This is a genomic window from Deferribacter desulfuricans SSM1 (genome assembly GCF_000010985.1).
Taxonomy (GTDB): domain Bacteria; phylum Chrysiogenota; class Deferribacteres; order Deferribacterales; family Deferribacteraceae; genus Deferribacter; species Deferribacter desulfuricans.
The window spans coordinates 1-115,343 of the sequence record NC_013939.1 but is presented as its reverse complement, the minus strand read 5'-3'; the positions used below and the strand labels follow the sequence as shown (position 1 = coordinate 115,343).

104 protein-coding genes and 2 tRNA genes (1 of these 106 running past the window's edge) are annotated in these 115,343 nt (G+C 31.3%); 53 read left to right on the top strand and 53 right to left on the bottom strand.

Features of this window, described 5'->3' with window-relative positions; all coding sequences use genetic code 11:
* The 16 genes from bamA to ndk form a co-directional block, all read right to left on the bottom strand.
* A protein-coding gene (gene bamA, locus DEFDS_RS00530; protein ID WP_013006864.1) for an outer membrane protein assembly factor BamA crosses the window boundary here: on the bottom strand, nucleotides 1–505 show its beginning. Its footprint begins 1,736 nt before the window's first position; only the first 505 of its 2,241 coding nucleotides appear in the window; the start codon lies at nucleotides 503–505; its stop codon lies beyond the left edge, outside the window.
* Nucleotides 498–1,124, bottom strand: a complete 627-nt coding sequence (hisG, locus tag DEFDS_RS00525) for an ATP phosphoribosyltransferase (RefSeq protein ID WP_013006863.1) — start codon at nucleotides 1,122–1,124, stop codon at nucleotides 498–500. The genes bamA and hisG overlap by 8 nt, the downstream gene beginning before the upstream one ends.
* The gene (murA, locus tag DEFDS_RS00520; protein ID WP_013006862.1) at nucleotides 1,114–2,376 is read right to left on the bottom strand and encodes a UDP-N-acetylglucosamine 1-carboxyvinyltransferase; all 1,263 of its coding nucleotides are present in this window, start codon (nucleotides 2,374–2,376) and stop codon (nucleotides 1,114–1,116) included. The genes hisG and murA overlap by 11 nt, the downstream gene beginning before the upstream one ends.
* Complete coding sequence (prmC, locus tag DEFDS_RS00515) at nucleotides 2,361–3,197, bottom strand: peptide chain release factor N(5)-glutamine methyltransferase (RefSeq protein WP_013006861.1); 837 nt, start codon at nucleotides 3,195–3,197, stop codon at nucleotides 2,361–2,363. Before prmC ends, murA begins: the two co-directional genes overlap by 16 nt.
* Before the next feature lie 4 nt (nucleotides 3,198–3,201).
* Entirely contained in the window at nucleotides 3,202–4,269 is a 1,068-nt protein-coding gene (gene prfA / locus DEFDS_RS00510) for a peptide chain release factor 1 (protein ID WP_013006860.1), read from the bottom strand.
* Entirely contained in the window at nucleotides 4,259–5,167 is a 909-nt protein-coding gene (locus DEFDS_RS00505) for a DUF1385 domain-containing protein (protein ID WP_013006859.1), read from the bottom strand. Before DEFDS_RS00505 ends, prfA begins: the two co-directional genes overlap by 11 nt.
* Before the next feature lie 46 nt (nucleotides 5,168–5,213).
* On the bottom strand, nucleotides 5,214–5,945 hold the full coding sequence (gene thyX, locus DEFDS_RS00500) for an FAD-dependent thymidylate synthase (RefSeq protein ID WP_013006858.1): 732 nt from the start codon (nucleotides 5,943–5,945) through the stop codon (nucleotides 5,214–5,216).
* A 7-nt stretch (nucleotides 5,946–5,952) separates the two neighbouring features.
* The gene (gene rpmE / locus DEFDS_RS00495) at nucleotides 5,953–6,171 is read right to left on the bottom strand and encodes a 50S ribosomal protein L31 (RefSeq protein ID WP_013006857.1); all 219 of its coding nucleotides are present in this window, start codon (nucleotides 6,169–6,171) and stop codon (nucleotides 5,953–5,955) included.
* Between the two features lie 69 nt (nucleotides 6,172–6,240).
* Nucleotides 6,241–7,482 carry a transcription termination factor Rho gene (rho, locus tag DEFDS_RS00490; protein WP_013006856.1) on the bottom strand — a complete coding sequence of 414 codons (1,242 nt, stop codon included), beginning with the start codon at nucleotides 7,480–7,482 and terminating at the stop codon, nucleotides 6,241–6,243.
* 281 nt (nucleotides 7,483–7,763) lie between these two features.
* A complete protein-coding gene (gene secF / locus DEFDS_RS00485) occupies nucleotides 7,764–8,663 on the bottom strand; it encodes a protein translocase subunit SecF (protein WP_013006855.1) in 900 nt (299 codons plus the stop codon).
* Nucleotides 8,664–8,673: 10 nt separating this feature from the next.
* Nucleotides 8,674–10,218 carry a protein translocase subunit SecD gene (gene secD, locus DEFDS_RS00480; protein WP_013006854.1) on the bottom strand — a complete coding sequence of 515 codons (1,545 nt, stop codon included), beginning with the start codon at nucleotides 10,216–10,218 and terminating at the stop codon, nucleotides 8,674–8,676.
* 19 nt (nucleotides 10,219–10,237) lie between these two features.
* On the bottom strand, nucleotides 10,238–10,561 hold the full coding sequence (gene yajC, locus DEFDS_RS00475) for a preprotein translocase subunit YajC (protein ID WP_013006853.1): 324 nt from the start codon (nucleotides 10,559–10,561) through the stop codon (nucleotides 10,238–10,240).
* Nucleotides 10,554–11,681 (bottom strand): tRNA guanosine(34) transglycosylase Tgt, encoded by a 1,128-nt coding sequence (gene tgt, locus DEFDS_RS00470; RefSeq protein WP_013006852.1) that lies wholly within the window; start codon nucleotides 11,679–11,681, stop codon nucleotides 10,554–10,556. Before tgt ends, yajC begins: the two co-directional genes overlap by 8 nt.
* Before the next feature lie 4 nt (nucleotides 11,682–11,685).
* Nucleotides 11,686–12,711 carry a tRNA preQ1(34) S-adenosylmethionine ribosyltransferase-isomerase QueA gene (gene queA, locus DEFDS_RS00465; RefSeq protein ID WP_013006851.1) on the bottom strand — a complete coding sequence of 342 codons (1,026 nt, stop codon included), beginning with the start codon at nucleotides 12,709–12,711 and terminating at the stop codon, nucleotides 11,686–11,688.
* Nucleotides 12,704–14,098 (bottom strand): threonine synthase, encoded by a 1,395-nt coding sequence (gene thrC / locus DEFDS_RS00460; protein WP_013006850.1) that lies wholly within the window; start codon nucleotides 14,096–14,098, stop codon nucleotides 12,704–12,706. The genes queA and thrC overlap by 8 nt, the downstream gene beginning before the upstream one ends.
* Before the next feature lie 45 nt (nucleotides 14,099–14,143).
* Entirely contained in the window at nucleotides 14,144–14,563 is a 420-nt protein-coding gene (gene ndk, locus DEFDS_RS00455) for a nucleoside-diphosphate kinase (RefSeq protein ID WP_013006849.1), read from the bottom strand.
* Between the two features lie 115 nt (nucleotides 14,564–14,678).
* Between ndk and rdgC the strand changes: the two genes are divergently transcribed.
* From rdgC to DEFDS_RS00425, 6 genes are all read left to right on the top strand, one after another.
* On the top strand, nucleotides 14,679–15,281 hold the full coding sequence (rdgC, locus tag DEFDS_RS00450; protein ID WP_013006848.1) for a recombination-associated protein RdgC: 603 nt from the start codon (nucleotides 14,679–14,681) through the stop codon (nucleotides 15,279–15,281).
* Nucleotides 15,282–15,296: 15 nt separating this feature from the next.
* On the top strand, nucleotides 15,297–15,800 hold the full coding sequence (locus tag DEFDS_RS00445; RefSeq protein WP_013006847.1) for a hypothetical protein: 504 nt from the start codon (nucleotides 15,297–15,299) through the stop codon (nucleotides 15,798–15,800).
* A gap of 41 nt (nucleotides 15,801–15,841) precedes the next feature.
* Nucleotides 15,842–17,263 carry a sensor histidine kinase gene (locus DEFDS_RS00440; RefSeq protein WP_013006846.1) on the top strand — a complete coding sequence of 474 codons (1,422 nt, stop codon included), beginning with the start codon at nucleotides 15,842–15,844 and terminating at the stop codon, nucleotides 17,261–17,263.
* A complete protein-coding gene (locus DEFDS_RS00435) occupies nucleotides 17,260–17,613 on the top strand; it encodes a response regulator (protein WP_013006845.1) in 354 nt (117 codons plus the stop codon). The genes DEFDS_RS00440 and DEFDS_RS00435 overlap by 4 nt, the downstream gene beginning before the upstream one ends.
* Before the next feature lie 382 nt (nucleotides 17,614–17,995).
* The gene (locus tag DEFDS_RS00430; RefSeq protein WP_013006844.1) at nucleotides 17,996–21,256 is read left to right on the top strand and encodes a hypothetical protein; all 3,261 of its coding nucleotides are present in this window, start codon (nucleotides 17,996–17,998) and stop codon (nucleotides 21,254–21,256) included.
* Nucleotides 21,257–21,348: 92 nt separating this feature from the next.
* A complete protein-coding gene (locus tag DEFDS_RS00425) occupies nucleotides 21,349–21,789 on the top strand; it encodes a hypothetical protein (RefSeq protein WP_013006843.1) in 441 nt (146 codons plus the stop codon).
* 26 nt (nucleotides 21,790–21,815) lie between these two features.
* On the opposite strand, the gene DEFDS_RS00420 is transcribed toward DEFDS_RS00425, so the two are convergent.
* Complete coding sequence (locus DEFDS_RS00420; protein ID WP_041223516.1) at nucleotides 21,816–23,102, bottom strand: ammonium transporter; 1,287 nt, start codon at nucleotides 23,100–23,102, stop codon at nucleotides 21,816–21,818.
* A 203-nt stretch (nucleotides 23,103–23,305) separates the two neighbouring features.
* Here DEFDS_RS00420 and DEFDS_RS00415 point away from each other — a divergent pair.
* The 10 genes from DEFDS_RS00415 to DEFDS_RS00370 all read left to right on the top strand — a co-directional run bounded on the left by DEFDS_RS00415 (nucleotide 23,306) and on the right by DEFDS_RS00370 (nucleotide 33,048).
* A tRNA-Met gene (locus DEFDS_RS00415) sits at nucleotides 23,306–23,382 on the top strand.
* Nucleotides 23,383–23,418: 36 nt separating this feature from the next.
* A tRNA-Met gene (locus tag DEFDS_RS00410) sits at nucleotides 23,419–23,492 on the top strand.
* A 250-nt stretch (nucleotides 23,493–23,742) separates the two neighbouring features.
* On the top strand, nucleotides 23,743–25,389 hold the full coding sequence (locus DEFDS_RS00405) for a Na/Pi cotransporter family protein (RefSeq protein ID WP_013006841.1): 1,647 nt from the start codon (nucleotides 23,743–23,745) through the stop codon (nucleotides 25,387–25,389).
* Between the two features lie 9 nt (nucleotides 25,390–25,398).
* The gene (locus DEFDS_RS00400) at nucleotides 25,399–26,613 is read left to right on the top strand and encodes a DUF438 domain-containing protein (protein WP_013006840.1); all 1,215 of its coding nucleotides are present in this window, start codon (nucleotides 25,399–25,401) and stop codon (nucleotides 26,611–26,613) included.
* Nucleotides 26,614–26,682: 69 nt separating this feature from the next.
* Entirely contained in the window at nucleotides 26,683–27,033 is a 351-nt protein-coding gene (locus tag DEFDS_RS00395; protein ID WP_013006839.1) for an STAS domain-containing protein, read from the top strand.
* Nucleotides 27,026–28,867 carry an alpha-amylase family glycosyl hydrolase gene (locus DEFDS_RS00390; RefSeq protein WP_013006838.1) on the top strand — a complete coding sequence of 614 codons (1,842 nt, stop codon included), beginning with the start codon at nucleotides 27,026–27,028 and terminating at the stop codon, nucleotides 28,865–28,867. Before DEFDS_RS00395 ends, DEFDS_RS00390 begins: the two co-directional genes overlap by 8 nt.
* A gap of 135 nt (nucleotides 28,868–29,002) precedes the next feature.
* Nucleotides 29,003–30,094 (top strand): hydrogenase small subunit, encoded by a 1,092-nt coding sequence (locus DEFDS_RS00385; RefSeq protein WP_013006837.1) that lies wholly within the window; start codon nucleotides 29,003–29,005, stop codon nucleotides 30,092–30,094.
* Nucleotides 30,095–30,114: 20 nt separating this feature from the next.
* Entirely contained in the window at nucleotides 30,115–31,827 is a 1,713-nt protein-coding gene (locus DEFDS_RS00380) for a nickel-dependent hydrogenase large subunit (RefSeq protein ID WP_013006836.1), read from the top strand.
* Between the two features lie 9 nt (nucleotides 31,828–31,836).
* Nucleotides 31,837–32,523: a Ni/Fe-hydrogenase, b-type cytochrome subunit gene (gene cybH / locus DEFDS_RS00375; protein WP_013006835.1), complete on the top strand. Its 687-nt coding sequence runs from the start codon at nucleotides 31,837–31,839 to the stop codon at nucleotides 32,521–32,523.
* 39 nt (nucleotides 32,524–32,562) lie between these two features.
* The gene (locus DEFDS_RS00370) at nucleotides 32,563–33,048 is read left to right on the top strand and encodes a HyaD/HybD family hydrogenase maturation endopeptidase (protein ID WP_013006834.1); all 486 of its coding nucleotides are present in this window, start codon (nucleotides 32,563–32,565) and stop codon (nucleotides 33,046–33,048) included.
* A 34-nt stretch (nucleotides 33,049–33,082) separates the two neighbouring features.
* On the opposite strand, the gene DEFDS_RS00365 is transcribed toward DEFDS_RS00370, so the two are convergent.
* On the bottom strand, nucleotides 33,083–34,981 hold the full coding sequence (locus tag DEFDS_RS00365; RefSeq protein ID WP_013006833.1) for a transketolase: 1,899 nt from the start codon (nucleotides 34,979–34,981) through the stop codon (nucleotides 33,083–33,085).
* 293 nt (nucleotides 34,982–35,274) lie between these two features.
* On the opposite strand from DEFDS_RS00365, the gene DEFDS_RS00360 reads away from it, so the two are divergent.
* The 10 genes from DEFDS_RS00360 to DEFDS_RS00315 all read left to right on the top strand — a co-directional run bounded on the left by DEFDS_RS00360 (nucleotide 35,275) and on the right by DEFDS_RS00315 (nucleotide 43,486).
* The gene (locus tag DEFDS_RS00360; protein WP_041223515.1) at nucleotides 35,275–35,934 is read left to right on the top strand and encodes a hypothetical protein; all 660 of its coding nucleotides are present in this window, start codon (nucleotides 35,275–35,277) and stop codon (nucleotides 35,932–35,934) included.
* A gap of 16 nt (nucleotides 35,935–35,950) precedes the next feature.
* Nucleotides 35,951–36,859 carry an AEC family transporter gene (locus tag DEFDS_RS00355; protein ID WP_013006831.1) on the top strand — a complete coding sequence of 303 codons (909 nt, stop codon included), beginning with the start codon at nucleotides 35,951–35,953 and terminating at the stop codon, nucleotides 36,857–36,859.
* A 45-nt stretch (nucleotides 36,860–36,904) separates the two neighbouring features.
* Nucleotides 36,905–37,834: an MOSC domain-containing protein gene (locus DEFDS_RS00350; RefSeq protein WP_013006830.1), complete on the top strand. Its 930-nt coding sequence runs from the start codon at nucleotides 36,905–36,907 to the stop codon at nucleotides 37,832–37,834.
* On the top strand, nucleotides 37,821–38,468 hold the full coding sequence (gene tmk / locus DEFDS_RS00345; RefSeq protein WP_013006829.1) for a dTMP kinase: 648 nt from the start codon (nucleotides 37,821–37,823) through the stop codon (nucleotides 38,466–38,468). The genes DEFDS_RS00350 and tmk overlap by 14 nt, the downstream gene beginning before the upstream one ends.
* On the top strand, nucleotides 38,459–39,247 hold the full coding sequence (locus tag DEFDS_RS12485; RefSeq protein ID WP_013006828.1) for an ATP-binding protein: 789 nt from the start codon (nucleotides 38,459–38,461) through the stop codon (nucleotides 39,245–39,247). Before tmk ends, DEFDS_RS12485 begins: the two co-directional genes overlap by 10 nt.
* On the top strand, nucleotides 39,240–39,947 hold the full coding sequence (locus tag DEFDS_RS00335; RefSeq protein ID WP_013006827.1) for a PSP1 domain-containing protein: 708 nt from the start codon (nucleotides 39,240–39,242) through the stop codon (nucleotides 39,945–39,947). The genes DEFDS_RS12485 and DEFDS_RS00335 overlap by 8 nt, the downstream gene beginning before the upstream one ends.
* Entirely contained in the window at nucleotides 39,944–41,866 is a 1,923-nt protein-coding gene (metG, locus tag DEFDS_RS00330) for a methionine--tRNA ligase (protein ID WP_013006826.1), read from the top strand. Before DEFDS_RS00335 ends, metG begins: the two co-directional genes overlap by 4 nt.
* A complete protein-coding gene (locus DEFDS_RS00325) occupies nucleotides 41,863–42,690 on the top strand; it encodes a TatD family hydrolase (protein ID WP_013006825.1) in 828 nt (275 codons plus the stop codon). The genes metG and DEFDS_RS00325 overlap by 4 nt, the downstream gene beginning before the upstream one ends.
* The gene (locus DEFDS_RS00320) at nucleotides 42,680–43,054 is read left to right on the top strand and encodes a response regulator transcription factor (protein WP_013006824.1); all 375 of its coding nucleotides are present in this window, start codon (nucleotides 42,680–42,682) and stop codon (nucleotides 43,052–43,054) included. Before DEFDS_RS00325 ends, DEFDS_RS00320 begins: the two co-directional genes overlap by 11 nt.
* An 84-nt stretch (nucleotides 43,055–43,138) precedes the next feature.
* Nucleotides 43,139–43,486, top strand: coding sequence for a hypothetical protein (locus DEFDS_RS00315; protein WP_013006823.1), 348 nt, complete (start codon nucleotides 43,139–43,141; stop codon nucleotides 43,484–43,486).
* Between the two features lie 25 nt (nucleotides 43,487–43,511).
* Here the strand turns inward: DEFDS_RS00315 and DEFDS_RS00310 are convergent, their stop codons facing one another.
* The 5 genes from DEFDS_RS00310 to DEFDS_RS00290 are packed head-to-tail and all read right to left on the bottom strand — an operon-like array spanning nucleotide 43,512 to nucleotide 47,866.
* A complete protein-coding gene (locus DEFDS_RS00310) occupies nucleotides 43,512–44,486 on the bottom strand; it encodes a class II fructose-bisphosphate aldolase (RefSeq protein WP_013006822.1) in 975 nt (324 codons plus the stop codon).
* Nucleotides 44,487–44,496: 10 nt separating this feature from the next.
* Complete coding sequence (gene mtnA, locus DEFDS_RS00305) at nucleotides 44,497–45,486, bottom strand: S-methyl-5-thioribose-1-phosphate isomerase (protein WP_013006821.1); 990 nt, start codon at nucleotides 45,484–45,486, stop codon at nucleotides 44,497–44,499.
* An 8-nt stretch (nucleotides 45,487–45,494) separates the two neighbouring features.
* Nucleotides 45,495–46,031, bottom strand: coding sequence for a flavodoxin family protein (locus tag DEFDS_RS00300; RefSeq protein ID WP_013006820.1), 537 nt, complete (start codon nucleotides 46,029–46,031; stop codon nucleotides 45,495–45,497).
* Nucleotides 46,028–47,377 carry an NAD(P)/FAD-dependent oxidoreductase gene (locus DEFDS_RS00295; RefSeq protein ID WP_013006819.1) on the bottom strand — a complete coding sequence of 450 codons (1,350 nt, stop codon included), beginning with the start codon at nucleotides 47,375–47,377 and terminating at the stop codon, nucleotides 46,028–46,030. Before DEFDS_RS00295 ends, DEFDS_RS00300 begins: the two co-directional genes overlap by 4 nt.
* Nucleotides 47,378–47,383: 6 nt before the next feature.
* Nucleotides 47,384–47,866, bottom strand: coding sequence for a metallophosphoesterase family protein (locus DEFDS_RS00290; RefSeq protein WP_013006818.1), 483 nt, complete (start codon nucleotides 47,864–47,866; stop codon nucleotides 47,384–47,386).
* Between the two features lie 103 nt (nucleotides 47,867–47,969).
* Between DEFDS_RS00290 and DEFDS_RS00285 the strand changes: the two genes are divergently transcribed.
* Nucleotides 47,970–49,274: an HD domain-containing protein gene (locus DEFDS_RS00285; RefSeq protein ID WP_013006817.1), complete on the top strand. Its 1,305-nt coding sequence runs from the start codon at nucleotides 47,970–47,972 to the stop codon at nucleotides 49,272–49,274.
* A gap of 31 nt (nucleotides 49,275–49,305) precedes the next feature.
* On the opposite strand, the gene DEFDS_RS00280 is transcribed toward DEFDS_RS00285, so the two are convergent.
* Genes DEFDS_RS00280 through DEFDS_RS00260 form a run of 5 tightly spaced genes read right to left on the bottom strand, consistent with a single transcriptional unit; the run spans nucleotide 49,306 to nucleotide 55,563 of the window.
* Nucleotides 49,306–49,497 carry a YgaP family membrane protein gene (locus DEFDS_RS00280; protein ID WP_013006816.1) on the bottom strand — a complete coding sequence of 64 codons (192 nt, stop codon included), beginning with the start codon at nucleotides 49,495–49,497 and terminating at the stop codon, nucleotides 49,306–49,308.
* A gap of 3 nt (nucleotides 49,498–49,500) precedes the next feature.
* Nucleotides 49,501–52,782: an efflux RND transporter permease subunit gene (locus DEFDS_RS00275; RefSeq protein WP_013006815.1), complete on the bottom strand. Its 3,282-nt coding sequence runs from the start codon at nucleotides 52,780–52,782 to the stop codon at nucleotides 49,501–49,503.
* Complete coding sequence (locus DEFDS_RS00270; protein WP_013006814.1) at nucleotides 52,783–53,964, bottom strand: efflux RND transporter periplasmic adaptor subunit; 1,182 nt, start codon at nucleotides 53,962–53,964, stop codon at nucleotides 52,783–52,785.
* Between the two features lie 19 nt (nucleotides 53,965–53,983).
* Nucleotides 53,984–55,294, bottom strand: a complete 1,311-nt coding sequence (locus DEFDS_RS00265) for a TolC family protein (RefSeq protein WP_013006813.1) — start codon at nucleotides 55,292–55,294, stop codon at nucleotides 53,984–53,986.
* Nucleotides 55,295–55,296: 2 nt separating this feature from the next.
* Nucleotides 55,297–55,563, bottom strand: a complete 267-nt coding sequence (locus tag DEFDS_RS00260) for an ArsR/SmtB family transcription factor (protein ID WP_013006812.1) — start codon at nucleotides 55,561–55,563, stop codon at nucleotides 55,297–55,299.
* A 208-nt stretch (nucleotides 55,564–55,771) separates the two neighbouring features.
* Between DEFDS_RS00260 and rpsB the strand changes: the two genes are divergently transcribed.
* Nucleotides 55,772–56,581, top strand: coding sequence for a 30S ribosomal protein S2 (gene rpsB / locus DEFDS_RS00255; RefSeq protein ID WP_013006811.1), 810 nt, complete (start codon nucleotides 55,772–55,774; stop codon nucleotides 56,579–56,581).
* Nucleotides 56,582–56,583: 2 nt separating this feature from the next.
* Nucleotides 56,584–57,240: a translation elongation factor Ts gene (gene tsf, locus DEFDS_RS00250; RefSeq protein WP_013006810.1), complete on the top strand. Its 657-nt coding sequence runs from the start codon at nucleotides 56,584–56,586 to the stop codon at nucleotides 57,238–57,240.
* A gap of 75 nt (nucleotides 57,241–57,315) precedes the next feature.
* Here tsf and DEFDS_RS00245 read toward each other — a convergent pair whose 3' ends face one another.
* The 5 genes from DEFDS_RS00245 to DEFDS_RS00225 form a co-directional block, all read right to left on the bottom strand.
* Nucleotides 57,316–58,029 (bottom strand): YdcF family protein, encoded by a 714-nt coding sequence (locus tag DEFDS_RS00245; RefSeq protein ID WP_013006809.1) that lies wholly within the window; start codon nucleotides 58,027–58,029, stop codon nucleotides 57,316–57,318.
* A gap of 1 nt (nucleotide 58,030) precedes the next feature.
* Nucleotides 58,031–60,163, bottom strand: a complete 2,133-nt coding sequence (locus tag DEFDS_RS00240) for a RelA/SpoT family protein (protein WP_013006808.1) — start codon at nucleotides 60,161–60,163, stop codon at nucleotides 58,031–58,033.
* 1 nt (nucleotide 60,164) lies between these two features.
* Nucleotides 60,165–61,913, bottom strand: a complete 1,749-nt coding sequence (gene recJ / locus DEFDS_RS00235) for a single-stranded-DNA-specific exonuclease RecJ (RefSeq protein ID WP_013006807.1) — start codon at nucleotides 61,911–61,913, stop codon at nucleotides 60,165–60,167.
* Nucleotides 61,914–62,203: 290 nt separating this feature from the next.
* Nucleotides 62,204–64,780, bottom strand: a complete 2,577-nt coding sequence (secA, locus tag DEFDS_RS00230) for a preprotein translocase subunit SecA (protein WP_013006806.1) — start codon at nucleotides 64,778–64,780, stop codon at nucleotides 62,204–62,206.
* Nucleotides 64,777–65,688, bottom strand: coding sequence for a phosphate-starvation-inducible PsiE family protein (locus DEFDS_RS00225; protein WP_013006805.1), 912 nt, complete (start codon nucleotides 65,686–65,688; stop codon nucleotides 64,777–64,779). The genes secA and DEFDS_RS00225 overlap by 4 nt, the downstream gene beginning before the upstream one ends.
* Nucleotides 65,689–65,787: 99 nt before the next feature.
* On the opposite strand from DEFDS_RS00225, the gene hisB reads away from it, so the two are divergent.
* The 17 genes from hisB to DEFDS_RS00140 all read left to right on the top strand — a co-directional run bounded on the left by hisB (nucleotide 65,788) and on the right by DEFDS_RS00140 (nucleotide 78,787).
* A complete protein-coding gene (gene hisB, locus DEFDS_RS00220) occupies nucleotides 65,788–66,369 on the top strand; it encodes an imidazoleglycerol-phosphate dehydratase HisB (protein WP_013006804.1) in 582 nt (193 codons plus the stop codon).
* A complete protein-coding gene (gene hisH, locus DEFDS_RS00215; protein WP_013006803.1) occupies nucleotides 66,370–66,984 on the top strand; it encodes an imidazole glycerol phosphate synthase subunit HisH in 615 nt (204 codons plus the stop codon).
* Nucleotides 66,978–67,694, top strand: a complete 717-nt coding sequence (gene hisA / locus DEFDS_RS00210; RefSeq protein ID WP_013006802.1) for a 1-(5-phosphoribosyl)-5-[(5-phosphoribosylamino)methylideneamino]imidazole-4-carboxamide isomerase — start codon at nucleotides 66,978–66,980, stop codon at nucleotides 67,692–67,694. The genes hisH and hisA overlap by 7 nt, the downstream gene beginning before the upstream one ends.
* A 9-nt stretch (nucleotides 67,695–67,703) precedes the next feature.
* Entirely contained in the window at nucleotides 67,704–68,153 is a 450-nt protein-coding gene (locus tag DEFDS_RS00205) for a phosphatidylglycerophosphatase A family protein (RefSeq protein WP_013006801.1), read from the top strand.
* Complete coding sequence (locus DEFDS_RS00200) at nucleotides 68,150–69,364, top strand: competence/damage-inducible protein A (protein WP_013006800.1); 1,215 nt, start codon at nucleotides 68,150–68,152, stop codon at nucleotides 69,362–69,364. The genes DEFDS_RS00205 and DEFDS_RS00200 overlap by 4 nt, the downstream gene beginning before the upstream one ends.
* A complete protein-coding gene (thpR, locus tag DEFDS_RS00195; protein WP_013006799.1) occupies nucleotides 69,357–69,932 on the top strand; it encodes an RNA 2',3'-cyclic phosphodiesterase in 576 nt (191 codons plus the stop codon). Before DEFDS_RS00200 ends, thpR begins: the two co-directional genes overlap by 8 nt.
* Nucleotides 69,925–70,941 (top strand): recombinase RecA, encoded by a 1,017-nt coding sequence (gene recA / locus DEFDS_RS00190; RefSeq protein ID WP_013006798.1) that lies wholly within the window; start codon nucleotides 69,925–69,927, stop codon nucleotides 70,939–70,941. Before thpR ends, recA begins: the two co-directional genes overlap by 8 nt.
* Nucleotides 70,938–72,056 (top strand): type IV pilus twitching motility protein PilT, encoded by a 1,119-nt coding sequence (locus DEFDS_RS00185; RefSeq protein ID WP_013006797.1) that lies wholly within the window; start codon nucleotides 70,938–70,940, stop codon nucleotides 72,054–72,056. The genes recA and DEFDS_RS00185 overlap by 4 nt, the downstream gene beginning before the upstream one ends.
* A complete protein-coding gene (locus tag DEFDS_RS00180; RefSeq protein WP_013006796.1) occupies nucleotides 72,040–72,438 on the top strand; it encodes a regulatory protein RecX in 399 nt (132 codons plus the stop codon). The genes DEFDS_RS00185 and DEFDS_RS00180 overlap by 17 nt, the downstream gene beginning before the upstream one ends.
* 62 nt (nucleotides 72,439–72,500) lie before the next feature.
* On the top strand, nucleotides 72,501–72,947 hold the full coding sequence (gene rplI / locus DEFDS_RS00175; protein WP_013006795.1) for a 50S ribosomal protein L9: 447 nt from the start codon (nucleotides 72,501–72,503) through the stop codon (nucleotides 72,945–72,947).
* Complete coding sequence (dnaB, locus tag DEFDS_RS00170) at nucleotides 72,934–74,265, top strand: replicative DNA helicase (protein WP_013006794.1); 1,332 nt, start codon at nucleotides 72,934–72,936, stop codon at nucleotides 74,263–74,265. The genes rplI and dnaB overlap by 14 nt, the downstream gene beginning before the upstream one ends.
* Before the next feature lie 176 nt (nucleotides 74,266–74,441).
* Nucleotides 74,442–75,350: a UDP-3-O-acyl-N-acetylglucosamine deacetylase gene (gene lpxC / locus DEFDS_RS00165; RefSeq protein WP_013006793.1), complete on the top strand. Its 909-nt coding sequence runs from the start codon at nucleotides 74,442–74,444 to the stop codon at nucleotides 75,348–75,350.
* A 303-nt stretch (nucleotides 75,351–75,653) separates the two neighbouring features.
* A complete protein-coding gene (locus tag DEFDS_RS00160; RefSeq protein WP_013006792.1) occupies nucleotides 75,654–76,409 on the top strand; it encodes a DUF4198 domain-containing protein in 756 nt (251 codons plus the stop codon).
* Nucleotides 76,410–76,415: 6 nt separating this feature from the next.
* Nucleotides 76,416–76,976 carry a cobalt transporter CbiM gene (gene cbiM / locus DEFDS_RS00155; RefSeq protein WP_013006791.1) on the top strand — a complete coding sequence of 187 codons (561 nt, stop codon included), beginning with the start codon at nucleotides 76,416–76,418 and terminating at the stop codon, nucleotides 76,974–76,976.
* A gap of 1 nt (nucleotide 76,977) precedes the next feature.
* Complete coding sequence (locus DEFDS_RS00150; protein WP_013006790.1) at nucleotides 76,978–77,478, top strand: hypothetical protein; 501 nt, start codon at nucleotides 76,978–76,980, stop codon at nucleotides 77,476–77,478.
* Nucleotides 77,475–78,128, top strand: coding sequence for a cobalt ABC transporter permease (locus DEFDS_RS00145; RefSeq protein WP_013006789.1), 654 nt, complete (start codon nucleotides 77,475–77,477; stop codon nucleotides 78,126–78,128). The genes DEFDS_RS00150 and DEFDS_RS00145 overlap by 4 nt, the downstream gene beginning before the upstream one ends.
* Entirely contained in the window at nucleotides 78,125–78,787 is a 663-nt protein-coding gene (locus tag DEFDS_RS00140; RefSeq protein ID WP_013006788.1) for an energy-coupling factor ABC transporter ATP-binding protein, read from the top strand. The genes DEFDS_RS00145 and DEFDS_RS00140 overlap by 4 nt, the downstream gene beginning before the upstream one ends.
* Before the next feature lie 365 nt (nucleotides 78,788–79,152).
* Here DEFDS_RS00140 and DEFDS_RS00135 read toward each other — a convergent pair whose 3' ends face one another.
* Entirely contained in the window at nucleotides 79,153–81,087 is a 1,935-nt protein-coding gene (locus tag DEFDS_RS00135) for a hypothetical protein (RefSeq protein WP_013006787.1), read from the bottom strand.
* An 11-nt stretch (nucleotides 81,088–81,098) separates the two neighbouring features.
* Complete coding sequence (locus tag DEFDS_RS00130) at nucleotides 81,099–81,803, bottom strand: acyl-[acyl-carrier-protein] thioesterase (protein WP_013006786.1); 705 nt, start codon at nucleotides 81,801–81,803, stop codon at nucleotides 81,099–81,101.
* A gap of 50 nt (nucleotides 81,804–81,853) precedes the next feature.
* Here DEFDS_RS00130 and DEFDS_RS00125 point away from each other — a divergent pair, with 50 nt between their 5' ends.
* Genes DEFDS_RS00125 through DEFDS_RS00095 form a run of 7 tightly spaced genes read left to right on the top strand, consistent with a single transcriptional unit; the run spans nucleotide 81,854 to nucleotide 86,607 of the window.
* On the top strand, nucleotides 81,854–82,342 hold the full coding sequence (locus DEFDS_RS00125; protein WP_013006785.1) for a roadblock/LC7 domain-containing protein: 489 nt from the start codon (nucleotides 81,854–81,856) through the stop codon (nucleotides 82,340–82,342).
* The gene (locus tag DEFDS_RS00120) at nucleotides 82,342–82,923 is read left to right on the top strand and encodes a GTP-binding protein (RefSeq protein WP_013006784.1); all 582 of its coding nucleotides are present in this window, start codon (nucleotides 82,342–82,344) and stop codon (nucleotides 82,921–82,923) included. Before DEFDS_RS00125 ends, DEFDS_RS00120 begins: the two co-directional genes overlap by 1 nt.
* Nucleotides 82,924–82,945: 22 nt before the next feature.
* Nucleotides 82,946–84,469, top strand: coding sequence for an Rne/Rng family ribonuclease (locus tag DEFDS_RS00115; RefSeq protein ID WP_013006783.1), 1,524 nt, complete (start codon nucleotides 82,946–82,948; stop codon nucleotides 84,467–84,469).
* 7 nt (nucleotides 84,470–84,476) lie between these two features.
* Nucleotides 84,477–85,064 (top strand): RlmE family RNA methyltransferase, encoded by a 588-nt coding sequence (locus tag DEFDS_RS00110; protein ID WP_013006782.1) that lies wholly within the window; start codon nucleotides 84,477–84,479, stop codon nucleotides 85,062–85,064.
* Complete coding sequence (larB, locus tag DEFDS_RS00105; protein ID WP_013006781.1) at nucleotides 85,061–85,819, top strand: nickel pincer cofactor biosynthesis protein LarB; 759 nt, start codon at nucleotides 85,061–85,063, stop codon at nucleotides 85,817–85,819. Before DEFDS_RS00110 ends, larB begins: the two co-directional genes overlap by 4 nt.
* The gene (locus DEFDS_RS00100) at nucleotides 85,812–86,066 is read left to right on the top strand and encodes a hypothetical protein (RefSeq protein WP_013006780.1); all 255 of its coding nucleotides are present in this window, start codon (nucleotides 85,812–85,814) and stop codon (nucleotides 86,064–86,066) included. The genes larB and DEFDS_RS00100 overlap by 8 nt, the downstream gene beginning before the upstream one ends.
* Before the next feature lie 43 nt (nucleotides 86,067–86,109).
* Nucleotides 86,110–86,607 carry a rubrerythrin family protein gene (locus DEFDS_RS00095; RefSeq protein ID WP_013006779.1) on the top strand — a complete coding sequence of 166 codons (498 nt, stop codon included), beginning with the start codon at nucleotides 86,110–86,112 and terminating at the stop codon, nucleotides 86,605–86,607.
* 149 nt (nucleotides 86,608–86,756) lie between these two features.
* Here DEFDS_RS00095 and DEFDS_RS00090 read toward each other — a convergent pair whose 3' ends face one another.
* From DEFDS_RS00090 to dnaN, 18 genes are all read right to left on the bottom strand, one after another.
* Complete coding sequence (locus DEFDS_RS00090; protein WP_013006778.1) at nucleotides 86,757–87,350, bottom strand: peroxiredoxin; 594 nt, start codon at nucleotides 87,348–87,350, stop codon at nucleotides 86,757–86,759.
* Nucleotides 87,351–87,447: 97 nt separating this feature from the next.
* Nucleotides 87,448–89,928: an outer membrane protein assembly factor gene (locus DEFDS_RS00085; RefSeq protein WP_013006777.1), complete on the bottom strand. Its 2,481-nt coding sequence runs from the start codon at nucleotides 89,926–89,928 to the stop codon at nucleotides 87,448–87,450.
* Nucleotides 89,897–93,289, bottom strand: coding sequence for a translocation/assembly module TamB domain-containing protein (locus tag DEFDS_RS00080; protein WP_013006776.1), 3,393 nt, complete (start codon nucleotides 93,287–93,289; stop codon nucleotides 89,897–89,899). The genes DEFDS_RS00085 and DEFDS_RS00080 overlap by 32 nt, the downstream gene beginning before the upstream one ends.
* The gene (locus tag DEFDS_RS00075; protein ID WP_013006775.1) at nucleotides 93,290–94,927 is read right to left on the bottom strand and encodes an N-acetylmuramoyl-L-alanine amidase; all 1,638 of its coding nucleotides are present in this window, start codon (nucleotides 94,925–94,927) and stop codon (nucleotides 93,290–93,292) included.
* On the bottom strand, nucleotides 94,914–97,727 hold the full coding sequence (gene uvrA, locus DEFDS_RS00070; RefSeq protein WP_041223760.1) for an excinuclease ABC subunit UvrA: 2,814 nt from the start codon (nucleotides 97,725–97,727) through the stop codon (nucleotides 94,914–94,916). The genes DEFDS_RS00075 and uvrA overlap by 14 nt, the downstream gene beginning before the upstream one ends.
* Entirely contained in the window at nucleotides 97,720–99,252 is a 1,533-nt protein-coding gene (locus DEFDS_RS00065) for a DUF342 domain-containing protein (protein WP_013006773.1), read from the bottom strand. The genes uvrA and DEFDS_RS00065 overlap by 8 nt, the downstream gene beginning before the upstream one ends.
* Nucleotides 99,249–100,397, bottom strand: a complete 1,149-nt coding sequence (locus DEFDS_RS00060; protein WP_041223511.1) for a GAF domain-containing sensor histidine kinase — start codon at nucleotides 100,395–100,397, stop codon at nucleotides 99,249–99,251. The genes DEFDS_RS00065 and DEFDS_RS00060 overlap by 4 nt, the downstream gene beginning before the upstream one ends.
* The gene (gene mqnC / locus DEFDS_RS00055) at nucleotides 100,387–101,436 is read right to left on the bottom strand and encodes a cyclic dehypoxanthinyl futalosine synthase (protein WP_013006771.1); all 1,050 of its coding nucleotides are present in this window, start codon (nucleotides 101,434–101,436) and stop codon (nucleotides 100,387–100,389) included. Before mqnC ends, DEFDS_RS00060 begins: the two co-directional genes overlap by 11 nt.
* Nucleotides 101,426–102,112 carry a metal-dependent hydrolase gene (locus DEFDS_RS00050; RefSeq protein WP_013006770.1) on the bottom strand — a complete coding sequence of 229 codons (687 nt, stop codon included), beginning with the start codon at nucleotides 102,110–102,112 and terminating at the stop codon, nucleotides 101,426–101,428. The genes mqnC and DEFDS_RS00050 overlap by 11 nt, the downstream gene beginning before the upstream one ends.
* Before the next feature lie 127 nt (nucleotides 102,113–102,239).
* On the bottom strand, nucleotides 102,240–103,697 hold the full coding sequence (locus DEFDS_RS00045; RefSeq protein ID WP_013006769.1) for a tetratricopeptide repeat protein: 1,458 nt from the start codon (nucleotides 103,695–103,697) through the stop codon (nucleotides 102,240–102,242).
* Nucleotides 103,636–104,250 carry a 16S rRNA (guanine(527)-N(7))-methyltransferase RsmG gene (gene rsmG, locus DEFDS_RS00040; protein WP_013006768.1) on the bottom strand — a complete coding sequence of 205 codons (615 nt, stop codon included), beginning with the start codon at nucleotides 104,248–104,250 and terminating at the stop codon, nucleotides 103,636–103,638. The genes DEFDS_RS00045 and rsmG overlap by 62 nt, the downstream gene beginning before the upstream one ends.
* Nucleotides 104,225–106,096 carry a tRNA uridine-5-carboxymethylaminomethyl(34) synthesis enzyme MnmG gene (gene mnmG, locus DEFDS_RS00035; protein WP_013006767.1) on the bottom strand — a complete coding sequence of 624 codons (1,872 nt, stop codon included), beginning with the start codon at nucleotides 106,094–106,096 and terminating at the stop codon, nucleotides 104,225–104,227. Before mnmG ends, rsmG begins: the two co-directional genes overlap by 26 nt.
* Nucleotides 106,097–106,123: 27 nt before the next feature.
* Complete coding sequence (mnmE, locus tag DEFDS_RS00030) at nucleotides 106,124–107,452, bottom strand: tRNA uridine-5-carboxymethylaminomethyl(34) synthesis GTPase MnmE (protein WP_013006766.1); 1,329 nt, start codon at nucleotides 107,450–107,452, stop codon at nucleotides 106,124–106,126.
* A gap of 6 nt (nucleotides 107,453–107,458) precedes the next feature.
* Entirely contained in the window at nucleotides 107,459–108,313 is an 855-nt protein-coding gene (folD, locus tag DEFDS_RS00025; protein WP_013006765.1) for a bifunctional methylenetetrahydrofolate dehydrogenase/methenyltetrahydrofolate cyclohydrolase FolD, read from the bottom strand.
* A 1-nt stretch (nucleotide 108,314) separates the two neighbouring features.
* Nucleotides 108,315–110,723, bottom strand: coding sequence for a DNA gyrase subunit A (gene gyrA / locus DEFDS_RS00020; RefSeq protein WP_013006764.1), 2,409 nt, complete (start codon nucleotides 110,721–110,723; stop codon nucleotides 108,315–108,317).
* Between the two features lie 9 nt (nucleotides 110,724–110,732).
* Nucleotides 110,733–113,120, bottom strand: a complete 2,388-nt coding sequence (gene gyrB, locus DEFDS_RS00015) for a DNA topoisomerase (ATP-hydrolyzing) subunit B (protein WP_231841019.1) — start codon at nucleotides 113,118–113,120, stop codon at nucleotides 110,733–110,735.
* Nucleotides 113,099–114,100 (bottom strand): AAA family ATPase, encoded by a 1,002-nt coding sequence (locus tag DEFDS_RS00010; RefSeq protein WP_013006762.1) that lies wholly within the window; start codon nucleotides 114,098–114,100, stop codon nucleotides 113,099–113,101. The genes gyrB and DEFDS_RS00010 overlap by 22 nt, the downstream gene beginning before the upstream one ends.
* Nucleotides 114,100–115,209, bottom strand: a complete 1,110-nt coding sequence (dnaN, locus tag DEFDS_RS00005) for a DNA polymerase III subunit beta (protein WP_013006761.1) — start codon at nucleotides 115,207–115,209, stop codon at nucleotides 114,100–114,102. Before dnaN ends, DEFDS_RS00010 begins: the two co-directional genes overlap by 1 nt.
* Nucleotides 115,210–115,343 lie beyond the last annotated feature (134 nt).

The window sequence follows — 115,343 nt, the reverse complement described above, 5'->3', positions numbered from 1 at the left end:
CATCGATGGTAAAAATTAAATCAACACTGTTATCTTTTCTCTCCTCAATGTCATAAGTAATTTTTGCATTGTAAAAGTTTTCATCTTCATATTTTTTTCTTATCTCCGCTATACTCTGCTCTATTTTGGCTTTATCAAAAGGGTCCCCTTCATGAATCAACAAAACCTCTTTTAATGTATCCTCTTTTATTTCATCGTTCCCTTCGATATAAATTTTATTAATAAAAGGTTTCTCTTTCACAATATATGTCAGCACAACCTTTTCATCTTCAATTGATAAATCCACTTTTACATCTAGAAAAAGACCTGTCTTATAAAGCTTTTTAACACTTTCATCTATCTTTTTCAGATCAAAAGGTTCACCACTCTTTACTGCATAATTAAAAATGGTTTCAACAGGTATTCTATGATTCCCTTTAACTTTTACTTCATCTATTTTCACCGTAGCAAACGTTGAAATTGCAAAAATAAAAAACAGAAAAATAAAAAATATTCTTTTAACCATTTATAGCCTCTATAAGTTTTTTTATCCTAAATGATTCAATTTTTGTTAAATTCTTATTTGCAATAAGCCTTGCAGTAGATTCCATAACTGTGACAACTTCTTTTAAACCATTCTTCCTTAGTGTTTCACCAGTTGAAACTAAATCTACAATTAAATCAGAAAGCCCGACCACTGGAGCCAACTCTATTGAGCCATAAAGTTTTATAATTTCTACAAAAAAACCTTTTTCAAAAAAATACTTTTTAGTAATATTGGGATACTTTGTAGCTATTTTCAAGTTGTGAGAAAATTCACCATCCCAACTATTCAATGCTGCAACACAAAGCCTACAGTACCCAATATTTAAATCTAAAAATTCATATACATCGGAATTTAACTCTTCTATAATATCCTTCCCCACAACACCTAAATGACAAGCCCCTTTTTCCACATAAGTTGGAACATCCATATTTCTTACAATCATAAATCTAATTTTGTTTATATTATCTTCAAAAATCAGCTTCCTTGAATCAAAATCTATACAGTTTGTTGCAACACCTTTATTTACCAATAACTCAACTGTATCGTTAGCCATACGCCCCTTTGGCAAAGCGATGTTAATATAATCTTCAGTCACCATTTTCAACTCTCTTTATTTTTGCACCCAATTTATTCAATTTTTCATCAAACTTTTCATAACCCCTATCGAGATGATATATTCTGTGAATATGTGTTTCCCCTTCTGCAATCAGACCAGCCAATACCAAAGATGCACTTGCTCTTAAATCCGATGCCATAACATGAGCACCACTCAATTTTTCAACACCTGTAACGATAGCAGAGCGGTCTTTTAGCCTGATATTTGCTCCCATTCTTTTTAACTCGGCAACATGCATAAACCTATTTTCAAAAATATTTTCTGTAACAACAGAAACCCCTTCTGCCACCGTCATCAAAGCCATAAACTGTGCTTGCAAATCTGTAGGGAATCCTGGATAAACCTGAGTAGTAATATCTGCTGCTTTTAATTTCTTTTTGCTTAAAATCCTAACAGTTTCATTATCTATATCTTCGATTTCAACACCTATTTCCAAAAACTTTTCAATAACAGTTGTAAGACAATTTTTTGGAACTCCCAATATCTTAACATCACCCCCAGTAATAGCAGCTGCACATATCAATGTCGCTGCTTCTATCCTATCGTTCATTACTCTATAATTAGTTGGAGATAAAGTCTCTTTCCCATAAATTTTAACTGTTTTAGTACCTAACCCCTCAATCTTTACACCCATTTTTCTTAAAAAGTTGCCTAAATCAACTACTTCAGGCTCAATTGCAGCATTATAAATAGTTGTTTCACCCTCAGCACATGCTGCAGCCATCATAATATTTTCAGTACCTGTTACCGTAACTAAATCAAAATAGATATCAGTACCTTTTAGCCTTTCACACTCTGCGATTATATAACCATGCTCAATCTCAATTTTTGCACCCATAGCTTTTAACGCCTTTATATGTTGATCAACAGGCCTCTCTCCGATAGCACATCCACCAGGAAGAGAAACTTTAGCTTTCCCCCTTCTACCCAAAAGAGGACCTAAAACCAAAATACTCGCCCTCATTGTTTTTACAAGCTCATAAGGAGCTTCAAAACTATTACCACCATTATTTTTTATCTTAAGACTATTTTGCTTTTGTTCTGTCTCAATGTTTAAAAGATTGAGCAACTTTGATAAAGTTCTAACATCTCTCAAATTAGGCACATTATCGATAAAATAATCACCTTCAGCTAAAATAGTTGCAGCCATTATAGGTAAAGATGCATTCTTTGATCCACTAACCTCTACTTCGCCACTTAACCTATATCCACCTTCTATTACAAGTTTTTCCAAATCAATACCCTCTCTTTTCCTGATAAATCCTTAACAAGCTCTATATCTTTTCCATAAAATATATTTTTTATCATATCTAATTTATCGCATGGTATCTCAAAAATGATAAATCCATTTTTTTTACATAATTTAGGCAGTTTATACAATAACTTTTTATAAAATTTTAGTCCATTATCATCAGCAAAAAGCGCTTCACTTGGTTCATACATAATCGAATCTTCATACTCACCATTTATATCAACATAAGGAGGGTTGCATGTAATCAGATCAAATTCAATTTTATCTTTAAAAATTTTATCTATTTCTAGTACATCAAAACATACAAACTTTAGCTTTTTATCACTTAAAAGTCTCTTTTTATTTGCTTTAGCTACCTTTAGTGCATTAAAAGAGATATCAACCCCTATCCCAAAATCAATTCCACTATTTTTCATAACAGAAATAGGGATACAACCTGATCCCGTACACAAATCAAGTATAACACCTTTTTTTACTCTTTTAATTGCTTCTTCTACCAAAACTTCCGTTTCATATCTTGGGATAAGCACATCCTCATTTATATAAAAATCCAGCCCATAAAAATTTCTATTTTGTGTAATGTAATTTACCGGATATTTTCTTTTTACCTTTAAAAAAACCTCTTTTACTTTATCATCTATGAGAAAAATATCATCCATATGTAAAAATAGATCGCTATAATTTAAACCAAATAAATAAGATAGTAATTCTTTTATTTGAGATGATGACAAATGGTCAAAACTACTAGATAAATAGTTATAAATATCTCTTAAACTGTAATAATCCCCTTTTAGAAGGGACATTTACCTACAATCCAATCTCTTTTAACTTTTCTGCCTGATCATATGCTATCAAAGCATCTATAATTTCGTCAAGTTCCCCTTCCATAACCTGATCAAGGTTGTAAAGAGTTAAATTTATCCTATGATCCGTGACTCTATTTTGAGGAAAATTATAAGTTCTTATTCTTTCACTTCTATCTCCAGAGCCAACCTGTAATTTTCGATTTGATGCAATCGCTTCCTGCTGTTTCCTTATTTCCATCTCAAGGATCTTTGCTTTAAGCAATTTCATAGCTTTTTCTTTGTTTTTAATTTGACTTCTTTCATCCTGACATGAAACAACTATCCCTGTTGGGATATGTGTTATTCTAACAGCAGAATCTGTAGTATTTACATGCTGACCACCAGCACCACTGGCTCTAAAAACATCAATTCTAAGATCGGATGGATCTATTTCTACTTCCACATCATCTGCTTCTGGCAAAACAGCGACAGTACAAGCAGATGTATGTATTCTACCACCAGATTCAGTTACGGGGATTCTTTGAACTCTGTGCCCACCACCTTCAAATTTCAACCTGCTATAGGCACCTTTACCTTTTATCAGCAAAACAACCTCTTTGTATCCACCAACACCTGTATCGTTATAATCCACTATCTCAGTTTTCCATCTGTGCTTTTCTGCATATCTCATATACATCCTCAAAAGGTCCGCTGCAAAAAGTGTAGCTTCATCCCCACCAGTCCCTGCTCTTATCTCTAAATATATATTTTTCTCATCATATGGATCTTTAGGCACAAGCAATAATTTCAATTCATTTTCTATTTTTTCTAATTTCTCTTTCCCCTCTTCAAGCTCCATCTCAGCCAACTCTTTTAATTCTTTATCCCCAGACTCCAATATCTGTTTAGCCTCTTCTATATCCTCGTTTATCTTTTTATACTCTTGGTATTTTTCAACAATTGGTTTCAACTCAGCATGCTCTTTTGCTATCTGTTGATACGTTTTATTATCACTCATTATATTAGGATCTGAAAGTTTTTCTGTTAGAATATTATATTTTTCAAGAACCTCTTCTAACTTATGAAACATAAATCAACCCCTCATTATCCATATCTTTATCAAGAGCAAGCTTCAATGAAACAAGTGCAACTTCAAGTTGGCTTTCATCAGGCTCTTTTGTTGTCAACTTTTGAAGCCATAAACCAGGTTTAATAAGTATTTGAACTAAACTACTATGATTATACTTATCACTCAACTTGAGTATTTCATAGGATAAACCAGCTATCAAAGGTATAAAAACAATTCTGGAAAGAAGTTTTATTACAAAATGAGCATCTTTAGGAATTAAAGAAAATATTAAAATACTCACAATCATTACAATTAAGAGGAAACTCGTTCCACATCTTGGATGAAACCTACTCATGTTTTTCGCATTCTCTACCGTAAGATCTTTACCACTTTCATAAGTATAAATAGCTTTATGCTCAGCACCGTGATACTCAAAAACTCTTCTCACATCTTTGAAAAAAGAGATAATATAAATATATAATATAAAGAATATAACTCTAATAATCCCATCCACAGCATTGTAAGCAAGAAACGATTGTTTTAAAACTGATAAGATATGTTTCATCAAATCAGTTAATAATAGCGGTAAAAAAATAAATAAACCGATGCCAAAGCCTAATCCTAACACCAGACTTAACAACATCTCTTTTTTACTAACTTTTTCGCTCCCTTCCCCAAATGCATGATAAGCTGAAAAATTCAGGGCACTTACCCCTAAAATAAGAGCATTGTATAATGCTATTAATCCACGAAAAATAGGCTTTTTAAACAAAGGTTTATTATCTATTTGAATCTCTTTTTTCTTTACAACAATATTACCGTCTTCTCTTCTAACAGCAATAACAAACTTCCCTGGGGCTCTCATCATAACCCCTTCAATAACGGCCTGACCACCTACATCTAAACTTTTTTTATTCACAATATTTCCTCTAATCGGTCTAAGATGAAAAATTCAAGAGAAACGATTAATTTAATCTATCGTATTTTCTTAATAACTCTTCGTATCTTTTCTTTACTTCTGATGCTTTCCCACAACTAAATTCGCCTTCTTTACATTTATCTACAACACAATTTGGCCCAGCGTATTTAAAAATTGATGGAGCTACCTTCAAACATTCATCCAGCATTTTTTCAGCTAATACTCTAATCTCCCACTGAGCTCTATTACAACACCTTACATTAAAAAAATGTATTAACTCTCTCGCATTCATCGTAACAATAATCTTAGTTTCACAAGCATTAGGCAAAACATACCTTGCATCTTCAGCAGGAATTCCAAGCTCAACCATTTTGTCGTAAACTTTAGAAATATTTTCCATCAATTCCACAAAATCTTTTTTAGCTTCAGAATTTGATTCAATAGAACCAGGTAATACATATTCAAAACCAGATTTATGTTTTACATATCTCTGAGAACGCTGAGAATAACTTGCTATCCTATGTCTAACCAACTGGTGTGTTAACGCTCTTGATACACCTTCAATACCAAAAGTAAATGAAACATGCTCCAACACAGAATGATGTCCAATACGAACAATTTTTTCTATAAAGCTTATCTGCTCTGTTTTTTCAATTTTTTTTAACAAATCATCAATTGTAGCATCAGAAGCATAGCATAACTTTGCAGCCAAAGCAGCAGTAAGCTCTGGGTCTGCTGTGTATTTTAGCAGTTTTACATTAAGCTTAGCCTTTTTCATAAGAAAACTACTTCTTCAAATTCTCCTGATAGTTCCCATATTTCTTCATAAATTTTTCAACTCTACCAGCGGTATCTACAAACTTCTGCTTCCCTGTAAAAAATGGGTGACATGCAGAACAAATTGCGATACCTGTTTTCTTAGCTGTGGATAATGCTCTAATCTCATTACCACATGCGCATTTAAAAACAACTTCTTTAACCTCAGGATGAATACCTTTTTTCATTTATATCCTCCGTTTTTTATTTTCGAAACAGTTTTAATAGCATAAATTATTTTCTTTTGTAAAGTAAAATTATTTACTCATCGACTCTAAAAATTCTTTATTTGTTTTTGTCCCTTTAATTTTATCCAGCAAAAATTCCATCGCATCAACCGAATTCATATTACTCAAAAACCTTCTTAAAATCCAAACTTTATTAAGCTCCTCTTTTGTTAGAAGCAACTCTTCTCTTCTGGTACCAGATTTATTAATATCTATCGCTGGGAATATCCTTCTTTCTGCAAGTTTTCTATCAAGGTGAAGCTCCATATTACCAGTACCTTTAAATTCTTCATAAATAACTTCATCCATCCTTGAACCTGTATCAATCAATGCAGTGGCTATAATTGTAAGCGAACCACCCTCTTCAATGTTCCTTGCTGCACCAAAAAACCTTTTTGGTTTATGAAGTGCATTAGCATCAACACCACCGCTTAATACTTTACCACTTGGTGGTTCTATAGAGTTGTAAGCTCTGGCAAGCCTTGTAATACTATCTAATAAAATACAAACATCGTTACCATGTTCAACCAATCTTTTAGCTTTATTTAAAACCATTTCGGCAACATGAACATGTCTATAAGCAGGTTCATCAAATGTAGAACTTACAACCTCTGCCTGAACTGATCTCTGCATATCAGTAACTTCTTCAGGTCGTTCATCAATTAATAAAATTATCAGATAAACCTCTGGGTGATTTTTTGTAATACTGTTTGCAATAGACTTTAACAGCATAGTCTTACCAGCCTTTGGAGGAGCAACTATCAACCCCCTTTGCCCTTTACCAACTGGAGCTAAAAGATTCATTATTCTTGTATCATAAGCAGTTGGAAACGCTTCTAAATTCAACCTTTCATCTGGGAAAAGCGGGGTTAAGTTTTCGAATAAATTTCTCTGTCTCCTTGGTTCTTCCCAGTTTACCTTTTCTACTTTCAACAACGCAAAATACTTCTCATTGTCTTTAGGAGGTCTTATTTCACCTTGAATTGTATCACCACTTCTAAGTCCTAAGCGTTTTATCTGAGCAGGTGAAACATATATATCATCGGGTCCGGGTAAATAGTTAGCATCAGGTGATCTAAGAAAACCAAACCCATCAGGTAATACTTCTAAAACACCTTCACCATATATTTGACCATTTTTTTCACTTGCAGCCTTTAATATCTCAAAGATGAGTTCTTGTTTTAACAAATTGTCAGCATGCTCAATATCAAACTCATTCGCAATTGTTACCAATTCCTCAATTGGCTTCTTTTTTAATTCTGATAAATTCACAGTTCACCCCTTTTATTTTCTTGATAAGAAATTTTAGATAAAATTAATTATTCTTTTTAGAATTCATATATTTGAAAATTCCTATTAATGTCTCTGTATACCGTGGAAGTTAATCACAATAACTTATAATGTCAAGCTTTTTTTAACTACCAGTTTTTTAATTTTTTATATGGCAGAAATTCAAATTTACATGCAATTCAATATATTTATTTTAAATTTTATTCATAGTTGATAAAATGATATTTAAGAAAGAATGGAGAGAGGAAAAATCCTTTCTCCATTTATGCTTTTTTGATATTTTTTATACTATACACAAGTGCACTTGCTATTCCAATTGAGGAGTAAGTCCCCACAATTATACCAACCAATAGAGCAAATGAAAAGTTTTTAATAACTTCACTACCAAATAGATAAAGTGCTAAAACTGCAAGAAAAGTTGTAAATGATGTCAGTAATGTTCTACTCAATGTTTCATTAATACTTTGGTTAATCAAATCAATCAAATTTATCTTTGCTGTACTATTTCTCATTCTTTCTCTAATTCTATCATATACCACAATTGTATCATTTAATGAATAACCTACAATAGTTAAAACTGCAGCTACAATTGGTAGATTAATCTCTTTAGAAGCAAGAGAGAATGCGCCAAGCGTAATAATGACATCATGAAAAAGTGCTAATACAGCTCCTAAAGAAAATATAAATTCAAATCTTACCGTTACATATATCAATATCCCTATCAAAGCATATATAACGGCCATTGTAGCTTTTTTCTGCAGCTCACTACCTACTTGAGGACCTACCTGCTCAACCCTCTCAACAATAAACTTATTCCCTTTAAAACTTCCACTCAAAGCTTTTTTAATATCATTTGCAACAGCATTCAAATCTTGATTTGTTTTTTCTACCCTTATAAGTACTTCTCTTTCATCACCAAAATTTTGAATGACCACATCACCTAAATTTAATTTTTTTATATTTTCCCGAAGCAAATCTAATTTAGGGGGTGAATCAAATCTAACTTGAATAACTGTACCACCTGCAAAATCTATACCTAAATTAAACCCTTTTGTAAAAATAATAACAATACTCAACAACACTAGCAAACCGGAAATAATAAAAAACAGCTTAGATTTACCCATAAAATCAATTTTTGTACCAGGTTTTATAATCTCAAACATCTCTAACCCCTTAGATACTTAACTTTCTACTTTTTTTAGTTTCATACAGCTGTAAGAATATCGTTCTACTTACAAAAATTGCAGTAAACATTGAAGCAAGAATCCCTATAGACAATGTTACAGCAAAACCTTTAACTGGCCCTGTACCAAACTGGAACAATACAACAGCCGCAATTAATGTTGTTATATTTGCATCTAAAATTGTGGACATAGCCTTTTCAAAACCTGCCTCAATTGCACTTAACGCCGTCCTACCAAGCCTTACCTCTTCTCTAATTCTCTCAAAAATAAGTACGTTTGCATCCACAGACATCCCTATTGTCAAAATCAAACCTGCAATACCTGGTAATGTTAACGTTGCTTTAAACATCCCCATAACGCCTAAGATAATAACCAAATTTAACAACAAAGCTATATCAGCTATAATACCTGAAAATTTATAGTATACCGCCATAAAACCTATTACTAAGATTAACCCAATTAAAGAAGCTTTAATACCTTTTTGTATTGAATCCTTACCCAAAGATGGACCAACCGTCCTATTTTCAAGCACTTTTACTGGAGCAGGTAAACTACCTGCACGTAAAACAATAGCTAAGTCCTTAGCTTCTTCCATTGTAAAATTACCAGTAATCTGGGCTTCACCACCCATAATTGCTTCTCTTATAACAGGAGCAGAATAAACGTTATTATCAAGAACAATTGCTAACCTTTTCCCCACATTATTCTTTGTAATTTCACCAAATAACTTGGCACCTGCACTATCAAACTTTATCAATACGTATGGCTCATTGAACTGGCTTGAAATTCTAACTTCTGCATCAACAAGATAATCCCCAGTCAATACAGCGTCTCTCTTTAGAGCAAAAGGTGTATTCTCAATCACTTTTCCTGTTCTTTTATCTATAACTTTTTTATAAAGAATAATATCATCAAAGGGAATATTACCTGAAGCTATATCTGAAGAAGTAACAGTATCATCAACAAGATAAAACTTTAACTGCGCTGTTTTCCCTATGAGTTTTAAGGCTCTATCAGGATCCGTAATCCCCGGCAACTGAACTAAAATATTCTTTTCTCCCTGCCTTTGTATTATAGGCTCAGTTACCCCAAACTGATCCACTCTATTTCTTATAACCTGTGCTGCCTGTTCAACTGCATAATCTTTTATTTTCTGTACTTCCTTTGGATCTAACTGATATTCAACCAAAAGTTCATTTTCAGATATACTTGATTCCTTCAATATAGGATAATTTTTACTTAATAATTTTTTCATTTTATCAACTGAATTATCTTTAAGTGCTATAACTATTTTATCTTTTTCTTTTTTTACAAAATTAAAACCAATTTCCTCATTTCTTAAATCTTTCTTTATTTGGGTAACTAACGTATCAAGTTTAGCGTCTACTGCCTTGTCTACGTCAACACCCAATAAAACATACATACCACCTCTTAGGTCCAACCCCAACTTTATCTTTTCATTTATTGGATAAAGTGAAATCAAAGATCCAATAACTACAATAAAAATTATAGCCCATCTAAACTTATATTTCATGGCTCAAAATACTCCTTTACTATTTGTTTTCAGTTCCACCACCAATTTTTGAAGCAATTGCGCTTTTAACAACCTTTATTTTGACACCATTTGCAATCTCCACAAGAAATGTGTTTTGATCAATTACTTTATCAATCTTTCCATAAATTCCACCAGAAGTAATTATCTCATCGCCCGCTTTTAAAGATTCTATCATCTGTTGGTGCTGTTTTTGTCTTTTCTGTTGTGGTCTAATTAACAGAAAATAAAAAATCACAAATATTAATATTAATGGTAAAAACGCTGCTATCGGATTTTGACCTGCAGGTTGCCCTCCTGCTGCATAAGCTATAGATTCAAACATTATCTCCTCCTATTTTAAACATCTCTAATTTTTCTCGCTTAAATTTTTTAAAACAACCATTCTTTATAGCATTTCTTATCTCTTTTACAAGAGAAATGTAAAAATGTAAATTATGAATTGTATTTAGCCTTAACGCTAAAATTTCACCAGCTTTATATAAATGTCTTAAATAACCTCTTGAAAAGTTTTTACATGTATAGCAATCACAGTGAGGATCAATAGGATCATCAGACATTTTCCAATCTTGCCTTTTTATATGGAGTTTTCCATAACTAGTAAACAGTAGACCGTTCCTTGCATTTCTAGTAGGCATTACGCAATCAAACATATCAACGCCTCTTTCAACACATTCAAGTATATCCTCAGGTGTGCCAACTCCCATTAAGTATCTAGGTCTATCTTCAGGTAAATAATCAGTGGTAAACTCAGTTATTTCATACATGATATTATTTTCTTCACCTACACTTAGCCCACCTAAGGCATAACCATCAAACCCTATCTCCACAATCTGTTCAGCACTTATTTTTCTCAAGTCCTTGTATACCCCACCCTGGACAATTCCAAAAAGTGCTTGCCAAAAATTTCTTTTTGCTTCCTTACACCTTTTTGCCCACATTGCAGTAAGCTCTATAGACCTTTCAACATAACTTTTTTCACAAGGGTAGGGGACACATTCATCCAAAACCATCATAATATCAGAGCCCAAATTGGACTGAATCTCTATCGATTTTTCTGGTGACAAAAAAATCTTCCTACCATCAAGGTGTGACCTGAATGTTACACCATCCTCAGTTAAATCTTTAAGCTCAGACAAGCTAAAGACTTGAAAACCACCACTATCCGTCAAAATAGGCTTATCCCAGTTTATAAATTTATGAAGGCCACCAAAATGATTAACAATATCATCGCCAGGTCTCAAATGTAGGTGATAAGTATTACCTAATATTATTTGTGCCCCAATCTCTTTTAACTCATGAGGGGTAACAGTTTTCACAGAACCCACTGTACCTACAGGCATAAAAATTGGGGTTTCTACTCTTCCATGTATTGTTTCAAAATACCCTATCCTCGCTTTGCTTTCACTATCTTTTTTCTCTAAAACAAATTTAAACACAACCACCTCATCATATTATAAACATTGCATCGCCATAGCTAAAAAATCTGTATCTATCTTTGACAGCATGCGCATAAGCTTTTTTCATTAAGTCATAGCCACCAAACGCACAAACTAGTATAAATAGAGTAGATTTTGGCAGATGAAAATTTGTTATCATCTTATCAACAACTTTAAACTGATACCCTTCTCTGATAAAAAGATCTGTATAAGCATTTTCACAAGGTGTTATCTCTCCAAACTGACTTGCTGCAGATTCTAAAGCTCTAACAACTGTGGTACCCACAGCTACCAGTTTTTTCCCATCTTTCTTCAACTTATTAATTTTATCAGCAACACTTTTTTCAATTGAAAATGATTCTTTATGCATTTTATGATCTTCTATAAATTCTGTTTTTACCGGTCTAAATGTCCCAAGTCCAACATTTAGTGTTATTTCAAAGATTTCCACCCCTTTTTCTTTTAATTTATCAAATATTTCTTCAGTAAAATGTAGCCCTGCAGTAGGAGCAGCAACAGATCCTATTTTTTTAGAAAACACAGTATTGTATCGCTCTCTATCGAGCTCGTTATCCTCTCTTTTAATATATGGAGGAAGTGGCACATGCCCATATTTATCCATAATCTCGAAAGGGTTGGCGTCAATAAAATCAACGGTTACTATCCCTTCATCATCTCTCTTTGATACAAACAACTTATATTCATTTATGTATAAATACCCTTCACTTTTCCATTTACCACCAAGAAGAGCTTTAAACCTTTTACCATCCAACTGCTCTAATAAAAAAATCTCAACCTCACCACCACTCTCTTTTTTGGCAAATAGCCTGGCATTTAGTACTTTAGTATTATTTAATACAAGAAACATATTATCATCAAAAAAATCAACGATATCTTTAAACCTTTTATCTAACAGTTTATTTGTTTGTCTATTTACAACCAATAATCTTGATTCATCCCTTTTTTTTTCAGGATATTGAGCAATTAAATTTTCATCAAACTCAAAATCATACCTGTTGATACTTGTTTTACTCATCTATATTTTGCTCAATAAAACTTTTTATAGCATTAACATCATTTGGCATCTCATACACTCTCTTATCTTTATTAAACAGCTCTTTTATACGCTCAGGGATTTCAGGTTCTTTCCCAATTGCAACTTTTACTGCATCTAAAAACTTGGCTGGATGAGCCGTAGCAAGACAAATAAATTTTTCATCAAGTTTATCTTTTAACTTTAATGCTCCATCCACTCCACAAGCAGTATGTGGGTCTACAATATAATTATTTCTTTCATAAACAGTTTTTATAATATTTAACGTTTCCTCATTTGTTGTCGTTGTTGAGTCAAAATCTTGATGTACTTTTTCAATCTCTAAATCGTTAAATTTTATAAATTTATCATTTTTCAATGCAGCCATCGATCCCTTTACCTTTTGATGATCTCCATCGTAAAGATAATAAAGATATCGTTCAAAATTACTAGCAATCTGAATATCCATTGAAGGGGAGTATGTTTTAACAACACCTTTTATACTATAATCCCCTTTTTGAACAAATCGATGCAAGATGTTATTCTCATTTGTAGCAATTACAAGTTTATTTACAGGTAACCCCATTTTCTTTGCATAAAAACCTGCAAGAACATTTCCAAAGTTTCCTGTCGGAACAATAAAATTAATTTTATCTAAATTATCACTCTCTTTTGTTTGCAAATAAGCATAAAAATAATAAACTATTTGAGATAGGACCCTTGCCCAATTTATAGAATTTATCGAACCCAAATTATATTTTTTCTTAAAATCTACATCAGAAAAAATCTCTTTTACAATAAACTGACAATCATCAAAAGTCCCTTCAACTGCAATATTAAAAACATTTTTATCAAGCACAGTTGTCATTTGAAGCTCTTGGATTTTACTTACACGCCCTTTAGGATGCAAAATAAAAATTTTAACCCCTTTTTTACCTCTTACACCATATATTGCAGCACTACCAGTATCACCACTTGTCGCTCCAATTATATTAAGGTTTTGTTTTCTTTCAGATAATATATATTCAAACAAATTGCCTAAAAACTGTAAAGCAACGTCTTTAAAAGCAAGCGTTGGCCCATGAAAAAGCTCTAAAAGATAAAAATCATCAAGATCTATTAGAGGAACCACTTTATCAGTATCGAAATTTTTATAACTTTTATCAATCAACTTTTTTAAAACATCCTCTTTGATATCATCGATATATTTATTCATAATATAAAAAGCTACATCTTGATAACTTTTATCTTTTAGAGACATAAGTTCTTCATTTGAAATTTGAGGAAGCTCCTCTGGAATTAGTAACCCACCATCATCAGCAAGCCCCATTAATACAGCATCTTTAAAAGTAATACTGTTTACATCCCCTCTTGTACTTTTATACTTCATAACTCACCTCAAAATATAAAGGGAGGTAAAAACCTCCCCTTAAGACTAAACTAATTCTATCTGAGAGAAAAAATAGCTTATTTCAAATGCTGCAGTTTCAGGTGCATCAGACCCATGAACAGCATTATTATCAATATTTTTACCAAATTCTTTTCTCAAAGTCCCTTCCTCTGCATCAGCAGGATTTGTAGCCCCCATCAATTTTCTCCAATCTTTAATTGCATTCTCTTTTTCTAACACCATTACTATTGATGGTCCAGAACTCATAAAATCTGTCAAAGCTTCATAAAAAGGTTTCTCTTTGTGAACATAATAAAACCCTTTTGCTACATCTTTAGTCATCCATATCTTTTTCATCCCTACAATTTTAAACCCTTCATCCTCTATCCTTTGGATGATTTTACCTGATACACCCATTTTTACTGCATCAGGTTTTATAATCGCAAGTGTCCTTTCTAAAGCCATATCCTTTACCTCCTTTTATTATGTGAGAGTGTATAAATACCAGCTTTATTGAAAAAATCAACTTTTTCATTGCATATAAAAACATTTTTGTATATCTTCTTCAACCGGAGGATTTATGGGGTTATTAAAAGGAAGCTTAACATTTTTTAGACTTTCATACCAAAAAGATTTAAACATTTCAATTACTGAAATTACAGAAAAATTAAAAGAATACTCTTTTGAAAATATTTATGATGAGTTAAAGCCTGTAAATTATGGATTTGTACCTTTTTTGTATCCAGCAATAGAAAGCTTTGATGAAGCGGAAGTAGCCTTCAATGAATATATAACTTTTACTATCAGATTAGATGAGAAAAAGGTCAATTCAAACTTTTTTAATATAGAGATGGAGAAGAAAAAGAGAGAACTCATGCTCCAATCAAACAAAGAAAAACTTTCAAAATCCGATATAGATTTCTTAAAAAATAATGTAACAAAATCACTCTTGCAATCTACTACCCCCTCAACAACCCTCATTGAAGTAATACTTGATAGCAACAACAACTCTATCTTTATAAGCAAATTAAATTCAAAGATTTTTGATGCTACTGCTCATCTCTTTAAATTAGCTTTTGATATCAATATATATCGAGAAACCTTTGCTGAGATTTTGAAAAGAAATCTCGATGAGCTTTCTGTTTTAGATAACCTTTTAAACAGCTTACCCGCTACAATTTAAATTAGGAGGGTATTTTTGAACAATTCAAATTCAACACAAAAAGATTTATCATTTCTTGAAAATGAATATTTAACTTATCTTTTAATAGAATATTTTTTAGGCAATAACACCTTAAGCATAAATGATATCAATTTAGTTTATGATATTACACATTCAATTTACTTAGAAAACAGCAATTATCAGGAGAAAATCACCATCATCAGTGAAAATCTAAATGAAAACAAGGAGCTGATTACCGCATTAAAAAATTCAAAAAAAGTCTCACAACTCAATATTAAATTAACTTCTCAAAGCATAGATATTGAAGCCACATTAAAAACCAAACCATTAAGAATTACTGGAATAAAAGCGCCTATATCAAAAACTGAAGAAATTTCAGACACTGTATTAGAAAGAATTTTATATCTTAAACTTGTTTATGCTTTTTTTGATAAGACGTTGGTAAATTTTGCTAAAATAAGAACGTCTGACAAGTGGTATGAGAAAGTAAAAAAATTTAGAAAAAAAATTAACTTATAATTTTATTTACAACTTATTCAAATATTATGCTATAATTAAATATGTATCTTATAAAGTTGCTTGAAGAACTATTTGATATAACCGTTACAAAGATTCAAATTTTTTCTTATGACAGTCTAATCTTGTCCATTATAATCTCAGAACAAGCAGATTATTTCAATGAAGTTGAAGCGGAAAATTACAAATTAGAACTTTTTTACAAATCTACAAAAAGATTAAACGATAAGCAACTAGAACAGATAAAATTAATCTTACTTAGTTGTGCTACTACTTTTACTAACATTACAATCAACGATATCACATATTTACTCAATAATATCATCAATAATGACAGTATAGAGCAAACTCTTAACAATACAATTAAAAAACTTACAGAAGAACAAGATATCTACAGCGCAGGACTTTATTATTTAAACAACAAACTTATGCAATTAAGAGGTCTCATCTACTACTCCAATAATAAAACAACTATGGACAGCATAAATTTCAAAAAAGAGATTGTTGAGCTAAACAAACGAAGTGAATTTAGTGATATTATCTTTTTTGAGCAAATAAAGGAAATCAACTCTTTAAATAACCACCTTTTCCCATTTAAAAATTATGGTATCGGAATATATACAAAAAATGGTCCAATAGGATTACTTGTAATTTCTACAAAAGATAATAACATCACACATATTAATAACTTATTGAATATTTATTCCAAAATACTTTCAATAACTTTTACCGTAAAATCATTAATTCAAAGATATAAGTTTGCTGTTGATGATTTAGAATTTTTTAAAAACAATCTGTTTTACAATAATAATTTAATAAATTTAGGCAAATTAACTGCTACAATAGCACATGAATTAAAAAACCCTTTAGTTTCCATTGGCGGATTTACCAACAGAGTTTTGAAGCTAAACAAGGATGAAAAATTGAATGGTTATCTGAATATAATCAAAAATGAAGTGAATAGAATGGAAAACCTTATAAATGACTTACTCTTGTACTCTAAGGCAATAAAATTGGATATAAGCGAAGTAAATGTTTTGAGTTTAGTGGAAGAAGCAACAACAATTCTCTACGAAAAAATAAGAGAAAAAGATGTTGACGTACAAATCAACATAAAAAGGGATGAAACACTTAAAATAGATAAAAATAAAATTTTACAAGTATTACTCAATCTAATTAACAATAGTTTAGATGCTCTTTGTAATGAAACCAACAATACCATCAAAATAAACTTAGAAACCAACACAAACTTTAAAATATTAGAAATAATTGACAACGGCTGTGGAATCCCAAAATCGGATATAGCCAAACTATTTACACCATTTTATACAACCAAAGAATCAGGGACAGGGCTCGGTTTACCTATATGTAAAAAAATCATGGAAGCACACGATGGTGATATAAAAATTTTCTCTGACAACAATCAGACTAAAATACAATTATTTTTTAAAAGAGGTGAGTTATGAAGAAGATACTGATTATTGATGACGACCCATATATAAGAAACTTTTATAAAGAGTTTTTAGAAGAAAATGGCTTCGTTGTAATTGAAGCAGAAAATGGACTTGAAGGGATGAAAATTTTTAGAGAAGAATCACCAAATTTAATCCTTTTAGATATTAATATGCCAGAAAAAAGCGGATTAGACATATTAAAAGAAATAAAAAAGAAAAACGAAAAAATACCAGTATTTTTACTAACAGCCCACGAAGATTATAAAAGAAATTTCTCATCTCTTTATGCAGATGAATATTTTGTGAAAAATAAAAACCCAGAAATAATATTAAAAAGGATTAATAAATATTTTGAAATATAAATTTTTAGAAAGGAGAATTTTGCACAATAGTCTAACGTTTTTAAACTAAACTAATTTTGAGATTGTTTCGGTAATTTACGTTACCTCGCAATGCTCCCCAAAATGCCGTCATTGCGAGCGTTAGCGAAGCAATCTGTAAAGTTTGTGCAATATCCTCGACCTGATTATAATTTTATTTGACTGTATCTAATATTTTCTTTCATGTAAACTTGACCACTATTTGCACATATGCTATAATGAAAAATAGCAAAGCTTTTAAAGCATATAAACACAAAATATATACACAAACAATCTAATAAGTCTAACTATCTAAAGATATATCCATACCTATTGTGTGATATATCTTTATATTGTTAGACTCTAAAACCCTTAGGAGGCTTCGATGGAAAAGTTCTTGAAAATATTAACTGTTTTATCTTTACTCTCTTTACTAATGATATCTGCTTGTAGCAGCAACGGAGGTAATAGCGCAGATTCCTACTCTTTAAATGATGGCAATCATGCTTTACTTGGACCTCTTGACAATGCAAATGTAAAAATCTGTGAACTAGCTTACACCGATAACTATACATGCGAAGAAACAACTACTGATAGATATGGTACTTTCAATTTCAGTAATACAAATGGATGGAGCGATGATACAATTGTCCTTGTAATAGTATCTGGTGGTGATGATATTGATGTTGATGATGATGGTTTTATTGATGAAACCCCAACAACTAACAAAGGTGTACTTCATGCCTTCGCAAAAGTAAGTGATTTAGAGGCCGGAAATGTAAACGTTACAGTTTTAACAGATATGGCTTATCAATATGTTAGCCATCTTTGTAATGAACAATCTTGTAGTCTTGCTCAATCAGATTTAGAAAATGCATTAAATTTAATATCTGATAAATTAGTTGAAACGAAAACAATATCCAGCTTTTTGTCAGCTTCAAATAGCTACTTTGGCTCTTTGATAAAATTTAATCCTTTAACTCCAGAAAAAACACCACTAAAAATAGAAATCTCAAAATTGAAAGAAATGACAACTTACTATCATAAAGGAGATAAAAAAGGATTAGAAAACTTATTAAATACAGGATTAGGAACAGGTTTAGTATTAAATAATCCTGCTTTAGAACAAATCAAAAACAATCTAATGATAAAATTTATCAAACCAAAATATGCTGATATAGAAATTTCAAAAGGGAGTGAATCTATTTTTAACAAAAACACAATATGGTTTAACCCTGATGAAGATATGGGAAAAATAGTTCAATTGAAAATAAAAAATTTAGATGTTAATTATCAAATTATCAAATGGATAGGGTGTGATGAAGTTAAAGATAATGGAACAACATGTGAAGCTAAAGATTTACAAGAAGATAGAGTTATTGCACCTGTCATTTTACCAAAACTAACGCTTAATGATAATATCACAAATGGAAATATTAAAATAATTGATATTACAGGTGCCAACATTACTTTTAATAATATAAGTAATAATGATAATATATCTCTAAACGATATAGAACCAAACTCTCCTCTATTAGATAATATAACTGTTGAAACTTCTGATACAACACTAATTGACAATCTAACAAATTTAAATCCAGGTGATATTATTGTAAATAAGAGTGAGCCTGTTTTCTTTAGAAAAGTTATTAACATTATTTCTATAAACAATGTAATTTCAGAAAATATTAATACATCTAATCCTAATATATTTCTTATAATAACAGAATTCATACCTCTTACCAAAATTTTTCCTCGAGGTTATATCACTACTTTGGTGACACCAGAAACAGTTACGCCAGAAATTCCAATTCACTATATAAACGGAGACATAACTCTTGGCAACACAAAAGTTCCTTATAATCCAACAAGACAATATTTAATTATAAATCTTGACACTGGAGAAATCGCCACGAGGAGCTTGACTGATGCAAGCTTCAATTTGAGTGGAGAATTTGAAGACAATTACTCAAAATATCTTGATGAAGATAACAAATCTCAAATTAATGCGACAATAAAACTTAGACCTTATGTAGATCTTAACATTGGCTGGAGTGCTGATGCTAGTTTTAATGGTGTAAGTGTGGATTTAGATGGAATTTATTTATCTCTTGGTTCTGATATAGAAATTTTAGGGAATGCAACGGCACAAATAAAGAAAACATACTCAACTCACAAAATTCTTTATGACAAATTAGAATTCAATCAGACTTTTACAATTTATGGAATACCTATAAAAGTTAAAGAAAAGATACCTATAGTATACGGAATTAAAGGAGCAGGTGAAGGCAAAGATTATGACAATGCATCCATAGTAGGAAACGCTAAAATTACTTTTTCAGGAACATGTAGCCCCGTTTTCAATTTCGCTTACAATGGTGTTGATGCAGAAAGTAGCTTAACATCAAGATTTAACTTTAGCCAAACATCTGAATTAAATGCTGGTGCAAATGCTTTTGCTTATATTGGTGCAGAGCCTGCTGTCTATGTCTATGGGATAGGGGTAGGGATGAACAATTATGTTGGACCATATTTAAAATTAAATCTTAAAGCAGGAGATAATGCTACTGGCGAAGGTACTATTGAATTGGATGATATTATCAATGATAATTTAACATTAAATACTAGTGTGAAAATTGAAGGAAGTTTAGGGGTTGGTTATTATGGTAGGATAGTAGCAGCATCCACATGGAACACTGATGTTGCCAAAAAAGTGGTTAATAAAATCAATGAAAAAATCAGAGGTAAATACACTGAATTTTGGAAAGAATATCCACTTTATACTGTAGAGAAAGAATTTGAAACCAGTAGCACATGGGGTATTACAGATAAACCTGGTGAGCTTCAAGTTATCGGGAATAAAAACATCATAATTAATACAGACTGTACTAATTCTTCAAATAAAATATATCAATATCAATTTACTTTAAAAAATATTGGGGACCACCCTATAGACTGGCTAATTGAAACAGATAATGACACGGGAGACGCTTTAATTACATTTAATAATAATAGTGGCACTTTAAACGGTGGAGACAACACAACTATTACAATGGAAATAAACTACACTCCAGCTTGTGGTAACACATATAATATCACTGATTTTAGCGTCTACTTCAAACAAAAGACAATTAATGCGCAAACATCAAGTAATACCAGTGATAAAACCTTATTAGCAACCACTCTCACTCTTATGCCAGTTTTCAATAGCACTTTTAATCTTGTAGATTCAATCACAAAGTACAAAACAAATGTAAGAATCAGTGAAATTCCATCAATTGATTGGACACCAAATCTTAATGTAGATGAGAGTAGTGTATATTTCCAAGGAATATCATTGTCCAAACTTAATCTAACTTGGGACAAACCAGACAATACAACAGATATAGATGGCTATACCATCTTTTACTCAGACAATTGCACTAACAATACAGCGAGTTTTGAACAATACAAAATTCTTGCAGATATTACAAATATTGAAACACAATCAACGTCAATTTTACCTTCACCTCTTGAAATAAGGAAATATTATTGCTTCAAAATTTATGCTTACAAACAGATATATTACCCACCATTACACTCTTATTTAAAGACTTATTTCTCTCCTGATAATGCAACAGAAGTTATATATCCTTCTTATCAATAACGAAAAAGGGGGCCTCAAATCTTGAGGCCCCCCTTTTTTTGTAATTGAAATTTTTTTATTATTCAATTATCTATCAGAACAGGAGGGAACTTATGAGAAGATTTATATTTTTTTTAATATTGTTTGTTTTTATCTCTTTTACAGTAACACCATCCATCGCAAAAGAAGTTACAGATATTGAAGGGATGTTAGATAAAGCTGAGAACTTAAATGTTCTTGAAAATAATGGAAGTTTTATGATTTGCTTACTCTCAGAAAACTCAGAAGCTCTTGTAAAATTTAAAGTTAAAAATGATGGTAACTACATAATTATGACAAAAAATAGTGGAGTAGATTTTCAGGGTCAATTATTAACCAGAAATTTCAATTATGAACTTGTAGTTGAATGTACTGATTTTAACATACCAGAGAAAAAAAGATTTTTTAACTGTGAAGAAGAATTGACTCAGTCTAAAACATATTATATGTATTTTAATACAATTGGTCATCACTCCAGATTAGGATGCGCCAAAATAACAATTACAAAAAAATAAAAGAGAAAAGGGCATAAATACCCTTTTCATAAATTAAAACCTCTTTCGCCATGCTCCACTTCATCAAGCCCTTTTAATTCTGACTCATCATCAACCCTTGGTGAAATAAAAATTTTGATAATATAAAAAAGTATCAGTGTACAAATCCCAGAGTATACAATGGTAATTACTACAGAAACCAGTTGTATCCAAAGTTGACTGGGATTACCATACAAAAACCCTTTACCTAAATTATTAATCTCTGGATTTGCAAATATACCTGTCAATAAAGCCCCCAAAATTCCACATAACCCATGTACACCAAAAGCATCTAATGAATCATCATATTTAAATCTATTTTTAATTACAAAAACCCCTAAAAAACCAACGATTCCAGATAATATCCCAAAAAGTAAAGATGCAGAAGCCGACACAAAACCAGCAGCAGGAGTTATTGCTACAAGCCCTGCAATTGCACCTGATACTGCACCAAGCATAGTAGGGCGTTTTGCAATAAGCCATTCAATTACAATCCAGGTAATGGCACCCATAGCAGCCGATGTGTTTGTTACAAGGAAAGCATTTACAGCAACTCCATCAACTGCCAACTCACTTCCAGCATTAAATCCAAACCATCCAAACCACAAAAGACCTGCACCAAGAACTGTCAAAACCAAAGATGATGGAATAATAGCTGTTTTACCATAATCCCTCCTTTTTCCAACAAGTAAAGCTAAAACCAAACCAGAAATACCTGCATTTATATGCACAACTGTACCGCCAGCAAAATCGAGTGCACCCATTTTACCGATAAAACCACCTCCCCACACCCAATGAGCCACAGGAGCATACACAACGATTAACCATAAAACACCAAAAACAATCCAAAAGCTAAATTTTATCCTTTCAACAACAGAACCACTAATCAGTGCCAAAGTTATCCCTGCAAAAGTCATTTGAAATATTGCAAACAAAATTTTTGGTATTGTCCCCTGTATATCATTAATTCCTACATTTTTAAAAAATATATAATCTAACCCTCCAATTAAACCACCAACATCATGTCCAAATGCTAAACTAAACAAAATAATAACCCATAAAACAGATGCTAAAGCATAAGACATAAAACTCATCCCTATAGTATTAAGAATATTTTTTGTCCTTGTCATCCCTCCATAAAATAAAGCAAGTCCAGCTGGAGTCATAAGCATAACAAATGCAGTAGCCACAATCATCCACACAGTATCTACCCAATTTATTGTTTGATTATCATTAGCAAAAGCAAAACAGCTAAAAGTAAAAATAAAGAACAAACTAATTAAAAACCTTTTCATGCTTAAATCCTCCATTGTTTTACAATGTTAATGCAATATTTGTGCCAAGAAATAGATATGATTAAATAACAATTTTTTTCGCAGATGAGCATTTTTTATACACACAGTGGTTAAAAAATAGGCATACTATAAATTTTTATACTTTTATTATAGAAAAAGTGCTTGACAATTTAAAAAATAATTATATATTTACTGTTCGCTGACGCGGGGTAGAGCAGTTTGGTAGCTCGTCGGGCTCATAACCCGAAGGTCGTCGGTTCAAATCCGGCCCCCGCAACCAAGTCAATAATCCGGCACTTTGCCGGTTTTTTTATATGGCGGCATAGCTCAGCTGGTGAGAGCATGCGGCTCATATCCGCAGGGTCCGGGGTTCAAGTCCCTGTGCCGCCATTCTATATATCTATTCTCGTTCAGTTTAAAAATCATATTTCTATATGAAATCAAAAATTAACTTAAACAACTTTCTAAAATACTTTTAAAACTGCATTTTAAAATAATTATTTAATAGTACTCATTTTAGCAAGACTTCTCAGGTAGTAATCTATCATAACAAAAAAATTTATTATTAAAAATTATTGAGTATTCATCTTTTTTGTGCAAAAAAGAAAAGGATATTCATTCAATTAATAGGGGTTGCAATATGGCGCATATCAATTGGTTTGAAGTCTTATCGGGTCTCTTTGGTGGTCTGGGTCTTTTTTTAATGGGTATGAAGTTCATGTCAGAAGGGCTGCAAAAGGCAGCAGGAAAAGGTTTAAGAAGTATTCTTGAAAAGCTGACAACAAACAGAATAATAGGGGTTATAGTGGGATTGATTGTAACTTCTATTATTCAAAGTAGCTCAGCTACTACTGTTATGGTTGTTGGTTTCGTCAATGCTGGCTTGATGAATTTATCTCAGGCTCTTAGTGTGGTTTTAGGTGCAAATATTGGTACAACTATGACAGCTCAGCTAATAGCATTTAAAGTGGGCAAATTGGCCTTGCCAGCAGTAGCAATTGGCGCTGCACTGAGGCTATTTTCAAAAAATAAAAAGCGCCAATATATTGGAGAAGTACTAATCGGCTTTGGTTTATTATTTATAGGTTTAAAAACAATGGAGCATGCCTTTGTCCCATTAAGAAAAAGTCAACAATTTACTAATATGTTTCTTTATTTCTCTAAAAATCCATTAGCTGCTATTGCTGCAGGTGCTGCATTGACAATGATTGTTCAAAGCAGTTCTGCAATGATGGGAATAACTATTGCCCTTGCAACAACAGGTTTGATTGATTATTCAGCTGCAATTGCCTTTGTTTTAGGTGAAAATATTGGTACCACAATAACGGCAAACTTAGCAGCAATAGGTGCAAACAGCACAGCAAAAAGAGCAGCCTTTGGCCATTTCTTGTTTAACTTTATTGGTGTTTTTTATATGTTTTTCCTTCTAAAAATTATGGGACATTTTATAGATGTTATTACTCCTGGTGATCCTTATTATATTGACCCTAATGGAACAGCACCTTATGTGGCAAGACATATAGCAAACTTTCACACTGCATTTAATGTAATAAATACAATTATATTTTTACCTTTGCTCGGTGTATTAGGGAAATTATGCGAAAAAGTAATAAAAGAAGACAAGAAAAAAACTGAGTTTGTATATATAGATGATCGTCTTATTGATACACCTGCTCTTGCAATAGCTCAGGCAAAAAAAGAAGTGGAAAGAATGTCAAATATTGCACTATCAATGTTAAAAGATTCAAAGAAAGCTTTTTTTAATAGAGATTTAAAGTTGATTGGCGATATATATGCTAGAGAAGACATTGTTGATCAGTTGGAAAAAGATATTACTGTTTTTGTTGTCCAGCTTTTCCAAAAACCTTTGAGTGAAGAAAACTCTAAAACAATAAATAATATTCTACATGTTTTACATGAAATAGAAAAAATTGCAGACCACTCTGAAAATATAGCAAAATTTACTGAAAGAATTATAGAGAAAGATATACACTTTTCACCACAAGCGATGAAAGAGATGGAAGAGATCTTTAATGTAGCCATAAAATTTGCTGAAAACATACTTAAAATATATAATAGCGAAGTTTATGATCAAATCGTGGACACTGAAGATGAAAATATCATAGATGAACTAAGAAAAGAGTTTAAAAACAATCATATGAAGAGACTAAATGAAGGTGTCTGTAATGTGGACGCAGGAATAGTGTATGTGGATATTTTAAACAACCTTGAAAAAGTGGGCGACCACACATTTAATATCGCCCAAATTATTAAAGAATTTTCTTAAGAGGCCAGTATGTCAGAATTTATAGGTAATTTATCTGAAAACAGTTACAAAGTTTTTAACCTTACAAAAGAACTGATCGAAGGTGCACAAGGGAAACTTTTATACAATAAATATGAAAAACTCATATCCGAAGTCACACCTTTAGATGTCATGATAGGTTTTGACCTATTAATAAAAGAAGATTTCGAAATGAATAGTGTAAAAATTGCTGTAAGTAAAGCCTTAAATCTATTTTTCAAATCTCTAACAAGCTACCCTATTCCTGATTATAACAACAAATCAATTTTATTTTATCTACATAAACACAATCTAAAACTACAAGAAAAGTTAAAAAAGCTAAAAATATTAGTGAAAGAAGTTAACCACAAACAACCAATATTCAATACAGAAAAATTGCTGTTTGAAATTGATGAATTGATAAAGTTTACAACACATTATCATATAAAAGAAAACATTCTATTCCCTATTATTGAAAAGTATTTTCAATATCATGGTTGCTTAAAAATAATGTGGTCTATACATGATGACATAAGAAAGAATCTAAAAACATTACAAAAACTAATAGAATCTGATGATAGTAATATAGAACAATTTAACACCTTCATTGGAAAAATATTCTTTGATATGCACACATTAATTTTCAGAGAAAATCATATATTGTATCCAATTTGTTATAAATACATAGACAAATCAAAACTTGAGTTTGCACTTATTGAAGCAATAGATATAGGATTTCACTTTATAAATATTGATAAATCAATCTTAAAATCTATTAAACTTAAAGAAAAAACGTTTGATAAAATTTTTGACAACCTGATCGATTTAGATACTGGTCAACTAAATGTGGAGCAAATTAAACTGATTTTTAACAACTTACCTGTTGATATAACTTTTGTTGATGAAAATGATACTGTAAGATATTTTTCTACACCAAAAGATCGTATTTTTGTAAGAACAAAAGCAATTATTGGAAGAAAAGTTCAAAACTGTCACCCTCACGAAAGTGTTCATATCGTTAATAAAATTATCGAGGCTTTTAAAAATGGGGAAAAGGATAATGCAACTTTCTGGATTCAAATGGCTGGGAAATTTATACTTATTCAATACTTTGCTATACGTGATGATAAAGGTATTTATAAAGGTTTAATAGAAGTAACCCAAGATATAACTGATATAAAAAAATTAGAAGGTGAACAAAGACTTTTAGATTGGGATAACGAATAAGCATTAAATTTTAATTTCTTGACGATTATTTTTATTCATTCTATAAAAGCATTGTTTAGGAGGTGTTTTATGTCTTATAATATTCAAGAAAAAGATGGTGTAATATTGATAGAAATACCTACTAGGCTAGATGCCTCAAATTCTCAGGAATTAAAAGACATAATTGCTAAATATGTAGCAGACAAAAAATACAAATTCATCATAGACTTAACAAACACTGAATTTATTGATTCAAGTGGTTTAGGTGCAATTGTATCAAAAATTGCACATTGTAGAGCAAATGGTGGGGATGTAAAAATTGTTGTAACAAACGACAGAATAAAAGAGATCTTTAATATTACTCACTTAGATAAGGTTTTGAAAGAGTTTAAAACTGTTCAAGAAGCTTTAGAGGAATTTAATAACACTAAAAATGAGTAAAAAATTCGATCCTTCCAAGTTTCATCTTTTGGAAGCAGATTACAGCAAACCTCTCTTAGAAATTCCCATAGAGCTTAAGAAAAAAATTATCAATAGACTAACTATTCTTTATGACTCCTTCAAAGCCAAAAAATGGTATCCAGAAGTAGAACGAATAATGAAAGTTTATTATGCCCATAAAACAGATACAATGAAGGAGTGGGAAAAACGGTTTAACCCAAAAGATCGTTTTACAGAAAAAGATGTAGTGCTGATAACTTATGGGGACATAATAAAAAATAGATACAAAAAACCGATAAAAGTATTGTCCAAGTTTGTAAAAAAATATCTAAAAAATGTAATTAATACAATACACCTTCTCCCTTTTTACCCTTATTCATCTGATAGAGGTTTTTCAGTTATAGATTTTGAACAGGTTGACCCAAGAATAGGTAGTTGGGAAGATATTATTAATCTTAAAAAAGATTTCAAGCTTATGTTCGATGGCGTTTTTAATCACATTTCATCAAAAAGTAGGTGGTTTCAGGAGTTCTTAAATGGCAATCCTGACTATCAAAATTATTTTATTGTGTTGTCAACAAAAGAGATGATTTCTGAAGATCATTTAAAACTAATATTGAGGCCAAGGACGACCCCACTTTTTACAGAATTTGATACAATAAATGGTAAAAAACTGGTTTGGACTACTTTTAGTCCAGATCAAATTGATCTAAATTACAGAAATCCAAAGGTTTTAATTAGAATGCTTGATATTTTACTCTACTACGTTAGAAGAGGCGCTGATATCATAAGGCTTGATGCGGTAACATATCTGTGGGAAGAACTGGGTACAGAATGTGCCCATCTTAAACAAACCCATGAAACAATAAAACTTTTTAGAGATATTTTAAGTTTTGTAGCACCACACGTGGCCATAATTACTGAAACAAATGTCCCTCATGAACAAAATATTAAATATTTTGGCAATGGATATGACGAAGCACATATGGTATATAATTTTGCTTTGCCACCACTCGTTTTATATACATACTACACAAAAGATTCGACGAAACTTACAAACTGGGCAAAAACTATCACAAAAGTTTCTGACGAAGCAACTTATTTTAATTTTTTAGATTCCCATGACGGAATAGGGCTTTTGCCTGCTAAAGGGATATTGGATGATAAAGATATAGAAATGATGGTTTTAAAAACCCTTGAGCATGGAGGCTTTATCTCATACAGGACTGACAAAGACGGGAACGAGTCCCCTTATGAACTGAATATTACATGGTACAGCGCATTAAACAACGAAGATGAGCCAGAAGATGAAATGATTAAACTAAAAAGATTTATCTCATCTAGAGTAATTGCACTATCATTTATGGGGGTTCCTGCAATATATATACACAGTTTATTCGCATCAAAAAATGATGCCGAAGCAGTTTTAAATGAAAAGCAAACAAGAAGTATAAACAGGAAAGTATTAAGTGAAAAATCGTTAAATGAAATTTTAAGAAATGAAAGTAGCCATAGTCATAAGGCATTGAAAATGCTTATTAATGTTATATCTAAAAGAGTTAAAGAAAAAGCATTCCATCCAAACGCACAGCAAAAAGTTATAAACATAGATAAAAGAGTTTTTGCATTACTAAGAGAATACGAAGACTCTAAAGTTTTAGTCATAGTAAACATCACAGATGCTGAATTTGACCTAAATATTAATTTAAAACATTATTTTAAAAACAACTGCGATCTCGTAAATTTGATTACTGAGCAAAAGATAAGCTATAAAGATTCTAATTTATTAATAAAACTAAAACCTTACGATTATTTATGGTTAAAGGGATATTAGATTATTTGAATATTTATATATTATAATAATCTAATATTCTCTGCTGCAACTAATTGGTAAATATTATAAAAAAGTGTTGATTTTTTATTAAGCATATGTCAAAATTAAATAGAACAGTTTATAGGGGGTTTTATTATGGGCAAATTCAATGAAATTTTAAAAGAATATGGTATAAGCAGAAGAGATTTTCTAAAATACTGTACTGCTTTATCAGGTACTTTAGCTCTATCTCCAGCTTTTGCACCAAAAATTGCTGAAGCTATTGAAAATGATAACAGACCTCCGGTTATTTGGTTGGAATTTCAAGATTGTGCAGGGGATTCAGAATCTTTATTAAGAGCAAACAGGCCAACAGTAGCCGAACTTGTCTTGGATTACTTATCTATTGATTATCATGAAACAATCATGGCTGCAGCAGGACATCAAGCTGAAGCAGCAAGAGAAGAAACTGTAAAAAAATACAAAGGTAAGTATATCTGCATTGTTGAGGGTTCAATACCTGTTGAAGATGATGGAGTATATTGCTGTGTAGGTGGGAGATCAGCTGTTGACATCCTAAAAGAGGTTGGTGGAAACGCAGCCTTTGTGATTGCAGTTGGCACCTGTGCTGCATATGGTGGTTTACCAGCTGCTTACCCAAACCCTACTGGTGCTAAATCTGTAAAAGAGATAATCCCAGAAAAAACAGTTATCAATCTGCCTGGGTGCCCAATGAATGTTGATAATTTAACAGCCACTGTTGTACATTATTTACTTTTTGGTGCTGCACCTGCACTTGATAAATTTTTAAGACCAAAATTTGCTTATGGTAAACGGATCCATGATAATTGTGAAAGAAGAGCACATTTTGATGCTGGTCAATTTGTAGAAGAGTGGGGAGATGAAGGGCATCGTCAAGGATGGTGTTTATATAAGATGGGTTGCAAAGGCCCAGAAACTTTTCATAACTGCCCAACCGTCAGATGGAATGAAGGTACAAGCTGGCCTGTAATGGCAGGACACGGTTGTGTTGGATGTAGTGAACCAGGCTTTTGGGATACTATGACGCCAATTTACAAAAGATTACCAAATGTACCTGGCTTTGGTGTTGAAGCTACAGCCACAAAAATTGGAACAACCATTGTGGGGATTTCAGCTGTAGTGTTTGGTGTTCACGGTATTGTTACAGCAATTAGAAACCGTGGACTTGTGAAAAAAGTAGAAAACGAATTTGAAGACAAAGAATAATATAAAGTGGGGTGTAAGCTATGGCTAATAGAATAGTTGTTGATCCAATAACAAGGATAGAAGGTCATTTAAGAATAGAAGCAAAAGTAGAAAATGGAAAGATTGTTGATGCTTGGTCAAGCTCAACAATGTTTAGAGGTGTAGAAAAAATCCTTCAGGGGAGAGATCCAAGAGACGCATGGTATTTTACTCAAAGATTTTGCGGAGTATGTACCACTGTTCACTCTATTGCATCTATTAGGGCAGTAGAAAACGCTCTCGGCATCAAAATACCTTTTAACGCTGAAATGATTAGAAATATCATTATCGGTATTCAAAATGTTCAAGACCACGTAATCCATTTTTATCACTTACATGCATTGGATTGGGTAGATATAGTTTCTGCTCTCAAAGCTGATCCTAAGAAAACAGCAGCATTACAGCAAAGTATATCTGATTGGAAGTATTCTAGTGAAGATTACTTTAGGTCTGTTCAAAACAAAATTGCTGTTTTTGCTAAAACAGGAAGACTTGGACCATTTGGCAATGCTTACTGGGGGCATCCTGCTTATAAATTACCACCAGAAGCAAACCTAATGGCAGTAGCTCATTACCTTGAAGCATTACATTTGCAAAAAGAGATAATTAAAATACACGCTATTTTAGGTTCTAAAAACCCACACCCACAGACTTTCCTTGTTGGTGGGATGTCTGTACCTGTTGACCCAAACAGCCAAAATGCTTTAAATGCTGATAGAATTGCCCAAATAAAAGAGTTTGTAAATATGGCAAAAGAGTTTGTAGAACAAGTATATATCCCTGACCTTTTAGCTGTAGCACAGTTTTATCCTGAGTGGGCATCTATTGGTGCTGGAGTCAAAAACTTCTTATCATACGGTGAATATCCAGAAGATCAATCTGGTTATCCAAACGGATTATGGATACCATCAGGGATTGTTTTAAATGCAGATATTAGCAAGGTATTAGAAGTTGACCAGAAAAAAATCACTGAATATGTAACTCATTCTTGGTATGAATATACAGGTGGGGATGATAAGGGTAAACATCCATTTGATGGTGAGACAAACTGGAAATATACTGGGCCGAAACCTCCATATGAATACCTTGATGTAGATAATAAATACTCATGGGTAAAAGCTCCAAGATACGATGATAAACCTATGGAAGTTGGTCCATTGGCAAGAATGGTTGTTGGGTATGCAAAAGGGCATAAAGAGATTAAAGATGCAGTTGACTGGGCATTGAAAAAACTTGGTGCAGGCCCTGAAGTATTGTTCTCAACATTGGGAAGAACAGCAGCAAGAGGTATAGAAACACTTATCACTGTGAATAGATTGCCAAAATGGATAGATATGCTTGTTGCAAATATAAAATCTGGTGATTTAAGTGTTCATAACGGTGAAAAGTGGGATCCAGAAACATGGCCATCAAAAGCTGCTGGTTACGGTTGGCACGAGGCACCAAGAGGAGCTTTAGGACATTGGATTGTTATTGAAAACAAACAGATAAAGAACTATCAGGCAGTAGTTCCTTCCACTTGGAACGCTGGCCCAAGAGATGCAAAAGGGCAAAGAGGGCCATATGAAGAATCTCTAATTGGAACCCCAATTGCTGACCCTGATAAACCACTTGAAATATTAAGAACAATTCATTCTTTTGACCCATGTCTTGCATGTGCTGTGCATGTATATGACGAAAAGGGCAAACTTCGCTCTAAAGTGAAGGTTTTATAGGAGGCCATTATGGCTAATACGTATAAAGATTGTCCAAAATGTGCTGCTAAAAAATTTGTTTATGTTTGGGAAGCCCCAGTTAGAATCAGCCACTGGTTAAATTTCTTTTCGATAATTATTTTATCATTTACAGGATTATATATTCATTACCCTTTTATCTCTGCTTCTTCGAGATATGGTGTATACGTAATGGGAACTATCAGGTATGTTCATTATCTTGTGGGTGTTATTTTTGCTTTTAGTGTTCTTTTGAGATTGTTCTGGCTATTTGTGGGTAATAAATATGCAAGCTGGCATTCATTTTCCAACCCATTTAAAAAAGAAGATAGAAAAATATTCTTCTCCTATCTCAAATACTACACATTTTTGGAAAAAGAACCTCCTCATACTTTAGGACACAACCCAGTGGCACTTGTTGCTTACATAGTTCTTTTCAATCTTTTCATTTTACAAATAATTACTGGTTTTGCATTGTGGGCTCAAGCAGATCCTAATTCAACACTATACTCGCTTACATCATGGGTATTTTCCATTGCAAGCAATCAGTGGGTTAGATTTTTCCATTATTTAGTTATGTATCTTATAGCTGGATTTGTAATTAACCACTTATACTCCGCAGTCATTTTTGACTTTAAGACTCAATCTGGAGAAATTAGTTCTATCTTTTCAGGTTGGAAACCTGAAAGAAATCATTAATAAAAGCCGCCATCAGGCGGCTATTTTTTTGAGGGTGCAATGAAGATATTGGTTTTGGGTTTAGGAAATCTTTTAATGAATGATGACGCTGCAGGGTTAGAAATTATTTATAGATTACAAAAGCATTATGACTTAAATAAATACCCATTTTTGCACTTTATGGATGGTGGGACATTGGGGCTTGATATAGTTCCCCACCTTTCTGATGTTACTCATCTCATTATTGTCGATGCTGTAGATCTAGACTTACCACCAGGAACTGTGGTGAAAATAGAGGGGGAAGATATTCACGCTGTATTTGAAAACAAACTTTCACCACATCAGATGGGTTTAAAAGATATTTTAACTGCTGCAGAGCTGGTTGACATAAAATCTGAGTATGTAGTGATGTATGGAATTCAAATTAAAGATATAAATATGGATAAAGAATTTTCAAAAGAAGTAGAAAACAATTTAGACAAATTAGAAAATAAAGTAAAAGAAGAAATAGATTCGATATTAAAAAAATTTGCTCAAAAATTATAAGAAAGAACTCCTGCTTTATCAGGAGCTCTTTCTTTTATTTTAGATTTTTCACGATTTCTGCGGCAACTGCTTCTGGTGACAACCCAATTAATTCAAATATATGATCAGGTTTACCAGAATAAGAATAACCTTTAACTCCAAATTTTACAAGTTTTACACCACATCCGTTTTCAGCGATAAAATCAGCAAGAATGGAACCAAGCCCTGTGTTTACATTATGATCTTCATAAGTAAACCATATCTTACTATCTTTAAACCTTTCTAAAACCTCTAAATCAAGCTTAAAAGGTGATGAAACATTCAAAACAGCAAGATTTACTCCTTGATTTGAAACAATATCATACACTTTAACAGCACGATGAAGCATTGATCCATAACTAAAAAGAGGGATTTCTCCATCTCTTATTACATCTATTTTTCCATATTTAAACTCATAATCATCGCCATAATATGGTCTGCCTTCTTTATCTGCAATTACCGGGACTTTTGATCTACCCATTGCAATTAAAAAATTCCCATACTCTTTTGCAGCATATCTGACAGCTCTATCCGTTTGGTTTGGATCAGCAGGAACAATTACCTTAAATCCATAGAGATTTCTCATTGCTCCTATATAATCAATACATTGATGAGTTTTACCATCTTCTCCAACATCTATACCCACATGTGTTGTAACCACTTTGAGATTTGTATCATTTATATCATTTAGTCTTTGCTGATTATAAGTTTCATCAATCCCGAACACTCCAAAGTCTGCAAAAAATGAAACAAGCCCATTTACACTTGCAGCTCCAGCACAAACTGCCGTATGATGCTCCTGAATCCCTGCTTCATAAAAGTTTTCTGCAAACTCTTTTGCCACCTTATCAGTTTTAACAGAACCAGCCAAATCACAATCAAAAACGATTATCGGAGTATTATTTTCAGCCATATTTATCTGAACTAGCTCAGTAATAGCATTACCAAAAACACCTCTGTTATCCATAGATACATCTGTGCCATAAGTTTTTGGGAAACCTGTATCTACAGCAACTTCATATCTAAAAATCTCATGAGCTGATTCATCAAAAACAAACTGTTTTCTCATCTCTTTATACTTTTCAAGGTCATTTTCAAGTCCCAGCTCTTTCAGGGCAGCATCAAGTTGCTCTTCATTTAAGGGTTTTCCATGATAAACCTCTTTATTTTCCATAAAAGATACACCCTTACCCATAACAGTTTTTGCTAGTATCAAAACAGGCCTTGCTATCTTTTTAGCTTGATAAATTGCATCAGCAATCTCTTTAATATTATGCCCATCTATTTCAAGAACTGCCCAACCAGAAGCGATATATTCATCTTTTATATTCTGAGGCATAACCTCAGATATATTACCACTAATCTGCAATTTATTATAATCTACAAAAGCTATCAAATTATCTAAATTGTATTTAACAGCAAATCTTCTTGCTTCGCTAACTTGACCTTTCTGCTGCTCACCATCACCCATAAAACAGTAAACACCATACTCAGCACCTAAATGCTTTGCTGCAAGAGCCATACCACACGCCGCAGATAACCCTTGCCCTAAATTACCTGTAGTCCATTCTACACCTGGCACCATTCTCTCTATATGCCCCTCAAAGATACTCCCAGCCAATCTAAAATAAGCGATTGCCTCATCAATATCAAAAAAACCATTTCTACCAAGAGCAGAATATACACCTGGAGATGTGTGCCCATGAGAAACAATTATTCTGTCTCTATTAAGCTCTTTATAGTTATCAGGGGAGATATTAGCTATTTTATATACTGTCAAATACATATCAATAGATGACATCGAGCCACCAGGATGCCCACTTCCTGCAAGGGTAGTCATTTTTAAAATATCCCCTCTACACAAAACAGACATCTTTTCTAATTCTTTTATTTCTGCTTCACTTAATATTTTCATACAACTCTCCGGTATTCAGAATTTTGATTATGAACTATTAACAAACTAACAAGGCTATGTCAATTTATCTTTTATCTTTAATTTTATTGAACTTTTAAGATAAAAAAGATATATATTTAAAATATGTTGCACAATAAAAAATTAGCATTTTGGGATTGCTTTGCTAATGCTCGCAATGATCAACTTATCTGTCATTGCGAGGAGTGTAAGCGAAGAAGCAATCTCATATTAATTTTCAATAAGTTAGACTATTGTGCAACATACTCTTTAAAAAAATTAAAAAGGGGTCAAAAATGAAAAAGGTTATAACTTTATCTTTAGTTTTCACTTTATTTTTAATACTTGGATGTGCAAAAAAACAAAACCCAGAATTATTAATCAAACAAAATTTAAACAAAGATGAATTTGCAATAATAAGCGAAATTCTTGATAAGAATCCGCCTTCAAGCAGTTATAAATATTATAAAACTTACCATTCTGATGACAATAGATTTTTCGCTTTCACATGGGTTCATAAAAAAAGAGATAAGTTTTATATAAAAACTTTGGAATTATATGACAGAAATCACAGAGCCAAAGTTAACAAATTTTTGGGTGCTAATTATGTAAAAGTAATAAACGGAAATATTTATAGCTGTTATGGTACATCCTTAAAAGAACCTGTAATCACAAACAACGGAGTTAAAGTTAACTGGTATATCTTTGATAATGGTGAATGTAGTCAAACATTTAAAATCTTAATACATGATAGCAACCAGGCAGAACAACTTGTAGACGCTTTGCAATCATTAATAAATAAAATACCTGAAGAAGAAAATAAATTTGAAACATTTAGAAATCAAAAATATGAACCTCAAAAGCCAGAGCAAAAAAGTAAATGCAGCGTTGAAAAGATATTAAAAATGAAAGAGATTGGTTTAACTGTAGAGGAAATAAAAAAGGTTTGTGAATAAAAACTAACATTTTATAATGATAACCCTTTTTACCATATTTTTAAAAACTGTTTTACCAATATTTGTTATTATTGCAATTGCGTTTATTTATAACAGGGTAAAAGATATAGATTTTCGTTTTGTGACTGATATTACATTAACCATTTTTGCACCAATTTTTGTATTTCACTCTCTACTTTCATACAAAATTAATTTAATCAGCTTGTACAAGCCAATGATATTTATGATTTTATTAGTATCATTATTGATAATTATTTCGCTAATTATTTTCAAATTTTTCATTAACGATGCAAAATATAAAATACCATTTATACTGTCCGTTTCAATGATAAATGTCGGAAATTTTGGTTTGCCTCTTATTAGTTTCGCATATGGTAATAAAGGGGTTTTCTTTTCTATTATCTATTTTGTGGTATTCAATATCCCTCTTTCCACACTTGCCATAATGTTATCATCAAATGAGAAAAATTTTCTACTTGCGTTCAAAGATGTATTAAAGATACCACTTATCCACGCATTTTTACTTGCTATAATATTTTCTGAGTTTAACCTTAGACTTCCAGAATTTTTAGACAAATCATTTGGAATTTTATCCAATGCAGCAATTCCACTTCTAATATTTATTTTGGGTCTTCAACTATCCAAAATTAAATTTACATCAAAACTATTAAAACCAGCTTTTTTATCAGTATTTCTAAGACTGGTTATTTCACCTTTAGTGGCAATTTGTATTACAATTTTTTTGAATATTGAAGGGATAGAAAAACAAGTAGCCATTGTTCAAACTTCTGCACCAAGCGCCCTTCTCCCTCTGATGTATGCTATCAGATTCAATAGATCACCTGAATTTCTCTCAACAACAATTCTTCTTTCAACAATTTTATCTGGACTAACCTTACCCATATTAATTTCTTATTTGACTTAAACTGCGATTTATTTATTATATGATAAAATTTGATTGAGGTGATTTATGGGCAAAGTTTTTGCTGTTTCTATCAGTGAGAAAAAAGGGACAAGAAAATACAATGTAAATTCTGTAGAAATAAAAGAAAATTATGGCATTGTTGGTGATGCACACGCTGGCAACTGGCATAGACAGGTAAGTTTTTTAGCAAAAGAAAGTATAGAAAAGATGAGAAACTTAGGCCTTGATGTAAAAAGTGGTGATTTCGCAGAAAATATAACCACCGAAGGTATTGAGCTGTGCAAAATGAAGGTGGGTGAAAGACTTAAAATAAACAATATTGAATTTGTAATCTCTCAGATAGGTAAAATCTGTCACCACAGGTGTGCCATCTACTATCAAGCAGGTGATTGCATAATGCCAAAAGAGGGTATTTTCGCTGTTGTAAAAAATAGTGGAAAAATAACTGTTGGTGACACAATAGAGGTGCTCCCAAAAGATGGTTTTAGTGTAGCTATAATAACATTAAGTGATAAAGGGAGTAAAGGTGAAAGAGAAGATATAACAGGTATAAAAATTAAAGAATACATAGAGCAAAATTTAAAAACTTCATTTATCAGATATGAAATGATCCCTGATGAAAAAGATATTTTGGAAAATATGCTTGTTGACTTCACAGATTTACAACAGTTTGACTTAATAATTACAAACGGTTCAACTGGTATCTCTCCAAGAGATATCGCTCCAGACATTACAAAAAGAGTTATTGAAAAAGAGCTACCAGGTTTTGCAGAAGCAATGAGAATGAAAAGTTTTGAAAAAACACCACATGCTTTAATTTCAAGAGCTATGTGTGGTACAAGAAGAAACTCTTTAATTATAAATGTCCCAGGTAGTCCAAAAGGTGCTTTAGAAAACCTTGAAACTGTTTTTCCTGCAATTCCACATACAATAAAAAAACTACAGGGTGATAAAGAAGACTGTGCAACCAATTAAGAAAAGTTTCTTTTTAGTAATCGATGGTATTGATGGGTGTGGTAAAACTACCCAGTGCAAATTACTTAAAGAATACCTTAACAATATTGGATTAAATATTCTATTAACTAAAGAACCTGGTGGCACAAAAACTGGTACTATTTTAAGAAATATATTGATTTCAACAGATTATGATATCGAACCTAATACAGAACTGCTTCTATATTCTGCAGATAGATTAGAACATCAAAAAAAAATTATAATTCCAGGATTAAACAGTGGCAAAACTATCATTTGTGATAGATTTATCTCATCAACTTATGCTTATCAAATCTTTGCACGTGGATTAGAGAAATCTTTTTTACAATATTTAGAGCAGCACACAGTATTCAAATGGCCTGACTTGACAATTATAATTGATTTACCAGTTGAAATAGCTCTTGAAAGAGCTCTAAAAAGATTAAAAGATCAAAACTGTGAAAATTCTGAAGGTAAATTTGAAAAAAACGGTATCGATTTTTATAAAAAGGTTAGAGAAGGCTTTTTATGGTATAGTAAAAATTACAAAAATGTTAAAGTTATTAATGGTGATAGAGATATAGATAGCTTATTCAAAGAAATAAAATCAATCGTAAACGAAAAGCTATGTTTGTAGGGCACAAGCATCTTAAAAGTTATTTTAAAACAATTTTGATAAACGATACATTCCATCCAGCTTATATATTTGCTGGAAATGAAGGAGTTGGGAAAAAGTTTTTCGCGATTAATTTAGCAAAAGCTGCCCATTGTAAAGATGAAAAGTTTTTTGAAGAGTGCAGTTGTAACAGCTGCATTCAAATAGACCAAAACACTCATCCCGATGTAATTTTATTAAATGAAAATGACCTAACTATTGATAATATTAGAGATTTAAACGAAAGAGCATTTTTATCATCTTTTACTGGTAAAAGAAAATTTTTCATTTTAGATAATTTCCACAAAATAAAAAGAGAAGCTGCAAATGCTATGCTCAAAACATTAGAAGAACCGCCACTTGATACCACTTTTATTTTAGTAACTCACAACTATGAAATGATTATCCCAACAATTAGATCCAGATGTATAAAAATTAATTTTCATAGATTGCCAAAAGATGAAATTGCTCAAATTTTTAATAACGAGGTTGAAGAAAAAAATGTTTTTGATATTCAAAATGAACCTTTACTTAATATTCTAAACGAGATTAATAAAACAAATGATAGAGAAGAGCTTAAAAACCTTTTGACATCAATTGTCAAACAGGCAAAGAAAATAGCTTTTGAAAAAAATAGCATAAAGATGATACAGTTTACAGATTATCTGCTGGATATTTTGAAAAGTGTTGACTATAATATTAATCTTGATATAGCAAAAGGGTATTTAATTACAAAAATTATTGAGGTAAAAAGTGATTGAGATAAATGCTACAGGTGTTGCCTTTAAAAGGGCTGGGAAAATATATTATTTTTTAACCAATAATGTTAATGCTAAAAGAGGGGATTTTGTAGTCGTAGAATCAGAAAAAGGGGAAGATATAGCCACAGTAATCATCCCTGACAGAAAAATTCAAATAGAAGACCTTTCTGTAATGAAAAAGGTCTTAAGGCTTGCAAATAGTGATGATTTAACAAGGCTTGTACAAAACAAAAAAGATGAAATCAAGGCTCTTGAAATTTGCAAGCAATTTGTAAAAAAGCATAAACACGAAATGAAATTATTAAAAGCTGAATATACGCTTGATAGAAAAAAGTTAACATTCTACTTTACGGCTGATGGGAGGATAGATTTCAGAGAGCTTGTAAAAGATCTTGCAAGAGTATTTAGAACAAGGATCGAAATGAGGCAGGTTGGAGTTAGAGATGCTACAAAAATTTTAGGTGGAATAGGTGTTTGCGGAAGAGAGCTGTGCTGTTCTACCTTTTTAAGAACCTTTCAAAATATTTCTATAAAAATGGCAAAAGACCAAAATCTAATATTAAATCCATCAAAAATATCTGGTGTATGTAGTAGGCTTATGTGCTGCTTAATGTATGAAACCTATGAAGAAGATTTAGAAGATGGTGAATTTATAGAATTTCAAGATATAGTTGATGAAGAAAGTGGAGGAAAAATATGAGCAATAAAACCTTTTATGTTACCACCCCTATTTATTATGTAAACGATGTCCCTCATATTGGTCATGCATACACAACAGTTGCTGCTGACGTTTTAGCTAGGTATAAAAGACTTTGTGGTTATGATGTTTTCTTCTTGACCGGGACAGATGAACATGGACAAAAAATCGAACAAGCAGCACAAAAAAAAGGTATTACTCCAAAAGAGCTTGCAGATACTGTTGTTGAAAGATTTAAAAGCTTATGGGTAAAACTTAATATATCCAATGATAAATTTATAAGAACTACTGATGAAGAGCATAAAAAAACAGTACAAAAAATTTTCAAAAAAATGCAAGAAAATGGAGATATTTATTTGGGAGAATATGAAGGTTGGTACTGCACCCCTTGTGAAACTTATTGGACTGAAACCCAGTTGTTAGATGGTAACCATTGCCCATCATGTGGCAGAGAGACTCATAAATTGAAAGAACCAAGTTACTTTTTTAAAATGTCAAAATATCAGAACGAATTACTAAAATATATCCAAGAAAACCCAGATTTTATACAACCAACTTCCAGAAAAAATGAAATTGTATCTTTCATAAAAGAAGGTTTAAAAGATTTATCTGTTAGTAGAGTATCATTTAAATGGGGAATACCTGTCCCTGGGGACGAAAATCATGTAATTTATGTTTGGATAGATGCTTTGACAAACTATATTTCTGCAATTGGTTATTTAGATGAAACAAAGCAGTTTAAAAAATATTGGCCAGCAGATGTCCATCTTGTTGGTAAAGATATTCTCAGATTCCATACAGTTTATTGGCCCACAATGCTCATGAGTGCTGGTCTTCCATTACCTAAAAAGGTATTTGCCCATGGCTGGTGGACTGTAGAAGGTCAAAAAATGAGTAAATCTCTTGGCAATGCCATAGACCCTAACTGGCTCGTGGATACCTTTGGAGTAGACGCTATTAGATACTTTTTGTTAAGAGAAGTCCCTTTTGGCTTAGATGGTGATTTCTCTTTTAAAGCTTTAATTCACAGAATAAATGGTGATCTGGCTAATGACTTGGGAAACCTATTAAATAGAACAATGGGGATGGTTAAAAGATATTTTAATGGCATAATCCCTGAGTATAAAGTTGAAGATGAAACAGACAAAGAGCTTTTAGCAAAAATAGAAGAGGTTTTTGATGAAGTAGATACTCATCTAAACAATATAGCTTTCAACAAAGCTCTCATTTCAATCTGGCAACTTGTATCAGAGCTAAATAAATACATAGATAAAAATGCTCCATGGATGTTAGCAAAAGATGAATCTAAAAGGGATAGATTAGAATCTGTTCTTTATTTAGTATTGGACGGAATAAGAATATTATCTTTACTAATTTATCCATTTATGCCTCAAACATCTGAAGAAATAAGAAGACAATTAAATATCGATATAGATGTATTTAAAAGTGACTTTGAAGATTTGAAAAAAGTAAAACAATTAAAACCTGGACTAAAACTCGGAGAAGCTAAACAGCTTTTCCCAAGAATAGATGAAAAAGAATTTATTGATAAAATAAAAGCTGAAAATGAAAAAACAAAACCAGAACCAGAAATTGAACAAATCACAATAGACCAGTTTTCAAAAGTGGTATTAAAAGCAGGTAAAATACTAGAAGCTGAAAAAATTAAAAAATCTGAAAAGTTGTTAAAACTAAAAGTTGATCTTGGAAATAACGACATAAGACAGATAGTGGCAGGTGTTGCTAAAAGTTATAATCCAGAAGATTTAAAAGGGAAAACAGTTGCAGTAGTTTCAAACTTAAAACCTGCTAAGCTTATGGGTGTAAAATCTGAAGGGATGATTTTAGCTGCCTGGATTGGGGATAAACATGTTGTTGTAGAACTGCCCAATGATGTCCCAGCAGGAAGTATAATAAAATGATAGACATTGAAACACAGATAAACAAGCTAAAAGAGAGTGGGGCATTCTTCACTGATTCCCACTCTCATATTCACTTTGAGCCATTAAATTCGAACCTTGAAGAAGTGTTTAAAAAATGCAAACAAAATAGAATTCATAGAATTGTAAATATTGGTATCAATTACAAAGATTCTGTAAAAGCTTTGGAAATAGCAAAAAAATATGATTTTGTTTATGCTGCAATTGGTGTACACCCTCATGACTCAGCTGATTTTAATATAAAAGAGTTGAGTCTTTTCGAACAACTTGCTGAAAATGAAAAAGTTATCGCTATTGGTGAAATAGGGTTGGATTATTACAGAAATTATGCGCCAAAAGATATTCAACAAAATGTATTCAGGATTTTTCTTGATCTTGCCATCTCTCTACAAAAACCGATAATTATTCATAACAGGGATGCCACCGACGACCTTATAAAAATTTTAGATGAAATGAATGCTGAAAAAAAATTAAGAGGTATAATCCACTGTTTTAATGGCGATAAGAAAATAATGAATTGGGCTTTAAATAACGATTTTTTGATTTCTGTAGCTGGAAATGTTACCTATAAAAAAGCTATTGAAATACAAGAATCTGTTAAAGAGATACCTATTGATCATCTATTAGTTGAAACAGACTCCCCATATCTTGCACCTGTACCTAAAAGGGGGAAAACAAACGACCCTTCTCATACAATTTATACTGCAAATTTTATTTCTCAATTAAAAGATGTGGATATTGTAACACTTGCAAAACAAACGGAGAAAAACTTCACAAAACTTTTCGGTGAATTAAATGCCTTATAAGTTGCTTATTGTTGAAGACAACACAGACACACTTTTGGGTTTAAAAACCTATTTTGAAAGAAAAGGGTTTTCCGTTGATATTGTTGACAATGGTAAAGACGCATATGCAATGATACAGGACAATAGCTACTCCCTCGTTATTACTGATATCAATATGCCCTTTATGGATGGTTTAAATTTTCTGAGTAAAATACGGAGTATCGATGAAGAGTTGCCTGTTATAGTAATAACAGCTTTTTCAAATTTGGATAATATGATTATATCATTTGATCTTGGAGCTGTTGATTTTGTAGAGAAACCTTTTGATCCTGATGAATTGTTAAAAAGGGTCAATAATATTTTAAATAATCTAAATTCTTTATAAAATACTGTTTATTTTTCTATTTACACTTAAATAATAAATGATATAATTAGACATGGTGTTTTATTTTGATTAAAGGAGGCCACCATGAAAAAGAAAACCGTTATCTTTTTAACCACTCTAATTCTTATATTAAGCTTGGCAATCAACGCTTTCGCTGTTAGCCAACGAGCAGGTAAAAGAAAATTTAAAAAATACTGCCACAAAACATGTCATTCCGGTAAAAAGAAAGATATCACTTATGTAACCCCATCAACATTCACTATTGAGCAATGGAAATATTATTTTCAAAATAAGAGGAAAAGGTTGATAGCTATACATAAAAATGGAGAATTAGATACTATTAAACTTAAAGAAAAAGATTGGAAAAACATTGAAGCTTTTTTGACTAACCATGGATTAGGTTCATTTGAACCAGAAAGTTGTACTCAATAAAAAAGGGCTGCTTTCTGCAGCCCTTCTATGCTTTATTTGCACTACCAAGAACATTTATATTTTTATGTTTATACATTTTCACAAGCTCTTCTCTAGCTGGCTTTAAATATTTTCTTGGATCAAACTCTTTTGGATTGTTCCACAAAAACTCCCTAACCTTCGCAGTGAAAGCAAGCCTTCCATCGCTATCAATATTTATTTTACATACAGCACTTGTTGCAGCTTTTCTAAGCTGGTCTTCAGGTACACCAACTGCCCCTTCTAAATTTCCTCCGTATTTATTTATTAACTCAACATATTCAGGTATTACAGATGAAGCACCATGTAAAACTATAGGGAAACCTGGCAATCTTCTTTCAATCTCCTCTAAAATGTCAAATCTAAGAGGTGGTACCTGCTCACCAGGTTTTACTTTGAATTTATAAGCACCATGAGATGTCCCAATAGAAATAGCAAGGGAATCAACCCCTGTCCTTTCCACAAACTCTTCTACCTCATCAGGATTTGTATAGTGAGATTTTTCTGCTTTTACATCCTCTTCTATACCAGCTAAAACTCCCAGCTCACCTTCAACTGTCACATCAAACTGATGAGCATATTCCACTACTTTTCTAGTAATCTCAATATTCTCCTCAAAAGGTAAATGAGAACCATCTATCATAACAGAAGAAAAGCCATTATCTACACAGGCCTTACACAACTCAAAACTATCACCATGATCAAGATGTAATGCTATAGGGATTTCATAGCCAAGCTCTTTAGCATACTCCACAGCCCCCATAGCCATATACCTTAACATTGTAGCATTTGCATACTGTCTTGCCCCTTTTGATACCTGCAATATCACAGGTGATCTTGTTTCAACACAAGCTTGAATTATAGCCTGTAATTGCTCTAAGTTGTTGAAATTATAAGCAGGGATGGCATATTTACCTTCCATCGCCTTTTTAAACATCTCTCTTGTGTTAACAAGCCCTAACTCTTTGTAACTAATCCCCATAAGCTCCTCCTTAGTCATTTATTTTATTCAAAATTTCATCAACAGAGTTGAAGACTCCAAACTCTGTAATAAATCCACTAATAAGATTTGCAGGTGTCACATCAAAAGCAGGGTTATAAACATTAACATTTTCTGGAGCAATCAATTTATCACCTACTTTTCTAACCTCATCAGGATTTCTATGCTCAATTACAATATCATCACCACATTCTATACTAAAATCAAAAGTTGAAATCGGAGCAGCAATATAAAGTGGAATATCATGAAAATATGCTAAAACTGCCAGCTGATAAGTGCCAATTTTGTTTGCAGTATCCCCATTTTTGGCAATTCTATCAGCACCAACAATTATTTTATCTATCTTCTTTTGCTTCATCAAAAAGCCAGGCATATTATCACAAATAAGAGTACAGGAAATCCCCTCTTCCATCAATTCAAAAGCTGTCAATCTTGCACCCTGCAAATAAGGCCTTGTCTCATCTACATACACATGTATATTCAAACCTGCCTCTTTTGCCGCCCTAAGTACCCCAAGAGCTGTGCCATATCCAGCTGTAGCAAGCGCTCCAGCATTACAGTGAGTAAGAATATTATCACCATCTTTAATAACCTGTAGCCCACTTTTACCAATCATTCTGTTGTACTCGATATCCCTTTCAAAAAGTTTAACTGCGCTTTCTTCAACAAAATCTATATTACCTTCTGCATACTCATAGGCAGCCTTCATTTTATCAAGAGCCCATTTAAGATTTACTGCAGTTGGTCTTGTATTGAGCAGTAAACTATAAATTTCATCTATATTTTTTCCCTCTTTGAGCCCTAAAACTACACCAAAAGCAGCCGTAACACCAATTGCAGGAGCACCTCTAACAACCATATCTTTTATGGCATTTGCCACATTTTCTGCAGTATTGCACTCAACATACCTTTTTTCATGTGGTAAGATTCTCTGATCAAGAAGTTTTAATACTCCATTTTCCCAAATAATAGGCTCAACCATAAAAACCTCTAAACAAACATATTCAAATGCATTTTCAAATCATCAATCTTCATCTTAGCCATATCCACATTTTCACTACCACAACCAGGGATCACATACGCATAATATTTCAAATTAAACCCCTCTGCTATTTTCTTAAGCCAGTTTGTAGCAAGGCTTGCATGATCTCTATTTTGAGCTCCTTGAGTCATCACAAAAAACATTTTTGCGCCATTTTTAAATTTGCTTACCCTGTTAGCATCCTTTAAACAATACCATCTATCAAGAAACAGCTTCAGTTGACCACTGATAAAGCCGTAATAATTTGGAGAAATAACAATTAACAGATCAGCATCAACAAGCTCAGGTAAAATATCTTTCAAATCATCGTTTACCACACAAAAAGTGTTGTTCTTTCTGCAGCTAAAACAGGATTGACACCCCTTAAAAGTTAAGTCATTGAGATTAATAAGATTAGCTTCAGGATATTTTTCTAATAAACTGTTTGCAACAAAAGACGAGCTACCTTCTTTTCTTGGGCTTCCATTGATTATAAAAACCTTCATTGTATCTCCCTCAAAATATCGTTTGCTGCAATAATACCTGATGCATTTGCCTGAATAATCCCCCGTGTAATACCAGCGCCATCACCTACACAATATAGATTTTCAATATTTTGAGATCTCATATTTTTATCAATCCTGATACGCAATGAATAAAATTTAACCTCTACCCCATACATCAATGTATTTGGATCAGCCATACCAGGCATTACTGTATCAAGCTGCAACATTGTCTCCTTTAAATCTGTTAAGTACCTATAAGGCAAGACAAAAGACAGATCACCTGGCATAGCACTTTTTAGAGTAGGGACAACAAAGTTTTTTTCAATTCGCTTTACAGTCGACCTTCTACCTCTAAGAAGATCACCAAATCTTTGAACTATAACATTTCCACCACTTAGCATATTTGCAAGATTGGCAATATATCTACCATATTTAACAGGCTCTTTAAAAGGCTCTGTAAACTTTGTAGAAACAAGTAGTGCAAAATTGGTATTATTACTCTTTTTATTTTTATAAGAATGCCCATTTACTGTTAAAATATCACCATCATTTCTCTCTATGGCCACAAAACCACCAGGATTTACACAAAATGTTCTAACTTCATCTTCAAACTCTGTAGTGTAATATTTAATCTTAAACTCGTATAAATAGTTAGTAAAATGGTCAGTGACAGCCCTTGGAACCTCAACCCTAACCCCGATATCCACAGGGTTTATATCTGAATCTATCCCATATTTTTCTGCGATCTCCTGCATCCAAGCATTGCCACTTCTACCCACAGCTATAATCACTTTGTCATAATATTTTTTTGAATCATCGGCTAAAACAATACCTTTTATTTTACCACTTTCTACAATCAAATCCTTAACTGGTGTATTGCAATATACATTTATATTTTCCTCTTTTTCAAAAAGCTCATAAATCCTTTTTATAGCAAGTAAACAGTTGTCTGTACCAAGATGTCTAATTTTTGCTGCATACAATCTCAATTTATTTCTGCTACACTGATATTCCAAATCTTTTATCTTTTCATAATCACTTTTTGTATCAATCTCTGTCACACCACTAAACTTTACCCATATATCATCAGCCTCATCTATCAATTTTTCAAGCTCAGCTTCTGAAATATAATCGGTAAGCCAACCACCAAACTCTGTTGTTAAAGTAAGCTTGCCATCTGAAAAAGCTCCAGCACCACCAAAACCGCTCATTACCTCTTTTCTTGTTCTTTCAAGAATACTTTTACCTTTCTCATAAATATCTACAGAGATGTTTTTATTCTGTATCAGCTTATAAGCAGCAAACATCCCTGCGCTACCAGCACCTATTATGGCAACTTTCACCATTTCCCCCTAAATTTTCATGATTTTTGCATCAAAATTTTTGCCTTCGATCTCCAATATAGCATAAGAATTAAAATCTGTATATCGATTATTTGTTGGACTACCCGGATTTAAAAAGTGAACATCGCCAAGAACACCCCAAAAAGGCTTATGTGTATGGCCATAAACAATTAAATCCACACCTTCAAATTGATAAAGCAACCTATTTTCTAAACCAAAAGGTGCACCATCCCCATGTATCAAACCAACCTTTACCTCATCAAATTTAATAGTTCTCTTTTTTGGCATTAATGTCTCATCAAAAAATGGATCCATATTCCCTTTTACAGCATACACATTTGGGTTAATATGCTCAATCTGATGAATCGGCTTATACCCTATTACATCCCCAGCATGCAAGATTGCATCACAACGATTAAACTCTTCAATTAAGGATGAGGACAACTTATCTATGTCATCAGTATGTGTATCAGAAATAACCAAAATCCTCATAATAGCCTCCACAAAAGAAATACACTTTTTACCGCATTAATCAACAAAAAATTGAAATAAAAATCTACTTGTAAAAGTACTAATAAAATATAATATCATTAATATGGTTAAATTAATTATAGATAGTCTAAAAGCTTTACCTTTTTTTGAGGTACTAGAAGATTTAAGTGAATATGAGTTTTATTTTGTGGGTGGATTTGTTAGAGATGTATTGCTTGGCAAAAAGGCAAAAGATGTAGATTTAGTCCCATTTGGCATAGACTACAAAGATTTTGCCTGGCTTTTAAAAAAGAAACTGCAAGCAACATCTGTCCCTTTTAAAGATAATATAAGGTTGATTTTAAAAGATTTTGTTATCGATGTATCAAAGCCTCGAGGAAAAAATATTATTGAAGATCTTCAAAAAAGGGATTTTACAATAAATAATCTTGCTACTGACATAAAAGGAAATATTATCGGAGATACCAATGATTTAAAAAACAAAGTCATCAAATATGTTTATGAAGATGTTTTCAATGATGATCCTGTCAGGATTTTACGGGCTTTTAGATTTGTCTCTCAACTTGATTTTGATATAGAAAATAAAACCTTTGAAAAAATCTTTCGAGAAAAAAATCTGTTGAAAAATGCCCCTTTTGAAAGAATTTATGATGAACTGATTAAACTTTTAAAAGGTAAATCAAACTTTAAAGCCTTAAAATTAATGCAGCATAGTGAAGTGTTATTTACCCTTTTTCCAGAATTTAAAAATATAGAAGGCCTCCCGCAAGGGAAATACCACCAGGACTGTGCGCTCACCCACACTTTTAGAGTTGTAGAGAAAACAAGGGATATTACTGACAAATTAAACAAAAATGATGAAACAAAAAACATTTTGCTGTTATCTGCTTTTTTTCATGATGTGGGTAAAGCTGTAGCTGGCGAAAGAAATAATCATAAAAACTTTGTTGGGCATGAAGAAGAAAGTGCAAAAATTGCTGAAAAATATTTAAAAAAATTCCCTATTAAAAAAAAGAACTTAAAAGAAGTTTTACATCTTATAAAGAAACATACCAAAATTAGAATATATGCATCAGAGAAAGCAAAAGATAACACACTGAAAAGATTTATATATAATAATGCGGAACTTCTTGAGGAGATTATACTCTTTACACTTGCTGATAACCTTACAAAAGGGCATAATATCAACGATATTTATGAAACAATCATAAGAATCAGAAAACTATCTAAAGAGCTTGATTGGAGCAAAAAAGAGTTAATCAATGGAAATACTTTAATCGAATTAAATATCCCTGACAAAACAAAATACGCCACTATCTTAAAAGATGTTCACGAAAAACTTGTAATTGGGATACTCCCAACAAAAGAAGAAGCGATAAAATACATTTTAGATAGATATTTAAAATAAAAAAGGCGTCCCATAATAGGACGCAGAATATCTACTCTTCAGGGATACCCATCTTTTTTAAAAAAATCTCAAGTGGGCAAAAATTTGTAAAACCTGATTGAAACAGGTTTAAACCTACAAACAGCGTAAAAGCAAACCACCATTTATTTACGGTAAGTCCCAAAATCACGCTTATTGTAACAAACAATCCAGGGATTATTCTCATCAAAGCCTTAACAGTCATAATCTATACCTCCTGTTTATTAAAATATTTTACCATAAGTCTATGATAAAAATAGTAACTTAAAGGAATAATAACAAGTGTCAAAATTGTTGACACTACAGCACCAGTAATCAAAGATACACCAAGCCCTGCAAAAATTGGGTCAGGCAGCATAAACAATGCACCAGTAATAACTGCCACTGTGGTCAATACAACTGGCCTTGTTCTGATTGCACCTGCTTGCACCACAGCCTCTTTTATATCTTTCCCTTTTTCAAGTGCAGCTTCTGTAAAATCTATCAACAACACCGCATTCCTCACCATAATACCAGCAAGAGCAATAAATCCAATCATACTTGTAGCTGTGAAAAATTTACCAAAAATAAAGTGCCCTGGTATAATCCCAAGCAAGCTCAATGGAATAGGTATCATCATTATAATTGGTGTTGCAAAAGATTTAAACCATGCTACAAGCACAAAATACATAATCACAAGCACTGCAGCAAAAGCAAGCCCAAGGTCTCTAAATACTTCGTAAGTAATTTGCCATTCACCATCCCACTTTACACTTACATGGTCAGTTGTCTTAGGCTGATGAGTCCAGAGAAGTTTTACTGGCTCGCCGTTATAAGTAATATTTTTTATCTCCTTATTCATTTTCAAAATCGCATACACAGGGCTTTCCTCTTTACCTGCTACATCACCAGTCACATAAATAACAGGCTGTAAATTTTTGTGATAAATTGCTTTCTCTTTTGTTTTCTCTTTGATATGCACAAGCTCGCTCAAAGGAACAGGCTTTCCAGCCATAGAAATCAAGTTTATATTTTTTATAGCACTTAAAATATTCCTTTCACTCTCAGGCAGTTTCAAAATTATATCCACATCTTCTCTGTCAAATCCAGTATGGATAATACCGACCTTCATCCCTTTTAGAGCCATGTATAAAGTTTTTGATACCATCTCAGTGGAAATACCTGTCAAAGCAGCTTTTTCTTTATCCACATCAAACACATACTCTTTCATGTCATCTTCTACATACCAGTCAACATCCACAACTCCGTCAGTCTTTTCAAAAATCTCTTTTATTTTCTTAGCAACTTCCAACCTTGCCTTTTCATTTGGCCCATACACTTCTGCAACAAGAGTAGATAGCACCGGTGGGCCAGGTGGAACCTCTGCTATTTTCACATTTGCATTATATTTCTTTGCAATTTCTTGAATTGGCTCACGAATCAGCTTTGCAAGGTCGTGGCTCTTTAGTTGTCTTACTGTTTTATCAACAAAATTTACCTGAATATCAGCTACATTGTTGCCTCTTCTAAGAAAATAGTGTCTTACAAGGCCATTGAAGTTATAAGGTGCTGCAATACCAGCATAAATCTGATAGTTTTCCACCTCTTTTACTGTTGCAAGATAATTTCCTATTTCTGAGGCTACCTTAGCAGTCTCTTCTAATGGTGTCCCTTCTGGCATATCTATGATTACCTGTAATTCGTTTTTGTTATCAAAAGGGAGCATCTTCATTACAACAAGCTTTGTAGGTATAAACATAAAAGCACCTATAAACAAACCAAGCATTACTACTGTTAATAACAATCTAAGAGAAAGTTTATCTATCAGTGGAATAAGTATGTGACTATAAATCTTGTAAAGCTTTGTCTGTTTTACATACTCTTCTTCATCCACATCCCCTTCTACCTTAGTGTGACCAGCAAGCAGTTTATATGATAACCAAGGTGTCACAATTAAAGCCACAAGAAGTGAGAAAATCATAGCAAGAGATGCCCCAATTGGCATAGGTTTCATATAAGGCCCCATAAGCCCTCTAACAAATGCCATAGGGTAAATAGCCACAATAACTGTAATTGTAGCAAGGATAGTAGGGTTGCCCACTTCACCCACTGCAAGTATTGCCCGCTTTAGCAGATTTTTATTGGATATCTTAAAATGCCTTTCCATATTTTCAACAACGATGATAGCATCATCCACCACAAGACCTGCAACAAATATTAGGGCAAAAAGTGTCACCCTGTTTAATGTGTAGTCAAACATGTAATAAACAAAAAGTGTCAGAGCAAAAGTAACTGGTAACGCCACAAATACTACAAAACCAGCTCTCCACCCCATTGTAAGAGTCATAACAATAATAACAGCAAGGATAGCTCCCAATAAGTGCTCAATGAGTGTTTTAACCTTCTCATAAGCCGTATCACCATAATTTCTAGTAACTGTAACTTTCACATCCTCAGGGATGATAGTTTTCTTCAATGTTTCAAGTTTATCCAAAATATGCTCAGCTACTACAACTGAGTCGCTACCTTTTCTTTTTGAAATAGATATTGTTACCGCATTATAAAGATTTGGAGATATCTTTTCATTGAAACCGATTAAAACATAGTTATCTGGTATCTCTGGTGCATCGCTTACTTTTGCAACATCTTTTAAATAAACAGGTTTGCCATTATAAACGCCTACTACAAGATTTTTAACATCTTCTACACTCTGAAAAAAACCGCCCGCTCTAATATAAAAAGTTTTATTGTTGGCTGTAATCTCACCAGAGTTTAGGGACTGATTGGACATATTCAATGCGCCATAGAGTCTAAAAAGGTCAAGGTTATATGATTTAAGAGCTGTAATATCAGGCTCAATCCTCACAACCCTTTTGTATCCACCAATTATAGATGTTTCTGAAATGTCAGGGATTTCTTTTAATCTTTGCTCCACCTCAGCAGCTATCCTTCTAAGTGTATATGAATCATACTTTTCTGACCAAAATGTCAGTGCAACCTGAGGGACATCATCAATAGATCTCTTCTTAATTATCGGCATCATTACGCCTTGAGGCATCCTATCCATATTGTAATCAATCTTGGTTTTCAGCTTAGTTATACTTTCTTCTTCATTTTCACCCACTTTAAACCTAACTACTACCATCCCCATATCATTCATCGCTGTCCCATAGACATATTCTACACCAGGGATTTCCCACATCAGCTTTTCAAGTGGCTCTACAACAACTTTTTCCACATCTTTTGCACCAGCTCCAGGATAAGGAACAAATATATCCACCATAGGAACCACTATCTGTGGCTCCTCCTCTTTTGGAGTCATAATCACAGAAACTATACCGATAAAAAGTGCTGCAATAATTAAAAGTGGTGTAATTTTTGAGCGCAAAAATGCCTTTGCTACCCTTTCTGCAATACCATATTTTAATTCTTCAATCTCTTCATCAACATTTATTTCACAGGCTTCCACTTCCTGATTTTTATCTTTTAACTCTTTATCTTTTTCCATCATTTACCCCTCCAGGATATCTCCTGCATTTAATTTATCAGCATTTTCGATAACGATTCTCTCACCAGGCTTTAATCCACTAAGAATTTCGATTCCATCTTCAAATTTTCTGCCTGTTTTTACAATTCTGAGCTCTGCTTTACCATTTTTATCCACAAAAACTATTTCCAACTGCCCTCTTTTAACAACTGCATTTTCTGGGACAACAATCACATCATCCATATCACCTTTAACCTGCACTTTTGCATACATCCCAGGAACGCAAGCATCACAACCAGTAAGTTTAATTTTGAAATTTCTAGTAGCTGGATCAACATCAGGACTTATTTCCAACACTTTAGCACCATAACCTTTATTGATAGCAGGGATGAAAACATTTACATTATCACCCACTTTAATTTTATTTAAAACCCCTTCATTTACAAAGGCATAAACAACTGTCTTTTTAGAACCTATTTTCAAAAGAGGTGCGCCAGGTGCTGCAAGATTACCAATATCAGTTTTTTTCTCTAAAACGATTCCATCAAAAGGAGCTTTGATTTCTGTGTATGATAAATAAGTGTTTACTTCTGATAGCGCAGCCAAAGCCTGCTCTCTTTTAATCTTTACTTGCTCATATTTCTCTTTAGCAAGATTCAAATTTTTCTCCGCAAGTTCTAAAGAAGCTTTTGCCATTTTGTATTTAGCTTCTACTTCGTCAAATTCTTGCTGACTTACACTTTCATTTTTTAATAAATTTTGAAATCTTTTATATGTTTTCTCCGCTAATTCAAATCCAGCTTTTGCTTGTTCATATTGCCTTTTTGCCATTTCAATGCCAAGTTCTGCTTGCTTTAAACCATTATCTGCTTCTTTGACCGATGCGAAAGCAAATCTTTTTTTATCTTCAAGCTCTTTACTTTTTAATTTTATCAATAAATCACCTTTTTTAAATGTTTCACCTTCTTGCACATAAATCTTTTCCACATACCCAACAACTTTTGGCATTAAAAATGTAGTAGTATCACTAAAAACTGTACCGCTAAAAGTATCCATGTCAGCTATTTTCTTCTTGGTAACCATAGAAATTTTTACATTAACTTTTTTTGGAGTATAAATACTCTCTTCCTTTTTAGCTTCTTTTCCAGATGAACAGGATATAGCAAAAAAAGCTATCAAAACAAGAAGTGCATACAACTTTCTCATTATCTATCCTCCTAAATTTTTATTTTATCATTCCGATTGCAAACATAAGCTTCGCCTTATCCACAATCAAACTGTATTCAGCCATAAGCAAGCGAAGCTCAGCCTCCTTTACTTCTACCTCTCTATCAAGAAGCTCTGTAACTTTGGCTAACCCTTCTTTAAATCTGTTTTCTGTAATCTTTAAAGCTTCATAAGCTTTTTCCACCTGCTTTTTTGCAGCTTCAAGTTTCTTTTCTGACGCTTTTAATGAATAGTAAGCTTCTTTAACTTCACTTTTTATTTGAAATTTTAAGTCAGCTATCTTATTTAAAAGTGATAAATAATTTGATTTACTTTCCCTTACTTTGTTATAATCTGAAAAACCGTTGAATAGATTGAGTTTTGCATAAGCTCCTACTGTAAAACCTGTCCCAGCATCACCAAAAATTTTGTCATCATTTTGCTTATAATTTGCAAATAGTGCTACTTCAGGTAAAAAAGAACTTTTTGCTTTTTTTACCTCATAATCATTAATTTTTAAATAATGTTTATATGCTTTTAGGTCTTCTCTGTTTGCTAAAGCCAATTTTATATAATCATCAAGACTTCTATCTAAATTTATATCAGTTTCACTCCAGATAATATCAACATCTTCATCAACATTTAATAAACGCTGTAAATAACTCTTTGATACTTCCACCTGTTTTTCAGCATCTTTAATAGCTGCTTCATTCATCAATAAGTAGCTTTCTGCTACCAACAAATCACTTTTGACTATCATACCATTCTTGTAAAAATCTTGCGCCATCTCATAATATCTTTTGGTGCGCTCAAGAGATTTCTTCGTCACATCTAAAGCTTTTTTGGATAAACCCACAGCATAAAATGAACGATAAGTATTAAAAAGGACATTATCTTTCACTCTCGATAATTTGTACTCACTTGCTTTTTCTAGCTCTTTTGCCTGTTTTATCCCAAAAAAGATTTTACCATTCATAAAGATAGGCTGAATTATTTCTACTTTTGTTTCAAAATTCGTAACATTTTCAGGGTTTTTTAATTGTGTTGCAAAATATTGCATATCAAATCTACCTTGAGCCATTTTTGCAAAAGCAGCAGTTGCTGGTTCATCACTTCTCATATAAGTTTCCGAAATATTTAATTTTGGTAGATAAGCACCATACGCTTGGTATTTCTTATACTTTGCTGATTTTGCTTCCATTTCGTAAGCTTTAATGAGGCTATTATTTTCAAGTACCAATTTTTTTGCTTCATCAAGGGTTAAAACTTTTGCAAAAATGTTACTGCTTAATATTAAGGTTAAAAGTAATACCAAAAGCGATTTTTTCATATCTATTCCTCCAACAAAATGTCTAAAACTCTTTTTATTTTATCATCTACCACTTTGTAACAAATACTACTCCCTTCTCTTTCTCCATGTACAATACCTGCATTTTTTAAAAGACTTAAGTGCCTGCTAATGATTGCTTGAGGTACTTCTAACATCTCAGCCATTTTAGTCACATTACACTCTTTTCTGCTAAGTCCATGTACAAGTTTTAGCCTAACAGGGTGTCCAAGAACTTTTAATTTCTCTGAATAAATCTCATATACGTCCATATTCACACCTCCAAAATTACGTATATATAAATATATGTATATATGTAAATGTCAATAGGTTTCTTAAATAATTTTTTATTGATTTCTTAATAATTGTGTGTTAGAAGTTTCTTCCCAAAACGCACGCCCGTCAAACAGGTATCTGGCGAGTGTCAGCAAAAGCTGATGCCAATACCCAGGGCGGAGGAATAACAAATAAGGAGGAAGTATGTCTTACATTTCAATCAAAAACCTACTTGAAGCAGGTGTGCACTTTGGCCACCAAACAAAAAGATGGAATCCAAAGATGCAAAAATACGTCTTTGGAAAGAAAAATGGTATCTACATAATTGATCTGCAAAAAACAGTTCAATGTTTTAACCAGGCTTACGAATTCATCAGAGACATGGTTAAAGGTGGTGCTTCAGTACTTTTTGTGGGCACAAAAAAACAAGCTCAAGAAGCAATCAAAGAAGCAGCTGAAAAATGTCAAAGCTTTTACGTAAACAACAGATGGTTAGGTGGTACATTAACAAACTTTAACACAATTAAAACCCGTATTCAGAGATTGAAAGAATTAGAAGAGATGTTTAACTCTGACTATATTAAGAACTACACTAAGAAAGAAGCAGCAAGACTTAAAAGGGAATACGAAAAATTAAAAAAGAATCTTTATGGTATTAAAGATATGCAGGAAATCCCTGATATACTTTTTATTATTGACATAAAAAGGGAAATGAACGCAGTGCTTGAAGCAAGAAAATTGGGTTTGCCAATAGTTGCGATTGTAGATACAAATTGTGATCCAGACCTTGTAGATTTTCCAATCCCTGGTAACGATGATGCAATTCGTGCTTGTCAACTCATTGCGGGTAGAATTGCTGACGCAGTTCTTGAAGGTAAGCAGTTACGCGAAGAAGAATTATTAGAAGAGGTTAGGGCAGCAGCCAACCAAAATGAAGAAGATGATGATATCCCTGTTGATGAAATAGTAGAAAGCGAAGAAGCAGAAGAAAAAGAAGAAGCTAAGGAGGAGTAATAATGGCTCAAATAACAGCAGCATTAGTAAAAGAATTAAGAGAAAAAACTGGCGCAGGGATGATGGACTGTAAAAAAGCCCTGCAAGAAACAGATGGTAATATAGAAAAAGCTATCGAATATTTAAGAAAGAAAGGGCTTGCAGATGCAGCTAAAAAAGCTGGAAGAGTTGCTGCAGAAGGTTTGGTAGCCTCATACATCCACGGTGGTGGAAAAATAGGGGTTTTAGTTGAAATAAACTGTGAAACAGATTTTGTTGCAAGAACCGATGAGTTTAAAGAGCTTTGCCATGACATAGCTATGCATATTTGTGCTTCAAACCCTCTTTATGTATCAAAAGAGGAAGTTCCTCAAGAAGTTATAGACAAAGAAAAAGAGATTTATATAGCAAAAGCTAAAGAGCAGGGAAAACCAGATCATATAATTGAAAAAATTGTTGAAGGACAGGTGAGAAAATATCTAGAAAGCATCTGTCTTTTAGATCAACCATTTGTAAAAAACCCTGATTTGACTGTATCTCAATATATAGCTGAAAAAATCGCTAAAATAGGCGAAAATATAAAAGTTAGAAGATTTGTAAGATATCAACTGGGTGAGGGTATCGAAAAAAAGCAGGAAAATTTTGTGGAAGAGGTAATGAAGCAAGCAAAGGGGAACTAAATTACTGCCCAATAGAAGTTTCTTTTAATATATTGTCAAAGCTAAAAAAGCTGCAGTCCTAACTGCAGCTTTTTTTTATTTCATAGAATAATATAAAATCCCCAAATATTCTTTGATTACTTTTGAAATTGTATGTAAATTAGAAGCTACCGGTAAAAAATCCACAAAATTATATTTTTTATCAATCTTTTTATCCACCAAAACAACACAACTATTTATTCCATGTTTTTCAAACAACATCTTGCTTCTCATTGCATGATATCCTGAAGTAATGAGAAGGACTTTATTAAAATTGTTTGCAGCAATAATTTTCTTAACAAAAGTAGCATTTTCATTTGTATCTTTACTTGTATCATCAATAAAAATTTCACCATCAAATCCTAAATTGAGAAGTTTATTTCTCATTATCAATGATTCCGGCTCTAAATTTTTAAAAACTTTGCCACCTGAAAGAATAATCGGTTTATTTGCTTTTTTGGCAATAAGATAACCCTCTACCAATCTTTTCAAAGAATCCTCTTTTAACTCACCATCAGCATAAACACCCCCACCCAATATTACTACAGCATCAAAGTCACTGCATTTCTTATCTTCAAACTTTACAATAAGAGGGTAAAGTAAAATATCTTTTGTTGGGCTAATTGATAGAAAATAAATTATTAAAGCTGAAAAAATTAAAAACCTTTTGATTAATTTTTCTTTTGTCAAAAAAGCTAATATCAAATTGATTAAAATAAAAACACCTGGTGGTATCAAAAAATATGTAATAAATTTCTTTACAATAAACATATTATAAAATTTTTATATTTTCTACACCTGGGATAGATTTAATCTTAGTTATTAATCTATTAAGCTGATTTTTATCATTAACTTCAACACTAAATACCTGTCTTGCTTTCCCCTTCATTATTGGTCTTGCAGAGAACTCAACAATGTTTATACCCATATCCTTTATCACATTTGCAATTTCACTCAGTATTCCAGGTCTATCCTCAGTAATAGAATCAATTTTAACAGACATTTTAAAATTTTTATCCACATTCCACTGAACATCAATTACTCTGTTTTCATCAATTGCTATGTTTTTAAAATTCTTACAGTCTTCTTTATGGACAACAATCCCTCTTCCTCTTGTGATATACCCTTTTATCTTATCACCTGGCAACGGTTTGCAACATTGAGCAATCTTTATCATCATATCTTCAATACCGTCTATTATGAAAGGATCTTTTCTATGTGTTCTCTTTGATATCTGAGGAGTTGTAGTCTCATCTTTTTTTGAAAAAAGATGCACTACTTGCTTAGGAGAAAGCCTGCCATACCCTACAGATTTTATTAAATCATCATAATCTCGTAAGCTAAATTTTTCTAATATTTTATTCAAATTGCTTTTATCTTTTACAATATCATCAAAAACAAGATTATTCTCTTTAAATATTTTGTCTAAAAGTTGCTTACCAATCTCCAAAGCTTTATCTTCTTCTTTCTTGCGCAAATAACTTCTTATTCTAGTTTTTGCTCTATTTGTTTTGACAATATTCAACCAATCTCTACGAGGCTCTTGATTTGGAGATGTTAAAATTTCAACCTTTTCACCATTTTTCAACTTATACTTTAGAGATACCATCCTTCCATCAACTTTTGCTCCTACACAACGATGCCCCACTTCTGTATGTATTGCATAAGCGAAATCAATAGGTGTAGAACCAACTGGCAACTCTACAATATCCCCATTTGGAGTAAAAACATAAATCTGTATTGGCAATACATCCTCTTTTAATGCCTCTACAAACTCTTTTGGATCTTTGAGATCTTTCTGCTCTAAAAGTTGTCTCAGCCAAATAAATGTAGTATCCTCTTTAGGATCAAATACTTTACCCTCTTTATACTTCCAGTGAGCAGCAATACCCTCTTCTGCTATTCTATGCATTTCATAAGTTCTAATTTGAAATTCAACCTTCATACCTCTTGGACCAATTACTGTAGTATGTAAAGACTGATACATATTAGATTTTGGCATAGCTATATAATCTTTAATCCTCCCCTGAATTGGCTTCCATAGATTGTGAATAATCCCCAACACCGCATAGCATTCACCCACAGTGTTAACCAACACTCTTAAAGCAAGCAAATCATAAATTTCATCAAAAGATGTTTTTTTACGTATCATTTTAGTATATATACTATAAAAGTGCTTAGGCCTTCCAGTAACCTCTGCTTTTATCCCTTCTTTCTCTAAAACTTCTTTAACTATATTGATAACCTCTTTTAAATACTGCTCCCTTTCACTTCTTTTAAGTTTAACTTTATTATAAATGTCATAATAAGCTTCAGGATTTAAAATTCTAAAAGATAAATCTTCCAGCTCCCACTTTATCCATGCAATACCTAACCTATGAGCAAGTGGAGCATATATTTCAAGAGTCTCCTTTGCTATCCTTTTCTTCTTTTCTTCAGGGAGAAAATTTATTGTCCTCATATTATGGAGTCTATCTGCAAGCTTTATAACAATAACTCTGATATCCTTAGACATGGATATCAGCATTTTTCTAAAAGCTTCAGCTTGCTTCTCTTCGTGAGATTTAAAATTTATCTTTCCAATTTTTGAAACACCATCAACTAAAAAAGCTACATCCTCACCAAATAGGTTTACAAGCTCTTCATAGGTAGCATCTGTATCTTCTAAAGTATCATGCAAAAGCCCAGCAACCACGGTATCAAGATCCATATTCATTTCAGCTAATATGTAAGCCACATTTAATGGATGAGAAAGGTATGGTTCTCCACTTTTTCTAAGCTGGCCTCGATGCTTTGTTGCTGCATATACATAAGCCTTGTGAAGTTTTTCAAGATCAGTAATACCATTTTTAACAAGCTTTTCTTGAATATCTAATAATCTGACGGTTTTTTTATCTTCAGGCATATTATGCTCTTTTAAAATCCTTAATCTTCAATAATATCGATCTATCCCCAAACCACTGATTAATTTCTGGGGTGAATAAAATATCAAATTTATCATAATTTTTCAAAAAATATTTATATTCTTTCATATTATAACCAACAATCTCAAAAATATACCCATCTTTTTCAACAAAACCACGAACATGGCTTCTATCCCTACCTGTAAAACCAAACTGCTGGTACTTTCTAACCCTTTTTAAACAAAAAACAGGTTCAGGATTTCCTTGTCCAAAAGGTTTCATTCTCTCTATCCAGTTCATCAAATCCATATTAATATCTTTGGGCTCTACAATTGCATCTATCACAATAGAAGACTTTTCAGAACCTACATCTCTATATTTCCTTACCAACTCATGAAATCTTTTTTGTAATACCTTAATATCTCTTTCATAAAGCTGTAATCCAGCAGCATATTTATGCCCTCCAAATTTCAAAAAAAGATCCGACAGCTCTTGTAAACAATCATATAGATGGAAATCAGATATACTTCTTGCAGAACCTTTCCCTATTCCGTTTTCCACTGAAATCACAATGGTTGGTTTATTATATTTTTCTGCAACTCTTGAAGCCACTATGCCAATAATCCCAGGATGCCATCTATCTGAAAATAAAACCATTCCTGCATATTTATTTGCAAGTCCTAATTTTTCAATTTTATTAAAGGTATCATTTAATATTTTCTTTTCCATTTCTTGACGATATCTATTTTCTATATCTAATTCTTCAGCAAGCCATCTTGCTTCATTTTTATTTTTAGTAATTAATAATTTTACCCCTCTATCGCTTTCCCCCAATCTTCCAACAGCATTTATTCTTGGTGCTAACACATAGCCAACATGGGATACTTCAATGTTAGTATTCAAAAGCCCTGTAACACGCTTTAGCTCTTGTAATCCGATCCTAACATCTTTCTTAGATAAAACTTTTAGTCCATGTTTTACAAAGATTCTATTTTCATCAACCATAGGAACCACATCTGCAATTGTCCCAAGAGCCACTATATCAAGATATTTTTTCAAGTTGGGTATCTTATCTTTAAAAAAATTATTTAAAGATAAAGAATATCTCAAAGCCATTATAAACTTAAATGCTACACCAACACCTGATAGATGTTTAAACTTATACTCATCTCCAGGTTGTAAAGGGTTTAGGATGCTGTGAGCTTCAGGTAAACTTTCAAGAGGCTTATGATGATCTGTTATGATTACATCCATACCAATGTTTTTCGCAAATTTTATTTCATCTAATGCCGTTATTCCACAATCAACTGTAATTAATAACTCAACACCTCTAGCTCTCAGTTCATTGATAGCCTCTTTATTTAAGCCATACCCTTCTTCAATTCTATTTGGGATATAATAACCCACATTTGCTCCTACTTCTTTTAAAAAGAGGTAGATAAGTGCAGTTGAAGTAACACCATCAACATCATAATCGCCATATACACAAATCTTTTCACCAGAAATGATAGCTTCATAAACCCTTCTTACAGCTTTTTCCATATCTTTCATATGAAAAGGGTTTTTAAGACTCTGCAAAGGTGTATTGAAAAAAGCGTGCAGATCATCAGATGTTAGTATCCCTCTTTTAAACAAAGTTACACCGATAGGTAGAGGTAGTCGCCACTTATCAATAAGATCAAAGAGTTTCTCAATATTTACCTCTTCAATCAGCCATTTATATTTTACTGTTTCACCTATTTCTTTAAGCATATCCCTTCATCTTCCCTTTAGATATTATGATATAGATATTTACCTTCTAAATCAATAAGATTATCATAATAGGCTTTTGCTACAATTAAAACATCGATTATTATTAATTTTCATGCCTTGCAAAGATTGAAAAATCAGACCTTTATAATTTACCAAATTAATTTTATACAACTACTACTGTCCAATTATTATATAACTACCTTGAGCTAATAAATTTCTGAAAAAAAAGAGTGCTTATGACATAAACACTCTTTTATATACTTAAAAAAAATTTTTACCTCTAATCAGTTTTACTGATTAGCACCACAACACTTTTTATATTTTTTCCCACTTCCACAAGGGCATGGATCATTTCTACCAACCTTAGGAGTGGCACGTTTTATAGGTTTCTTCTTCTCCTCTTTAGGTTGCTCATCACTAAAAATATCCCTTCTCTCTTCCTTAATATTTTTCTCTTCCTGTTTCAATTCAAGTTCTTCATCCCTTTCAACTTGAACATGAGACAAAAATTCAACAAATTCAAAAGATATCCTATTCATCATATCCATAAATAGGTTATAAGATTCCCTTTTGTATTCGATAAGTGGATCTTTTTGACCGTATCCTCTTAACCCAACAGAATCTCTTAGATAGTCCATATTCAATAAATGTTCCTTCCATCTATTATCAAGAATGTTAATAAGCAAAAATCTTACAAACCCATAATAATGCTCACCAATTTCATTTTTCTTCATCTCAATTTTTTCATTTATTTTTTGCAAAATAACCTTTTTATCCTCATCAATATCCTTTTTAGATTGCCTATCCGTTAAATCTATTTTGATATCAAAAATCTTCTCAATACTCTTTGCAAAACTTTCAAAATCAGGATCATCCGGAGCATCAATAAACTCTTTTATTAAACCATCAAGGACATTTTCAATATGTTCGTTGACAATGTCATCAAGATCTTTCCCTTCTAAAATTGTCCGTCTCAAAGTGTAAACGACCTGTCTTTGTTGATTCATAACATTGTCATATTCTAATAAATGCTTTCTTATTTCAAAGTGCATCGCCTCTACTTTTTTCTGAGCATTCTCAATCGCCCGAGAAATTAGAGGATGTTCTATTGGCTCGCCCTCCTTCATACCCAATTTGTTCATTATCGCAGAAATTTTATCAGAGCCAAAAATCCTGAGTAAATCATCTTCTAAACTTAGAAAGAAACGTGAAGACCCTGGATCACCCTGCCTACCGGCTCTACCTCTTAACTGATTATCAATTCTTCTTGATTCATGTCGTTCAGTACCAAGAATATGCAAGCCACCAAGCTCTGCAACACCAGGCCCAAGTTTGATATCCGTACCCCTTCCAGCCATATTTGTTGCTATTGTAACTGCTTTTTTTTCACCAGCCTTTGCAACAATCTGGGCTTCTCGCTCATGATATTTTGCATTTAAAACTTCATGTGGTATCCCTTTTTTCCTAAGAAGTTTGCTTAAATATTCAGATTTTTCTATAGAAGTAGTACCTACAAGCACAGGTCTACCAATAGAATGCATTTCTACAATCTCATCCACGATGGCATCATACTTCTCTTTTGCAGTTCTATAAATCACATCAGGAAAGTCTTTTCTTATCATCGGTTTGTGAGTAGGTATAACAATTACATCAAGACCATAAATTTCTCTAAACTCCTGCGCTTCTGTAGCCGCTGTACCAGTCATACCTGCAAGTTTCTCATACATCCTAAAATAATTTTGAAATGTAATAGATGCTAACGTTTGATTTTCACTTTCAATCTCTACACCTTCTTTTGCTTCCAAAGCCTGATGCAACCCTTCTGAGAATCTTCTACCAGGCATTAATCTACCTGTAAATTCATCAACAATAATAACTTTTCCATCCTGAACCACATAATCAACATCCCTTTTGAAAAGAGCATGAGCTTTAAGGGCGTTATTTACAAAATGAAGAGTATCAACATGCCTTACATCGAAAAGATTATCTATATTTAATGCTTTTTCTATCTTGTTAATACCAGAATCTGTTAACTTAACTGTTCTGCTTTTCTCATCAACGGTATAATCTTCATCCTTTTTTAAAACTCGAACCACTCTATCTATTTCATAATATTTATCAGTTCTTTCATCTGTAGGTCCGCTTATAATTAATGGAGTTCTTGCTTCATCAATCAATATACTATCAACCTCGTCAACTATTGCATAATGAAGGTCTCTTTGAACATAATCATTTATATCATACTTCATATTGTCTCTTAAATAATCAAAACCAAACTCATTGTTTGTCCCATAAGTAATATCAGCCTGATAAGCGGTTTTTCTATCGCACTCCACAAGTTTTGTTGTAAACTTTTCTTTATTATCCCATTCTACCAAATAAGATATTTCGTGCTGTATAACACCCACGGTTAAACCAAGAAAGAGATAAATTGGGGCCATCCACATGGCATCACGTCTTGCAAGGTAATCATTAACAGTAACCAAGTGAGCACCTTTTTCAGTTAAAGCATTTAAATACAATGCTAGGGTTGCTACAAGGGTTTTACCCTCACCAGTTTTCATCTCAGCAATTTTGCCTTTATGTAATACATAACCACCTAATATCTGAACATCGAAATGTCTCATATTCAAAGTTCTTTTACTAACTTCTCTAGTAACGGCAAAAGCATCAACTAAAATATCATCGAGAGTTTCACCGTTTTGAAGCCTTGATTTAAACTCATCCGTTTTTTTACTGAGCTCTTCATTAGATAAAGCTTGTATTTCAGGCTCTTTTGCGTTTACCTTTTCAAGTATAGGTCTTATTTTTTTTAGATATCTATCGTTATAAGAACCAAAAAGTTTTTTCGTTATAAATTCAATCATCTCACGCTCCTTTTGACATTATCCATCTTTTCCATTCTAGCAACAAGCCAGTATATTAAACCGAGAATAAAAATCGATGCAAGGACAAATATAGTTCCACTACCTGTTACTTCATGTTTTAAGGTTAATATAAGTAAGTCCCTTATAAACGCTATCAACGCTACCCCTATAAAAACACTTATTTTAAACTTCCCACCTTTTAATAGTTGTATTTCGGTATGTAAAAGTTCAATTAAAACCCATAAAATAAGTAAAGATCCCAGTGCTGTGATGAGCAATTTTCCACTTGAATGAGTATAAGCATCTACTAATTCTGTAAAAAATAATATTGTAGCATTAATAGTCAAAATCACTAATATCAAAACCAGCAATGAGTTCATAAAAAACATAAAACGCTCACTAAATGAGATAACCATCTCTCTTAGGGAAAATATAGATGTAAATTTTTTTATCTGTTCATCATGGTACGCCATATTCATTATCATTGCATTCATATCTATAGCCTTATGAACACTGATTAACACCTCTTTTCTTTTATAATCATCACTTAAAATCAAAAATATTTTTTCATGAAACCACCTTCTTAAAAAGCTAAACATCACATTTATAGCAGTTTCTTCTATTTTCAAATCGACATGCTTTTGACTTGCATTTATTAAAAATGTAAAATATTCGTTTGTAAAATCTGCGTTGAAAAAACGATCATACCAAACTTTGAGTTTATCTTTGTGAACTTCAAATTTTTCCTTTTCTATTCGCTCACTAAAATCAAATTTTTTATCCATATAATTATAAAAATCGTTCACAAAATCATCTTTAAACTTTAACATATCTTCTTTAATAGATCTAATATGCTCTATATCTTTTTTACTTAGTTCATAAAGAGGCGTAATCTTACGTAGGTTCATTGAAACCTCAAAAAGTTTATTTATTTTTATTAATTTTATTGTAAAATTTATATAGTATTTTATACTATTAAAGCAAGAGATTATTTTAGGGGATAAACTATGAGAACAGCTACATTAGAAAGAAAAACTAAAGAAACTGAAATAAAACTCACTATAAACCTCGATGGTAAAGGTGAATATGAAATAGAAACAGAAGTAGGCTTTTTTAACCATATGTTAGAGCTTTTCACACATCATTCAGCTATAGATTTGAAATTGAAAGCAAAAGGGGACACCCATGTAGATTATCATCATTTAGTAGAAGATGTGGGCATCCTTTTGGGAAAAGCGTTCTATCAGGCTTTGGGAGATAAAAAAGGTATAAATAGATACGGTTTTTCATTAATTCCAATGGATGAGGCATTAGTTGAGACCGCTATCGATTTCTCTGGAAGACCTTTTTTGGTATTCAATGCAGAATTTTATACTGAAAAAATTGGTGATTTTCATACAGAGTTGATAGAAGAATTCTTTCAAGCATTTACAAAAAATGCAAAAGTAACATTACATATAAATAAAAGGGATGGGAAAAATTCTCATCATATTGCAGAAGCTATCTTTAAAAGTTTTGCGAGAAGTGTCAAAGAAGCGATAAAAATAAATAACGATAAAATTTCATCAACAAAAGGGGTGTTAGAATAAATGATCGCTATAATAGATTATAACTCTGGTAACGTAAGGAGTGTTCAAAAAGCCTTTGAGTATGTAGGGTTTGATGCCATAATTACAAATGATAAAGAAAGAATAGATAGTGCAACACATATTGTATTACCTGGTGTTGGAGCTTTCGGAGATTGTTACAAAAACCTTGTGAATTTAGATTTAGTAGAAGTAATCCATGAAAACATTAAAAAGGGGAAACCTTTTTTAGGTATTTGTGTTGGGATGCAATTATTATTTGAGAAAAGTTTCGAATTTGGAATTTTTGAAGGGTTGGGCTATTTCAATGGTAGTATAAAAAAATTTCCTGAAGATATAGTTAAAGATGGCAAAAAGATACCTCATATGGGTTGGAATACAATAAATATCTTAAAATCTCATCCAATTATAAACGGATTGAAAAACGGTTCTTATTTTTATTTTGTTCACTCTTATTCTGCTCCAGTAATTGAAGATACTATAGCCACCTGCAATTACGGAATTGATTTTACAGCCATAACCGCAAAAGACAATATTGTTGCTACTCAGTTCCACCCAGAAAAAAGTGCTGAAAACGGTTTAAAAATAGTCAAAAATTTTGGGGAATGGAAATGTTAGTAATACCTGCTATAGATATTTTAGAAGGGAAAGTTGTGAGGCTAAAGCAAGGGGTAATGAAAGACTCAACAAAATATTTCGATAATCCTTTAGATGTTGCAAAAATGTTTCAGGACTTAGGAGCAAAACGAATCCATATTGTTGATTTAGATGGCGCAAAAGAAGGGACTACGGTTAATTTTGATATAATATCAAAAATCGTACAAAATACCAATCTTGAGATTGAGGTTGGTGGAGGTATAAGGAATTTTGAAAAAGCTGAAAAATATTTTAATTTAGGGATAAACTATATAATTATAGGCACTGCAGCTATAAAAAACAGAGAATTTACTAAAGAAGTTATCAATAAATATGAAAATCGAGTTATATTAGGCTTTGACTGTAAAGATGAAAATGTAGCAACAGATGGTTGGTATGAAAAAAGCGATGTGACAATCTTTGAAATTATCGATTATTATAAACGTCTCAAACCTCATGCTTTAATATATACAGATATCAGTAGAGACGGTATGCTAACCGGCTTAAACTTTGATATGTTGAAGAAATTAGCTAATTATTCTGAAATACCAATAATTGCGTCTGGAGGTGTAAAAGGGATAGAAGATATAATAAGACTTCAAGAAATACCTCGTATTTACGGATGTATTGTCGGTAAAGCCTTTTATGAAGGAAAAATAGATTTAAAAGAAGCTTTTAAATTACAAAATTAAGGAGTTTTTATGCACAAATTTTTAAAATGGATAGCAACAGGTTTTAATGTGGGTTTTGTTCCAAACGCTCCAGGAACATTTGGAACTCTTGTTGCAATCCCAATAGTTTTAATCACATTAAATTTTTCAATTTTTTTCAAGTTTTTGCTATTCATTGCAATGTTTATCATCGGTATAATTGCAAGCGAATATTATCAACACTATTACGAAAAAGAGGATCCTGCTGAAGTAGTGATAGATGAAATAGTTGCTTATTATTTCATAATGATTTTTGTCCCTTATAATTTATTAAATCTTATACTTGCCTTTTTCATTTTTAGATTTTTTGATATTCTTAAACCTTACCCCATCAAAAATGTTGAAAACAGTGTAAAGGGTGGGGTTGGAATTATGTTAGATGATATTTTGGCTGCAATCTACACTCTTATTATTATTTTGGTATTGAGGCTATTTATATGAATTGTGCAATATTTGCCATTGGAAACGAAATTTTAGAAGGTAGTATTACCGACACTAACTCTACTTATCTGGCAAAACATCTCACAGATTTAGGGTTTAAAATAGTTGAAATAAAGGCTCTACCTGATAATAAAGAGATTCTTGTAGATAATTTTACTTATGCACTAAAAAATTATGATCTCACAATTACCACTGGTGGACTCGGACCAACTTTTGATGACCTCACTGCTGAAACAGTAGCTTTAGCTGCAAATAGAGAATTTATATTTTATGAAGATGTTTACAAATCGATAGAAAATAAATTGGCTGTAAGAGGGGTCAAAATAAAAGAAAGCCACAAACATCAAGCTTACTTACCTAAAGATGCCATACTTTTTCAAAACGATAAAGGAACAGCTGTTGGTTTTTGTGTTGAAAACAGTGGAAGTTTGATAATTTCTTTACCAGGTATACCTTATGAAATGAAACATATGTTTGAAAATTATGTTGTCCCTTTCTTAAAAAATAGATTCGATTTAAAACCTATTTACAAAAAGGATTTAAAATTTATTGGTATCCCAGAATCTGATGTAGATGAGGCAATCATCAATACAGAGAAAAGCGATGATACAGAAGTCATTATCAATACTTCAAAAGGTATGATCATAGTCAGAATCAGAAGTTATAATTATGAAAAGCTTATGGCATTTGCTGAAAAATTAAAGGATAAATTAAACAAATTCTATTTTGGTGAAGATGATGACACTTTAGAATCAGTCATTTTAAAAAAGCTCATTGCTAAAAATATTACAATTTCCACAGCTGAAAGTTGCACAGGTGGCCTTATCGCTAAAAAATTAACAGATATTCCTGGTAGCTCAAAATCATTTTTAGGAAGTATCGTTTCCTATAGCAACGACGCAAAAAATAATATTTTGAATGTATCAAAAGAAACGCTGGAAAAGTTTGGCGCCGTCAGTGAAGAATGCTGTAAAGAGATGCTAACAGGTTGCAAAAAAATCTTCAATAGTGACATTGTCATTGCTACTACGGGCATTGCTGGGCCTGATGGAGGGACAAAAGATAAACCTGTAGGTACAGTTTTTGTAGGGATCAATATGAAAGATAAAGTTTTCATTAAAAAATATCTATTTAATGGTGACCGTGAAGCCATACGTGAAAGAACTGCTAATATTGCTTTTCGTAATCTATTGGAGCTTTTGAGTGAATGAAAATCTAAGACTTTTTATCGCAGTAAAATTTGATAATAAAGTAAACTCATTAGTAGAAAAGGTTACAAATAGCATCAAAGATTATGCAAAGATTAAACCTGTTGCTATAAATAATCTCCACGTCACTTTGGCCTTTTTAGGCTCACAGCAAAAAACTTATGTAAATAAAATAACCAATTGCCTTGATGCTATAAAATCTAAACCTATAACAGTTTATTTTGATAAATTCTCTTTTTTTGAAAGAAATAGCTCACCTACAGTCTTCTTTTTAAACGGATTTTCTGAAGAACTTGCTAATCTCACAAAAAACTTAAGAAACTGCCTAAAAAAAAATCGTATAACTTTCGATAATAAAAAATTTATAATACATCTAACAGGAGCAAGAATAAAAACTGTGTTTAACAAAAAACGCTTATATGATTTTATAGATAAAATAAATGAAAATTTTAAAAAGATATCATCTCAGGTAAATGAAATCACACTATTTCAAAGTACGCTTACAAAAGAAGGTCCAATTTATTCACCACTTTATATAAAAAAATTATCCCAGGAGGAAACAGATGGATGAAAATAAGAAAAAAGCTTTAGAGCTCGCAATGAGCAAAATTGAAAGAGATTTTGGTAAAGGCGCAGTTATGCGACTTGGTGATAAAGCGATAGAAAAGCCGCCAGTAATACCTACAGGTGCTTTATCCCTCGACATTGCACTTGGAGTAGGTGGTATTCCAAGAGGTAGAATAACCGAAATATATGGTAGTGAATCAAGTGGTAAAACAACTGTTGCTTTACATGTTATCGCAGAAGCTCAAAAAATGGGTGGGGTAGCTGCATTTATAGATGCAGAACATGCACTGGACCCTGTCTATGCAGAAGCAATCGGAGTGAATACCGACGAACTTCTCATCAGCCAACCGGATAGCGGTGAAGCTGCTTTAGAAATAGCTGAAACTTTAGTCAGAAGTGGAGCTGTAGATGTTGTGGTAGTAGATTCTGTGGCCGCTTTAACTCCAAAAGCAGAAATTGAAGGGGATATGGGTGATGCCCATATGGGCCTTCAGGCAAGACTTATGAGTCAGGCACTTAGAAAATTAACTGCTATTGTTAATAAATCAAAAACTGCTCTGATATTTATAAACCAAACAAGACAAAAAATAGGAGTAATGTTTGGCAATCCAGAAACCACAACAGGTGGAAATGCTTTAAAATTTTATGCTACAATTAGAATAGAAATTAGAAGGACATCTTCATTGAAAGATAAAGATCAGGTTGTAGGTAATCAGGTTATCTGCAAAGTAGTAAAAAATAAAGTGGCTCCACCATTTAAGCAAGCAGAATTTGATATATTATTTGGAGAAGGGATCTCTAAAGAAGGCGTACTAATTGATATGGGGATAAAAGAAGGGTTAATAAACAAAGCAGGTGCTTGGTTTAGCTATGGGGATATAAGGCTCGGACAAGGTAAAGAAAATGCAAGGAGCTATCTAAAAGAACATCCTGAAATAGCTCAAGAGATAGAAGAAAAAATCAGATCAAAATATGGGTTAGCAGAAAACATATCTGGAGAGAATAAATCATGATCCCTTTAAATGAGGTTTTGAAAAAAGCTATACAAAAACGCGCTTCAGATATTCATTTTAAACCGGGTAAACCACCTGTTTTTAGAATTGACGGTGAATTAATGCCCCAACCTGAATTTAACAAATTAACACCTGAAGATACATTGAAAACTGTTGCAGCAATTATGCCAAATCAGATTAAAGCAAAATTTAAAGAAACCCACGAAGCAGATTTCTCTTATAGTGCTAAAGGGCTAGGTAGATTTAGGGTAAATGCTTACATCCAAAGAGGATCTGTAAGTATAGTCATGAGATCCATACCTGTGGAAATACCTAATATTGAAGAGTTAAATTTGCCAGAAGTGATCAAAAAAATAGCATTAGAAGATAGAGGGTTGGTACTTGTTACAGGGACAACTGGTAGTGGTAAATCTACAACTCTAGCTGCAATGATTAAGCATATAAACGAACATAAAAGTGTAAATATCATAACAATTGAAGACCCCATAGAATTTTTACACAAAGATGTAAAAGCTCTTATTTCACAAAGAGAAGTGGGGACAGATACCACTTCTTTCTATGAAGCATTAAAAAGGTCTTTAAGACAGGACCCCGATGTTATACTTGTGGGTGAAATGAGAGACTTAGAAACTATAGAAACATCAATATTAGCTGCAGAAACAGGCCATCTCGTTATGTCAACTCTACATACCATAGATGCTCCAGAAACAATAAACAGGATAATCTCGGTATTCCCCCCTTATCATCAAAGGCAGGTTAGAATGCAACTTGCTTCAATTTTGAAAGCTGTAATTTCAATGAGGCTTATTCCAAGAGCTGATGGAAAAGGTAGAGTCCCTGCTGTTGAAGTTCTTATAAACACACCAACAATCAGAGAATGCATTATAGATAAGGAAAAAACCCATCTTATAAATGATTATATTGAAAAAGGGCGCGATGTTTACGGTTCTCAATCCTTCGACCAATCACTGTTTGATCTATATAGTAAAGGATTAATCACATTTGATGAAGCAATCAGAAGAGCTAAAAGACCAGATGATTTCAAGCTCAAAGTAAAGGGTTTTACCAGTGATACCGGATTAGATTGGGATGATAGTAATGAAAAAGAGGAGTAGCACACCTGAAAAGTATATTTTTAATTTATTAGCTAAAAAAGATTATACAAAATATGAGTTAACCCAAAAATTAAAAAACAAATTTGGTATAAATACAGAAGAAATTAATAACATATTGCAGAGATTAGAAGAGTTACAGCTAATAGATGACAATAGATTTAAATATAGATTTATATTAAACAAGTTATTAAATGGGGATGGTCCTTACTTAATCCAACAAAAGCTCCAACAAAAAGGGATTTCTGTAGAATTAAACGATATCGAAGATATAGCTATTAAAGAGGGTATATCGTTAGAAAAAAATGCTAAAAATTTAATTTTGAAGAAAACTTCTTTAATAAATGAAACAGATAGATTAAAATTAAAAAAAAAAACTTTTTGAATTTTTGATAAGAAAAGGGTATGAATACCAACTCGCTAAAAAAATAGTTACGGAGGTAATAGATGAAAGTAATTTTTCTTAAAGATGTAAAAGGGGTAGCAAAAGCTGGCGAAATAAAAAATGTAAAAGATGGTTATGCTAGAAACTTTTTATTTAAGAAGAACCTTGCTGTAGAAGCAACTCCCGCTAATATAAAAAAGTTAGAAGAGAAAAAACTCAGGATGCAAGAAGCAGAAATACAAAAGCAACAAGATGCTGAAAACTTAGCAAAAAAACTAAACGAAGTAGTAGTAAAACTTTCCAAAAAAGCTGGAGAAAATGGGAAACTTTTTGGAGCTGTAACAGCTGCTGAGTTAGAAGAAGAGCTAAATAAGCTTGGTATTAAAATAGATAAAAAACAGATAGACTTACAAGAACCTATCAAACAAACTGGTGAATATAATGTTAAGATAAACTTATACAAAAAAATAAAAGGTGAATTTAAGGTTATAGTAGATGCAGAAAACTAATTTTAGAACCCCTCCTCACAACTTAGAAGCTGAGCAAGGGGTATTAGCCTCAATACTTATAGACGAAAAAGCTCTCGATAAAGTTATACACCTTTTAAATGCTGATGATTTTTATCATCCTGCTCATAAACTAATATTTTCAACATTAATTAAATTAGCTCAAGAAAACAAACCTTTAGACATAGTAACACTGATATCTAAGCTAACAGATGAAAACAAAATTGAAGAAGCTGGTGGAATAGATTATATCAGCTCACTTACAGATATCATACCAAATGCTGCCAATGTTGGATACTATGCGACAATAGTAAAAGATAAAGCATTACTTAGAAATTTAATCGAAATAAGTGGTAAAATAAGTTCAAAAGCATATGAATTTTCTGGTGACATCACTGAACTATTAGATGAAACAGAAAAAGAGATTTTTAAGTTAGCAGAATATAAGTTAAAGGGTGATATTCGACCACTTTCTGAACTTATATCCGAAAGTTTTGAGCTCTTACAAAACCTATACGAAAAAAAAGAAGATATTATAGGTATTCCATCAGGTTATACAGATCTGGATAAATTAACAAACGGTTTTCAAGACTCTGATTTAATAATTGTGGCTGGTAGACCCGGTATGGGTAAAACTGCTTTTGCTTTAAATATAGCACTAAATGCAAGCTATCGATTTGATAAATCTATTGCAATCTTTTCATTAGAGATGTCAGCAAATCAGCTTGTCCAAAGGTTACTTGCTACTGAGGCCAAAATAGAGTCATCAAAACTCAGAAGCGGTAAACTAAACATGGAAGAGTGGAACAGACTTGCCTCAGTCGGGGGGGAATTAAATGATTTAAAACTTTTTATTGATGACACTCCAGCTATTTCTGTTATGGAACTTCGAGCAAAATGTAGAAGATTAAAAAAAGAACATGGTCTTGATATGGTGATAGTGGATTACCTACAACTTATGTCAGGAAGTAACGTAGATTCGAGAGAGCAGCAAATATCAGAAATTTCTAGATCTTTAAAAGCTCTTGCTAAAGAGCTTAATATACCTGTCATTGCATTATCACAGCTCAATAGAAGTGTAGAAAATAGAAGTGACAAAAGACCACAACCATCAGATCTTAGAGAATCTGGAGCAATAGAACAGGACGCTGACCTAATAATATTTTTATATAGGGATGAGGTCTATCATAAAGATAGTAAATTTCAAGGGCTATGTGAAGTTATTGTTGCAAAACATAGAAATGGGCCTACAGGCAGTGTATATCTTGCCTTTCTTAAAGAATTTACAAGGTTTGAAAATGCAGAGCTCAGGACTGTATAGATTTGTATACACTTTTTACATTTTCATGTTTATGGTTTTATACACCACAAAAATACTAAAAATCGACAACTATATTTTAGCTGAATTATCAATGTTTTATTTATTATCGATATTTAACTTGACTATGGCACCATCTTTGCTATAAGTAGTTTGGTTTTTTTGGAGGTAAATATACAATGTATCAAACAACAATAAAAGATAAATTGATTTTTAGTGGTAAAGGGTTACACTCTGGAAAGTTCGTTAAAGCTGTTGTTTATCCAGCTTTGCCAGATAACGGGATAACAATAAGAAGGGCTGATATCCCTGGGAGTGAACCAATAAAATTAAACCCTTACAATGTTGTATCTACCGTTTTAGCAACAACTGTAAACTGTGGAAATTATAAAATTGCCACTGTAGAGCATATTCTCTCTGCAGTTTATGGGCTTGGGATAGATAATATTCATATTGATGTTTATGGTGAAGAGCTACCAATATTGGATGGAAGTGCAGCTGCTTTTGTAGATCAATTTATAAATGTAGGAATAAAACAGCTTAAAAAGAAAAGAAAATATCTTAAATTTACAAAAAGGATAAGAATCGAAAAAGGGGACAAATGGATAGAGCTCATCCCTTCTCGTTATTTCAAAGTAACTTTTGGGATTAATTTTGACAACAAATTGATAAATGAGCAGAAAAAGTTTTTAACTCTTACTCCTGAAACTTACGCAAAAGAGGTTGCAAAAGCTAGAACTTTCGGATTTAAAAATGAAGTTGAAATGTTATGGAAAATGGGATTAGCAAAAGGTGGTTCTTTAGAGAATGCAATAGTTATCGATAAAGATAAAATCTTAAATGAAGATGGTCTAAGATACAACGATGAATTTGTAAGACACAAGATTTTAGATTTAATAGGTGATATTTCCTTAATTGGTTATAGATTTTATGGTCATATCAGAGCATATAAATCAGGACATGAATTAAATAATTATTTTGCAAAGACTTTATTAGAATCAAAAAGCTGCTATAAAGTAGTAGAGCTAGACGAACAATACAACTTTAATCCATATAAATCATTAGTTTTAGAACCACAGGGGACATAAAAATTATTTGGGAGCCTTGCTCCCACCTTTATATTCTTAATTCAAAATAAATGTTTTTTCTCACTAAATTGCTTATCTAGCATTCACAACGACTAATTTTCTAGTCATTGCGCGCAACAAAAGTTACCAAAGCAATATAGCAATAACAGTTCAATTATAAATATATTAAACTTTTGTGTGGCACCTTGATCCTTTTATTCAGTAATCCAAAAATAATTTTTTATATATTTAATTTTTTATTGACTTTTTATAACTTGGGTGTTACCAACAAAAGCAAAGGTAACACTACGTTGGGGGGATAAAATGAGATTATTTATGCTTCTATTAATTACCCTATTTTCACTAAACGTTTATGCGCATTTTCAGGTGATCTTGCCAGATAATGACATTATTTCTTCATCAAAATCATCTAAAGTGAAGTTAAAATATCTTTTTATGCACCCATTTGAGCAAAACTATATGAACATGGAAAAACCTATTGATGCAGGTTTTTTCTTAAACGGTAAAAGATATTCAATCTTAAACAATCTTGTAAACGTTAAAATAAAAAGCTTTAATGCTTGGAAAACAGATTATAGAATAAAAAGACCTGGTGATTATATATTTTTTGTAATTCCGAAACCATATTTTGAACCTGCTGAGGAAAAGTTTATTCAACACATAACCAAAGTAACAGTAAACGCTTTCGGATTACAAAACGGATGGGATAAACCTGTGGGATTAAAGGCAGAAATAGTACCTCTCACCCGACCTTACGGTTTATGGGTTGGGAACTGTTTTAGAGGAATTGTTTTAAAAGATGGTAAACCAGTACCTAATGTTGACATAGAAGTAGAATTATATAATGACAAAGGGGTAAAAGCTCCAAGCGATCCTTTCATAACACAAGTTATAAAAACTGATAAAAACGGCATTTTTACTTACTCTTTCCCTTTTGCTGGATGGTGGGGGTTCTCTGCACTATTAGAAGGGGATAAACCGATTAAAAAGGATGGAAAAGAATACCCTGTTGAACTTGGGGCGGTTTATTGGTTAAAAGTTTACGAACCTAATAAGTGATAAAGTATGCATATCGCAGACGGTGTTTTAAGTAAAACAGTTGTTATAGGTGCAGATATTATAATAGCTGCACCTATAATTTTCTCTTTAATTAAAATAAGCCACAAAGAAATACCAAAAACTGCACTACTTTCCACTCTCTTTTTTATAGCATCTTTTATACATATCCCCCTTGGCCCCACATCAGTTCATTTAATTATGAATGGACTGATAGGGACTTTATTAGGCATCCATTCTGCAATAGCTATTTTAGTAGCATTATTTTTACAGTTTTTACTCTTTGGTTATGGTGGATTAACTACTTTAGGTGTTAACACTTTAAATATGTTTTCTGGTGCCCTCATTGCTTACTATATTTATAGAAGGAATAATTTAACAGGATTTTTAGCTGGTTCTTTATCTGTACTTGTTTCTTCTATAATGTTGGCATTATCTCTTGCTTTAAGTGGTAAAAACTTTTTAGAAATAGCATATTTATCTTTCCTGGCACATTTGCCTATAATGATAATAGAAGGATTAATAACCATGTTTGCATTAAATTATCTAAAAAACCAGGGGATTATTTAATATGAAAAGGATCACTTTAATAACTTTAATTTTTCTATTTTCTTTAGTCAGTATAAGTTTTGCACATAAACTAAACGTTTTCGCATATATAGAAAATGGTAAGATAAATATATCGTCATATTTTGTTGATGGCACTCCATGCAAAAATTGTACTATAACTCTTTACAAAAATAACAAAGAAATTTTTCGAGGTAAAACTAATAGTGAAGGGGAGTTATTAATAGAAAACAAATGGAATATGCCAATTAAAATAACATCAGAAGAAAGTCTTGGGCATAAAGGTGAATTCGTATTAGAAGGTGAACAAGTCAATGAAAACAAAGGATCTGAAGCTATTCACGATAATTATTCAAAAGATATTAATCTATCAATTTCACGAAAAATGATAGAAGATATAGTCAAAGCTGAAATAGAAAAATCACTAAAACCTTATAAAATATATATGGGCATTGCAACCCTTTTAGGATTTTTTGGGATATTGATGCTTTTTAAAAAAAGATGAATATTAACTTCTTGCTACTTTCTTTAATATTTTATGCTTTCACATTATCTTTTACAAAATCATTTAATTACTTACATTTACTACCTATTCTATTACTAATATTTTTCAATTTTGAAAAACTAAACATGAAAAAGTTACTGATAAATCTCATCAAGTTAAATTTATTCATCATTATGATATCCTTATCAGTTATCCTTTTCCACAAAGATTATAAAACAGCTATGTTGTTATTTTATAGAGTAAATCTTATTTTAATTTTTAACCTGATTATAATAAATAGCTTTACGAACGAAGAAATTTTTATCAACTTAATACATCTTAAAATACCTTGGAAAATAAAATCGATCTTAATATTTTCATTCAAATATATTGATATTTTATTAAAGGAAAAAGAAATACTGGATGATGCCCTTAAAATGAGGCATTTCAAAGGGAAAACAAACCTTTTTTCATATAAGATTATCGCTTTTATTTTAGGTGCATTAATCAATAGGACAATAAATAAAGCAAATCTTCTCCAGGATGCTTTGACAATGAGATATTTTAATGGAAAATTTTCTACACTAACACTATGTAAATCAGGTTGTAAAGATTATATAATTATGCTTGCAACATTCACAATATTTGTTTACGGTTTATTACCAAGATGAGCTGCTCGTTAAAATTAACAAATATAAGTTATAAAATTAATGATGAATATCTTTTTGAAAACATAAATTTTCATCTAAAACATAAAGATAAAATAGCAATTATTGGGCCAAACGGTGTAGGGAAAACAACTCTTTTAAAAATAATTTCTGGGCTTAAAAAAGCTGAAAGTGGCGAGATAGAAATTTTTCATGAAAAAATAGTTACCGAAAAAGATTTTGAACGAGCCAGAAAAAAAATCGGATTTCTTTTTCAAAATCCTGATGACCAACTGATTCTGCCAAATGTAAAAGATGATATTGCTTTCGGCCTATTTAATCTAGGCTTTGTCAAAAATACAATACAACAAAAAGTAGAAAATATGATAAATAAGTTGCAAATAAACCATCTATCTAACAAAATTACTTTTAAACTCTCAGGTGGTGAAAAAAAACTAGTGGCTTTAGCAGGTATTTTAGTATGCGAACCTGACATCTTATTGTTAGATGAACCTTCAGCTGGACTCGATAATAAAAGCATGGAAAGAATAGGGGAGATTATCAAGGAGTTAGATAAAACAGTCTTGATAGTTTCTCATAATTTAGAGTTTGTAAAACAAATCACCAGTAAGATCTACCATCTTACTCAATCTGGCTTACATGAAGTAAAAAATTTAAAATGAAGGATGTTGCACAATAGATCTATTTTTTGATATCGAAGTAGTTTTGAGATCGCTTCGTCAGCTTACGCTTCCTCGCGATGCCCCAAAATTGCTGTCATTGCGAGCGTTAGCGAAGCAATCTGAGGTGTTTAAGCAATTATTATTGTGCAACACCCTAGAGTCAATAAAGTATTCTTAAAAAGTTGTACTGATTTATTTCACTACACTTTGAACTATTTTACTTTTTTTTCTTTTTATCTTTTTTTGATTTTTTGTCCTCTTTGTATCGATCCTCGATACTACATGCAGTAGCCCCTCAGCCACCACCTTTTGAAAAACTCAAAAAAACAATAACCAGAACAAAAAGGATTAAACCAATGTATTCACTAATCCCCATTATTCACCTTCACTTTGTATTTTTCTCCATTTATCGTTAATATAACAAAAGTTTTATCTTTGTCCATCAAATTTGATCCTGCAAAATATAAATCTAGCTGTTTAGAAAAACCATCTAACTGAATATTTATTTTATTACCCAAAAACTTACCTTTTTCAAAAACAGCAATTGCTGGATAAACATCATAAGGATCTAAATTCCACTTAAGTGTTATTAGCCCCTCAGAGACGATTTCTATATCTGTAAGCAAACCCACTACATTCTCAAAACTTACAATAATAAGTTCATCTTTTTTCCCATCTTTTGTTATTTGATTTTTAAAACTAACAATATCTTTGTTAGTGTGAGAAAAGTAACTGTTAATTTTACCCGCCTGAAGATTTATATTATCATCATATTTAACAAGAACAATTTCACTATTTTCCACATTTAAGTCTCTCAACTCTTCTGGTATAACCACAATATATTTTCCATCACCCACGTTATCTTTTGAGATAGATAATGTCGCAAAGTTATCAATTATTTTAAAATAATCTATTAAATCGTATAGTATATAATTTAAAGATTCTACACTCCCAGAATATAAAGGAATTTTTGCCCCTTTTTCATTAAAAGGAAATCTTATCGTCAGACTTTTTAAAAAGTAATCCTTTTTAATTTTACTGCAATCCAGGTAAAGCATATTTAACGTTTTCTCTTCTTGTAACTCATTAGTGGACTCTACTATTTGACCTTCCAAATCGCCTTTAAACTTTAAAATGTCGCAATATTCAGATAATTTTGATGCTGTCTTTTCTGTTTTTGTTAAAACAACGCCACTTACAACCCCTTTTTTCCCTTTTAGATTCCAGGAGCCTTCAACATCTCCACTGCCTTTTATTTCAAAATCTATTCCCAGCATACAGTCGTTAAAAACCCCTTCACCACATTTTAATAAAAAAGAGATTCTGTTTTCATGTTTACTAAAATTATAGGTATTAATCAGTTTATATGAATTATCAACTTTTATAAAAACACTTTTATTTTTAGCATCAATCAAGAAGTTTTGATATAGGTTATTGTTAATTAATTTTATATAAACTAACGGATTAACATTCTTATCTTTCAAATCAATCTTTTCCAAAAAAGTTTTAGTTTTTATTAATTTATATTGCTTTTTACCTAAATCTAACTTGAGACGGAAAAAACCATTTTGATCTGTTTTGGCTACTAATCCCAAATTTTCAACTTTAATATTAACATTATCGATAGGCTTTTCTTTATAATCAAAAACATACCCATCAATTTCAATATTATTTTTTAAACTATTACCAATGTTAATCTCTTTCTTTTTTGAAATATAACCATCCTTAATAAAGGTCAAAGTTACTGTATCAGACAAATAATGTGTCAAGTTATTATAAATAAATGAATTGATGCTCTTTTCTAAATAATCTGCAAAATCAACCAAAGCAAAGCCATCATCTGATTTTATCTTAACTAAAAAATTATTCATCACAAAAAGAAGTGTATAGTTAGCATTAAATCCTTGACCAATTTTATCTGCAAAAATAACCCCTTTATCCCCTACAGCTATATCTTGTTTGTATAAGCTATTTATACTTTTCAATAAATTTTCGTATATTTCATTGGCAATTAATCCATTTTTGCAAAAATACAAATCCACATCTACTTTAAATACTTTTTTCCTTTTTATGTCCAATATTACAGTTTCATTATCACCAAAATATGTATATTTTTTGTTAAGCCTATAACATTGATTGCTTTTCTCTTCAATAAACGCCGTAGTCAGCCACCTATTTTCACCACCTTCAAGTTTTGAAATATCAGGAAATAACCTTTTAATAGGTTGGCTGTTATCTCCAAAAGCAGAGTTGAAAATTATAAGCAGTAGTAATGTTATTTTTATATAAGGTTTAATCATAACTCCCTAACTTAAATGAATATCTCACCAGCAGCGTAATCTTCGATCTGGAAAATTAAACTATTGTTTTGTCTTTTTAATGAAAGATTTACATCTGAAATACCAAAAGGGATCTCTTTTTGATACATTATTTTTATTTCTTTGATATTCTTTTTAGAAAATTCATATACTGCATCCTCAATAAATTCAAAATATACTGAATTATTAAGATGTTTATTTCTATCAAAATCCCTATATCTCAATGTGTATCTCTTCTCAAAAACAGTTTCACCATCTTTTGAAACTTTAAATTTATATATATCAGAATCCATAGAATCTACATTTTCGACGGTATATCTATTTACAATTTCATCACTCACTCTTATAGGTTTTTTCTTGTTTATATCTATCAAAAGCCAAACACTACATCCTGTAATTACAGTTTCATTATTAATAATCATTTCATAATCTCTAAAGGCAAAATACCCTTTAGCACCTTTACTCCATGTAATAAATTCATAATTTTCATATAGAGTAGGGTATCTATTTATTTTCAGATGTAATTTTTGCAAAACCCAAGTTAACCCTTTTTCAACAAAAAAATTATTGGTATAGCCCACATTATCAGAATGCAAAGTAGCTGCTTTTTGTTGTAACCTTGCAAGGGTGCTTAAAAGGATTTTATTGTTTAAATCTATATCATTGTAATTAACAGTTGAATTTATTTTGAATTTCATATTAAATTAATATATAATATTTTTATAATTTGCAACAACAAGGGATAAAAATGGACAACTTTTATTTGTACCTCTCTGACGAGTTGAAAAATGAAATAGAACTAGAGTTAAACCGGTTAAAGGAAGAGTCAAACTCAAAAGCGGTTTTTTTACTAGATAAAAATGGCCAGATAATATCAAACAGTAAAAACACTGATGAATACGATAAAGACTCACTTGGAGCCTTAATTGCAGGAAATGTAGCAGCTACTGGAGGATTGGCCAAGCTGCTGGGGGAAAAAGAGTTTTCCATACTATTTCATGAAGGTGAGAATGAACATATACATATCAATTTAATAGATAAAAAATTTATTCTAGTCGTTATTTTTGATGAAAGTACCTCTTTAGGTTTGGTAAGGCTTAGAGTAAAAAAGACAATTGCAAATTTATTAAAACTTATAAACAAAATGAAAGAAAACAATAAATCTGAAAATCTTGAAGATATTTTTAGTGATATAAATGAAGAAGATATAGAAAAACTTTTTAAAGGTGAAAAATAATGTCTTTTATAAATTATTCAACCAAAGAGATTAATTGTAAAATTGTATATTATGGACCTGGTCTTTGTGGAAAAACAACAAATCTTCAATATATTTACCAGAAAACAGATCCTAAAATGCGCGGAAAGATGATTTCATTAGCGACAGAAGTAGAAAGAACATTATTTTTTGACTTTATGCCTCTAAAACTTGGTACTATCAAGGGTTTTAAACTTAGGTTTCATTTATACACAGTTCCTGGACAAATATTTTATGACGCAAGTAGAAAACTGATTTTAAAAGGTGCAGATGGAGTTGTTTTTGTAGCTGATTCACAGGTTGATAGAATGGACGCTAATCTTGATAGTTTTGATAATTTAAGAGATAATTTACAAGAACATGGATATGACCTGGATACAATCCCTTTAGTATTACAATATAACAAGCGGGATCTACCAAATATAGTGCCTGTTTCCGAATTAGAAAAAGCTTTAAATTATAGAAACGTGCCATCTTTTGAAGCAGTTGCAATAAAGGGTATTGGCGTTTTTGACACATTAAAAGCGATTGTAAAAGAGATAATATTCAAATTAAAAAAATAATTACAAATATAAAGGGTTTTATATGTCAAAAGAGATAATCATAAATTCCACGGTAAACGAGACTCGTGTGGCAATTTTGGAAAATGGGTCTGTTTCAGAAATTTATATCGAACGGCATAAAAAAAAGGGTGTTGCAGGAAATATTTACAAAGGTAAAATTGTAAAAGTTTTACCTGGTATGCAATCAGCCTTTGTGGATATTGGGCTTGATAAAGCTGCTTTTTTACATGTAGCTGACTTAACCACAGAAAATATCAACGAAGATATGCTTGTCCAATCTATTGATGAAGAACAAAACGACAAAGAACAAGAAGATGAATTTAACGGAAAACAGCATATACCCATTGAAGATATGATTCAAGAAGGGCAAGAAATAGTTGTTCAGGTGGCAAAAGAGCCAATAGGGCAAAAGGGTGCAAGATTAACAACTCACCTTACAATACCTGGGCGTTATCTTGTCTTAATGCCATATTACAACCATATAGGTGTTTCTCGAAAAATAGAAAATGAAGAAGAAAGAGAAAGATTAAAAGGGATACTAACAGAAATAAAGCCCGAAAATTTTGGTTTAATAGCTAGGACAGTAAGTGAAGGTTCAACTAAAGAGGATTTAGAATCTGACTTAGACTACCTGCTTAGAATATGGAATAAGCTATCTGAAAAGATGGATGGTGCTAATGCTCCACAACTCATATATAAAGATTTGGAACTTCTTTATAGAACATTAAGGGATATAACAACTAATGATATTTCCAAAATCATAATTGATAACAGGTCTGATTTTTTAAAACTTAAAACCTTCCAAAGGGAATATTTTCCTAATCTCGATATAGAAATAAAACTTTATGAAAACAGTATCCCCATCTTTGATTATTATAATATAGAAATAGAAATAAATAGGATGTTTGATAGGGTAGTATGGCTAAAATCTGGTGGCTATATTGTTATTGATCAGGCAGAAGCTTTGACAGTAATCGATGTGAATACTGGAAAATATGTGGGAAAACGAAATTTTGAAGAAACAATTTTAAAAACAAATTTAGAAGCAGCAAAAGAGATTGCTTATCAGTTAAAATTAAGAAATATAGGCGGAATTATTATTGTGGATTTTATCGATATGGAAAAAGATGAGCATATTGAAAAGGTATTACAAACTTTAAATCAAGAGTTCAAAAAAGATAGAGGGAAAGTAACTGTTGTTAATATTTCGCCATTAGGCCTTTTTGAGATAACGAGGAAACGGGTAAAAGAAAGTATAACAAAAGCATTAAGTGAAAACTGCCCATATTGTGAAGGTAGAGGATTTATAAAATCAAAAGTTACAGTTTGTTATGATATTTTAAGAGAAATTAGAAGAATTGCACCGTTTTATGAAAAGAAAAAAATATTTGTAGAAGCCCACTCAAGTGTCGTAGACTATATGCTAAATGATGAGAAGGAATGTCTTGATGAAATCGAATTGATGTACAATATTAATATCGAAGTTAAAGCAAACAATAATTTTCATATTGAATACTACGAAGTAATACCCCTAGAAAAATTTTAGGATTATCATGTATAAAAGAAAAGATGGCTATTATAAAAAAGCAAAACATGAAGGGTTTAGATCAAGGGCAGCCTATAAGCTGTCTGAAATCAATAATAAATACCGTATTATTAAAAAAGGGGATAAAGTTTTGGATGCAGGCTGCGCTCCAGGTGGATGGTCTCAAGCTGCGATTTCCATCGTAGGAGATAAAGGGCTTGTTGTTGGTATAGATATTTTAGATATATCACCTATTGAAGCTAAAAACTTTTATTTTATAAAAGGTAACCTTTTAGATAAAGAAACATTAAAAAAGTCAGCAGAAATATGCAAAGAGTACGATACAGTTATTTCAGATGCTGCACCTAATACAACAGGGAATAAATTAACTGATCATGTTAATAGTCTTGAGCTGGTCTCCACTGTCTTTAATTTTGCTAAAGAAGTCCTAAAACCTGAAGGTAATTTTTTGTTTAAACTTTTTGATGGTGAAGATAGAGAAGATTTCATAAAACAACTTCGAACTTCTTTTAAAAAAGTCAAAATTATTAGACCTGATGCTACGAGGAAGAATTCTTTTGAAATATATGTTGTATGTCAGGGATTTAAAAAATGAACAAAAAACACGATTTAATTGAAAAATTAAAAACAGGAGCAATTGATTCAGATACTTTTATAAAACAATTTGAACAAAATTATATATTAAAACACAATGATCTTCATATCGATTTATTTAGAAATAAACGTCTCGGCTTTGATGAAGTTATTTATGGCAAAAACAAATCAACAAATCAACTCATTGATATAATTAATCTTTATAAAAACAAAAACTTAAATTTTTTTTGCACAGGACTTCATCCTGAAAAAATAAATGAATTGGAAAAAGTTTTTCCTGATCTTTATTTTTCCAGAGAAAGTGGAACAGCAAGAAATTTTGCTTATCCTGAAACAAAAATTTCTAATTCTGTTGGGGTTATCACTGCTGGAACTTCTGATGCACAAGTAGCCTATGAAGCTATTGAAACATTAAGAGTGCTTGGTATCCCATTTGAAAAATATATAGATATTGGAGTAGCAGGTATTCATAGATTTTTGCATTATTTGGATGATTTAAGAAATCACTCTGTTTTAATTGTTATTGCTGGGATGGAGGGTGCTTTACCAAGTGTTGTTGGAGGGATATTTGCACAACCAATAATAGCAGTCCCCACATCGGTTGGTTATGGAACTGCGCTTTCAGGTTTTACTCCTCTTTTTGCTATGCTAACAAGCTGCGCTAATGGGATAACTGTAGTAAATATAGACAACGGATTTGGTGCTGCGATGGCAGCTTTTAGAATACTTCAACAAATAGAGAATAAAAATGATTGATAATATCCTTATCTTTGTATCAGGAATGATTTTGGGTGGTTTTATATATGTTCAAATCGAAAACAGAATAAAAAATAAATTAACCAGTCTAAAACGTTTTGGGCAAATTGTAACTTTTTTATCAATTATGTTTATCTCCATTAATTATCTAACATTAAAGCATATATTAATTTACGGTATTTTTACAGGAACGCTTATATTTAGCCTCATACCACAAATGATAAACAACAATATTGAAGATAAATAACTATATCCTATATTATTTTAGTAGTATAATTGGGAGGTGAAACATGAAATCTTTAGAAAATTTAAAAGAAGCTTTTGCAGGTGAAAGTCAAGCTTTCCAAAAGTATACTGCTTTTGCTAAAAAAGCTGAACAAGAAGGGTTTAAAAACATTGCAAAACTATTTAAAACAACTGCTGAAGCTGAAAAAGTCCACGCAGCAGGTCATTTAAAAGCAATGGAAGGTATCGGCTCAACTGCTGAAAACTTACAAGCAGCAATAGATGGTGAAACATACGAATATACTGAGATGTATCCTCCAATGTATGAAGATGCTGTAAAAGAGAATCATAAAGCAAAAACTATGTTTAAATTTGCTCTTGACGCTGAAAAAGTTCATGCTGAGCTTTATAAAAAAGCACTGGAAGCTGTTAAAAATGGTAAAGACCTTGATACAGACAAAATATATCTCTGCCCATTTTGTGGTTATATAGCAATTGATGAACTGCCAGAAAAATGCCCTATTTGTAACGCTGATAAATCAAAATTTATTCAAGTAGATTAACTTAATAAAGCAGACATAAGATTGCTGCTTTATTTTATCCTCTAATCCTCTCAGTTATATTAATAATTATCATGAAAATTGATACTAGGTTCAAAGTTTAAAAGAAAAAAGCCCCCAAGAGTGGGGGCAATGTTTGGGAGGTCTTTATTTTAGAAGTGTCCCTCTGGGACCTTTTTGAAAAACTCTTTCATCTTTTCTGGATCTGGAACCATTGTTTCTTTACCTGGCTCCCATCCAGCTGGGCATACTTCGCCATGCTCACGTGTGTACTGTAAAGCATCAAGACTTCTCAAAATCTCTTTTACATTTCTACCGATACCTAAATCGTGAATAAGTTCAAATTGAACTACACCTTCTGGGTCAATAATAAATGTTGCCCTTAGAGCCATACCAGCAGGCAATAATACTCCATAATCCTCAGAAATTTTCTTTGTAAAATCAGCCACAAGAGGATAATTTATATCTCCTAAACCACCTTCTTCTCTTGGTGTGTTAATCCATGCTAAGTGTGAAAACTTACTATCAGTAGAAACACCTAATATCTCGCAATTCCTCTTTTTAAACTCTTCATAAGCATCGCTTAAAGCTGTAATTTCTGTTGGGCAAACAAATGTAAAATCCAATGGATAAAAGAATAATACAACCCATTTACCCCTATAATCTTCAAGTTTTACTTTTGTAAATTCTTTGTTATAAACTGCATCAGCTTCAAAAAGTGGTGCCTGTTTAGTTACTAAACTCATAACTTCCTCCTTTGTTGTTTTATTTATAATAATTCTAATTTATTAATTAGAATTTGTCAACACTTTTTTAAGATAAATTTTGTCTTATTTTGTTTATTTAGAAAGTTTGACCAAAACTAATATAAAATGCCTGAGATTTATCTTTATTGTCAAATAAATAATTGTTTGCATAACTGAGTCTTAATGGACCAATTGGGGTTCTTATTTCAAACTGAAGACCAATATCTTTGTACTTCACAGAACTATCGAAGTTATCATTAGCATTGCCTGCTTCAAAAAATAACCCTACCAACACATTCCTTCTTAAAAATTTTGAAACACCAAGTTCTAAATAAGATAAAGAATTACCACCATAAATATTATTATTTTTATCCCTTTTTCCAATTTTTTCAAAACTATACCCTTTCATATAATTAGGCCCACCTAAAGTAAATCTATAACTCAATGGTATTTCATTATCACCAATATAATATTTTGAAACTTTTATCCCCAATTTTAATAAATAATCACCTACTGTTTTATAATTTACTGCAGATAAAGATAATTTGGAAAAGAAGCTATTACTGTAAAACAAATCATGCTTTAAAGAAATGGAGTACCCATTTGATGGATTTAGCAAGATATCAAATCTATTTAACAGATAGCCTATATTGAAATTATAAATTATTTTATCGTCATATTTTTTATAATCACTTAAAGATAAATCAATATTATACTCTTTAAGACTGTCTAAGCCTAAACCAACATTTAAAGCATCATCCTTTAAGCTTTTTGAAAGCTGAAAATAAAGTTTCTTGGACCTAACATCATAATTATCCTTACTTTTATCATCGTATATTATACCCTCTTCATCGTACATATCATCTGCTATAAAATTATATCCAAGAAGTCTCAAATGTAATTTTAACTCATTTTTAGATTTAAAAACCAACGAATTAAAATTATGATTTAATAAATCAAACCTTTTATAACCAAGATATACATTTAAACCATTTATGTTTGTAAAACCTAAACCACCATAAACCTGATTTCTATTTTTCACTTTATTATATATTAATAAGATACCTTTATTTCTATTTAAATGAATAACTTTAACTCCACTTTCTTCGTAAAACCCTACCTTTTTCAAATAACTCCTTATCTTTTCAACTTTAAAATTTGTAATTATTTTATCTTTATTAAAATATTTTTTTATAGCCGGCTTATATATATCTTTATCTTCAAAATATATAATGTGGCTCAATACAGGTTTTGATATATCAGATTCGTAATATAAATTTGCAATACCATTTGCACCTTTTTCACTAACAAGTTTTATATAAGTGAAGTAATATTTTTCTTTAAGCTTTTCTGCAATTTTTGACCTGATAACCTCATAATCTAATCCATTATTACTTATATTAAAATCGAATAACTCTTTACCATTCAAAAACACCTTAGAAACATTGACTTTATCTTTTAAATCTATTTTTAAAGAAACAAAATAAACAGCATCCTTTTCAACTATAGAGGCTCTTTTGATTTCAATATTCAAAAAACCTCTTTCAAAAGCTTTTTTTGATAAACCAGTTTTTAAAGCTTCTAGATCAATATTAAAGATATCTTTTTTTATTTCATCTTTTACCCATTTTTTTAATTCAGAATCATTAGGACTTAAATTTATATCAATGACAACATCTTTATATCTTCTCTCAAAGTGAACTGATATTTGTATCTCATTTTTTAATAAATCAACAGATACATACCCACCCTCATAACCTAAGCTGTTTAGTAAATCTTTCGCTTTAACCTTAAACAATCCCACATAAAAGCTATTTATTCTCTTAACTTCTTTTACAAATAGGTTTTTTAACTCGTGAGTTATTTTTTTTTCATTAACACCAACTATTTTGATAGTATATTTTTTACTATTAACCATATATACTTTAAGATTAACTATTCTATGGAAAAAAGGTAACACAGAAAAAATACTAGAAAATATCTTCTCTTTATGGAAAAATGGATAATTATACTTTACAGGTTCTAATTCGTACCGTAAATCCACATTAAAATAACCTTTTTCTCTTAGCTTTAAATTTATTTTTTTTAATACATTTTCAATCTTTTCTGAGGTGAAAATATTAATCATAGATTTTTTATATTCAACAGGTATATTTACAAGTTTCACTCCTGTAATAATATACAGTTTACCTTCTTTTACATTAAAAATACAAAATCCATTTCTTATTTCATAGAAAACTTTGGTTTTTAAATACCCATTATTTTTGTAAAAAGTTTCTATCCTCTTAGCAGCATCTGCAATATCACTTTTATTAATATATTCGCCTTTTATATGTGCTACTCTAAACAGAGTGCTATCTAAGTAAATCAAATTACCCTTTATTTTAACTTTATATTTTTCAAATTCTTTAGTTTGAATATAACAGTTATCTGCTACTTTTACTTTTTCATTTTTAAAAAAATTTACTATTTCATTTGCAGTCTCAGAACCATATTGTTTACATATAGTTTTTATTTCATCAACACTTAAAGCATATAGAGACGAACTAATAATTAATAAAAAAAGTAATACCCGCACCAGTACCCTCTAAATTTGAATAGTTTACATTAAATTTTAGCCAATCAAATATAAGATATTCCCCTGTGATATAGTCACCACCCGTCCCTTGAGTATCAACAAGATATTTGATCTCAAAACGATCAGAAAATTTACGACCAATTTTAAAGTAATCCTTCATTTGCGAACCTGCAACTGAGGTCTCTTCCAGTCCAATCTTATTAATACCAAAAAGTCGCTCCGTATATTTTGTTAGCTCCTTCAATAGAGTTCCTGTAAAAAAGGATGAAATTACATTTTTTGATTGGATTTGTGACTTATTATAAACAGTTTCACTATTATTAGGATTCATATCCTCAATCGCTATTACATAAGAAGGTAAGTGCCCATAAACAGTTATAAAAAGATTATTAAAAGATCCTGTCCCAGAGGCTTTTGTGTAGATATATGGAGGCTTATCATCACTAAAGGTCAAATACCCTTTTTCAACATAAAACTTCTCACCTGCTAACTTTAAATAAGACTCAACCGATTCTATTTTACCTCTTAACTTCAATTGGGATTTATTATAATTCACTTTTATATCCACACTCGCTTGAGCATCAACAAAGTCATCTTTAAGAATTATTGGGTGCACACTACCTATTTCAATTTCAAGATTAATAGGTAATGAAATTTTCTCATTACTATTTGTTGAGCTATCAATTTTTTTATAATCTAAAATCCCATTTTTAATAAAGATTTCCCCTTTTACTGTATCACTGTTCTTATTTTTTTCTAAACTATAATTCAAAGTCCCAGAGAAACCACTTTTAGAAATAAAAAAGTTTTCCCCTTGAACTGATAATGCATAACTATCTAAATATTTAAAATCATCAGAGCGTAAACTTATATATAATTTTTCATCTAATTTTTTAGCATAGATTATGGAAGAGATTTTCTCATCCTTTAATATTATACTTGCAAACAATATATTTAAATTTATTCCATATTTAGGTAATTTTAGGTCACCTTTGCCGTTAATATCTGCGTTTACCTTTATATTTTTATAATCCCCTTCAATAACAATGTCTCCATCCATATTTAATACTACCATATCTTTAAAATTAATTTTAGCTGGTGACAAAATTATTCGAAACCCCTCTTTATCAAACTCAGCCCTTTCTATCTTGATATTTTTAATATAATCTGAATCTATTAAGCCTTCTGTTAATATTGCTTTGTTATCACTAAGCTTTCCAGTAATTCCTTTTAAGGTAAAAATATTGTTTTTTACATTTATCAAAGTAGAAAATGAATAGATATCAAAATGTTTTAAATCGCTACTATTTATATTTACGATAGAACTAATTACAACATCTTTACTTGCCTTAAACCCTTGAATATATAATGTATCTTTAAGATTTATGAAATTGCTCAAAGAAAAACTTGTGTGTATATTTTCATCTTTTACATATATATTCCCGTATAGTTTCTTCAATTTTCCATTTACATTGCCATAAAATTTATACTTTAAATATGAACCGTTTAAAGCAACTTTAACATCAGGATCTTCAATATCACCCATTATATTCACTCTGCTTTTGGATAAGCATATGCTTTTTGAAATACATAAATTATCATCAACTACTAATTCAGTATTAATAATTTTTTTATCAAAATCTAAAAAACCAACATCATTATATTCATTTCCAAAATATTTTAGCTTTGTTATTAATAATTTTTTTCCTCTATATTCAAACCATAATTTTAAGTGATTTAAATCTTCAATATTATAAACCTCTCCATTTGCAAAAATATTATCTCCAGCTCTAACAATGTTAACTTTACCATCAACTAAATTATTAATTTTTGAAGAAACACCAAAGTACTTTAAAATAGAATTAAATGGGGTACTTTCCAGACTAATATCAAATTGCTCGCCATATTTATCAATAATACCTGAAATATTTAAAACACCTCTATTTAAAACACCTTGCGTGTTTAGCTTAAGTGCTTTACCATCATAGCTCAAATCTCCAGAGATCTTATTTATCGATAAACCATGATATGTTGTTGATTTATTACTTTTAAAAACTGCTGTTAAGTTTGGTTTGTTATTAGTTAATATCAAGTTAATATTTACATTTAAATCATGATCAATATCTATTATTTTTTTCAAATCAGTATTGTTTTGTAAATGTCCTGTTAGATTCAAACTAAGACTCTTATCTTTGTAATTACCACTACCCAATAAATTAACTGTTTTTCCAGATAATAGTATTTTATCTAAATTTAACCCTTTATCATTGATTTTAAAATCAGAAGAAACTTGATAATATTCACTACTTTTAATAAAAAATTTCACATTCCCTATTAACTGTTTAATATTTAAATCAAATTTTAATTTTTCTAATAAAACGTGATACTTTTTATCTTGATAAAGGTTTACAGGTTTTAGCCCTATTATTTCACCGTTTACAAATTTATAATCACTAAATCCAGATATGATGAAACTATAGTTATCATAAACAACTTTATCACTTTTAAAATATAAACTTTTATCATCCCCTTTTAATGCTACTGTAAAATCAATCTTTTTGTTTTTGTAAGTAATATTATCGCTATAAACAGATACATCAAATTGATTTTTTTTCTTTGCTCCTTGAACATAAAGAGCACCATTTAAATCTTTATACAAAATATTCAGTAATTTCCCTTTAATGTTAGCCATACCTTCTATATCATAGCTCTCATTGGACAAAGTAGCACTTAATTGAACGTCAACATCATCGCCTTTAACAATTAAATTGTTTAATCTGATCTTTCCAGATATTATTTGGCAGTTTGTTGAAACAGCTTCTATTTTACTGAGTAAATCGTCTTTTTTTATAAAAATATTTTTAGAAACTATATCTATTCTATTGTTATTACTTAATAAAATTTGTTCATCACTAACTAATAGATTATTAGTTTCATCATGAAAAACCAAATCTTTTATTTCTACAGTTTTAAAGAAAAAAATTTTTTTTAAAAATGTGAGATCTATATTTTTGTTTGAATTACCTTTTTTTGATAAAAGCAGTCTTGGCGAATTTATTTTAACAACTATAAAAGGTTTTTTATTAAAATAGTCTTTAACATCCAAATTTATGTCTATTTTTTTTATAAATATGGAAAAACCGTCTGTTTTTACTATCAAGCCTTCAGCTTCTATAAAAAGTGGTAAAAGTATCTTATTAACTTTGGAAATATGGACATCAACACCCTTAGTAATACTATTTTTTAAATAGCTATTTATTAATTGAGTAGAAAATACATTTAGCAAAAGTATTAGAGTAAATACGAAGAGTAAAATTAATAATAACGAATGAAACAGTTTTATAATGAGTTTTTTTATCATCTATTTGCCATTATATTTTTTAATATATGACATCAATCCATCAAAAATCCCTTCCGCTATCTGCTCTCTATATCTCTTTGTAGCAAATTTTCTTGCCTCAGACTTATTACTCAAAAACCCTGTTTCCACTAAAATAGATGGCATCTTCGCACCAACCAATACATAAAAAGGTGCCTGTTTAACCCCAAGATTAACACTCTTAATCTGAGAAACTAAATTATCCTGTACATTTTTAGCCAATATCAAAGATTCTTCTAATTTGGAATTCAAAATTATATCTTTTAATATCCCTTGCAAATCAGACAACGACTTCTCAGTAGCTTGATTTTCAAAAGCTGCTACCTCAAGAGCTGATTTATCCTTTGTAACATTAAGAACATAAGTTTCTACACCTTTTGCCCTTCTATTCCTACTTGCATTAACATGTATTGAAACAAATATATCAGCTTTATGTTTATTAGCAAAAGCTGTTCTTTCTTCTAATGGGATAAATATATCTCTATCCCTTGTCATTAAGACTTTTAAATGCGTTTTCTTTCTTAAAAGTTCCCTTAGATAAAGACCTATATCCAAAACAATATCTTTTTCTTTTAACCCATAATAGTTACATCCAGGATCTTTCCCCCCATGTCCAGGATCTATAACTATCGTTTTTACTTTTAGGCCGAAAACAGATGCAAGAGTATTATTATATTTTTCATTTTTATTGTTTTTGACAACATAACTTTTAATATCACCTTTCCCTGAAACATCAATAACTATCCTAGCTGGATTAACTAACTGAAAAACTGTAAAATCTTCCACTGAAATAGTATCTAAAACAACCCTAGTAACATCATCTTTAAATTTGCCCCATCTAATTCTACTAATTAAACCATCCTTAACATTTATTGTATCAGGGATATTTTTAGAAACATCAGAGTTATAAATATCTACAAAAAGTCTTGGTGGTAAATTTAACTTTTTATTCTCTTTAAGCCAGTGCTTTTCAAATTTTGCTTTTTTATTTAAATCTATAACTATTCTTGTGTAATCTTTGTTTGACCAATACCTGATCCCTCTTACCAACACTTTATTGGTATTGTTAGCAACTTTTGATTTATGATTATCTTTTTTATAAGAACCTTTTTTAGCAACTTTTTTCTTATTTGTTGCCTTCTCAATCTTTGCTAATAACCTGTTTGCCTCTTTTACTTTAGAACTCTTTGGATACTTTGCTTTGAGTTTTTTTATCATATATTTTGCACTAATATAATCCTTTTTAACATAATAGATATAAGCAGCTTGATAATATGCATCAGCGGCCCATCTTGATTTATAATTTGCTGCAAGAAGTCTGAAATACTTTAAAGCATAATCAAGATCATTGCGATTTTTAAATCTATAATAAGACTTTAAATAAGTTTTAGCGCATAAATAAAGAGCATCATCCGCCAAAGATGACTTAGGGTATCTGCTGTAAATTTTATAAAATTTCTCAGCAATAAGGATATATGATTGTCTCGAAACCTTTTTTGATTTTTCAACATATTTCAAATCTCGCTTCGCACTATTATACTCAGAAGTTATACTTGCATATACTAAAGGCACAAAAAAAATAACTAAAAGTATTATTATTAATCTATTAAACTTTTGCATGTATTTTCCCTTTTAAATAATAACCGGTATACGACTTTTCACAATTTATACAATCCTCTGGGGTACCTGTAAACACAAGCTCCCCTCCATTTTCACCTCCCTCAGGACCCAAATCTATTATATAATCTGCACATTTAATAACATCTAAATTGTGCTCTATTATTACAACCGTATTACCAGCATCAACCAACCTCTGAAATACATCTATTAACTTTTTCACATCATCCATATGAAGGCCTGTTGTAGGCTCATCAAAAAGATAAAGTGTTTTTCCTGTCATCCTTTTCATAAGCTCTTTTGCAAGTTTTATCCTTTGTGCTTCACCACCTGACAAAGTAGTTGCAGGCTGCCCAAGCTTAATATAACCTAATCCAACATCTCTTAAAACTTCAAGTTTATTTTTCAACTTTGGGATATTTTCAAAAAATTCATATGCTTGATTTACAGTCATATCAAGAACTTCGGCTATATTTTTACCTTTATATTTTATATCAAGCGTGTCTCTATTATATCTTGTCCCATGGCAAACATCGCATTTAACATACATATCTGGTAAAAAGTGCATCTCTATTTTAATATATCCTTCACCTTGGCAATTTTCACATCTACCACCTTTAACATTAAAACTGAACCTACCCATTTTGTAACCACGTTTCTTCGCATCCATTGTCATAGCAAAGATCTCTCTAATATCTGTAAATACTCCTGTATAAGTTGCAGGGTTTGAGCGAGGAGTCCTTCCTATCGGACTTTGATCGATATCTATTACCTTATCAATGTATTCTATCCCCAGTAAATCATCACAACTCTCTTTTCTAACACCTTGGCCTCTCAATTTTCTAACCACAGAATCATAAAGAACATCTATAACCAGAGTAGATTTTCCAGAACCACTAACTCCTGTTACACAAATCATAGTGCCTAAAGGGAATTCTACATCAATATTTTTTAAATTATGTTTTTTTGCACCTTTAATCTTTATAAATTTTCCATTACCATTTCTTCTAACCTGTGGTAGATCTATTGATAATTTACCTGATAAATATTTACCAGTTAAAGAAGTATTGCTTTTTATTAGTTCTTTAGGAGTACCTGAAAAAACAACTTCACCACCATGCCTCCCAGCAAAAGGCCCCATATCAATAACCCAATCTGATTCTCTAATAGTGTCTTCATCATGCTCCACAACAATTACTGTATTACCTATATCTCTTAACCCTTTTAATGTACTTATTAGTCTATCATTATCCCTTTGATGCAAACCAATACTAGGTTCATCTAAAACATATAAAACCCCTGTTAACCCAGCACCAATCTGAGTTGCAAGTCTAATTCTTTGTGACTCACCACCACTTAAAGTACCTGCTCTTCTATCCAAAGTGAGATAATCGAGTCCCACATCTAACAAAAACTTTAATCTTCTCTCTATTTCTTTAATAATCCTTCCTGCTACATCAGCTTTAAACCCCTCAAACTCAAGATGAATAATAAAACCATACAAATCTTTTATGGTAAGATTAGATAACTCAGCAATATTCTTTCCACCAATCTTTATTGCCAACGATTCTCGTCTTAGTCTTGTGCCATTACACAATTCACAAGGCATCTCGGACATGAACTGTCTTGCAAAATCCACATCAGATTTAACCCCAGAATAAAGTTTCTCCTTTAAATAACCTATAACGCCATCAAACTTTTTTTTATAAAAAACTTTTTTCTCACCTTTAAAAGTAAACATTTCAAGAGGCTCTGGCACGCCATATAATAAAATATTCTTTTTATCGTCATCTAACTTTTCAAAAGGTTTATTTAAATCAATATCATACTTTTGACTCAGTGTTAGCAAAGTATTATAAAAATAAAAATCATCTAAACCTTCCCAAGGTTTAATTGCATTCTCTCTAACAGAAAGATTTTTATCAGGGACTATCAAATCTACATCAAAAATCATCTTTATCCCTATACCATCACACTCAGGACAGGCTCCATAAGGGTTGTTAAAAGAGAATATTCTTGGTTCAATCTCAGCGAAACTCACATTACACTCAGCACAGGCAAAATTTTCGCTGTACAATTTCTTCTCTTCATCGGTTTTTACTATTATCAACCCTTCAGACAATTTAAGTGCAGCTTCAATAGAATCGGTAAGTCGTCTTTTTATACCATCTTTAATAATTAATCTATCGACAACTACTTCAATTTCATGTTTAACATTTTTATTTAATTCTATTTCATCTTCAAATCTTACTAATTCTCCGTCAACATACCCTCTTACAAAACCATTTTTTAAAAGATTTTTAAATAACTGTTTAAACTCACCCTTTTTACCTCTAATGACAGGAGAAAGAATCTCAACCTTTGTGCCAAAGGGAAGCTCCATAACTTTATCAACAATATTTTGTACACTATATTTTTCAATTTTCTTACCGCACACAGGGCAAAAAACATCACCAACACGTGCGAAAAGTAATCTTAAATAATCATAAATCTCAGTTACCGTCCCTACTGTAGATCTTGGATTACTACTTATAGTTTTCTGCTCAATACAAATAGATGGGGATAAAAATTCTATTGAATCCACATCCGGTTTTTCCATTAGTTCAAGAAATTGTCTTGCATAAGCAGTAAGAGACTCCACATATCTTCTCTGCCCTTCAGCATAAAGCGTATCTATAGCAAGAGAAGATTTACCTGAGCCACTGACACCGGTAATTACTACAAGCTTATTTTTAGGAATTTCTACATCAATATTTTTTAGATTATGCTGCCTTGCCCCTCTGACAATAATCTTATCATTCATTAATTTCATCTAAACCTTCTAAACTTACCCAACCTACTTGATTGTATTTTGGTTCTAAAAAAAATAAAACTTCTCTCATACTTTCATTTACCTTTGTGTATGCTTCACAAATTTTAATATCAATACCTGAATATACAACACCTTTTACACGAATTTTAGCCTTTTTATTAAAAATTTTATTTTTGTACTCATTTATTTCATTTTTAATTGTTTCTATTTTCTGTCCTAATTTTTTCCTCATTAACAACATCTTTTTTACATTTTCATTCTTTTTAACCTTTTCATCTTTTAAATTTATATTCTTTAAAGCCTCATCAATCTTATTTATATTAGCAATAAATTTTTCCAACTCCTCCTCTTTACTTTTGATTAACTCAATAAAGAAAGGGTTCACTCCAGCAATCACTTTAAATTTTTCACTTCCCAAACTACCTAATTCTAAACATTCAATACCATTATAAGTTTCTATTATACCACCAGCAATCTGCCCTTTACCTTCTAATGCTACTACCTTGTCACCAGCTTTAACCCTACAATTTAAAATATAATTTTTTACAACAACATTTCTTTTTGCAGCAATTTTAGCATTTTCTGCAAACCTAATAACAAAATCATTTTCTGCTATCATCTCATTTTTCAGTTTCCCTTTGATACCTTGATTGATATATATATTTTCACCTGCATACAAACTAGCATCTTCACAAATCCCATCTATGACTATATCTTTAGAGGCTTTTATTTTGAAATCAGCTAAAACATCTCCAAGAACATGGACAGTTCCCAAAAAATCAATATTACCTACACTATAATCAACATTTTTAACTGTATAAATGGGATATACGGCAAGTTTTAAGTTTTCAAAAACCACGTGTCCATCAATAGCTGCAACATATTTTCTCCCATTTTCTAATACATCAACCCCTTCTAAAACGGTAATCTCTATATCTTTCCCTTCTTCTGCAGGAATTATTGCACCTTTAACAGTAACACCAGGAACACCTTTTGTTGCAGGTATTTTAGTAATTAACAATTCTCCTTTTTTCACATTTATTATGTTATGTATTTCTTTATAATCTACTTTTCCTCCACTATGTTCATCAGTTTTATCTTTGATTTTTTCTTCAAAATGTAAAATGAGCCTCGCATTTTTACCTTTAATTGGCTTAATCCCTTTTGCAATTGTAACATCTTTTATAATATAACGTTTTTGAAATAGATCGTAAGCTTCTGTAACTCTCTCCATCATAACATCTTTTATATTTTCGGATTTTATCAGTTCCAAAAGATAATTTAGCTCAATATTTTTCCCATTTAAATCTGGATATAAAGATATTTTTAATATCATATCATTATCTAAATAATTTAACTCAACTTTAGCATCAAAACTGTGTTGACTATTGATTTCTGCTTCTAAATAGGTGTCTTTCTCTTTTATTAAATAACTTTCTTTACTAAGCTTATAAGTATTCTTTAAAATATTTTCAAATTCATCTTTTGCTTGCTTTTTTAAATATCTTAAAATCATTTCTTAACCGGAAGTTTTATAATAAATTTGGTATACTCCCCTTCCTCTGATTCCACCGATATTTCACCACCATGAGCAATAATAATCTCTTTTGTCACAGCCAACCCAAGACCAGTCCCCTTTATTTTTCCAGAAGTAAAAAATGGATCAAATATTTTATCGATATTTTCCTTTTTAATACCAATACCATTATCGTAAACTTCAAAAACAACATATTCATCCATAACTTTTGCATCTATTTTAATAACACCTTTTCCATTTAGAGCTTCAATAGAATTATTAATCAGGTTCATAAAAACCCTAAATATCTTCTCTTTATCAATAAATAAACTTGTATCATTTTCATAACTAATAGTAAAATCTATATCAGTAAATTTTATCATAATGTCTGCGTGTTTTTTAATCTCTGAAATTAATTCGCTTAACCTTACTTCATCTCTTCTAAGCATAATATTTTTTTTGGAAAAGTCTAAAATATCTAGTGTAAGACCATGTATCATTTTTAGCTCTGTAACAATAGAATCAATGTATTCTTTTAAAGCAGGGTGATCATCCAACTCTATTTCAAGTAGCTCCACATACCCCTGAATAATATTCAATAAATTTTTTATATCATGAGCTATAGATGAAGTAAACTTCCCAATAAGTTTTAATTTTTCACTCTTTTTTTCTTCTTCATAAAGATTATATCTCTCTATAGCTAATGCGCACTGGGATGCCATATATTTTCCAATCTTAACATCATTTTCATCAAAATAGTCATTTACTTTGTCTGTAATATTTAACACGCCAATAATATTTTCTTTTACTTTCAAAGGGATACACATATATGATTTTGCCTGATAACCAAACTCACTATTCATATTTTTAGATTCATTTACAACTAATGTCTCACCAGTTTTTGCAACCAAACCACTTGCACCTTCACCAACCTTGATTTTAAAATCTTTATAATCAAAGTTTAATCCTGCTCCAGCTACTATTTTAAGAAAATCTCCCTCTTTTAGCATAACTGAAACTCTACTAACATTTAGATAACCCTTTGCCAACTCCACTATTCTACTAAGCAAAGAATCGATATCAGTGATGTCATTCATCATTTCAGAAATTTCTACTAAAATATCAAGAAAATCTTTATTTTTCATCAAACACCCTAAGAATATTATATTCCATATCCCTTTGTGCTGGTGTAAAACCAGCCTTTTGTATATTATGTATCATATCCTCTAAAGAAATTCTATATGTCGCACCACAAGCTGCCACAACATTTTCTTCTATCATCAAACTACCAAAATCGTTACCACCAAAAAATAATCCAATTTGTCCAATTTTTGGCCCCTGCGTTACCCATGAAACCTGTATATTATCGATATTATCAAGATATATTCTAGAAAGTGCTAAAACTTTTAAATATTCATAAGGGGTCACGTGCTCTCCACCAAGCTCAGTGTTATCTGGTTGAAATGGCCAAGGGATAAAAGCAGTAAAACCTCCTGTTTTATCCTGTAGATTTCTAATTTTTTCTAAATGCTCTATAATATATTCTATTTTATCATTTTTCTTAAACATCATAGTTGCAGTAGTTCTTAGTCCTAAATTGTGTGCTGTTTCCATTACCTCAAGCCATAAATTTGAATTAATTTTATTTGGACTGATTCTTGTACGTTCAGAATCAACTAATAATTCAGCTCCACCACCAGGGATTGAATCTAGTCCTGCATCAATCAATCTTTTAAGAGTATCCTTGAGACTTAAACCTGACATTTTAGCAATATGATATATTTCAGGAGGGGAAAAGCCGTGTATCCAAATCCCCTGCTCTTTAATAAACCTAAGCATATCTTCATAAAAGGTTATATCAAAATCAGGATGTAAACCACCTTGAAGTAAAATCTGAGTACCACCAAGCTCTTTTGTTTCATCAATCTTTCTCTTTAATGTATCTTTATCCAAAACATAAGCATCTTCATCCTCTTTATCACGATAAAAAGCACAAAACTTACACTTACAGATACAAATGTTTGTATAATTAATATTTCTATCTATTACAAAAGTAACAATATTTTCAGGCTGTTTTTCTTTTCTGATTTCATTAGCTATTTTACCTATTTCTAACAAATCTAACTTGTTAAAAAGATCAATAGCTTCACTGTTTGAAACCCTTTGTTTAATATTAGATTTCATATTCACCATTTACCTCTAAAATAATTGTTTCAACCCCTTTATCTGCGCAATCCTTTTTAAACTTTTCAATATCTATAGATATCAAATCCCATGTATTATAATGAATTGGGATCATCTTTTTAACTTTTAGCAATTTACACGCATAAATAGCCTCGTCAATGTCCATGGTAAAATTGTCTCCAACAGGCAAAATAGCAATATCTGGTTTTAACAATTCACCTATTATCTCCATATCTTTAAAGAGTGCTGTATCGCCAGCTACATAGATTGTGCTTCCATCAATATTAACAACATAACCTACAGGATTACCTGCATAATGAATACCTTCAGCATCTATTATTGATGAGGAATGTAAAGCTGGAACCATCTTTACCCAACCAAAATCAAAGGATCTTTTCCCTCCAATATTCATAGGTATAATGTCATTTATCCCTTTGCTTTGTAAATAATTTGTTATTTCGAAAATCGCAATTACAGGAATATTTTTCTTTTTAGATATTTCTATGGTGTCCCCTAAATGATCTGGATGTCCATGAGTAACCAATATTAAATCTACATCAATCTCATCTATATTTACCTTGGCAACTGGATTCCCTTTTATAAATGGATCTATCAGAATATTTTTACTCCCTTTGATTAAAACTGCAGCATGCCCTAACCATTTAATTGTAGCCATATAGCACCTCCGGCTTTTTAAGATTATATTTCAAGATTACCACATATTTATTGAAATTCAATTCTAAATTTATAGTTATCATTTATTTTCTATAAAAAATGACACCTATTGTATTGTGTAAAACTACCTAATTTAACATTCTGATTAATCTATTTTTCCCTATAATTTTATAAAAATTATATTCCCTATATACCCTATCATTTTTTATGCCTTTAATCCCACTTACATAATTACTTTTAAGATATAAACCATCTAATTCATTTTTTATATAAGTTACGATATCATAACCCACTGCAGAATCAAAATCTGGAGACATATTATAAAAATCTAAAAACTCTTTGTTGAAAAGCTTGTTTACTTCATTACATACAACACAAACAGGTGTAACAATGATACTTTTAACAAAATATTCATTAAAGTTTTCATCAAAAACTTTTTTATCTAAAAAATCTGTTCCTACAATCACATGAACTTTATCAGGATACTTCGCATAATATTTAATCAATGGTACACTTATAAATGTGTCACTATAATCCCCTATATAAACAAAGTTACTAACTGTATCATTGTCAATTTCTTCATTGTAGGTTATAAAAAACTGTTTAATATAGTTTTTATCATCATTAATTATTTCAACCGATGAAACATTATCTATTTTACTACTAATAACATAAAAATTATATATTTCATTTAAACTAAGATAGTTATAAATTTCTTGATATTCCTCTTCATAATTCAATGAGAAATCTATGATATCATTATATTTTAAATCACCTAATTTTTTGCTTTCAGTATTAATTACCCACCTACCATTACAATCATCACTAAAATCAGTTTTAATATCCAAATTATTCTGTTTTATATTCAACAGAACCCCTTTTATCACATTATCATTAAAATCGTCTGTTTTAACGCAAATAACTTTATCATCTAAAACATCTACACTGTTTTCTTCTTCAGCAAAGTTTGGATTTTCACCGCCAACTAAATCAGTATTATTTTCAACTTTATCTGTTCCCTTTTTTACATCAATCACTTCTTTAGAATTAACTTCTTTTAAAGAAGAGTTATTATTTATCTCAGCTTTTTTTGAAAAAGTTTTATTATAAATTGTAATTAAGCAGCCATTACCTGTTTGATTAACGGAATATTGTGAACATATAATAGATGAAAGCCCACCCTTATTCTTAAATTTTAATGTTTTTACAAAGATTTTATCTAAATCATTCTTATTTTTACTTTTTATATATATATCAAATAACCATAAATGTCTTGCATATTCAAGAAATTCATCTTTCACTTTATACTTTTCTAAAAGTTCCTTACTTTTATCATACTCTCCAATTTTATAATAATAACCTCCAAGTAACACATACCCATTTTTCCTGTCAGTATCAGAACCATGCTTAATCAATTTTTCGAAAAACTTTTTATCATCCGTATCAGCTTTTTTGGTAATATAATACAATGTAGAATAGCTTTTTATTGATTTATTCTGCAAATTAGGATTAACAGGTGAACAACTAATTAATATTACGATAAAGAATAATATAGCTCCTTTTAAAAGGTTCCTCAACTCTAACATTTTTTATCTCCAATCCCATCTTTTTTATTAATGGCCTTGCTTCTTTTATCTCATCAAAAACTTTTTCCCCTTTATATAAAACATAATATTTTGTTTCACGTGAAACATTTTTAGTCCACTTAAGAATTTTATTAACTGAGGCTACACCTCGTGCAGTAATCATATCAATATTTATACCTTTTAAATTTTCACATCTATCATTTATTAACTCAACATTTTTAATTTTCAAAACACCAATTGCTTCTTTCAAAAAATTTATTTTTTTAGAAATACTCTCTACTAAATATACCTTTTTCTCTGGATAAAGTAAAGCTATTGGAATACCAGGGAAACCTCCTCCAGAACCTATATCCATTAATGTATCGAAACTAAATTTGTTGGTTTTGAAAATATAAAGACTATCTAGATAATGTTTTATATAAAACTCGTCATAATACTTTATCGCTGTCAAATTTATTTTTGCATTTTTATGCAGATCATAAAATATATCTAATTTTTCAATCAGAGTCTCATCACTGAAAAATGATTTAAATATTTCTTTTCCGCTTTTCATCTTCTATATAAATATGAAGTAATGATATTGCTGCAGGTGTAACACCAGGTATTCTTGATGCTTGCCCAAGCGTTTTTGGTTTTATTCTTTCAAATTTCTCTATAAACTCTCTCCTGAGCCCCTTTATTTTTGAAAAATCTAAAGTATCAGGTATTCTAACGTTTTCTATCTTTCTAAACCGTTCAACTTCTTGCATCTGCTTGGCTATATAACCTTCATATTTAACTGAAATTTCTATTTGTTCAGCAACTCTTTCATTTTCAACACCACCCCAAAACTCTTTTATTATTTCATAACTAACTTCTGGCCTGCGTAAAAGCTCTTTTAAAGATACCGGATTATTTATTTTAATATTATACTTAGAAAGTTTATCTTGATTATGTTTATCAGGATTTACTTTGATCTCATCAAGCCTTTTCATCTCTTTTTCAAACATCTCTTTTTCTCTCAAAAATCTTTCATACCTACTTTTTCTAATAAGCCCCAGGTCATACCCTTTCGAAATCAATCTAAACTCTGCATTATCCTCCCTTAGCAGCAGTCTGTATTCACTCCTTGAATGAAAAACCCTGTATGGCTCATCCACCCCTTTAGTTACCAAATCATCTATCATAACCCCAATATAACTCTCATCCCTTCCTAAAATAAACTCTTTATTATCATAAGAAAGGACAGCATTAACAGCAGCAACAAATCCTTGACCAGCAGCTTCCTCATAACCTGTGGTTCCATTAATTTGTCCAGCAAAATACAACCCTTTTATCTTTTTAGTTTCTAGCGTTGGATAAAGATTTGTTGGTTGTACAAAATCATACTCAATTGCATAAGCAGGTCTCACAAACTCGACATTTTCTAACCCTTTTACACTTCTATACATAGCTATCTGAACATCTATAGGCAAAGAAGAGGAAAAACCATTTGCATATATTTCTCTACTATCAAGCCCTTCTGGCTCTAAAAATATCTGATGCCTACTTTTATCTGGAAATTTTTTTACTTTATCTTCGATTGATGGGCAGTATCTTGGTCCTATCCCTTTTATAACACCTGCATATAAAGGTGACCTATGCATATTTTCATTTATGATACTGTGAGTTTTTTCGTTAGTATACGTAATATAACATGATACCTGAGGTAATTTAGGCCCTTTGCTTTCGAAAGAAAACATTTTCGGTTCATTATCTCCTGGCTGTTCTTCTAAAACAGAAAAATTTATAGTGTCTGCATCAAGTCTTGCAGGTGTCCCTGTTTTAAGTCTTTCAAGCGGAAAATACCTTTTTAAAGCCTCAGCAAGATCTACAGAAGCAAACTCATTTGCTCTCCCTGCAGGATACCTTTTATCTCCAATATGTATGAGTCCATTTAAAAATGTACCTGTTGTAAGAATAACTTTATCTGATTTAAAATAAAGCCCGTAATCTACAACAACCCCTTTTACTATATCATTTTCAACAACAATATCAGTAACAACCCCCTGTTTAACATCCAAATTTTCTTGATCCATCAAAACAGAAATCATTCTTTCTCTATACAACTTTTTATCAGCTTGTGCTCTCGAGCTTCTAACCGCAGGCCCCTTCTTTTTATTTAAAACCTTAAACTGTATACCTGTTTCATCTATATTTTTAGCCATTTCTCCGCCAAGAGCGTCCAAATCTTTTACAATATTCCCTTTAGCAAGACCACCAATAGCTGGATTACAACTCATTTGGGCGATAGTTTCTACATAAATTGTTATTAATAAGGTTTTCGCTCCCATTCTGGCAGCAGCTAATGCTGCCTCACAACCTGCATGGCCAGCACCAACAACAATAACATCATAAGTTTTATCATAAATAAGATTCATAATATCTCCTTTGTTTCACGTGAAACATCATTTACCAATACAAAATTTATCAAAAATATTTTTTAAAAGATCTTCCGTATATATCTCACCAGTTAACTCTGAAATTTTATTTAAACAAAAATGTAGATCAACAGCTAAAAGATCTAGTGTTAAAACATTAAAATTCTTTTTAATATCTTGTATATGATTTAGTATCTCCAAAAAAGCATCTCTCTGTCTTTCAGATAAAAGCTGCTTATTGTCTTCATTTACAACTACAATACTTTTTATCTGTTTTTCTAAAATATTTAATAAATCATCTACCCCTTCACCAGTTTTAACCGATATCTCCACATCACAATCAATATCTACCATCTTCTTATCAAGTTTATTTGCTACCTTAATAATATTTTTATCTTTAACAAGATTCATTATTTGTAAGTCATCTTCATCAACACCTTTTTCTAAATCAAATAAAAACAAAACAATATTAGCTTCATTTAGTTTATTTTTAGAAAACTCAATACCTATCACTTCAATTTTATCATTAGAATTTCTAATACCAGCTGTATCTATTAATTTTACATTATAACCCTTAATATTAATCTCTTCTTCCACTACATCCCTTGTTGTCCCAGGGATATCAGAAACAATTACTCTATTCTCTCTTAAAAGATAATTCATCAATGAAGACTTTCCCACATTAGGCTTACCAATAATTGCAATCTTTACACCTTCATTTACATACTTAAATGTTTCAAAAGTAGAAATAAGCTTCTCTAATTTAAAAATTATATTATCCAATCGCTCATAAACATATTTTAATTCAAAATCTGATAAATCCTCTTCAGGGAAATCTATATAAGCTTCAACTACACTTAAAATATCCAAAAGATTCTCCTTTATAAAATCAACTTCTCCTCTCATTCCGCTTCTTAACTTTTCATATGAAGAATAAATGCCGGTAACCGACTTTGAATCAATCAATTCATAGACCGCTTCCGCTTGAATGAGGTCTATTTTCCCATTTAAAAAAGCTTGTTTTGTAAACTCTCCAGGCTCTGCTAATCTAATCCCTAATTTGTATATATTTTTTAATGCTTTCTGCACAATAATTGGATTTCCATGGAACGATATTTCTACAACATTTTCACCAGTATATGAGTTTGGAGAATGAAATGCATAAAAGATAACATCATCTTTAATGTCATCAGCTATAAACTCCCCATGATACACATATTTATGCTTAAAATCGTTTATCTTTTTACCAGAAACATACAAATATTTACTTACGTCAAAAGCTCTTGGACCAGAAACCCTTATAACTATTACAGATGTTCTCATCAGGGGAGTAATTGGAGCTACAATTGTATCCATAATACCTTAAACTAAACCAAGTTTCCTTTCAAAAGAGAAAAGAGTATTATATAACAACATTGCAATTGTCATAGGTCCTACGCCGCCAGGAACAGGGGTAATATAAGAACATTTCTTACTAACATTTTCAAAATCTACATCTCCGCAAACTTTATCCCCTACCTTACAGATGCCAACATCGATTACTACTGCACCATCTTTTACCATATCCTCAGTAATCAACTTATGCTTTCCTACAGCAGTTACAAGAATATCCGCTTTCAATGTCTTCTCTTTTAAGTTTTTTGTATAAATATGGCATGTTTGAACAGTAGCATTCATATTTAACAACATAGAAGCCAAAGGTTTCCCAGTGATATTCCCAGCACCTACAATTACAACATCCTTTCCACAAACATCTATATTGTACTCTTCTAAAAGTTTTATTACACCCAATGGAGTACACGGTGAAAAAAGAGGATTACCTCTTACCAACCTTCCATTATTATATGGGTGAAAACCATCCACATCCTTATTAAAATCTATGGCCTCCAAAATTTCAAACTCATCAATATGAGAAGGAAGAGGTAATTGAACCAATATACCATCAACCATCGGGTTTTCATTTAACATTTTAATAATATATATAAGCTCTTCCTTTGTAACATTTTCATTTAATCTATGATTTATGGAATAAATACCAGCTTCTTCACAAGCTTTTGTTTTCATCTCCACATAAAGTTTACTCGCTGGATTATTCCCAACCAAAATTACAGCAAGTCCAGGAACTTTTCCATGAGTCTTTTTATATTTTAACACCTTCTCCTTAATATCAACTCTAATCTTTTCTGAAACTTTTTTACCATCTATTAATATAGCCATCTTAATCCTCTCTTATTACATCAAAAGATATTATTTCATCGTCAAGACCCATTAATTTCACACCTTGAGTATCTCTCCCTAAAATAGGAATATCAGAAACTGAGAGCCTTATAACCTTTGAAGACTTGGAAATCAGCATCACATCATCCTCCAACTTAACCTGTCTTGCACCAACTATTTCACCAGTTCTTTCTGTAACCTTTGATAATTTTATCCCTTTACCACCTCTTGATTGAATTCTATAATCAGTAATTAAAGAAGATTTACCAAATCCTTTTGTAGTAACGGTTAAAATAAGTGGATCCCCCTTGACCGCTTCCATTGAAACGACCTTATCATCTTTAGTCAACGTTATCCCTTTTACACCAGTAGCATTTCTACCCATATTTCTTACTTCGGAGCTGTTAAACTGAATACATTTACCTTTTCTTGTGGATATAAAGATAGAATCGTTTTTAGAAATTAATGAAGCATCTACTATTTCATCCCCATCTCTAAGCTTTATAGCGATAATTCCACTTCTACCACTACTAAAAGCATCAAGAGATGTCTTTTTAACAATACCTTCTTTAGTACACATAAATATATACCTATCTCTATCAAACTCTTTAGTGGAAATCATCGCTGCAACTTTTTCATCCTTATCTAAGGAGATTAAATTTGCAATATACTTACCCTTTGCGTCTCTAGCAAGCTCTGGCAATTCGTAAACCTTTAAATAATGAATTCTTCCTTTGTTTGTAAAAAACATCAATGTGGAATGGTTTGTAGTTACAAGAATATCCTTTATAAAATCTTCTTTGACATTACCGGCACCTGTTTTCCCTTTTCCACCTCGTTTTTGAGATTTAAAGTTTGATAGTGGAGTACGTTTAATAAACCCTTGATAAGAAAGTGTTACTACAACTTCATCATCAGGAATTAGATCTTCAATATTTATTTCTTCCGAACTATTTACAATTTGTGTTCTTCTTTCATCCCCATATTTATTTTTAATATCAATTAATTCTTCCTTTATAATCCCCATTAAAACTGACTTGTTATTCAAAATAGACTTATAAAATTCAATATTTTTTAATGTTTCTTTATATTCATTTCTAAGTTTTTCAATTTCAAGCCCAGTTAATCTGTGTAGCCTCATATCTAAAATAGCTTGAGCCTGTTTATCTGATAATTCAAACCTATTCATCAGTTTCTCTTTTGCCTCTGCCGCATTTTTAGAACTTTTAATCAGCGCAACAACTTCATCTATATTCTCAACTGCTTTTATCAAACCTTCTAAAATATGCAGTCTATCTTCAGCTTTTTTTAGTAAAAATTTTGTTCTTCTTATAACTACAACTTTTCTATGTTCTAAAAACTGTTCTAATAGATCTCTTAAAGTTAAAGTCTTAGGTTTATTATTTACAATACCCACAAGATTTATACCGTATGCAATTTCCATTTGTGTAAATTTATACAACTGGTTTATTATTATATCTGCATTTTCACCTCTTTTTAACTCTATAACAATACGAATACCATCTCTGTCAGATTCATCTCTTAAATCAACAATCCCATTTATTTTTTTATCTCTTGCTAAATTAGCTATTTTTTCAATTAAATTAGCTTTATTCACCTGATAAGGAAGTTCTGTCACAACTAAGAGTTCTTTACCTGTTGTGGTTATTTCCTTCTTTACCTTTGCCCTTACTTTTATTACGCCTTTACCTGTTTTATATGCTTTTAAAATCTCATCTTTACCGTATATTATGCCGTATGTTGGAAAATCCGGCCCTTTTATAAAATTTAAAATTTCTTCATCTGTATTTGATGGGTTATCTATAATATAAACTAAAGCGTCGATAACTTCTGTTAAATTATGAGGAGGTATATTTGTTGCCATACCAACAGCAATACCACTTGTTCCATTTATAAGCATATTTGGTATTCTAGTAGGAAGTACTACAGGTTCTTTCAAAGAACCGTCATAGTTCGGTGAAAAATCCACAGTATCTTTATCAATATCGGAAAGCATTTCTTCTGCAATTTTGGTCATCCTAACTTCAGTATATCTCATGGCAGCGGCTGAATCACCATCTATGGAACCAAAATTTCCCTGACCATCTACCAATGGATATCTCATTGAAAAATCTTGTGCCATTCTTACCAATGTATCATAAACAGCAGAATCACCGTGAGGGTGATATTTACCTATCACATCCCCTACAATTCTTGCCGATTTTTTATAAGGCTTATTGTGTAAAACACCCATTTCATACATTGCATACAAAACTCTTCTATGAACAGGTTTTAAACCATCCCTTACATCAGGTAGTGCCCTACCTATGATTACACTCATAGCATAATCTAAATAACTATCTTTTAAAGAATCTTCGATATTAACTTCGATAATCCCTTTCTCTTTCATTTATACCTCTTAAATATCTAAATTTTTAACATTTAAAGCATTCTCTTCAATAAATTCACGTCTTGGACCAACAACATCCCCCATTAACAATGAAAATAGCTCATCAGCTGCTTCTGCATCTTCTATTTTAACTTTATACAATACCCGTCTTTCCGGATCAACTGTAGTTTCCCATAATTGCTGAGGGTTCATCTCTCCCAAACCTTTGTATCTTTGAACATAAACCCCTTTTAAACCTATTTCTTCCAAAGATTCCATCATCTCATCATATGTATCAAATACACTTTTCTCACCATCTATTGTTATTTCAAATGGTCTTTTACCAAGCGGCTTTATCTTTAAAAAGTTTCTCTTTAACTCTCTAAATTCTGGAGAATCGATAAGCTCGCTGTTTATTATTACTTTTTCACTCCCTTTTTCGAAAATAATATTATATTTTTCAAACTCTTCATTAAAAGATATATACGATTTGTTGTAAGGCTTTAAAATACCTTTTTCATTAAGCTCATCATATAAAGTTTCCACAAAGGTTTTGTCAGATAAACTATCTTTAGTTAATGAATCAATCTCAGCAAGAGCATTAATTAACTCCCTAGTAAAACCTTTTTTAAGGTATTTAGTCCTTATTTGTATGTAATTTTTTAACCCCTTCAAAATTGTTTTGTAAGAAGTTTTAGAAATATTAGGGAACTCAATATTATCAATAATATTTTTAAAGATAAAATCTTCCATCTCTTTTTCATCGTGTATGTATTTTTCAGTTTTACCTTTTTTTACTTTATATAGTGGTGGCCTTGCAATATACAAATACCCTCTTTCTATAATCTCTCTTAAATATCTGTAGAAAAAAGTTAGTAATAAAGTGGTAATATGAGCCCCATCTACATCTGCATCTGTCATAATTATTATTTTTTTATATCTAATCTTATTAATATCAAAGTTTTTATGGCCAATCCCTGTCCCTAAAGCGGTAATCATCGCTTTTATTTCGTCATTAGATAATATTTTATCAAATCTTGCCTTTTCCACATTAATGATTTTACCTTTTAATGGCAAAATAGCTTGAAATCTTCTGTCCCTACATTGCTTAGCTGAACCACCAGCAGAATCACCCTCAACTATAAAAAGTTCTGCCTTGTCTGGGTCTTTTTCCTGGCAATCAGCTAATTTTCCTGGCAATGTAGATATTTCTAAAGCATTTTTTCTTCTTGTCAGCTCTTTTGCCTTCCTGGCAGCTTCTCTGGCTCTGTATGCCTGCAAAGCCTTATCTAAAATTATTTTTACATAATTTATATTTTTTTCAAAAAAATCGGGTAAAGTGCTGTTCATAACATTTTCAACAGCTGTTTTAGCAGTAGTAGATCCAAGTTTACCTTTAGTCTGACCTTCAAAAATAGGATCATGCAACCTTACAGAAATAACAGCGGATAACCCTTCTCTAATATCATCGCCTGTTAAAGACACCTTTTGCTTTAAAAGATTATTTTTAGCTATAAAATTGTTAAAGATTCTTGTATAAGCGTTTTTGAAACCTGCTTCGTGAGTTCCACCTTCATGTGTATGTATATTATTAACAAAGGATAAAATTTGCTCATTATAACCATCGTTGTAAGTAAACGCTATTTCAACAGATACATCTTCATGAATACCTTTAATAAAAACAGGTTCTTTTAATAAGGTATTTTTTGTTTTATTGAGATATTTCACATAGCTAACTATTCCACCCTCAGCAAAAAATTCCTGTTTTTTGTCAATTCTTTCATCATTAAAAGTTATTTTAACACCGGGGTTTAAATAAGCTAACTCCCTAAATCGTTTTTGTAATACATCATGAGAAAAATCTAAATCTTCAAATATATCTATATCTGGCCTAAATCTTATTTTTGTACCTGTTTTATTTGATTTACCTATCTTTTCAAGCTTCGTTACAGGTTTCCCTTTTTCGTATCTCTGAAAAAAAACACCACCATCCCTTTTTACTGTTACCTCTAAAAACTCGCTTAGTGCATTTACAACAGATATACCAACGCCGTGTAAACCACCAGATGCATAATAAGCACCCTTTTCAAACTTACCACCTGCATGCAAAGTAGTCATTACCACTTCAACGGTTGGTTTTTTCATTGTAGGATGAATACCAACGGGTATACCTCTACCATCATCTTCAATAGTTACGCTGTTGTCTATATGTATGGTTATTGAAATATTTTTACAAAAACCAGCTGAAGCTTCATCTATAGAATTATCTACTACTTCGTATATTAGATGATGAAGACCTCTGTGGTCTACTGAGCCAATATACATACCAGGTCTTTGTCTTACTGCTTCTAAACCTTCTAAAACCTTTATACTTTCTTCATTGTAACTGTTTTTGCTCATTTTACTCCCTTTAAACATATTGTATTTATACCGCTTAAATATTTATTATCTACACCGGTTAATATTAATTGATTGTCTGAAAAAATTTCATAAAAGTTCTTTACTTTACTTTCATCTAACCCAGCTTCAAAGTCATCTAAAAGAATTATTATACCATCTTTTATTATTTCTTCAATAATTTTAAGAAAAGAATATATTATAAAAATCGATAACTCTTTTTTTTGCCCAAAAGATAAGAGATTTTCAATATTTTTGTTTTCAGAAGTTATGTATATTTTTTGTGAATATTGTGTCAGTAGTATCTTTTTTAGTGCTAATTCATTTAAAAAAACGTCTTTAGTTTTGTTTTTTTTTAATTCTATTGAGATTTTTTTTGTAGACTCATAGTCTTTTAATCTCATGTTTAGTTGTTCTAAAAAATTCTTTCTTTTTTTATAAATAAGTTCATAGATTTCGGATAATAGATCATTTATTGTGTTAATCAGTTTTGTATCATTGCTCTCAGTTATTAATTTTCTTTTATGTTTTAAAAGTTTGTTGAATTTAGATAAATTTTCTTTATAAGATTTATCCGCTAATATGACTATTTTGTCTAGAAATGTGAGTTTATTCCTGTTGCTTTTATCTGTTAAACCTTCGTAATATGGTGAATGAACAATTAAAGGAAAATGAGATATTATGTTCAGTAACTTATCTATCTTTTTATTGTTAATTAAATGTAGTTTTTTTTTATCAGAATAGTTAAATGTGAATGTGTAGTTTAATCCATTTTTGATGAAAATACTAGATATGGATAAAAAAGGGCTATTTATGCTTTTTAGTTCCTCTATTTTGCTCGTTCTAAAGCTTTTTCTGTATAATGATGTTACTATCGATTCTAAGATAGTTGTTTTGCCGGAACCATTTTCGCCTATTATATAGTTTCTTTTATGGTCAAATTTAATGCTTAAATGTTCTATATTTCTGACATTCACAATTTTTAGTTCATCTAAAAACATTAAATTCGACGTTCAATTGAAATTGGTGTTAATAAATATTTATACCAGTCTTCATCTGGATAAAAAAGAACTGGATTTTTTCTACCGATCATTTTCATTGTAAAATATTCTGTATTTATGTGGTTCATTACTTCTATTACATGTTTTGTATTTAGTATTATTTCGATTGGTTCACCTTCATAAGTAATGCCTTCAATAGATTCGTACCCTTGGCCATATTCTGTTTCCAAACTGTATATATCGAGCTTATCTGTGTTGAAAGAAAATACTGCAGCATGTGTGATATCGCTTGTAAGAGTTGAAACACGTTTTACAGAGTTTAAAAAGCTTTCTTTGTGGATAGATACTGTAATTTTTGGTTGTATATCAAAAAGTTTGCTTAGGCTTTGTATATATTTTTCGATTAGTTTAGTGTATATTGTTATGTTATTTATTTTGAACAGAGCTTGTTTTTTGTCAGTTTCTATTTCTACATATTCGCTGTAGTCAAGTAGCTTTATTAGTTCGTTTACAGTTTTTTTAGGAACATTTATTGTAAATTCGTCGGAAAATTCTTCATCAAATTTTGATTCAGCAATTGCTATTTTTTGGAAATCTGCTGCAGATAACTCTATTTTGTTTCCAAATACCTTTATGTGTCCCCCTGTATATTCAACTTTTGAGTGATCATTTGAGATACAAAAATTTACTTTTTCTAGCATGGATTTAAAGACGTCCGATTTTAGCCTGATGAAGTATTCTGGTACAATTTCGCTTACTGTTGGAAAATATTCGGGTGATATTGTGGAAAGTGTAAATATTGATTTACCGGATTTAATTACTAATTTTGAACCTGTAAATTCTGCATCTATAATGTTTCCATCAGGTAATTCTTTTAAAATTTCTAAGAGTTTTTTTGCAGGAACGGTTGTTGTCCCAGATTCTATTATTTCGGTTTCAAATTTACCTGTGAAAGCAGTTTGTAAATTGGTTGATTTTATTGTTATTGTATTTCCTTCTGCTTCTATAAATAAGTTTTGAAGTACTGTATTTATATTTTTTGTTGTTGTAAAATTGTTTGCATGTTGAACCAATTCTTGGAGATCGTTTTTTATACATTTGAATTTCATTATATTACTCCTATAAGTATTTATAGTAATAATAGTAATACAGTATTTTGGAAATGTTTACAAGTATAAATTTTTTATATTTTAAAACACGTTAACAAATTTTTTTAATGTGATTAACTTTATTAAAACTGTTT

What these genes read in the sequence shown, in the direction of transcription:
- cybH (WP_013006835.1), top strand. Translation starts at nt 31,837, where the DNA reads ATGGCTAATACGTATAAAGATTGTCCAAAATGTGCTGCTAAAAAATTT.
- secD (WP_013006854.1), bottom strand. Translation starts at nt 10,218, where the DNA reads ATGAAATATAAGTTTAGATGGGCTATAATTTTTATTGTAGTTATTGGA.
- recJ (WP_013006807.1), bottom strand. Translation starts at nt 61,913, where the DNA reads ATGCTTAAAGAAATAGGTGAAACAGTAAAATATAAATGGCTGATTGAA.
- thrC (WP_013006850.1), bottom strand. Translation starts at nt 14,098, where the DNA reads ATGAAGTATAAAAGTACAAGAGGGGATGTAAACAGTATTACTTTTAAA.
- DEFDS_RS00045 (WP_013006769.1), bottom strand. Translation starts at nt 103,697, where the DNA reads ATGTTAGAGTTGAGGAACCTTTTAAAAGGAGCTATATTATTCTTTATC.
- hisH (WP_013006803.1), top strand. Translation starts at nt 66,370, where the DNA reads ATGATCGCTATAATAGATTATAACTCTGGTAACGTAAGGAGTGTTCAA.
- recA (WP_013006798.1), top strand. Translation starts at nt 69,925, where the DNA reads ATGGATGAAAATAAGAAAAAAGCTTTAGAGCTCGCAATGAGCAAAATT.
- DEFDS_RS00390 (WP_013006838.1), top strand. Translation starts at nt 27,026, where the DNA reads ATGAGTAAAAAATTCGATCCTTCCAAGTTTCATCTTTTGGAAGCAGAT.
- DEFDS_RS00370 (WP_013006834.1), top strand. Translation starts at nt 32,563, where the DNA reads ATGAAGATATTGGTTTTGGGTTTAGGAAATCTTTTAATGAATGATGAC.
- DEFDS_RS00200 (WP_013006800.1), top strand. Translation starts at nt 68,150, where the DNA reads ATGAATTGTGCAATATTTGCCATTGGAAACGAAATTTTAGAAGGTAGT.
- DEFDS_RS00180 (WP_013006796.1), top strand. Translation starts at nt 72,040, where the DNA reads ATGAAAAAGAGGAGTAGCACACCTGAAAAGTATATTTTTAATTTATTA.
- tsf (WP_013006810.1), top strand. Translation starts at nt 56,584, where the DNA reads ATGGCTCAAATAACAGCAGCATTAGTAAAAGAATTAAGAGAAAAAACT.
- DEFDS_RS00320 (WP_013006824.1), top strand. Translation starts at nt 42,680, where the DNA reads ATGCCTTATAAGTTGCTTATTGTTGAAGACAACACAGACACACTTTTG.
- mnmG (WP_013006767.1), bottom strand. Translation starts at nt 106,096, where the DNA reads ATGAATCTTATTTATGATAAAACTTATGATGTTATTGTTGTTGGTGCT.
- DEFDS_RS12485 (WP_013006828.1), top strand. Translation starts at nt 38,459, where the DNA reads ATGTTTGTAGGGCACAAGCATCTTAAAAGTTATTTTAAAACAATTTTG.
- DEFDS_RS00125 (WP_013006785.1), top strand. Translation starts at nt 81,854, where the DNA reads ATGGACAACTTTTATTTGTACCTCTCTGACGAGTTGAAAAATGAAATA.
- DEFDS_RS00280 (WP_013006816.1), bottom strand. Translation starts at nt 49,497, where the DNA reads ATGACTGTTAAGGCTTTGATGAGAATAATCCCTGGATTGTTTGTTACA.
- rplI (WP_013006795.1), top strand. Translation starts at nt 72,501, where the DNA reads ATGAAAGTAATTTTTCTTAAAGATGTAAAAGGGGTAGCAAAAGCTGGC.
- DEFDS_RS00140 (WP_013006788.1), top strand. Translation starts at nt 78,125, where the DNA reads ATGAGCTGCTCGTTAAAATTAACAAATATAAGTTATAAAATTAATGAT.
- mnmE (WP_013006766.1), bottom strand. Translation starts at nt 107,452, where the DNA reads ATGGATACAATTGTAGCTCCAATTACTCCCCTGATGAGAACATCTGTA.
- DEFDS_RS00060 (WP_041223511.1), bottom strand. Translation starts at nt 100,397, where the DNA reads ATGAAAAATAAAGATTTTCTTGATATTTTAGTAGAAATTTCTGAAATG.
- cbiM (WP_013006791.1), top strand. Translation starts at nt 76,416, where the DNA reads ATGCATATCGCAGACGGTGTTTTAAGTAAAACAGTTGTTATAGGTGCA.
- DEFDS_RS00115 (WP_013006783.1), top strand. Translation starts at nt 82,946, where the DNA reads ATGTCAAAAGAGATAATCATAAATTCCACGGTAAACGAGACTCGTGTG.
- lpxC (WP_013006793.1), top strand. Translation starts at nt 74,442, where the DNA reads ATGTATCAAACAACAATAAAAGATAAATTGATTTTTAGTGGTAAAGGG.
- DEFDS_RS00270 (WP_013006814.1), bottom strand. Translation starts at nt 53,964, where the DNA reads ATGAGAAAGTTGTATGCACTTCTTGTTTTGATAGCTTTTTTTGCTATA.
- gyrB (WP_231841019.1), bottom strand. Translation starts at nt 113,120, where the DNA reads ATGTTTAAAGGGAGTAAAATGAGCAAAAACAGTTACAATGAAGAAAGT.
- DEFDS_RS00295 (WP_013006819.1), bottom strand. Translation starts at nt 47,377, where the DNA reads ATGGTGAAAGTTGCCATAATAGGTGCTGGTAGCGCAGGGATGTTTGCT.
- DEFDS_RS00160 (WP_013006792.1), top strand. Translation starts at nt 75,654, where the DNA reads ATGAGATTATTTATGCTTCTATTAATTACCCTATTTTCACTAAACGTT.
- uvrA (WP_041223760.1), bottom strand. Translation starts at nt 97,727, where the DNA reads ATGAATGATAAGATTATTGTCAGAGGGGCAAGGCAGCATAATCTAAAA.
- DEFDS_RS00285 (WP_013006817.1), top strand. Translation starts at nt 47,970, where the DNA reads ATGGTTAAATTAATTATAGATAGTCTAAAAGCTTTACCTTTTTTTGAG.
- yajC (WP_013006853.1), bottom strand. Translation starts at nt 10,561, where the DNA reads ATGTTTGAATCTATAGCTTATGCAGCAGGAGGGCAACCTGCAGGTCAA.
- DEFDS_RS00440 (WP_013006846.1), top strand. Translation starts at nt 15,842, where the DNA reads ATGTATCTTATAAAGTTGCTTGAAGAACTATTTGATATAACCGTTACA.
- DEFDS_RS00135 (WP_013006787.1), bottom strand. Translation starts at nt 81,087, where the DNA reads ATGATTAAACCTTATATAAAAATAACATTACTACTGCTTATAATTTTC.
- DEFDS_RS00110 (WP_013006782.1), top strand. Translation starts at nt 84,477, where the DNA reads ATGTATAAAAGAAAAGATGGCTATTATAAAAAAGCAAAACATGAAGGG.
- queA (WP_013006851.1), bottom strand. Translation starts at nt 12,711, where the DNA reads ATGAGTAAAACAAGTATCAACAGGTATGATTTTGAGTTTGATGAAAAT.
- DEFDS_RS00355 (WP_013006831.1), top strand. Translation starts at nt 35,951, where the DNA reads ATGATAACCCTTTTTACCATATTTTTAAAAACTGTTTTACCAATATTT.
- DEFDS_RS00225 (WP_013006805.1), bottom strand. Translation starts at nt 65,688, where the DNA reads ATGAACCTACGTAAGATTACGCCTCTTTATGAACTAAGTAAAAAAGAT.
- prmC (WP_013006861.1), bottom strand. Translation starts at nt 3,197, where the DNA reads ATGTCCCTTCTAAAAGGGGATTATTACAGTTTAAGAGATATTTATAAC.
- DEFDS_RS00130 (WP_013006786.1), bottom strand. Translation starts at nt 81,803, where the DNA reads ATGAAATTCAAAATAAATTCAACTGTTAATTACAATGATATAGATTTA.
- DEFDS_RS00260 (WP_013006812.1), bottom strand. Translation starts at nt 55,563, where the DNA reads ATGGACGTATATGAGATTTATTCAGAGAAATTAAAAGTTCTTGGACAC.
- rpsB (WP_013006811.1), top strand. Translation starts at nt 55,772, where the DNA reads ATGTCTTACATTTCAATCAAAAACCTACTTGAAGCAGGTGTGCACTTT.
- DEFDS_RS00100 (WP_013006780.1), top strand. Translation starts at nt 85,812, where the DNA reads ATGATTGATAATATCCTTATCTTTGTATCAGGAATGATTTTGGGTGGT.
- DEFDS_RS00075 (WP_013006775.1), bottom strand. Translation starts at nt 94,927, where the DNA reads ATGCAAAAGTTTAATAGATTAATAATAATACTTTTAGTTATTTTTTTT.
- mtnA (WP_013006821.1), bottom strand. Translation starts at nt 45,486, where the DNA reads ATGGTTGAGCCTATTATTTGGGAAAATGGAGTATTAAAACTTCTTGAT.
- rpmE (WP_013006857.1), bottom strand. Translation starts at nt 6,171, where the DNA reads ATGAAAAAAGGTATTCATCCTGAGGTTAAAGAAGTTGTTTTTAAATGC.
- DEFDS_RS00380 (WP_013006836.1), top strand. Translation starts at nt 30,115, where the DNA reads ATGGCTAATAGAATAGTTGTTGATCCAATAACAAGGATAGAAGGTCAT.
- DEFDS_RS00325 (WP_013006825.1), top strand. Translation starts at nt 41,863, where the DNA reads ATGATAGACATTGAAACACAGATAAACAAGCTAAAAGAGAGTGGGGCA.
- DEFDS_RS00350 (WP_013006830.1), top strand. Translation starts at nt 36,905, where the DNA reads ATGGGCAAAGTTTTTGCTGTTTCTATCAGTGAGAAAAAAGGGACAAGA.
- thyX (WP_013006858.1), bottom strand. Translation starts at nt 5,945, where the DNA reads ATGAAAAAGGCTAAGCTTAATGTAAAACTGCTAAAATACACAGCAGAC.
- DEFDS_RS00360 (WP_041223515.1), top strand. Translation starts at nt 35,275, where the DNA reads ATGAAAAAGGTTATAACTTTATCTTTAGTTTTCACTTTATTTTTAATA.
- DEFDS_RS00430 (WP_013006844.1), top strand. Translation starts at nt 17,996, where the DNA reads ATGGAAAAGTTCTTGAAAATATTAACTGTTTTATCTTTACTCTCTTTA.
- rdgC (WP_013006848.1), top strand. Translation starts at nt 14,679, where the DNA reads ATGGGGTTATTAAAAGGAAGCTTAACATTTTTTAGACTTTCATACCAA.
- DEFDS_RS00245 (WP_013006809.1), bottom strand. Translation starts at nt 58,029, where the DNA reads ATGTTTATTGTAAAGAAATTTATTACATATTTTTTGATACCACCAGGT.
- hisA (WP_013006802.1), top strand. Translation starts at nt 66,978, where the DNA reads ATGTTAGTAATACCTGCTATAGATATTTTAGAAGGGAAAGTTGTGAGG.
- gyrA (WP_013006764.1), bottom strand. Translation starts at nt 110,723, where the DNA reads ATGAAAGAGAAAGGGATTATCGAAGTTAATATCGAAGATTCTTTAAAA.
- DEFDS_RS00120 (WP_013006784.1), top strand. Translation starts at nt 82,342, where the DNA reads ATGTCTTTTATAAATTATTCAACCAAAGAGATTAATTGTAAAATTGTA.
- hisG (WP_013006863.1), bottom strand. Translation starts at nt 1,124, where the DNA reads ATGGTGACTGAAGATTATATTAACATCGCTTTGCCAAAGGGGCGTATG.
- hisB (WP_013006804.1), top strand. Translation starts at nt 65,788, where the DNA reads ATGAGAACAGCTACATTAGAAAGAAAAACTAAAGAAACTGAAATAAAA.
- DEFDS_RS00090 (WP_013006778.1), bottom strand. Translation starts at nt 87,350, where the DNA reads ATGAGTTTAGTAACTAAACAGGCACCACTTTTTGAAGCTGATGCAGTT.
- prfA (WP_013006860.1), bottom strand. Translation starts at nt 4,269, where the DNA reads ATGTTTCATAAGTTAGAAGAGGTTCTTGAAAAATATAATATTCTAACA.
- DEFDS_RS00010 (WP_013006762.1), bottom strand. Translation starts at nt 114,100, where the DNA reads ATGTTTTTAGATGAACTAAAAATTGTGAATGTCAGAAATATAGAACAT.
- DEFDS_RS00420 (WP_041223516.1), bottom strand. Translation starts at nt 23,102, where the DNA reads ATGAAAAGGTTTTTAATTAGTTTGTTCTTTATTTTTACTTTTAGCTGT.
- DEFDS_RS00050 (WP_013006770.1), bottom strand. Translation starts at nt 102,112, where the DNA reads ATGGCTACAATTAAATGGTTAGGGCATGCTGCAGTTTTAATCAAAGGG.
- DEFDS_RS00275 (WP_013006815.1), bottom strand. Translation starts at nt 52,782, where the DNA reads ATGATGGAAAAAGATAAAGAGTTAAAAGATAAAAATCAGGAAGTGGAA.
- DEFDS_RS00395 (WP_013006839.1), top strand. Translation starts at nt 26,683, where the DNA reads ATGTCTTATAATATTCAAGAAAAAGATGGTGTAATATTGATAGAAATA.
- DEFDS_RS00065 (WP_013006773.1), bottom strand. Translation starts at nt 99,252, where the DNA reads ATGATTTTAAGATATTTAAAAAAGCAAGCAAAAGATGAATTTGAAAAT.
- DEFDS_RS00405 (WP_013006841.1), top strand. Translation starts at nt 23,743, where the DNA reads ATGGCGCATATCAATTGGTTTGAAGTCTTATCGGGTCTCTTTGGTGGT.
- DEFDS_RS00265 (WP_013006813.1), bottom strand. Translation starts at nt 55,294, where the DNA reads ATGAAAAAATCGCTTTTGGTATTACTTTTAACCTTAATATTAAGCAGT.
- folD (WP_013006765.1), bottom strand. Translation starts at nt 108,313, where the DNA reads ATGGCTATATTAATAGATGGTAAAAAAGTTTCAGAAAAGATTAGAGTT.
- DEFDS_RS00300 (WP_013006820.1), bottom strand. Translation starts at nt 46,031, where the DNA reads ATGAAGGTTTTTATAATCAATGGAAGCCCAAGAAAAGAAGGTAGCTCG.
- DEFDS_RS00435 (WP_013006845.1), top strand. Translation starts at nt 17,260, where the DNA reads ATGAAGAAGATACTGATTATTGATGACGACCCATATATAAGAAACTTT.
- DEFDS_RS00315 (WP_013006823.1), top strand. Translation starts at nt 43,139, where the DNA reads ATGAAAAAGAAAACCGTTATCTTTTTAACCACTCTAATTCTTATATTA.
- ndk (WP_013006849.1), bottom strand. Translation starts at nt 14,563, where the DNA reads ATGGCTTTAGAAAGGACACTTGCGATTATAAAACCTGATGCAGTAAAA.
- DEFDS_RS00385 (WP_013006837.1), top strand. Translation starts at nt 29,003, where the DNA reads ATGGGCAAATTCAATGAAATTTTAAAAGAATATGGTATAAGCAGAAGA.
- dnaB (WP_013006794.1), top strand. Translation starts at nt 72,934, where the DNA reads ATGCAGAAAACTAATTTTAGAACCCCTCCTCACAACTTAGAAGCTGAG.
- DEFDS_RS00205 (WP_013006801.1), top strand. Translation starts at nt 67,704, where the DNA reads ATGCACAAATTTTTAAAATGGATAGCAACAGGTTTTAATGTGGGTTTT.
- DEFDS_RS00365 (WP_013006833.1), bottom strand. Translation starts at nt 34,981, where the DNA reads ATGAAAATATTAAGTGAAGCAGAAATAAAAGAATTAGAAAAGATGTCT.
- mqnC (WP_013006771.1), bottom strand. Translation starts at nt 101,436, where the DNA reads ATGAAATCTAATATTAAACAAAGGGTTTCAAACAGTGAAGCTATTGAT.
- DEFDS_RS00425 (WP_013006843.1), top strand. Translation starts at nt 21,349, where the DNA reads ATGAGAAGATTTATATTTTTTTTAATATTGTTTGTTTTTATCTCTTTT.
- DEFDS_RS00150 (WP_013006790.1), top strand. Translation starts at nt 76,978, where the DNA reads ATGAAAAGGATCACTTTAATAACTTTAATTTTTCTATTTTCTTTAGTC.
- DEFDS_RS00095 (WP_013006779.1), top strand. Translation starts at nt 86,110, where the DNA reads ATGAAATCTTTAGAAAATTTAAAAGAAGCTTTTGCAGGTGAAAGTCAA.
- dnaN (WP_013006761.1), bottom strand. Translation starts at nt 115,209, where the DNA reads ATGAAATTCAAATGTATAAAAAACGATCTCCAAGAATTGGTTCAACAT.
- secF (WP_013006855.1), bottom strand. Translation starts at nt 8,663, where the DNA reads ATGTTTGAGATTATAAAACCTGGTACAAAAATTGATTTTATGGGTAAA.
- rsmG (WP_013006768.1), bottom strand. Translation starts at nt 104,250, where the DNA reads ATGAAAAGCGGAAAAGAAATATTTAAATCATTTTTCAGTGATGAGACT.
- secA (WP_013006806.1), bottom strand. Translation starts at nt 64,780, where the DNA reads ATGATTGAATTTATAACGAAAAAACTTTTTGGTTCTTATAACGATAGA.
- DEFDS_RS00080 (WP_013006776.1), bottom strand. Translation starts at nt 93,289, where the DNA reads ATGATAAAAAAACTCATTATAAAACTGTTTCATTCGTTATTATTAATT.
- DEFDS_RS00145 (WP_013006789.1), top strand. Translation starts at nt 77,475, where the DNA reads ATGAATATTAACTTCTTGCTACTTTCTTTAATATTTTATGCTTTCACA.
- DEFDS_RS00400 (WP_013006840.1), top strand. Translation starts at nt 25,399, where the DNA reads ATGTCAGAATTTATAGGTAATTTATCTGAAAACAGTTACAAAGTTTTT.
- DEFDS_RS00240 (WP_013006808.1), bottom strand. Translation starts at nt 60,163, where the DNA reads ATGCCTGAAGATAAAAAAACCGTCAGATTATTAGATATTCAAGAAAAG.
- DEFDS_RS00185 (WP_013006797.1), top strand. Translation starts at nt 70,938, where the DNA reads ATGATCCCTTTAAATGAGGTTTTGAAAAAAGCTATACAAAAACGCGCT.
- DEFDS_RS00290 (WP_013006818.1), bottom strand. Translation starts at nt 47,866, where the DNA reads ATGAGGATTTTGGTTATTTCTGATACACATACTGATGACATAGATAAG.
- larB (WP_013006781.1), top strand. Translation starts at nt 85,061, where the DNA reads ATGAACAAAAAACACGATTTAATTGAAAAATTAAAAACAGGAGCAATT.
- DEFDS_RS00310 (WP_013006822.1), bottom strand. Translation starts at nt 44,486, where the DNA reads ATGGGGATTAGTTACAAAGAGTTAGGGCTTGTTAACACAAGAGAGATG.
- metG (WP_013006826.1), top strand. Translation starts at nt 39,944, where the DNA reads ATGAGCAATAAAACCTTTTATGTTACCACCCCTATTTATTATGTAAAC.